At 70.9% G+C, this 108,826-nt stretch carries 115 protein-coding genes, 1 tRNA gene and 4 pseudogenes (2 of these 120 cut by a window edge); 59 read left to right on the top strand and 61 right to left on the bottom strand.

Annotated features, from left to right (window positions below):
- The 6 genes from OG230_RS19305 to mshD form a co-directional block, all read right to left on the bottom strand.
- A protein-coding gene (locus OG230_RS19305; RefSeq protein ID WP_328904966.1) for a CHAD domain-containing protein crosses the window boundary here: on the bottom strand, positions 1–285 show its 5' portion. It extends 723 nt beyond the left edge of the window; the window shows 285 of its 1,008 coding nt (coding positions 1–285); it begins with the start codon at positions 283–285; its stop codon lies off the left edge, out of view.
- Positions 272–2,524 (bottom strand): RNA degradosome polyphosphate kinase, encoded by a 2,253-nt coding sequence (locus OG230_RS19310; protein WP_328904967.1) that lies wholly within the window; start codon positions 2,522–2,524, stop codon positions 272–274. The genes OG230_RS19305 and OG230_RS19310 overlap by 14 nt, the downstream gene beginning before the upstream one ends.
- Positions 2,525–2,803: 279 nt before the next feature.
- Positions 2,804–3,778, bottom strand: a complete 975-nt coding sequence (locus OG230_RS19315) for a hypothetical protein (protein WP_328904968.1) — start codon at positions 3,776–3,778, stop codon at positions 2,804–2,806.
- Positions 3,775–4,680: an ABC transporter ATP-binding protein gene (locus tag OG230_RS19320; RefSeq protein WP_328904969.1), complete on the bottom strand. Its 906-nt coding sequence runs from the start codon at positions 4,678–4,680 to the stop codon at positions 3,775–3,777. The genes OG230_RS19315 and OG230_RS19320 overlap by 4 nt, the downstream gene beginning before the upstream one ends.
- Positions 4,677–5,087, bottom strand: coding sequence for a GntR family transcriptional regulator (locus OG230_RS19325; RefSeq protein WP_328904970.1), 411 nt, complete (start codon positions 5,085–5,087; stop codon positions 4,677–4,679). The genes OG230_RS19320 and OG230_RS19325 overlap by 4 nt, the downstream gene beginning before the upstream one ends.
- Positions 5,088–5,179: 92 nt before the next feature.
- Complete coding sequence (gene mshD / locus OG230_RS19330) at positions 5,180–6,103, bottom strand: mycothiol synthase (protein WP_328904971.1); 924 nt, start codon at positions 6,101–6,103, stop codon at positions 5,180–5,182.
- Positions 6,104–6,399: 296 nt separating this feature from the next.
- Here mshD and OG230_RS19335 point away from each other — a divergent pair, with 296 nt between their 5' ends.
- Both OG230_RS19335 and OG230_RS19340 read left to right on the top strand, forming a co-directional pair.
- Positions 6,400–8,205 carry a bifunctional metallophosphatase/5'-nucleotidase gene (locus tag OG230_RS19335; RefSeq protein ID WP_328904972.1) on the top strand — a complete coding sequence of 602 codons (1,806 nt, stop codon included), beginning with the start codon at positions 6,400–6,402 and terminating at the stop codon, positions 8,203–8,205.
- 177 nt (positions 8,206–8,382) lie between these two features.
- Complete coding sequence (locus OG230_RS19340) at positions 8,383–9,276, top strand: phosphatidylinositol-specific phospholipase C (RefSeq protein ID WP_328904973.1); 894 nt, start codon at positions 8,383–8,385, stop codon at positions 9,274–9,276.
- Between the two features lie 51 nt (positions 9,277–9,327).
- On the opposite strand, the gene OG230_RS19345 is transcribed toward OG230_RS19340, so the two are convergent.
- The 6 genes from OG230_RS19345 to OG230_RS19370 form a co-directional block, all read right to left on the bottom strand.
- Positions 9,328–10,752 (bottom strand): sensor histidine kinase, encoded by a 1,425-nt coding sequence (locus OG230_RS19345; protein WP_328904974.1) that lies wholly within the window; start codon positions 10,750–10,752, stop codon positions 9,328–9,330.
- Entirely contained in the window at positions 10,749–11,480 is a 732-nt protein-coding gene (locus OG230_RS19350; protein ID WP_328904975.1) for a response regulator transcription factor, read from the bottom strand. The genes OG230_RS19345 and OG230_RS19350 overlap by 4 nt, the downstream gene beginning before the upstream one ends.
- A 42-nt stretch (positions 11,481–11,522) precedes the next feature.
- Positions 11,523–11,702 carry a hypothetical protein gene (locus tag OG230_RS19355; RefSeq protein ID WP_328904976.1) on the bottom strand — a complete coding sequence of 60 codons (180 nt, stop codon included), beginning with the start codon at positions 11,700–11,702 and terminating at the stop codon, positions 11,523–11,525.
- Between the two features lie 38 nt (positions 11,703–11,740).
- Complete coding sequence (locus OG230_RS19360) at positions 11,741–12,859, bottom strand: S1C family serine protease (RefSeq protein ID WP_328904977.1); 1,119 nt, start codon at positions 12,857–12,859, stop codon at positions 11,741–11,743.
- A 98-nt stretch (positions 12,860–12,957) separates the two neighbouring features.
- Positions 12,958–14,001, bottom strand: coding sequence for a LacI family DNA-binding transcriptional regulator (locus OG230_RS19365; RefSeq protein WP_328904978.1), 1,044 nt, complete (start codon positions 13,999–14,001; stop codon positions 12,958–12,960).
- 24 nt (positions 14,002–14,025) lie between these two features.
- Positions 14,026–14,832, bottom strand: coding sequence for a response regulator transcription factor (locus OG230_RS19370; RefSeq protein WP_328904979.1), 807 nt, complete (start codon positions 14,830–14,832; stop codon positions 14,026–14,028).
- Positions 14,833–15,132: 300 nt separating this feature from the next.
- Between OG230_RS19370 and OG230_RS19375 the strand changes: the two genes are divergently transcribed.
- The 8 genes from OG230_RS19375 (at position 15,133) to OG230_RS19405 (ending at position 20,673) form a co-directional block, all read left to right on the top strand.
- Positions 15,133–16,059 carry an alpha/beta hydrolase gene (locus OG230_RS19375; RefSeq protein ID WP_328904980.1) on the top strand — a complete coding sequence of 309 codons (927 nt, stop codon included), beginning with the start codon at positions 15,133–15,135 and terminating at the stop codon, positions 16,057–16,059.
- Positions 16,060–16,099: 40 nt separating this feature from the next.
- Positions 16,100–16,354: a MoaD/ThiS family protein gene (locus OG230_RS19380; RefSeq protein WP_328904981.1), complete on the top strand. Its 255-nt coding sequence runs from the start codon at positions 16,100–16,102 to the stop codon at positions 16,352–16,354.
- A gap of 10 nt (positions 16,355–16,364) precedes the next feature.
- Entirely contained in the window at positions 16,365–17,720 is a 1,356-nt protein-coding gene (locus OG230_RS19385; RefSeq protein ID WP_328904982.1) for a hypothetical protein, read from the top strand.
- A 220-nt stretch (positions 17,721–17,940) separates the two neighbouring features.
- The gene (locus OG230_RS19390) at positions 17,941–18,630 is read left to right on the top strand and encodes an LmeA family phospholipid-binding protein (protein ID WP_328904983.1); all 690 of its coding nucleotides are present in this window, start codon (positions 17,941–17,943) and stop codon (positions 18,628–18,630) included.
- A gap of 260 nt (positions 18,631–18,890) precedes the next feature.
- Positions 18,891–18,971 (top strand): putative leader peptide, encoded by an 81-nt coding sequence (locus OG230_RS36410; protein ID WP_350310325.1) that lies wholly within the window; start codon positions 18,891–18,893, stop codon positions 18,969–18,971.
- Positions 18,972–19,117: 146 nt separating this feature from the next.
- Positions 19,118–19,963 carry a sulfurtransferase gene (locus OG230_RS19395; protein ID WP_328904984.1) on the top strand — a complete coding sequence of 282 codons (846 nt, stop codon included), beginning with the start codon at positions 19,118–19,120 and terminating at the stop codon, positions 19,961–19,963.
- 49 nt (positions 19,964–20,012) lie between these two features.
- Positions 20,013–20,300, top strand: coding sequence for a DUF1416 domain-containing protein (locus OG230_RS19400; RefSeq protein WP_018490348.1), 288 nt, complete (start codon positions 20,013–20,015; stop codon positions 20,298–20,300).
- A gap of 112 nt (positions 20,301–20,412) precedes the next feature.
- Positions 20,413–20,673, top strand: coding sequence for a DUF3099 domain-containing protein (locus OG230_RS19405; RefSeq protein WP_328904985.1), 261 nt, complete (start codon positions 20,413–20,415; stop codon positions 20,671–20,673).
- A gap of 31 nt (positions 20,674–20,704) precedes the next feature.
- Here the strand turns inward: OG230_RS19405 and OG230_RS19410 are convergent, their stop codons facing one another.
- Positions 20,705–21,067, bottom strand: a complete 363-nt coding sequence (locus OG230_RS19410; RefSeq protein ID WP_328904986.1) for a DsrE family protein — start codon at positions 21,065–21,067, stop codon at positions 20,705–20,707.
- Positions 21,068–21,173: 106 nt separating this feature from the next.
- Here OG230_RS19410 and OG230_RS19415 point away from each other — a divergent pair, with 106 nt between their 5' ends.
- The 6 genes from OG230_RS19415 to ygfZ all read left to right on the top strand — a co-directional run bounded on the left by OG230_RS19415 (position 21,174) and on the right by ygfZ (position 26,139).
- Positions 21,174–22,043, top strand: coding sequence for a hypothetical protein (locus tag OG230_RS19415; protein WP_328904987.1), 870 nt, complete (start codon positions 21,174–21,176; stop codon positions 22,041–22,043).
- 125 nt (positions 22,044–22,168) lie between these two features.
- A complete protein-coding gene (locus tag OG230_RS19420) occupies positions 22,169–22,960 on the top strand; it encodes a hypothetical protein (protein ID WP_328911450.1) in 792 nt (263 codons plus the stop codon).
- The gene (locus OG230_RS19425; RefSeq protein ID WP_328904988.1) at positions 22,957–23,811 is read left to right on the top strand and encodes a hypothetical protein; all 855 of its coding nucleotides are present in this window, start codon (positions 22,957–22,959) and stop codon (positions 23,809–23,811) included. The genes OG230_RS19420 and OG230_RS19425 overlap by 4 nt, the downstream gene beginning before the upstream one ends.
- 236 nt (positions 23,812–24,047) lie before the next feature.
- Positions 24,048–24,620, top strand: a complete 573-nt coding sequence (locus OG230_RS19430) for an FABP family protein (protein ID WP_328904989.1) — start codon at positions 24,048–24,050, stop codon at positions 24,618–24,620.
- A 50-nt stretch (positions 24,621–24,670) separates the two neighbouring features.
- The gene (locus tag OG230_RS19435) at positions 24,671–25,123 is read left to right on the top strand and encodes a Fur family transcriptional regulator (protein WP_328904990.1); all 453 of its coding nucleotides are present in this window, start codon (positions 24,671–24,673) and stop codon (positions 25,121–25,123) included.
- Positions 25,124–25,173: 50 nt separating this feature from the next.
- Positions 25,174–26,139: a CAF17-like 4Fe-4S cluster assembly/insertion protein YgfZ gene (ygfZ, locus tag OG230_RS19440; RefSeq protein ID WP_328904991.1), complete on the top strand. Its 966-nt coding sequence runs from the start codon at positions 25,174–25,176 to the stop codon at positions 26,137–26,139.
- Between the two features lie 31 nt (positions 26,140–26,170).
- On the opposite strand, the gene dtd is transcribed toward ygfZ, so the two are convergent.
- Positions 26,171–26,620 (bottom strand): D-aminoacyl-tRNA deacylase, encoded by a 450-nt coding sequence (gene dtd / locus OG230_RS19445; protein ID WP_328904992.1) that lies wholly within the window; start codon positions 26,618–26,620, stop codon positions 26,171–26,173.
- A gap of 114 nt (positions 26,621–26,734) precedes the next feature.
- On the opposite strand from dtd, the gene OG230_RS19450 reads away from it, so the two are divergent.
- The 3 genes from OG230_RS19450 to OG230_RS19460 all read left to right on the top strand — a co-directional run bounded on the left by OG230_RS19450 (position 26,735) and on the right by OG230_RS19460 (position 29,791).
- Positions 26,735–27,433, top strand: coding sequence for an RsiG family protein (locus OG230_RS19450; protein ID WP_328904993.1), 699 nt, complete (start codon positions 26,735–26,737; stop codon positions 27,431–27,433).
- Positions 27,434–27,480: 47 nt separating this feature from the next.
- A complete protein-coding gene (locus OG230_RS19455; RefSeq protein WP_328904994.1) occupies positions 27,481–28,458 on the top strand; it encodes an asparaginase in 978 nt (325 codons plus the stop codon).
- Between the two features lie 82 nt (positions 28,459–28,540).
- Positions 28,541–29,791, top strand: coding sequence for a GNAT family N-acetyltransferase (locus tag OG230_RS19460; protein ID WP_328904995.1), 1,251 nt, complete (start codon positions 28,541–28,543; stop codon positions 29,789–29,791).
- A gap of 60 nt (positions 29,792–29,851) precedes the next feature.
- On the opposite strand, the gene OG230_RS19465 is transcribed toward OG230_RS19460, so the two are convergent.
- Entirely contained in the window at positions 29,852–30,016 is a 165-nt protein-coding gene (locus OG230_RS19465; protein WP_328904996.1) for a hypothetical protein, read from the bottom strand.
- Between the two features lie 219 nt (positions 30,017–30,235).
- Between OG230_RS19465 and OG230_RS19470 the strand changes: the two genes are divergently transcribed.
- The 3 genes from OG230_RS19470 to OG230_RS19480 all read left to right on the top strand — a co-directional run bounded on the left by OG230_RS19470 (position 30,236) and on the right by OG230_RS19480 (position 33,285).
- Positions 30,236–31,108 carry a winged helix-turn-helix domain-containing protein gene (locus tag OG230_RS19470; RefSeq protein WP_328904997.1) on the top strand — a complete coding sequence of 291 codons (873 nt, stop codon included), beginning with the start codon at positions 30,236–30,238 and terminating at the stop codon, positions 31,106–31,108.
- 143 nt (positions 31,109–31,251) lie between these two features.
- A complete protein-coding gene (locus tag OG230_RS19475; protein WP_328904998.1) occupies positions 31,252–31,992 on the top strand; it encodes an HAD family hydrolase in 741 nt (246 codons plus the stop codon).
- Positions 31,993–32,178: 186 nt separating this feature from the next.
- On the top strand, positions 32,179–33,285 hold the full coding sequence (locus OG230_RS19480; RefSeq protein WP_328904999.1) for a phosphotransferase: 1,107 nt from the start codon (positions 32,179–32,181) through the stop codon (positions 33,283–33,285).
- On the opposite strand, the gene OG230_RS19485 is transcribed toward OG230_RS19480, so the two are convergent.
- Positions 33,266–34,039 carry an ABC transporter permease gene (locus tag OG230_RS19485; RefSeq protein ID WP_328905000.1) on the bottom strand — a complete coding sequence of 258 codons (774 nt, stop codon included), beginning with the start codon at positions 34,037–34,039 and terminating at the stop codon, positions 33,266–33,268. The genes OG230_RS19480 and OG230_RS19485 overlap by 20 nt on opposite strands.
- A pseudogene (locus tag OG230_RS19490) lies at positions 34,032–34,987 on the bottom strand (ATP-binding cassette domain-containing protein). Before OG230_RS19490 ends, OG230_RS19485 begins: the two are co-directional and overlap by 8 nt.
- A gap of 88 nt (positions 34,988–35,075) precedes the next feature.
- On the opposite strand from OG230_RS19490, the gene OG230_RS19495 reads away from it, so the two are divergent.
- Positions 35,076–35,867: a TetR/AcrR family transcriptional regulator gene (locus tag OG230_RS19495; RefSeq protein ID WP_328905001.1), complete on the top strand. Its 792-nt coding sequence runs from the start codon at positions 35,076–35,078 to the stop codon at positions 35,865–35,867.
- Between the two features lie 77 nt (positions 35,868–35,944).
- Here OG230_RS19495 and OG230_RS19500 read toward each other — a convergent pair whose 3' ends face one another.
- A complete protein-coding gene (locus OG230_RS19500) occupies positions 35,945–36,934 on the bottom strand; it encodes a zinc-binding dehydrogenase (protein ID WP_328905002.1) in 990 nt (329 codons plus the stop codon).
- Positions 36,935–37,038: 104 nt separating this feature from the next.
- Here OG230_RS19500 and OG230_RS19505 point away from each other — a divergent pair, with 104 nt between their 5' ends.
- Entirely contained in the window at positions 37,039–37,680 is a 642-nt protein-coding gene (locus tag OG230_RS19505) for a TetR/AcrR family transcriptional regulator (RefSeq protein WP_328905003.1), read from the top strand.
- A gap of 252 nt (positions 37,681–37,932) precedes the next feature.
- Here the strand turns inward: OG230_RS19505 and OG230_RS19510 are convergent, their stop codons facing one another.
- From OG230_RS19510 to OG230_RS19550, 9 genes and pseudogenes are all read right to left on the bottom strand, one after another.
- Positions 37,933–38,694 carry a phosphotransferase enzyme family protein gene (locus OG230_RS19510; RefSeq protein WP_328911451.1) on the bottom strand — a complete coding sequence of 254 codons (762 nt, stop codon included), beginning with the start codon at positions 38,692–38,694 and terminating at the stop codon, positions 37,933–37,935.
- 23 nt (positions 38,695–38,717) lie between these two features.
- A complete protein-coding gene (locus OG230_RS19515; RefSeq protein WP_443051597.1) occupies positions 38,718–39,395 on the bottom strand; it encodes an HAD family hydrolase in 678 nt (225 codons plus the stop codon).
- Positions 39,378–39,998, bottom strand: a pseudogene (locus tag OG230_RS19520) (HAD-IA family hydrolase); the annotation flags it as partial. The pseudogene OG230_RS19520 and the gene OG230_RS19515, both read right to left, overlap by 18 nt.
- Positions 39,999–40,126: 128 nt before the next feature.
- Complete coding sequence (locus OG230_RS19525) at positions 40,127–40,645, bottom strand: TIGR03618 family F420-dependent PPOX class oxidoreductase (RefSeq protein WP_328905004.1); 519 nt, start codon at positions 40,643–40,645, stop codon at positions 40,127–40,129.
- A gap of 81 nt (positions 40,646–40,726) precedes the next feature.
- Positions 40,727–42,190, bottom strand: coding sequence for an MFS transporter (locus OG230_RS19530; RefSeq protein ID WP_328905005.1), 1,464 nt, complete (start codon positions 42,188–42,190; stop codon positions 40,727–40,729).
- A gap of 158 nt (positions 42,191–42,348) precedes the next feature.
- A complete protein-coding gene (locus OG230_RS19535) occupies positions 42,349–42,837 on the bottom strand; it encodes a MarR family winged helix-turn-helix transcriptional regulator (protein WP_328905006.1) in 489 nt (162 codons plus the stop codon).
- Positions 42,838–42,917: 80 nt separating this feature from the next.
- Positions 42,918–43,250 carry a deoxyxylulose-5-phosphate synthase gene (locus tag OG230_RS19540; RefSeq protein ID WP_328905007.1) on the bottom strand — a complete coding sequence of 111 codons (333 nt, stop codon included), beginning with the start codon at positions 43,248–43,250 and terminating at the stop codon, positions 42,918–42,920.
- A 51-nt stretch (positions 43,251–43,301) separates the two neighbouring features.
- Positions 43,302–43,898 (bottom strand): dihydrofolate reductase family protein, encoded by a 597-nt coding sequence (locus OG230_RS19545; protein WP_328905008.1) that lies wholly within the window; start codon positions 43,896–43,898, stop codon positions 43,302–43,304.
- Between the two features lie 244 nt (positions 43,899–44,142).
- Positions 44,143–44,850 carry an N-acyl homoserine lactonase family protein gene (locus OG230_RS19550; protein WP_328905009.1) on the bottom strand — a complete coding sequence of 236 codons (708 nt, stop codon included), beginning with the start codon at positions 44,848–44,850 and terminating at the stop codon, positions 44,143–44,145.
- Positions 44,851–44,992: 142 nt separating this feature from the next.
- On the opposite strand from OG230_RS19550, the gene OG230_RS19555 reads away from it, so the two are divergent.
- Both OG230_RS19555 and OG230_RS19560 read left to right on the top strand, forming a co-directional pair.
- Positions 44,993–45,484, top strand: coding sequence for a nucleotidyltransferase domain-containing protein (locus tag OG230_RS19555; RefSeq protein WP_328911453.1), 492 nt, complete (start codon positions 44,993–44,995; stop codon positions 45,482–45,484).
- A gap of 134 nt (positions 45,485–45,618) precedes the next feature.
- Positions 45,619–45,811 (top strand): annotated as a pseudogene (locus OG230_RS19560) (SAM-dependent methyltransferase); the annotation flags it as partial.
- A gap of 68 nt (positions 45,812–45,879) precedes the next feature.
- Here the strand turns inward: OG230_RS19560 and OG230_RS19565 are convergent.
- A complete protein-coding gene (locus OG230_RS19565; protein ID WP_328911454.1) occupies positions 45,880–46,788 on the bottom strand; it encodes an aminoglycoside phosphotransferase family protein in 909 nt (302 codons plus the stop codon).
- A 265-nt stretch (positions 46,789–47,053) separates the two neighbouring features.
- Between OG230_RS19565 and OG230_RS19570 the strand changes: the two genes are divergently transcribed.
- Both OG230_RS19570 and OG230_RS19575 read left to right on the top strand, forming a co-directional pair.
- Entirely contained in the window at positions 47,054–47,863 is an 810-nt protein-coding gene (locus tag OG230_RS19570) for an alpha/beta fold hydrolase (protein ID WP_328905010.1), read from the top strand.
- A 107-nt stretch (positions 47,864–47,970) separates the two neighbouring features.
- Positions 47,971–48,777 (top strand): helix-turn-helix domain-containing protein, encoded by an 807-nt coding sequence (locus OG230_RS19575; protein WP_328905011.1) that lies wholly within the window; start codon positions 47,971–47,973, stop codon positions 48,775–48,777.
- Positions 48,778–48,958: 181 nt separating this feature from the next.
- On the opposite strand, the pseudogene OG230_RS19580 reads toward OG230_RS19575, so the two are convergent.
- The 4 genes and pseudogenes from OG230_RS19580 to OG230_RS19595 form a co-directional block, all read right to left on the bottom strand.
- Positions 48,959–49,581, bottom strand: a pseudogene (locus OG230_RS19580) (histidine phosphatase family protein).
- Between the two features lie 88 nt (positions 49,582–49,669).
- On the bottom strand, positions 49,670–49,822 hold the full coding sequence (locus OG230_RS19585) for a hypothetical protein (RefSeq protein ID WP_328905012.1): 153 nt from the start codon (positions 49,820–49,822) through the stop codon (positions 49,670–49,672).
- On the bottom strand, positions 49,819–50,064 hold the full coding sequence (locus OG230_RS19590; protein ID WP_443051338.1) for a hypothetical protein: 246 nt from the start codon (positions 50,062–50,064) through the stop codon (positions 49,819–49,821). Before OG230_RS19590 ends, OG230_RS19585 begins: the two co-directional genes overlap by 4 nt.
- A 260-nt stretch (positions 50,065–50,324) precedes the next feature.
- A complete protein-coding gene (locus tag OG230_RS19595) occupies positions 50,325–51,017 on the bottom strand; it encodes a TetR/AcrR family transcriptional regulator (protein ID WP_328905013.1) in 693 nt (230 codons plus the stop codon).
- Positions 51,018–51,075: 58 nt separating this feature from the next.
- Here OG230_RS19595 and OG230_RS19600 point away from each other — a divergent pair, with 58 nt between their 5' ends.
- The 4 genes from OG230_RS19600 to OG230_RS19615 all read left to right on the top strand — a co-directional run bounded on the left by OG230_RS19600 (position 51,076) and on the right by OG230_RS19615 (position 54,200).
- The gene (locus OG230_RS19600) at positions 51,076–52,200 is read left to right on the top strand and encodes an FAD-dependent oxidoreductase (protein ID WP_328905014.1); all 1,125 of its coding nucleotides are present in this window, start codon (positions 51,076–51,078) and stop codon (positions 52,198–52,200) included.
- Between the two features lie 358 nt (positions 52,201–52,558).
- Positions 52,559–53,077, top strand: a complete 519-nt coding sequence (locus OG230_RS19605; RefSeq protein WP_328905015.1) for a helix-turn-helix domain-containing protein — start codon at positions 52,559–52,561, stop codon at positions 53,075–53,077.
- Between the two features lie 28 nt (positions 53,078–53,105).
- Positions 53,106–53,708: a hypothetical protein gene (locus OG230_RS19610; protein ID WP_328905016.1), complete on the top strand. Its 603-nt coding sequence runs from the start codon at positions 53,106–53,108 to the stop codon at positions 53,706–53,708.
- A 177-nt stretch (positions 53,709–53,885) separates the two neighbouring features.
- Positions 53,886–54,200 carry a DUF2516 family protein gene (locus tag OG230_RS19615; RefSeq protein ID WP_443051339.1) on the top strand — a complete coding sequence of 105 codons (315 nt, stop codon included), beginning with the start codon at positions 53,886–53,888 and terminating at the stop codon, positions 54,198–54,200.
- Here OG230_RS19615 and OG230_RS19620 read toward each other — a convergent pair.
- The 3 genes from OG230_RS19620 to OG230_RS19630 all read right to left on the bottom strand — a co-directional run bounded on the left by OG230_RS19620 (position 54,182) and on the right by OG230_RS19630 (position 58,192).
- Positions 54,182–55,531: a PP2C family protein-serine/threonine phosphatase gene (locus OG230_RS19620; RefSeq protein ID WP_328905017.1), complete on the bottom strand. Its 1,350-nt coding sequence runs from the start codon at positions 55,529–55,531 to the stop codon at positions 54,182–54,184. The genes OG230_RS19615 and OG230_RS19620 overlap by 19 nt on opposite strands.
- Before the next feature lie 507 nt (positions 55,532–56,038).
- Positions 56,039–57,100: a C40 family peptidase gene (locus tag OG230_RS19625; RefSeq protein WP_328905018.1), complete on the bottom strand. Its 1,062-nt coding sequence runs from the start codon at positions 57,098–57,100 to the stop codon at positions 56,039–56,041.
- 267 nt (positions 57,101–57,367) lie between these two features.
- Positions 57,368–58,192, bottom strand: coding sequence for a class I SAM-dependent methyltransferase (locus OG230_RS19630; RefSeq protein ID WP_328905019.1), 825 nt, complete (start codon positions 58,190–58,192; stop codon positions 57,368–57,370).
- 248 nt (positions 58,193–58,440) lie between these two features.
- On the opposite strand from OG230_RS19630, the gene mshA reads away from it, so the two are divergent.
- From mshA to OG230_RS19650, 4 genes are all read left to right on the top strand, one after another.
- Positions 58,441–59,793, top strand: coding sequence for a D-inositol-3-phosphate glycosyltransferase (mshA, locus tag OG230_RS19635; protein WP_328905020.1), 1,353 nt, complete (start codon positions 58,441–58,443; stop codon positions 59,791–59,793).
- A complete protein-coding gene (locus OG230_RS19640) occupies positions 59,786–60,295 on the top strand; it encodes a YbjN domain-containing protein (RefSeq protein WP_328905021.1) in 510 nt (169 codons plus the stop codon). Before mshA ends, OG230_RS19640 begins: the two co-directional genes overlap by 8 nt.
- A 177-nt stretch (positions 60,296–60,472) precedes the next feature.
- Positions 60,473–62,167: a glycosyl hydrolase family 28-related protein gene (locus OG230_RS19645; RefSeq protein WP_328905022.1), complete on the top strand. Its 1,695-nt coding sequence runs from the start codon at positions 60,473–60,475 to the stop codon at positions 62,165–62,167.
- 199 nt (positions 62,168–62,366) lie between these two features.
- Entirely contained in the window at positions 62,367–63,161 is a 795-nt protein-coding gene (locus OG230_RS19650; RefSeq protein WP_328905023.1) for a hypothetical protein, read from the top strand.
- Between the two features lie 63 nt (positions 63,162–63,224).
- Here the strand turns inward: OG230_RS19650 and OG230_RS19655 are convergent, their stop codons facing one another.
- From OG230_RS19655 to OG230_RS19665, 3 genes are all read right to left on the bottom strand, one after another.
- Positions 63,225–63,416 carry a hypothetical protein gene (locus tag OG230_RS19655; protein ID WP_328911456.1) on the bottom strand — a complete coding sequence of 64 codons (192 nt, stop codon included), beginning with the start codon at positions 63,414–63,416 and terminating at the stop codon, positions 63,225–63,227.
- Between the two features lie 86 nt (positions 63,417–63,502).
- Positions 63,503–63,751 carry a hypothetical protein gene (locus OG230_RS19660; protein WP_328905024.1) on the bottom strand — a complete coding sequence of 83 codons (249 nt, stop codon included), beginning with the start codon at positions 63,749–63,751 and terminating at the stop codon, positions 63,503–63,505.
- 84 nt (positions 63,752–63,835) lie between these two features.
- Positions 63,836–64,747, bottom strand: a complete 912-nt coding sequence (locus OG230_RS19665; RefSeq protein ID WP_328905025.1) for a TetR/AcrR family transcriptional regulator C-terminal domain-containing protein — start codon at positions 64,745–64,747, stop codon at positions 63,836–63,838.
- A 116-nt stretch (positions 64,748–64,863) separates the two neighbouring features.
- Between OG230_RS19665 and OG230_RS19670 the strand changes: the two genes are divergently transcribed.
- Positions 64,864–66,456 (top strand): MFS transporter, encoded by a 1,593-nt coding sequence (locus OG230_RS19670; protein ID WP_328905026.1) that lies wholly within the window; start codon positions 64,864–64,866, stop codon positions 66,454–66,456.
- A 142-nt stretch (positions 66,457–66,598) separates the two neighbouring features.
- Here OG230_RS19670 and OG230_RS19675 read toward each other — a convergent pair whose 3' ends face one another.
- Positions 66,599–67,063, bottom strand: coding sequence for a hypothetical protein (locus OG230_RS19675; protein ID WP_328905027.1), 465 nt, complete (start codon positions 67,061–67,063; stop codon positions 66,599–66,601).
- A gap of 142 nt (positions 67,064–67,205) precedes the next feature.
- Between OG230_RS19675 and OG230_RS19680 the strand changes: the two genes are divergently transcribed.
- Entirely contained in the window at positions 67,206–67,481 is a 276-nt protein-coding gene (locus tag OG230_RS19680; protein WP_328905028.1) for a ribosomal protein L7/L12, read from the top strand.
- 140 nt (positions 67,482–67,621) lie between these two features.
- On the opposite strand, the gene OG230_RS36415 is transcribed toward OG230_RS19680, so the two are convergent.
- Both OG230_RS36415 and OG230_RS19685 read right to left on the bottom strand, forming a co-directional pair.
- A complete protein-coding gene (locus tag OG230_RS36415; protein WP_443051340.1) occupies positions 67,622–68,104 on the bottom strand; it encodes a DUF6193 family natural product biosynthesis protein in 483 nt (160 codons plus the stop codon).
- A 562-nt stretch (positions 68,105–68,666) separates the two neighbouring features.
- On the bottom strand, positions 68,667–69,428 hold the full coding sequence (locus tag OG230_RS19685; RefSeq protein ID WP_328905029.1) for a phosphoglyceromutase: 762 nt from the start codon (positions 69,426–69,428) through the stop codon (positions 68,667–68,669).
- 271 nt (positions 69,429–69,699) lie between these two features.
- Between OG230_RS19685 and OG230_RS19690 the strand changes: the two genes are divergently transcribed.
- On the top strand, positions 69,700–71,028 hold the full coding sequence (locus tag OG230_RS19690) for an MDR family MFS transporter (protein ID WP_328905030.1): 1,329 nt from the start codon (positions 69,700–69,702) through the stop codon (positions 71,026–71,028).
- A gap of 76 nt (positions 71,029–71,104) precedes the next feature.
- Here OG230_RS19690 and OG230_RS19695 read toward each other — a convergent pair whose 3' ends face one another.
- Complete coding sequence (locus OG230_RS19695; RefSeq protein ID WP_328905031.1) at positions 71,105–71,254, bottom strand: hypothetical protein; 150 nt, start codon at positions 71,252–71,254, stop codon at positions 71,105–71,107.
- Between the two features lie 147 nt (positions 71,255–71,401).
- Positions 71,402–72,085 carry a phosphate signaling complex protein PhoU gene (gene phoU, locus OG230_RS19700; protein WP_328905032.1) on the bottom strand — a complete coding sequence of 228 codons (684 nt, stop codon included), beginning with the start codon at positions 72,083–72,085 and terminating at the stop codon, positions 71,402–71,404.
- A 199-nt stretch (positions 72,086–72,284) separates the two neighbouring features.
- Here phoU and OG230_RS19705 point away from each other — a divergent pair, with 199 nt between their 5' ends.
- Entirely contained in the window at positions 72,285–73,547 is a 1,263-nt protein-coding gene (locus tag OG230_RS19705; RefSeq protein ID WP_328905033.1) for a sensor histidine kinase, read from the top strand.
- On the top strand, positions 73,544–74,224 hold the full coding sequence (locus OG230_RS19710) for a response regulator transcription factor (protein ID WP_014047499.1): 681 nt from the start codon (positions 73,544–73,546) through the stop codon (positions 74,222–74,224). Before OG230_RS19705 ends, OG230_RS19710 begins: the two co-directional genes overlap by 4 nt.
- Positions 74,225–74,302: 78 nt before the next feature.
- Here OG230_RS19710 and OG230_RS19715 read toward each other — a convergent pair whose 3' ends face one another.
- Complete coding sequence (locus OG230_RS19715; protein ID WP_328905034.1) at positions 74,303–74,977, bottom strand: DUF461 domain-containing protein; 675 nt, start codon at positions 74,975–74,977, stop codon at positions 74,303–74,305.
- A gap of 592 nt (positions 74,978–75,569) precedes the next feature.
- On the opposite strand from OG230_RS19715, the gene OG230_RS19720 reads away from it, so the two are divergent.
- The 5 genes from OG230_RS19720 (at position 75,570) to rlmB (ending at position 80,660) form a co-directional block, all read left to right on the top strand.
- Positions 75,570–76,052 (top strand): CarD family transcriptional regulator, encoded by a 483-nt coding sequence (locus tag OG230_RS19720; RefSeq protein ID WP_006380568.1) that lies wholly within the window; start codon positions 75,570–75,572, stop codon positions 76,050–76,052.
- A gap of 286 nt (positions 76,053–76,338) precedes the next feature.
- Positions 76,339–77,103 (top strand): 2-C-methyl-D-erythritol 4-phosphate cytidylyltransferase, encoded by a 765-nt coding sequence (gene ispD / locus OG230_RS19725; protein ID WP_328905035.1) that lies wholly within the window; start codon positions 76,339–76,341, stop codon positions 77,101–77,103.
- A complete protein-coding gene (ispF, locus tag OG230_RS19730; protein WP_328905036.1) occupies positions 77,093–77,608 on the top strand; it encodes a 2-C-methyl-D-erythritol 2,4-cyclodiphosphate synthase in 516 nt (171 codons plus the stop codon). Before ispD ends, ispF begins: the two co-directional genes overlap by 11 nt.
- Positions 77,609–78,196: 588 nt before the next feature.
- The gene (gene cysS / locus OG230_RS19735) at positions 78,197–79,597 is read left to right on the top strand and encodes a cysteine--tRNA ligase (protein WP_328905037.1); all 1,401 of its coding nucleotides are present in this window, start codon (positions 78,197–78,199) and stop codon (positions 79,595–79,597) included.
- A 106-nt stretch (positions 79,598–79,703) separates the two neighbouring features.
- Positions 79,704–80,660, top strand: coding sequence for a 23S rRNA (guanosine(2251)-2'-O)-methyltransferase RlmB (rlmB, locus tag OG230_RS19740; RefSeq protein WP_328905038.1), 957 nt, complete (start codon positions 79,704–79,706; stop codon positions 80,658–80,660).
- A 28-nt stretch (positions 80,661–80,688) separates the two neighbouring features.
- Here the strand turns inward: rlmB and OG230_RS19745 are convergent, their stop codons facing one another.
- On the bottom strand, positions 80,689–81,321 hold the full coding sequence (locus OG230_RS19745) for an NUDIX hydrolase (RefSeq protein WP_328905039.1): 633 nt from the start codon (positions 81,319–81,321) through the stop codon (positions 80,689–80,691).
- 35 nt (positions 81,322–81,356) lie between these two features.
- The gene (locus OG230_RS19750; RefSeq protein ID WP_328905040.1) at positions 81,357–82,838 is read right to left on the bottom strand and encodes a hypothetical protein; all 1,482 of its coding nucleotides are present in this window, start codon (positions 82,836–82,838) and stop codon (positions 81,357–81,359) included.
- Positions 82,839–83,000: 162 nt separating this feature from the next.
- On the opposite strand from OG230_RS19750, the gene OG230_RS19755 reads away from it, so the two are divergent.
- A complete protein-coding gene (locus OG230_RS19755; protein WP_328905041.1) occupies positions 83,001–84,584 on the top strand; it encodes a DoxX family protein in 1,584 nt (527 codons plus the stop codon).
- A 101-nt stretch (positions 84,585–84,685) separates the two neighbouring features.
- Here the strand turns inward: OG230_RS19755 and OG230_RS19760 are convergent, their stop codons facing one another.
- The 3 genes from OG230_RS19760 to OG230_RS19770 form a co-directional block, all read right to left on the bottom strand.
- Complete coding sequence (locus OG230_RS19760; protein WP_328905042.1) at positions 84,686–85,405, bottom strand: nucleotidyltransferase family protein; 720 nt, start codon at positions 85,403–85,405, stop codon at positions 84,686–84,688.
- A gap of 35 nt (positions 85,406–85,440) precedes the next feature.
- On the bottom strand, positions 85,441–85,854 hold the full coding sequence (locus OG230_RS19765; protein ID WP_328905043.1) for a hypothetical protein: 414 nt from the start codon (positions 85,852–85,854) through the stop codon (positions 85,441–85,443).
- A gap of 229 nt (positions 85,855–86,083) precedes the next feature.
- Entirely contained in the window at positions 86,084–87,220 is a 1,137-nt protein-coding gene (locus OG230_RS19770) for an ABC transporter ATP-binding protein (RefSeq protein ID WP_328905044.1), read from the bottom strand.
- 179 nt (positions 87,221–87,399) lie between these two features.
- On the opposite strand from OG230_RS19770, the gene OG230_RS19775 reads away from it, so the two are divergent.
- Positions 87,400–87,473, top strand: a tRNA-Thr gene (locus tag OG230_RS19775).
- Positions 87,474–87,543: 70 nt separating this feature from the next.
- Positions 87,544–88,134: a DUF1990 family protein gene (locus tag OG230_RS19780; protein WP_328905045.1), complete on the top strand. Its 591-nt coding sequence runs from the start codon at positions 87,544–87,546 to the stop codon at positions 88,132–88,134.
- Between the two features lie 13 nt (positions 88,135–88,147).
- Here the strand turns inward: OG230_RS19780 and OG230_RS19785 are convergent, their stop codons facing one another.
- Entirely contained in the window at positions 88,148–89,548 is a 1,401-nt protein-coding gene (locus OG230_RS19785; protein WP_328905046.1) for an NAD(P)/FAD-dependent oxidoreductase, read from the bottom strand.
- 46 nt (positions 89,549–89,594) lie between these two features.
- Entirely contained in the window at positions 89,595–90,260 is a 666-nt protein-coding gene (locus OG230_RS19790; RefSeq protein ID WP_328905047.1) for a rhomboid-like protein, read from the bottom strand.
- Positions 90,261–90,278: 18 nt separating this feature from the next.
- On the opposite strand from OG230_RS19790, the gene OG230_RS19795 reads away from it, so the two are divergent.
- Together OG230_RS19795 and OG230_RS19800 are read left to right on the top strand one after the other, a co-directional pair.
- Positions 90,279–91,187, top strand: coding sequence for an aminoglycoside phosphotransferase family protein (locus tag OG230_RS19795; RefSeq protein WP_328905048.1), 909 nt, complete (start codon positions 90,279–90,281; stop codon positions 91,185–91,187).
- 40 nt (positions 91,188–91,227) lie between these two features.
- On the top strand, positions 91,228–91,704 hold the full coding sequence (locus OG230_RS19800) for a GNAT family N-acetyltransferase (RefSeq protein ID WP_328905049.1): 477 nt from the start codon (positions 91,228–91,230) through the stop codon (positions 91,702–91,704).
- Between the two features lie 69 nt (positions 91,705–91,773).
- Here OG230_RS19800 and OG230_RS19805 read toward each other — a convergent pair whose 3' ends face one another.
- Together OG230_RS19805 and OG230_RS19810 are read right to left on the bottom strand one after the other, a co-directional pair.
- The gene (locus OG230_RS19805) at positions 91,774–92,775 is read right to left on the bottom strand and encodes a zinc-binding dehydrogenase (RefSeq protein ID WP_328905050.1); all 1,002 of its coding nucleotides are present in this window, start codon (positions 92,773–92,775) and stop codon (positions 91,774–91,776) included.
- A gap of 97 nt (positions 92,776–92,872) precedes the next feature.
- Positions 92,873–94,066: an NAD(P)-binding protein gene (locus tag OG230_RS19810; protein WP_328905051.1), complete on the bottom strand. Its 1,194-nt coding sequence runs from the start codon at positions 94,064–94,066 to the stop codon at positions 92,873–92,875.
- A gap of 119 nt (positions 94,067–94,185) precedes the next feature.
- Between OG230_RS19810 and OG230_RS19815 the strand changes: the two genes are divergently transcribed.
- The gene (locus OG230_RS19815; protein ID WP_328905052.1) at positions 94,186–94,893 is read left to right on the top strand and encodes a pentapeptide repeat-containing protein; all 708 of its coding nucleotides are present in this window, start codon (positions 94,186–94,188) and stop codon (positions 94,891–94,893) included.
- 21 nt (positions 94,894–94,914) lie between these two features.
- Here the strand turns inward: OG230_RS19815 and OG230_RS19820 are convergent, their stop codons facing one another.
- From OG230_RS19820 to OG230_RS19830, 3 genes are read right to left on the bottom strand one after another with little or no spacing between them, the layout of a single operon-like run.
- A complete protein-coding gene (locus OG230_RS19820; protein ID WP_328905053.1) occupies positions 94,915–95,415 on the bottom strand; it encodes a hypothetical protein in 501 nt (166 codons plus the stop codon).
- Between the two features lie 55 nt (positions 95,416–95,470).
- Positions 95,471–96,109 (bottom strand): response regulator transcription factor, encoded by a 639-nt coding sequence (locus tag OG230_RS19825; protein WP_328905054.1) that lies wholly within the window; start codon positions 96,107–96,109, stop codon positions 95,471–95,473.
- Positions 96,106–97,383: a sensor histidine kinase gene (locus OG230_RS19830; RefSeq protein ID WP_328905055.1), complete on the bottom strand. Its 1,278-nt coding sequence runs from the start codon at positions 97,381–97,383 to the stop codon at positions 96,106–96,108. Before OG230_RS19830 ends, OG230_RS19825 begins: the two co-directional genes overlap by 4 nt.
- A 239-nt stretch (positions 97,384–97,622) precedes the next feature.
- Here OG230_RS19830 and OG230_RS19835 point away from each other — a divergent pair, with 239 nt between their 5' ends.
- Genes OG230_RS19835 through OG230_RS19850 form a run of 4 tightly spaced genes read left to right on the top strand, consistent with a single transcriptional unit; the run spans position 97,623 to position 101,487 of the window.
- Complete coding sequence (locus tag OG230_RS19835) at positions 97,623–98,180, top strand: GlcG/HbpS family heme-binding protein (protein WP_328905056.1); 558 nt, start codon at positions 97,623–97,625, stop codon at positions 98,178–98,180.
- Positions 98,181–98,234: 54 nt separating this feature from the next.
- Complete coding sequence (locus OG230_RS19840) at positions 98,235–98,840, top strand: ankyrin repeat domain-containing protein (protein ID WP_328905057.1); 606 nt, start codon at positions 98,235–98,237, stop codon at positions 98,838–98,840.
- Positions 98,837–100,000, top strand: a complete 1,164-nt coding sequence (locus OG230_RS19845) for a YncE family protein (protein WP_328905058.1) — start codon at positions 98,837–98,839, stop codon at positions 99,998–100,000. Before OG230_RS19840 ends, OG230_RS19845 begins: the two co-directional genes overlap by 4 nt.
- Before the next feature lie 47 nt (positions 100,001–100,047).
- Positions 100,048–101,487 (top strand): M1 family metallopeptidase, encoded by a 1,440-nt coding sequence (locus OG230_RS19850; RefSeq protein ID WP_443051341.1) that lies wholly within the window; start codon positions 100,048–100,050, stop codon positions 101,485–101,487.
- 58 nt (positions 101,488–101,545) lie between these two features.
- Here OG230_RS19850 and OG230_RS19855 read toward each other — a convergent pair whose 3' ends face one another.
- A complete protein-coding gene (locus OG230_RS19855; RefSeq protein WP_328905059.1) occupies positions 101,546–102,070 on the bottom strand; it encodes a GNAT family N-acetyltransferase in 525 nt (174 codons plus the stop codon).
- A 149-nt stretch (positions 102,071–102,219) separates the two neighbouring features.
- Positions 102,220–102,795 carry a TerD family protein gene (locus tag OG230_RS19860; protein ID WP_328905060.1) on the bottom strand — a complete coding sequence of 192 codons (576 nt, stop codon included), beginning with the start codon at positions 102,793–102,795 and terminating at the stop codon, positions 102,220–102,222.
- Positions 102,796–102,979: 184 nt separating this feature from the next.
- Here OG230_RS19860 and arfB point away from each other — a divergent pair, with 184 nt between their 5' ends.
- Positions 102,980–103,414 (top strand): alternative ribosome rescue aminoacyl-tRNA hydrolase ArfB, encoded by a 435-nt coding sequence (gene arfB, locus OG230_RS19865; protein WP_328905061.1) that lies wholly within the window; start codon positions 102,980–102,982, stop codon positions 103,412–103,414.
- Positions 103,415–103,458: 44 nt separating this feature from the next.
- Here the strand turns inward: arfB and OG230_RS19870 are convergent, their stop codons facing one another.
- Positions 103,459–103,965 (bottom strand): flavin reductase family protein, encoded by a 507-nt coding sequence (locus tag OG230_RS19870; RefSeq protein ID WP_328905062.1) that lies wholly within the window; start codon positions 103,963–103,965, stop codon positions 103,459–103,461.
- A 361-nt stretch (positions 103,966–104,326) separates the two neighbouring features.
- Between OG230_RS19870 and cdgB the strand changes: the two genes are divergently transcribed.
- Together cdgB and OG230_RS19880 are read left to right on the top strand one after the other, a co-directional pair.
- Positions 104,327–105,988, top strand: a complete 1,662-nt coding sequence (gene cdgB, locus OG230_RS19875; RefSeq protein ID WP_328905063.1) for a diguanylate cyclase CdgB — start codon at positions 104,327–104,329, stop codon at positions 105,986–105,988.
- 144 nt (positions 105,989–106,132) lie between these two features.
- Entirely contained in the window at positions 106,133–107,098 is a 966-nt protein-coding gene (locus OG230_RS19880; protein WP_328905064.1) for a carbohydrate-binding protein, read from the top strand.
- A 105-nt stretch (positions 107,099–107,203) separates the two neighbouring features.
- On the opposite strand, the gene OG230_RS19885 is transcribed toward OG230_RS19880, so the two are convergent.
- Together OG230_RS19885 and nagA are read right to left on the bottom strand one after the other, a co-directional pair.
- On the bottom strand, positions 107,204–108,124 hold the full coding sequence (locus OG230_RS19885) for a 1-phosphofructokinase family hexose kinase (protein WP_328905065.1): 921 nt from the start codon (positions 108,122–108,124) through the stop codon (positions 107,204–107,206).
- 159 nt (positions 108,125–108,283) lie between these two features.
- Positions 108,284–108,826 carry the final stretch of an N-acetylglucosamine-6-phosphate deacetylase gene (nagA, locus tag OG230_RS19890; protein WP_328905066.1) on the bottom strand. Its footprint extends 612 nt past the window's final position, so the window shows 543 of its 1,155 coding nt (coding positions 613–1,155); the start codon falls outside the window, past its right edge; it ends in the stop codon at positions 108,284–108,286.

Raw genomic sequence — 108,826 nt, forward strand, 5'->3', positions numbered from 1 at the left:
GGAGAGCCAGGCCAGTTCCGTACGGAGCTGGTCGGCCCAGCTCGCGTCGAGCACCCCCCGGAACGTGTGCAGCGAACCGCCGATCCGGCGGGCCGAGCGGCGCAGCGCGCCGGCCGCCTCGTCCGCGCCGCGGGTGCCGCCGTCGGTCGGCGCGCTGTGCTCGCGGTGGAGCCGCAGGCTGCGCAGGAAGTCTCCGGCCTGCGTCTGGAGATACGGGCCGAGGACCCCTCCGGCGGAGAGTTCCGCGGTCTCCCGCGTCGTCGTCTGATGATCAGGGCGTCGCACGCCGGCGCCTCCGGGCGTCAATGAGCATCTCTTGTACGTGTCGCAGCGGCTGTCCGTCCCCGTCGGTGGCGTGTCGAGTCCAGTTCCCGTCGGGACCGAGGTGCCAGGAGGAGGTGGTGTCGGCCATGCCTGTTTCCAGGAGCCGGCTGAGGGCCGCGCGGTGGGCGGGGTCGGTGACCCGGACCAGTGCTTCGATCCGGCGGTCGAGGTTGCGGTGCATCATGTCGGCGCTGCCGAACCACACCTCGGGCTCGCCGCCGTTGCCGAAGGAGAAGACCCGCGAGTGTTCCAGGAAGCGGCCCAGTATCGAGCGGACCCGGATGTTCTCGGAGAGGCCGGTGACGCCGGGGCGTATCGCGCAGATGCCGCGTACCCAGATGTCGACGGGTACGCCCGCCTGCGCGGCCCGATAGCAGGCGTCGATGATCGCTTCGTCGACCATCGAGTTGACCTTGAAGCGGACGTACGCGGGGCGGCCGGCGCGGTGGTGGGAGATCTCCTTGTTTATGCGCGCGACCAGCCCGTCGCGCAGGGACTTCGGAGCGACCAGCAGCCGTCGGTACGTCTCGCGGCGCGAGTAGCCGGAGAGCCGGTTGAAGAGGTCCGAGAGGTCGGCGCCGACCTGCGGGTCCGCGGTGAGCAGGCCGAGGTCCTCGTAGAGCCGGGCGGTCTTGGGGTGGTAGTTGCCCGTGCCGACGTGCGAGTAGCGCCGCAGGGTGTCGCCCTCCTGGCGGACGACGAGCGACAGCTTGCAGTGGGTCTTCAGGCCGACGAGGCCGTAGACGACGTGGCAGCCGGCCTCCTCCAGCTTGCGGGCCCACTTGATGTTGGCCTGCTCGTCGAAGCGGGCCTTGATCTCGACGAGGACGAGGACCTGCTTGCCGGACTCGGCGGCGTCGATCAGGGCGTCCACTATCGGGGAGTCGCCGGAGGTGCGGTACAGCGTCTGCTTGATCGCGAGGACGTCCGGGTCGCCCGCCGCCTGCTCCAGGAACGCCTGGACGGAGGTGGAGAACGAGTCGTACGGGTGGTGCAGCAGGACGTCCCGTTCGCGCAGCGCGGCGAAGATGTCGGGCGCGGAGGCGGACTCGACCTCGGCCAGGTCCCGGTGGGTGCCCGCGATGAACTTGGGGTACTTCAGCTCCGGCCGGTCCAGCGACGCAATGCCGAAGAGGCCGGTGAGGTCGAGCGGTCCCGGCAGCGGGTAGAGCTCGGTCTCGGAGATCTTCAGCTCGCGTACCAGCAGGTCCAGCACGTACGGGTCGATGGACTCCTCGACCTCCAGCCGAACCGGCGGGCCGAAGCGGCGCCGCATGAGCTCCTTCTCCAGGGCCTGGAGAAGGTTCTCGGCGTCGTCCTCCTCGACCTCCAGGTCCTCGTTCCTGGTGACCCGGAACATGTGGTGGGCGAGGACTTCCATGCCGGGGAAGAGCTCTTCCAGGTGGGCCGCGATGACGTCCTCGATGGGGACGTACCGCTGCGGCGACGCCTCCAGGAACCGGGTCAGCAGCGGCGGCACCTTCACCCGGGCGAAGTGGCGGTGGCCGCTTACGGGGTTGCGCACGACGACGGCGAGGTTGAGCGAGAGCCCCGAGATGTACGGGAAGGGGTGCGCCGGGTCGACGGCCAGCGGCGTGAGCACCGGGAAGACCCGCTGCCGGAAGAAGGTGAACAGGCGCGCCTGTTCCTTCTCGGTCAGCTCGGGCCAGCGGATCAGCTGGATGCCCTCGTCGGAGAGGGCGGGGGCGATGTCCTGCTGGTAGCAGGCGGCGTGCCGGGCCATGAGTTCGCGGGAGCGGGTCCAGATGAGGTCGAGGACCTCGCGCGGCTGGAGCCCGGACGCGGAGCGGGTGGCGACCCCGGTGGCGATACGGCGCTTCAGCCCGGCGACGCGGACCATGAAGAACTCGTCCAGGTTCGACGCGAAGATTGCGAGGAAATTAGCCCGTTCGAGGAGAGGGGTCGCCGGGTCCTCGGCCAGTTCGAGGACGCGTTCGTTGAACGCGAGCCAGCTGCGCTCCCGGTCCAGGAAGCGTCCCTGGGGCAGTTCGTCGCCGTCGCGGTCGGGTTCGTACGCATCCGCGTCGGCGTCGAGGTCGGGGTCCAGATCTGCGGCTGTGGAGAATCCGACGCCGTGGGAGGCCGAATCGGCGACGGCGCGGGGCCGGTGCGCGGCGAGCGAGCCGACCGACGGCTGGGTGGGCTGGACCGGGACCTCGGAGCTGGGCTGCTGGCTCATGGACCTATTGTTCCGCGTGGACGGCTCCTGAGGCGCGTCGGAGCCGGGAAAGATCGCGGAAGGTCCGGTGGACCCACGAGGTCTGCCGTTGCGGGGGGTGGGCACAGCTGGCTGCATCCCGTGAGGGTCGCAAGCGCGTCTGAATGGCTGGTAACGGCGACATGACATGCAGGCTGCGGTGTGCGGGCCCGGTGGGGCGCGGAGCGTGCACCGTACCCCCCGCCCCGGCCGGGCTCCCCCCTCGGAGTCCGGACAGGGCGGGTGGGTGGATGGTCCGGATCAGCTGTGCAGGCGGCGCAGCGCCCGGAAGGCAAGGGCTACGGCCAGCGCGGCGAGGGCCAGCACGATGCCGGTCTCGACCAACTGGAGAGGCCAGAAGTGCGAGGCGGGGTGGTAGTCGACGTACCGGTGCGTGGCGTCGTAGTCGGCCAGGCACCCCTTGTAATCGGTCTGCACCCTCACGCAGATGTCGCTGGGCAGCCGCTCGCCCGCGGAGTTCACATAGCCCTGATCGACGATTGCCGCGTCGATGGGGAAGCGGTATCGACCGTCCAGGAGGTGCGTATCCGTCCGGACGGGCCAGAGGCTGTTGCGTACGGTGTTCAGGATCTGTACCACCAGACCCACGGCGAGCACGGTCACCGACATGGCGACGACGGTGCGCCGAACCAGCAGCCCGGCCAGTGCGCCGAGGGCGAGCCCGAAGAGGGCGTACCCGACAGGGACGGCACCGATCGCGCCGTAGACGACCCGGTCGGACCAGCGGTTCTCGTAGACCGGGCTGTCGTTGGTCGACCAGAACCAGGCGAAGGCGGCGGACAGCACAGTGGTGGCGATCAGCGTCAGCACGGCGGGCACGGCGAGTTTGGCGGCCAGCCAGCGGGCGGGCGACACGGACTGGGACCAGGCCAGCTTGTTCGTGCCGCTCTCCAGTTCACGGGCGATCATCGGGCCCGCCATGAACGCTCCGACGGCGGCGGGCAGGACGAGCATCAGCAGTCCGCCCCAGCCCTGGACGTCCTGCACCTGCGCCTGGCTGTTCAGGAAGCCGCGGACCGTACCGCCGCACCGGAACACGGTGTTGTCGGTCGAACAGCCCGACACGGCGAATCCGTCGGCGACCCGGTCCGCCCACAGCGACACACCCACCAGGACGGCGATCGTCAGCGGTACGAGCGCGGTGAGGGCCTTGAACGCCCGCCGGTGCTGGCGTACGACGACGCGGGCGGGCCCGCTCGGTACGAGGGTTCTCATGCGGACGCCACCGCCTCACGGCTCTCGTGGCGCGCGCTCGGCGTGAGCAGTGCCGGGGCGTCCGGCGAGCGGAGGTGGGCCAGGAGTAGTTCCTCCAGGGATGGCTCCGTCACGTCCCAGGCGGTGCCGTCCACCGGGCCCTCCTTCCTTACGAGTGCGGTGAGCTGACGGCCCGTCGTGCGGGACTCGACAACGGTGTGCGGGGCGAGATCGCGGGCCTGTCCGGTCAGGAGGGCGTGGGCGGCGACGATGTCGTCGGTCTCCCCGCCGAGGCGGACCCGTCCGCCGTCGACCAGGAGGACGTAGTCGCAGGCGCCCTCCAGCTCGGTGAGGATGTGCGAGGACATCACGATGGTGGTGGAGTGCTCGGCGGCCTCCGCCATCAGGACGCCCATCAGCTGGTGGCGGGCGAGCGGGTCGAGGTCGGCCATCGGCTCGTCCAGCAGCATCAGCGTGGGCCGCTTGCCCAGCGCCAGCGCGAGGGCGAGCCGGGTGCGCTGGCCGCCGGAGAGGGAGCGCACCTTCGCGTCCTGCGGGAGGGACGCGGCGATCCGGTCGGCCGTGGCGCGGTCCCAGCTCGCCGGGTTGAGCTCCCGGCCCGCCCAGAGCGTGTCGGCCACGGTGAGCTGCGGGTACAGGGGCTTGTCCTGGGACACGTACGCGATGCGCTCGCGGGTGCTGCCCGGGGTGCCGGAACCGAGGACCCGGACCGATCCCTCGGTCGGCCGGAGGAGGCCGGCCGCCAGGGCGAGCAGGGTGGACTTCCCCGCGCCGTTGGGGCCGACGAGGGCACAGACCCGTCCGGCGGGCAGCCGGAACGAACAGTCGCGCAGCGCCCACCCGCCCGCCCCGCGGCCGTACTTCATACCGAGGCCGATCGCCTCGATCGCGGCGCCTGTCATTGGTCGTCGTCCCCCTTGAATGTGCTGTCCAGTACGGCGGTGAAGAGCGCGCTCACGTCGTCCTTGTCCAGTCCTGCGGTGCGGGCCCGGCGGGCCCAGTCGGCGAGCTCGGAGCGCAGCGGCGCGTCCGCGGCGGCTGCGGCGCTGCCGAGCGTGCGCCGTACGAAGGTGCCGAGCCCGCGGCGTGCCTCGACGAGGCCCTCGCGTTCGAGTTCGCGGTACGCCTTGAGCACGGTGTTGGGATTGATGGCCGTGGCCTCCACCACCTCGCGTGCGGTGGGAAGGCGGTCGCCCGGTTCCAGCACGCCGAGGCGCAGGGCCTGTTTGGTCTGCTGGACGATCTGGAGGTACGTGGCGATGCCGCTGCGCCGGTCGATGCGGAACTCGACCGCTGCGGACTCTGCCATGTTCACCACCCTTTCACTAATTGAGTAGTGAAAGGGTGGCGTAAGGAAGGGGCGGCGTCAAGAGGCGCCGCCCCCGGGGGTGTTGCCGCTGTTCAGGACTCCGTGCGGTACATCAGGTCCACCTCGTGCGTCACGAATCCCATCCCCTCGTACACCTTCAGGGCCGCCACGTTGTCCGCGTCGACGTACAGCATCGCGGTCGGCAGCGCCTGGGCGGCGAGGTGGCGCAGGCCGATCGCGGTCAGTGCCTTGCCGAGGCCGCCGCCCTGTGCGTCGGGGAGGATGCCGACCACGTACACCTCGCCGATCTGCTCCTCGGCGTGGACCTTCGTCCAGTGGAAGCCGACGAGCTCGCCGTCGCGTTCGGCGAGGAAGAAACCCTTCGGGTCGAACCAGGGCTCGGCCTTGCGGTCGTCCAGGTCCCGCTGGGTCAGGGAGCCCTGCTCGGGGTGGTGGGCGAAGGCGGCGCGGTTGACCGCGAGCCAGGCGGCGTCGTCCTCGCCGGGGACGAACGTACGGATGGTGACACCCGGCGGCAGGGTCGGTTCCGCGATGACCGAGCCGGCCAAGGGGCGCCGGAGCTGGCGCAGTTCGCGGAAGAGGGAGAGGCCGAGGACCTGGGCCAGGTGCCGGGCCGCGGACTTGCCGCCGTGCGCCCAGACCCGAAGCCGCTTCCCGGTCGAGGCGAGGAGTGCCGCGCCGAGCGCGCGCCCGTGTCCGTGGCCGCGGTGGGCGGGATGGACGACGAGTTCGGCGGCCGGTGCCTCGACGGGGTCGGTGTCTTCCAGCTGCGCGTACCCGGCGAGGACGCCGTCGGCGGTGAGCAGGAAGTGCCGTACGCCTTCGCGGTGCCCGCCCCTGAGCTGCAGACGCCCCTGCTCGGAGACCGCCTGCCTGCCGTCGGTCCGGGTGGCCTCTGCGAGCAGGTCGAGGACGGCTTCGGCCTGCTCGGGGGTGAGCGCGTCGAGGGTGTGAATCTCGCGTCCGGGGGAGGGGAGGGGTACGTCTGTCGTCATGTGTACGAGCGTACGGCGGGCGGGGTGGGGGAGGTGGGGGTGCGGCGCGGGTCGGTGTGCGTCCGGTCGCCGCCCCGGGCGTCCCGGCTGGTGGCGCGCCTGTGCGCTGTGACGTTTCTGCCCGGCTATGTGCGCCAAAGGGGGGATGCGCGGTGTTCGGTCCCGTACCGACCGGGAAGCAACCCGGTCGTAACCCGAAAACCCTGTCGCGCTACGCGCGTTGACTCTAGGCTGCGTCCGAAAGTCTTCACCCTCTCCACAACTCCCAAACCTCCCGCTGAACTCAAAGGGGACCGATGTCAGCGACTCCGCAGAAGAACCGCGCGTCCCGGCGGGTGCTCGCCGCCGCGGCCGGTCTTGCCACCGTCGGCGCGCTCGTCGCCGCGATGCCGGCAGGTGCCGATGACCGGGGCGCCGGCCACCACGGGTCCGGGCGCACCGTCGACGTGCAGCTGCTGTCCTTCAACGACCTGCACGGCAACCTGGAGCCGCCGGCCGGTTCGGCCGGCTCGGTCACCGAGAAGCAGGCCGACGGCACGACGAAGTCCGTCCCGGCCGGTGGCGTGGAGTACCTGGCGACCTCGCTGCGCACCGCGCGCGAGGGCCACCCGTACTCCGTCACCGCGGCCGGCGGCGACATGGTGGGCGCGAGCCCGCTGCTGTCCGGTCTCTTCCACGACGAGCCCACCATCGAGGCGCTCAACGGGCTCGACCTCGATGTGACGGCGGTCGGCAACCACGAGTTCGACGAGGGCGCCACCGAGCTGGGCCGCCTCCAGAACGGCGGCTGCCACCCGGTCGAGGGCTGCTACGAGCAGGGCAAGACGTTCGAGGGCGCCGACTTCCCGTACCTCGCGGCCAATGTGACGAACGAGAAGACCGGCAAGCCGATCCTCAAGCCGTACACGGTCTGGAAGAAGAACGGCGTCAAGATCGGCTTCATCGGAGTGACCCTGGAGGGCACCCCGAACATCGTCACGGCCAACGGCGTCAAGGGCCTGAAGTTCCACGACGAGATCGAGACGGTCAACAAGTACGCCAAGGAACTGGACCGCCAGGGCGTCAAGTCCATCGTCGCGCTGATCCACGAGGGCGGCGCCCCGGCGTCCACCGCGTACAACTACGACTGCGACAGCCCCGGCGCCGGTGACGGCATCTCCGGGCCGATCGTCGACATCGCCAAGGGCATCACCCCGAAGGTCGACGCCCTGGTCACGGGCCACACCCACCAGGCGTACGTGTGCACCGTCCCGGACCCGGCGGGCAAGCCGCGCATGGTCACCTCGGCCTCGTCGTTCGGCAAGATCTACACGGACACGACCCTCACGTACGACCGCCGGACCAAGGACATCGTCCGTACGTCGGTGAAGTCCGCGAACCACGTCGTCACCCGTGACCAGGCCAAGGCCACCGACATGACGGCCCTGATCGCCCGCTGGAACACCCTCGCGGCGCCGATCTCCAACCGGCCGCAGGGCTTCATCTCCGCCGACATCAACGGCCGCGGCTCCACCGCCCCCGAGAAGCCGCTCGGCAACCTGATCGCCGACGCGCAGCTGGAGGGCCTGGCCCCGGCGGACAAGGGCGGGGCGCAGGTCGCCTTCATGAACCCGGGCGGCATCCGCTCGGACCTCGTCTACACCGCCTCCGGCAGTGAGGGCGACGGTGTCGTGACGTACGGCGAGGCGTTCACCGTCCAGCCGTTCACCAACATGATGAACGTCGTCGACCTGACCGGCGCGCAGCTGGTCACCGCACTCCAGCAGCAGGTCAGCGGCTCCAACGAGGCGTCCCCGAAGATCCTCCAGGTATCCAAGGGCCTCACCTACACCCTGGACATGACCAAGACGGGCGCGGCCCGCCTGGTCGCCGACACCGTCCGGCTGAACGGTGCGGCCATCGACCCGGCCGCCTCCTACCGCGTCGCGATGAACGAGTTCCTCGCGGGCGGCGGCGACGGCTTCGCGGCCCTCGGCCAGGGCACGAACAAGCTGGTCGGCCCGTCCGACCTGGACCTGTTCAACGCCTACCTGGCGGCGCACTCCACGGCCGCCGCGCCGCTGGCCCCGCCGGCCACGGACCGGATCACGGTCATCCGGTAATCAGCGATACGTGCAGGTGAGCGGGGCGGAGGGCCGGCGGGCCCTCCGCCCCGCTCCTGTTCTCCTCGCTCGCGTTTCCTTCCGCGCCCGGGTTCGTGGCGCCGGACCCTGTTCCGGTCTTGAGGTGTACCCGTCATAATCTCGGTCTGCCCCCCACGACAGACGGAGACGCCCTGCATGAGCCCGTACACCGCTAGCCGCCGGAACTTCCTCGCCGGCGCCCTCGCCGCCACCGCCACCGTCGTCATCGGTGGCACGCCGGCCGCCGCGTCCTCCCTCCGAGTCCTCGGTACGCAGGACTGGATGGGTGCCATCCCCGACACCACCGCGCTCCAGCGGCTCACCTTCCCGGGCTCGCACGACTCCGGGGCGCGGTTCGGCGGACCGTGGGCGGAGTGCCAGAACACCACGATCGCGCAGCAGTTGGACAGCGGCATCCGCTTCCTCGACGTGCGCTGCCGGATCACCGGCGACTCGTTCGCGATCCATCACGAAGCCGCCTTCCAGAACCTGATGTTCGGTGACGTCCTGATCGCCTGCCGGGACTTCCTGGCCGCACGGCCCTCCGAGACGGTGCTGATGCGGGTGAAGCAGGAGTACTCGCAGGAGAGCAACGCCGCGTTCCGGAGCGTCTTCGACCGGTACCTCGACGTCAAGGGCTGGCGGTCGCTGTTCCGGCTGGACTCCACGCTGCCCACGTTGGGTGGTGCGCGCGGCAAGGTGGTGCTCCTCGCGGACAACGGAGGGCTGCCCGGGGTCCGGTACGCCGATCCGGCGGTCTTCGACATCCAGGACGACTACATGGCAGAGCCGTTCGCGAAGTACCGGAAGATCGAGGACCAGTTCCGCAAGGCGGCCCAGCAGCCCGGCAAGCTCTTCATGAACTACGTGAGCACCTCCGCCCTGATGCCGCCCCGCTGGAACGCGGACCGGCTCAACCCGCAGGTGCACTCCTTCCTCGACGGGTCGGAGGCGGCGGGCTGGACCGGTCTCGGGATCGTCCCGTTGGACTATCCGGCGACCCGCTCGGGGCTGGTCGAATCCCTGATACGGCACAATCCCGTGGGCTGACCCGCCTGGTGAGCCCACCGGCGGGGCAGGCGGGATTCGGACCGGCGGTGCTCACAACTCCGGCGGCGGCTGCGGTGCCCCCGGCAGCCGGATCGACGCCTCCGTGCCCGCGCCCCCGGCCGCCGGACGCAGGGTGATCTCGCCGCCCGCCTGCTGGACCGTGCGCGCCACGATGGACAGGCCGAGGCCGGAGCCGGGGAGCTGGCGGGCGGACGGGGAGCGCCAGAAGCGTTCGAAGACGTGCGGGAGCTCCTCGGCGGGGATACCGGGGCCGTGGTCCCGGACCGTCAGCTCGCCCCGGTGGAGGACGACCTCGACCGTGCCGCGCGGCGGGCTGAACTTCACCGCGTTGTCGAGGACGTTGACGACCGCCCGCTCCAGCGCGGCCGGTTCCGCCCGTACGTACCAGGGGGCCAGGTCCTCCGTGATCGTCAGATCGGGGCCGCGCAGCCGGGCCCGCTGCAGAGCGGTACGGGTGACGTCGTGCAGGGCCACCACCTGGAGGGGTCCGGGCTGGGCGGCGTCGGGGCGGGACAGCTCCTGGAGATCGCCGATGAGGGCGGCCAGCTCGGTCATCTGCGCCTTGACCGAGGCCATCAGCGCCCTGCGGTCGTCCGGGGGAATGGCCCGGCCGGTCTCGTCGCTGCGGACCAGCAGCTCGATGTTGGTCCGCAGGGAGGTCAGCGGGGTGCGCAGCTCGTGGCCGGCGTCGGCGATGAGCTGGGCCTGCCGGTCGCGTGAGGTGGCAAGCGAGGCGGTCATCGAGTTGAAGGACCGCGACAGGCGCGCGATCTCGTCCTCGCCCTCGACGGGGATGCGGACGGTGAGGTCCTCGGTGCGGGCGACGTGTTCGACCGCCTCGGTGAGTTCGTCGACGGGACGCAGTCCGGAACGGGCGACCCAGAGACCGGCGGCGCCTGCGCCGACGACGCCGATGCCGGAGACGAGCAGGAGGACCCAGGCCAGGGTGGACAGCGGGTCGTCGATCTCGCTCAGCGGGCGGGCGATGGAGACGGCGATCTGAGCGGTCTGCACGCCGGGACCCGCAGGTCGCAGTTCGTAGGTGTACACGCGCATCTGCGTGCCGTTCGCCGCGGTCGACGAGTGCAGGGTGTAGCGCTGCTCGCCCTTGGCCACCGCGATGTCGGAATCGCTCACCGGAAGCTCCGACGTCTTGACCGGGCCGATGCACACGATGCCCTGGGAGTCGACGAGCTGCACGGTGTAGGCACCCGCGAACGGCCGGGGCGGCATCAGAGTGGCGCCCTTGCAGTACGCGTACAGGCTGGTCAGGTACGTCTCGTCGACCTTGGAGCTGCGCAGCGAGTCGTCCAGCTGCTGTTCCAGCTGCACCTTCGTCACGAACCAGCAGGCCGCCGCCACGGCAGCCACGGCCACCGCCACGGCCGTGGCGACCAGGAGGGCGAGGCGGGAGCGGAGCGGAAGACCGCGGAACCGGCGGACCAGCCCATTCACCCCTCCCCACCCCCCGCCCGCAGCGCGTACCCCACGCCCCGGACCGTGTGGACGAGGCGGGGTTCGCCGCCCGCTTCCGTCTTGCGCCGCAGGTACATCACGTACACGTCCAGGGAGTTGGAGCTCGGTTCGAAGTCGAAGCCCCAGACCGCCTTGAGGATCTGCTCGCGGGTCAGCACCTGACGGGGGTGGGCCAGGAACATCTCCAGGAGCGTGAACTCGGTACGGGTCAGCTCGACGCGACGGGTGCCGCGGGTGACCTCGCGGGTGGTGAGGTCCATCCGCAGGTCGGCGAAGGACAGCACGTCGTTGCCGGGCAGGTCGGCGCCCGCCGTCGCGGCGTACGAGCTGCGGCGCAGCAGGGCACGGATGCGGGCGAAGAGCTCGTCCAGCTCGAAGGGCTTGACCAGGTAGTCGTCGGCGCCCGCGTCGAGGCCGGTGACCCGGTCGCCGACCGTGTCGCGGGCGGTGAGCATCAGGATGGGGGTGGTGGTGCCGGTGGACCGGATGCGGCGGGCGGCGGTCAGGCCGTCCATGCGCGGCATCTGGATGTCCAGGACGATCAGGTCGGGGGCGTACGACTCCGCCTTGGTGAGGGCGTCGTAACCGTCGACGGCGACCTCGGTGCCGTATCCCTCGAACGCGAGACTGCGCTGCAGGGCCTCGCGCACAGCCGGCTCGTCGTCGACGATCAGGATGCGCTGCGGATCGTCTTCGGCGGGGCTCATCGCTGGTCGTCCTCTTCTCGTTCCGGCCTCATCGGGGTGCTGTCAGCCTCGCACGGCCATGGCGCGGCGGCGTGCTGCGCGGCGCTTGCGGCCGGTGGGGTCCGAGACGGCGCTGATCTCGTGGGCGCGCCCGGGGGTCTTCCGGGCGGCCATTTCGGTGGCGAGCGCGAGCGGCAGGGCCAGGCCGGCCGGGCCTGTGGCGGTGTCGGAGCTGTCGTTCATGTCGGCCTCCTCGGCCTGTTGACGCGGGGTTGCTGTGGTCAGGAGCCGTTGCCCGCCCGCAGGGTGTCCAGGTCGGCCTTGACGGTGTCGACGGGGATGGCGAAGCCGAGACCCACGCTGCCCGCGGCGGAGCTGCCCGTGGAGCTCGCCGAACTCGGCGAGTACATCGCGGAGTTGATGCCGATGATCTCGCCGTTCATGTTGATCAGCGCACCGCCGGAGTTGCCGGGGTTCAGCGAGGCGTCGGTCTGGATCGCCTTGTACGTGGTCTTCGACGTACCGGTGTCTCCGTTGAACTGCTGCCCACCGAACTCGAACGGCCAGTCCCCGCCACCCTGCTGCTGTTGCTGCTGGCCCTGGCCCGAGCCCTCGGAGTCCTTCGCGACCGTGACGTCACGGTCCAGGGCCGAGACGATGCCGCTGGTGACGGTGCCGGTCAGGCCCTCGGGCGAGCCGATCGCCACGACCTGGTCGCCGACCTTCACGTCGGAGGAGTCGCCGAGCGAGGCCGTCTTCAGCCCGCTCGCACCCTGGAGCTTGATGAGCGCGAGGTCCTTGTCGGCGTCGGTGCCCACGACGTCGGCGGTGTACTTCTTGCCGGTGCTGAGCGTGACCTCGATCTCGGAGGCGCCGGAGATGACGTGGTTGTTGGTGACGATCTCGCCGTCGGACGTGATGACGACACCGGAGCCGGTGGACTGGCCCGCCGTCGACGTCGCGCCGATCTCGACGATCGCGGGCGACACGGCCGCCGCCACACCGGAGACGGTGCCGGCGCTGCTCTGCGAGACGGTCGTGCCCTGCACCGTGCCACCACCGGAGGCGGAGCCGTTCGAGCCGCCGTCGGCGAGCTGTCCGATGAGGGTCGCGGTGCCGCCGCCGATGGCTGCCGCCGCGATCGCCACGGCCGCCAGCAGCGCGACCGGACGCTTCACGCGGCGCTCGGGCTTCGGCGGCTCGGGTGCGGACTGCGGCGGCGGGAAGCCACCGGGACCACCGGCGTCGGCGCCACCGCCGCCGGGCCACACGGTGGTGCCGGGGCCCGCGGCGATCGGCTGCGCGGGCTCGTAGGGGGGCGGCGGCGGGTAGGACGCGTCGCCGTGGCCGTACGAGGGGTACGTCGGGTACTCGCCGCTCGGGCGGTGGCTCTCAGTCATGTACACGAGCGTGTCCGTCGAACATGAGAGGAGGCTGAGGGTGCTCTGAGAAGCCCGGCAGAACCCTGTATGCCCCATATAAGGATGGGGCCCGTGGGTTACGGAGCCGGGACCGTCTGCTCCCCGCAGCCGCACGACTGCCGGACCACCAGCGCCGAGGGGAACTGCTTCAGCCGCTCGCGGCGCGAGCCCGCCACCCGCAGCGAGTCGTCGAGGACCAGGTCCACGGCCGCCCGCGCCATGGCCGGACGGTCGGAGGAGACCGTCGTCAGCGGCGGGTCGGTGAGGCCGGCTTCCTTCACGTCGTCGAAGCCCGCCACCGCGAGCTCACCGGGCACGTCGATACGGAGTTCGCGGGCCGCCCGCAGCACACCGATGGCCTGGTCGTCCGTGGAGCAGAAGATCGCCGGGGGCCGGTCGGGGCCGGCGAGCAGCGTGAGGGCGGCCTGATAGGCGTCGTAACGGTTGTACGGGGCCTGGAAGAGCCGGCCCTCCGTGGAGCGGCCGGACTCGTGCATCGCCCGGCGCCAGCCCTCGACGTGGTCCGCGACCGGGTCGCCGACCGCCGGGGTCGACTCCATGCCGCCGAGGCACGCCACGTACGCGTAGCCGTGTTCCAGCAGGTGGCGGGTGGCGAGCTGGGCGCCGCCGACGTCGTCCGTGACGACCGCGACGTCGTCGATCGCCTCGGGCCGCTCGTGCAGCAGCACCACACGGGCGTCCCACGCCTCGATCTCGGCGGCGGCACGCTCGCTGGGGCCCTGGCTGACCAGGATCAGCCCGGAGACCCGCATGCCGAGGAACGCGCGGAGGTAGTGGACCTCGCGCTCGTCCCGGTAGTCGGAGTTGCCGACGAGGACCATTTTCCCTCGTTCGGCGGCGGCCTGTTCGACTGCGTGCGCCATCTCCGCGAAGAACGGCTGGCGGGCGTCCGGCACGATCATGCCTATGAGATCGGTCCGCCTCGACGCCATCGCCTGGGCCACCCGGTCGGGCCGGTAGCCCAGCTCTTTGATCGCGGCGAGTACCCGCTCGCGCGTGGCCGGGGCGACCGGCCTGGGTCCGTTGTTGATGACGTAGCTGACGACCGCGGTCGACGTCCCCGCCAGTCTCGCCACATCGTCCCGCGTCACCTTGGCCACGCGCGGCAGTCTACGCGGATGGACCTACCTGTTGGCAGGTCGGACCGGGGCTTCTTCCGTGACCTCGGACTCCTCCGACTGCTCCGAATGGGGTACGGGTTCGGCGGTCGTCTTCGCGGCGGCCTTGGCCTTGGCCTCCTCGGCCGCGGCGCGCTCCACCTTCTCCGGTGCGACGAAGCGGTAGCCCACGTTGCGGACCGTGCCGATCAGCGACTCGTGCTCGGGGCCGAGCTTGGCGCGCAGCCGCCGGACGTGGACGTCGACCGTCCGCGTACCGCCGAAGTAGTCGTATCCCCAGACCTCCTGCAGCAGCTGGGCGCGGGTGAAAACGCGGCCCGGATGCTGGGCGAGGTACTTGAGCAGTTCGAATTCCTTGAAGGTCAGGTCCAGGACCCTTCCCTTCAGCTTCGCGCTGTACGTCGCCTCGTCCACCGAAAGATCACCGTTACGGATCTCCATCGGGGAATCGTCGGACACGATCTGCTGACGGCCGGTGGCCAGCCGCAGCCGCGCCTCGACCTCGGCCGGGCCCGCGGTGTCCAGCAGCACGTCGTCGATGCCCCAGTCGGCGGTGACGGCCGCGAGGCCGCCCTCCGTGACGACGAGGATCAGCGGACAGCCGGGTCCGGTGGACCGCAGCAGCTGACAGAGCGAGCGCACCTGCGGAAGGTCGCGGCGGCCGTCGATCAGGATGACGTCGGCACCTGGGGTGTCGACGAGTGCGGGTCCTTCGGCGGGGGCGACCCGCACGCTGTGCAGCAGTAGACCGAGGGCGGGAAGCACCTCCGTCGACGGTTGAAGGGCATTGGTCAGAAGCAGCAGTGAACTCATCGCCGCCCACCTGCCTGGGTCGTCGGTCGATCGTGCACGGTTCGCTCGCCCATTACGTCGGTCCTCCTCGTTCCCTGCGAGAGGGGCACTCCCGGGTCGGACCCGGGGGAGTAGTGCGGCAATGCTTCGTACGGCCGTACGACGGGTGGCCCGAGCCGTTCGTCATACGGGTTTAACTGGTAAGGCCCCGCGCCCTGGGGCCGCTGAGCTTGTTGAAACGTCTCCGTAACAACGCTTGGAAAGCACAAAAGGACCCGGGGGCTGCATTGCCCGGATCCTCTTCGAAGCAGAATAGCCCACATGCGTTCTGTCTCCGAGGGTCCGTTTCCGAGTTCTTCTGTTCCCTTGATCACGCGGACTCCCGTACGCACCGCGTTGCGCGCCGATGACGGGACCCGTATCGAGGCGGTGTACGAGCCGTGTACGGCAGGTGCCGGGGCCGCTGCGGGCGGGGCGGACGCCGGGACGGCGATCGTCGTCGCGCACGGCTTCACCGGCTCCGCGGACCGGCCCGCCGTGCGGCGTGCGGCAGAGGTGTTCGCGCAGCGTGCGGCCGTGATCACGTTCTCGTTCCGGGGGCACGGGAAGTCCGGCGGAGTGTCGACCGTGGGCGACCGGGAGGTGCAGGATCTGGCGGCTGCGGTCGCCTGGGCGCGATCGCTGGGACATGAGCGGGTCGTTACGGTCGGGTTTTCCATGGGCGGTTCCGTGGTGCTGAGACATGCCGCGCTGTATACGGCCGGGCCCGCGGGGAGGAATCCGGAATGGGGAGGACCGACTTCGGATATCGGTACCGGAGGCATTGCGGCGCACAAGGGGCGCATTGAAGCGCGCGCTACGGCGCACACGGATGCGGTGGTCGCGGTAAGCGCCCCCGCACGCTGGTACTACCGGGGGACGGCGCCGATGCGCCGCCTCCACTGGGTCGTCACCCGCCCGGCGGGCCGGCTCGTCGGCCGTTACGGCCTCGGCACCCGCATCGACCGCCGGGAGTGGGACCCGGTGCCGCTCTCCCCGGTCGCCGCCGTCCCGCTGATCGCCCCGGTCCCGCTGCTGATCGTCCACGGCGACCAGGACCCGTACTTCCCGCTGGACCACCCGCGGATGCTGGCCGAGGCCGCGGGGGGCGGTGCCGAACTGTGGCTGGAGCGCGGCATGGGGCACGCGGAGAACGCGGCCGACGAGAGCTTGCTCACCCGCATCGCCGACTGGACGGCCGCGCGGTGACCGATGATGGACAGCTGACGCACGAGGAAAGGGTGGAGCCATGGCAGCGGGAACGATCCGCTACTGGGCCGCGGCCAAGGCCGCCGCTGGGACCGCGGAGGAACCGTACGCAGCGGCGACGCTCGCCGAGGCGCTCGAAGCGGTGCGCGAGCGGCACCCGGGCGAGCTGACCCGCGTACTGCAAAGGTGTTCGTTCCTCATCGACGGAGACCCCGTGGGGACCCGTGGGCATGAGACCGTACGGCTTGCCGAGGGCGGCACGGTCGAGGTGCTCCCGCCGTTCGCAGGAGGGTGAACCGCAGACCATGAGCAGCAGCGATCAGCAGTATCCGTACGGTCAGCAGTACGCGTACGGGGAGGGGCACCCCGGTGGGGAGCCACCGCAGCCGCCCGCGGGTGAGTACGCAGGTCAGCAGTACGCCGATCCGTACGCGGGCCGGCAAGGTCAGTCCTACGCCGACCCGTACGCGGGCCAGTACGCCGACCCGTACGCCGACCCGGCCCACGCGCAGCCCCAGCAGCCGTACGGCGACCCGGCCCACGCGCAGCCCCAGCAGTCGTACGGCGACCCCGCCCCGTACGACCCGCAGGCCGCCTGGCCGGCCCAGCAGCCGCAGCAGCCCGTGTCGCCCGCGGACCACGGCCTGGCCGACCAGGGTGCGACGCAGACCTGGCAGGGGCAGACCTGGGACACCCAGTACCAGCCGACCGTGCAGCCCCAGGCCCATGCCCAGGTCCAGCAGCCCCAGTCCCAGCCGGTGCCGCAGGCCGGAGCGTCGGGTTCCTACCCGTTGCCTCCCGAGGTGCCGGCAGCCCCGGTCACCCCGGCCGCGGTGCGGGACGGCGCCGCAAGGGCACCGGAAGCCGCCACCTACAGCTCGCCCACCACGGTGGGCAACAGCCGGATCACCGACGCCCAGCGCGCCCGCGCCGAGGGACGCTCGCCGATCATCGCGCCGGGCATGCAGCCGGCCGGGATCACCGCGGGCCTCGGCCTGCTGCTCGCCCTCGGTGCGGCGATCGGGCCGTACGCCCTGCTCGTGCCGCTCGTGCTGCTCCAGGCCGTGACGGCCGCCGGATGGTTCCGGCTCAATGGCATGTGGCCGGCCCGCCAGGGCATCGCGCTCGCCTTCATGGGCGGCTTCGCGGCCGATGTGGCGCTGCTCGCCGCGGGCCGCGAGAACGCCGCCGCGGCACTCCTCGGCACGCTCGGCGTCTGGGTGCTGCTCACCGTGGTCCTCCAGCTGCGCAGCCACGCGGGTGCCGACGAGCGGATGTACGGGCTGATGGCCACCGTCGTGTCGGCGGCGCTCGCCGTCCTCGCGGCCGGTCATCTGGCGGCGATCCCGGACGCGGTGACCGTGGGCGGGGTGGCGGTCGCCGCCGCCGTGCTCGCCAGGGCGCTTCCGTTGCCGGGCGCGGCATCGGTCGTCGTGGCCCTGCTCGCCGCCACCGGCGCGGGCGTCGCGGCCGGCGGGTTCACCGACTTCGGGTCCAAGGCCGCGTTCCTCGGGCTGGCCGCCGGTGGCTGCGCGCTGATCGGGCTGCGGGTGGCGAGCTACGACTACCCGTCGAGGTTCGTGCACATGACGGCCGGGGTGGCGCTGCCGCTGACCGCCGCTGCTCCCGCGGTCTATCTGATCGGCCGCGCGATCGCCTGACGCGCTCTCCTCCACCGTCCCCGCGCCCCTCGTCGGGCAGCCGTCCCGGAGCACCCTTCCCCGCGCCGTCAGGCGTCCCGCGTCGCTTTCCGGCCGTTCGCCGGAGCCCGGGGAACCGGGCGGGTGCTTCCGTTCGTCGATCACCCCGGGCGTGCTGCGCAGTCGCAGTAGGCTCACGCGCACCGGGGGTCCGAGCGGTCAGGTGGGGGAGGAACAGGCAATGCGTGCACTGCGGATACTGCTGATCATCGCGGTGGTTCTGGGCGGGATATTCGTCGCCGTCGACCGCGCCGCGGTGTACTTCGCCGAGTCCGAGGCGGAGGGCCGGGTCCGGCTCACCGGTGCGGAGGCGGGCTCGACGGAGGTTTCGATCAAGGGCTTCCCGTTCCTGACCCAGGTGGCCGGATCGGAGCTCGGTCAGGTCGACGTGAAGCTGACCGGCATCCAGGCGAACGCCGCAGGCCGCACGCTCCGGATCAGTGAGATCAGGGCCCAGCTGCACCAGGTGACCCTGGGCGCTGGCTACACCAGCGCGACGGCCGCCCGTGCCACGGGTACGGCCGTCGTCTCGTACGACGACCTCACCGAGGCGGCCGACAAGGACGTCACCGTCGCCTACGGCGGCAACGGCAAGGTGAAGGTGACCGGCGAGATCAGCGTCCTCGGCCGCACCCTCTCGCGCAGCGTGATCTCCACCGTCACGCTGGTCGACGGCGACACCGTCCGGGTGCACGCGGACAAGGTTCCGGGCGAGGGCATCCCCGGCCTGGAGGGCCTGGTCCGTCAGAAGACGGACTTCGAGCGCAAGATCGGCGGTCTGCCGAACGGTCTGAAGCTCCAGAAGATCGAGGTGACCGAGAGCGGTCTGGAGATCTCGGTGACCGGCTCGGACGTCGCACTCGCCGGCTAGGGCCTCTCGCACCCGGACCGCACCCACCCGTACCGCCGCGCGCGGCGTCGCGCATATCGCCGCAGATCAGGCCGTATGCCAGCCGGATCCATATAGTGAGACGGCTGCGTCCGGCCCTCGGGTGGCCTCTGCGTGCGAACCCTCCGGCGATGGTCCCGGGTCGTGCCGTACCTGCTTCATGTCTCGTATCGCGGACGATCGTGTCTCACCATCCGACACGACGGTGACATCTCCACCCGTACGTCCCTACGATCGGACCCATGAAGCGACAGGCGGATCTCACGAAGCGGCGGGCAGTAGACCTGTGCCGCGTCGCCGCCATGCTCTGTCGCACTTTCTGAGCGGGATCGCGTCCCGTTTCCCCCCGGCCCTTCGACCGTTGTCAGGGCCCGCCCCGTGCCTTCGTACACGCACTGCCCCCGTGCATCTGCGCGTACACCCCGCACTTCGCACCACCCCGCCGCAGACTGCCCCGGAGGAGAAACACATGAGCCGCGCAGACGTCCTGGTAGACGCCGACTGGGTCGAGGCCCACATCGACGACCCGAAGGTCGCCATCGTCGAGGTCGACGAGGACACCTCGGCGTACGAGAAGAACCACATCAAGAACGCGATCCGGATCGACTGGACCAAGGACCTCCAGGACCCGGTACGCCGTGACTTCATCGACCAGGCCGGCTTCGAGAAGCTCCTGTCCGAGAAGGGCATCGGGAACGACACCCTCGTCGTCCTCTACGGCGGCAACAACAACTGGTTCGCGTCGTACGCCTACTGGTACTTCAAGCTCTACGGTCACCAGGACGTCAAGCTCCTCGACGGTGGCCGCAAGAAGTGGGAGCTCGACTCCCGCGACCTCGTCGACGGCGACCAGATCCCGGCCCGCCCGGCCACCGCGTACAAGGCCCAGCCGCAGGACGAGTCGATCCGCGCCTACCGCGACGACGTCGTGAAGGCCATCGGCAGCCAGAACCTGGTCGACGTGCGGTCGCCCGACGAGTTCAGCGGCAAGCTGCTCGCCCCGGCGCACCTCCCGCAGGAGCAGTCGCAGCGTCCCGGCCACGTGCCGAGCGCCCGCAACATCCCGTGGTCGAAGAACGCCAACGACGACGGCACCTTCAAGTCGGACGAGCAGCTCAAGGCCCTCTACGAGGCCGAGCAGGTCGACCTGGCGAAGGACACCATCGCGTACTGCCGTATCGGTGAGCGCTCCGCGCTCACCTGGTTCGTCCTGCACGAGCTGCTCGGCCAGGAGAACGTCAAGAACTACGACGGCTCGTGGACCGAGTACGGCTCCCTCGTGGGCGTGCCGATCGAGCTCGGCGCCAACAAGTAGGTCTCCGGACCACCGACCAGCACGACACTCGACGAGAAGGACAGAACACATGTGTGGAGCAAAGGCCGGCGGCCCCGACGCTTCGACGATCAAGCCCGGTGAGACCACCATCCAGGGCAGCGTGACCCGTGACGGCGAGCCCGTCACCGGCTACGTCCGTCTGCTGGACTCGACCGGCGAGTTCACCGCCGAGGTCCCGACCTCGGCGACCGGACAGTTCCGCTTCTACGCGGCCGAGGGCACCTGGACGCTCCGCGCCCTCGTCCCGGGCGGCAGCGCGGACCGCACGGTCGTCGCACAGACCGGGGGCCTCTCCGAGGTCGCCATCGCTGTGTGATCCGTAGCGCACGACCGGCCGGAGGGCCGTACCCCAGGGGGTTGGACGCCACCTGAGCAGGGGTGCGGCCCTTCGTGCCGTTCGCGGGGCCGATCGGAACTACGCTGGAGGTATGTACGCCCGGCGCCGCCGCGCCTACTTCCTGATGATGGGCGGATGCATCGTCCTCTTCGTCTCCGCCTGGGCTGTCGTGCGCCTCTGGTCGGTCCCGGTCGCCGTCGGGATGTGCGTCGTCGCGATGGTCATCCCGCCGATCGCGGCGATGGTCGCCAACCGGCGTGGCCCGGAGGACCGTTGGTGGGACGACCCCTCCGGTGACAAGAAGTCCGACGAGTGGTGGGACGAGCTCGACGGCAAGAAGCGACGCCCGTAGGGGCGCGCCCCTGAGGCGGCGTGGTCGGGGCTCAGTACACGAGGGCCTGGACGCCGTCCGCCATGATCTCCTGCACGAAGACCTGCGCGCCCGCGATCCGTACGCCTTCCAGGACGTCCTTCTCGGAGATGCCGCGCCGTGCCGCGCACTGCGTGCACAGGGTGATCAGGCCCCCCGCCCGGATCGCCTCGACCAGGTCGGGCAGCGGGGCGGAGTGCGGCAGCTCGAACTCGGCGGCGCGCTCCGGGAGTGCGAACCAGGCGGATTCGCCGGTCAGCCAGAGCGAGACCTCGACACCGCTGGCGACGGCCACGGCCGCCACGGTGAACGCCTGCGAGCAGCGCTCGGGCGCATCCGCCCCGGCGGTCACCTTGATCACGAGCTTCTTCGACATATGCCGAACTGTAATGGGCGCCCGTGCAACCTCCCCCGGTACCTGTGGGTCAGTTGTGTGCGCAGATAACGGAATCTGCGCCTCAGGTCTCGTGGGGGGACCCCTTTTGGAACTGAACGACACCCTTTCCGATGCGCAGGCCGGGCAGGCCGCGCAGGCGGTCGCGCCCGCGCCGCCCGAAGCGCCGGCCGGACCGCCGGTGATTCCCACAGCCGCCCCGGCCGCTCCGGAGCAGGCCACACCGCCGCGCCCGCGCCCGCGTGGCCGCACGACGCTGCTCATCGCCGCCGCCGCGCTGCTCGGCATCGCGGGCGGTACGGCCGCCGGGTACGGCATCCAGGCCGAGCGCGCCCCGACGCCGCTGGCCGCCCTCTCGCAGCCCGGACTCGTCCACCCGGCGAAGCCGCTGCCGGCGGACCAGGTGCCCGAGCCGCTGCCCGCCTCGCAGGACCGCCGGGCCGCGACGGACGGTGATCTGCGGAAGGTGCTGATCGCCAAGCCCAAGGGCTGGAGCACGCTCGACGACCCGGCGGTCGACGACGGCTGGGTCAGCCTGGACGGCTACGCCATGGCGTTCGAGGACGAGGCGTACATGTACGAGGAGCTCCTCTCGACGGACCTGCGCCGGATCGCGGGTGCGAGCTGGGAGCGCGGTCAGCGCGAGGTCCACATCCGGCTCGTCCAGTTCCGCAGCGGTGCGGAGCTGGGGGCGGTCGATCATGCCGAGGGACAGCTGTCCTACATGGACGGCAGCGAGCACGGCGCGGGCAACGCGGGAGACGCCGTCAAGGGGAGCGGCAACGGCCGCTACTACCTCTACCCGGTCAGGAACGAGCCGGGCTATCTCCCGCTCTACCGGGCCCGCGCCGTCGCCCAGCGGGGCGACGTGATGATGGAGATCGACGTCTACGACACCAGGCCGGTCGCCAAGAAGGACATCCGCACGCTGGCCGAGCGACAGCTGGAGCGCCTGTGAACGACGACGCCATCACGCCCGGTGAGAGCCCTGCGGAGAGCAGCTCGCCCACGCCCGCAGAGCCCGCGGCCGTGACGCCCGAGCAGGCTGCGGCGCCCGAGCAGGCTGCGGCACCCGAGCAGGCTGTGACACCCGGCCCGGACGTGGCACCCGCCGCGGACGCCACTCCCGCACGGCCCGGCAGGGCCCGCCGGGTGGTCCTCGGGGTCCTGCCCTTCGTCCTGGTGCTCGGCGCCGTCGGCGGGGCAGCCGCGTACACGAAGTCCACCGTGGACGGGGCCGACCGGACCGTCGGCACCACTGTCTGGCAGAAGCCGGACCGCGAGCCGGCCAAGGACCCGGCCGGTGACCCGCCCCGGGGCCGTGCCGCGACCGAGCTGAGCAAGCTGCTGCTGCCCGTCCCGTCGGGCTACCGGCTCGGTCCCGACATGGGCGTCGACGGCAACGACAGCGAGACGAGCGGCAGGAAGGCCGCGGCGGCGATGAAGGAGTCGGGCCGGGGGCTCGCGGGCAAGCAGCGCCGCGAGCTGGAGAAGCGGATCGACCGGTACGACATCCAGGGCCTCGTCCGGCGTTCGTACACCGCCGACACCGACGACCTCGTCGTGGAGACGCAGATCGTGAAGATGAAGGACCGCAAGGCCGTACGCGACATGTACACCTTCCGGACCGGGCTGATGGATGCCGTCGGCGTCTTCCGTGACGGTCCGAAGATCAAGGGCCACAAGCACGCCACGTGCTACCGGATGCCCAAGAGCAGCAAGTCCGACCTCGACGGCATGGCGTGCGTCGCCTACGACGGCGGGGTGTTCCTGAGCCTCGACGCGATGGGCACCGAGCCGTTCGACACGAGCGCCGTGGCGGAGCTGCTCAAGGACCAGCTGGACCACATCGCGTCCCCGGGGGAGTACATATGACCGAGCCGACCGAGCCGACCGAGCCGACCGAGCCGACCGAGCCGACCGAGCCGACGGCGGCCCCGGCCGCCGCGCCCCTGCCCCCCGCCCGCAAGCCGCGGCGCGTGCTGCGGGCCGTCGCCCGCTGGACCGCCGCCGTGCTGGTGTGCGGCGGCCTCGGCACCGGAACGGCGTACGGCATCGCGTCCATGGAGCGCACCGACGTCCCCGGTCTCGCGACCGAGGGCGACGGCCGCTGGGCGTACCCCGAACTGGCGCTTCCCGCCCTGCCGTCCGGGGCGCCGAGGCCCCTCTCGTACGGCAATGTCGCCGGGGTGCACCACGCCGACCTGCGGAAGCTGCTGCTGCCCGCCCCGGCCGGAGCAACCCCGGACAAGAAGCTGACGGGCGACTGGGTGACACCCGCGCAGTACGTCTCCGAGTACGATGCCGACCAGCGTGCCGAGATCACCCGGACGCTCCGCGACTCCGCCCTGCGGCACATCGCGGCGCGCGGCTGGACGATGCCGGACGGCACCGAGTCCCGGATCTATCTGCTCCGGTTCAACTCGGTCGCGTACGCGGAAGGGTTCCGCGACGACCTCCACATCGGCGCGACCGCGGGCGAGTCGCTCGCCACCGCGCCCGAGGTGGACTTCGACGAGAGCTGGTCGAGCTCGGGCCGGGTGCACGACACCGTGTCGTACGTGTTCAGCGAGAAGAAGGCGTTCGGCAAGGAGCACGTCCGCCAGGCGTACACCGTCGCCGGTGACACCGTCGCCCTGATCGTGCACTCCAGGGACGGCAAGGCGGCCACCGAGCGGATTCCGTTCCACCAGTCGGTGATCCTGCAGAACCAGCTCCTCGGCTGAGGACCTGAACGCGAAGGCCGGGCCCCAACCCATTAGGCTGGGGCCCGGCCCCGCACTGCGGCCATATCGTTCGTTCCGAGGAGCTCCCGTGCTTGAGGCATTCTTCTCCGCCCTGCTGATCCTGGTGTGTGTCGGCGTGCTCGCCTTCGCGGGTCTGACCGTGAAGAAGCTCTACCAGGGCCAGCGCTGACCCTCGCCGAACTCCGCCTCTCCCTCACAGATGGTCTGAGCCGCTCATGATCGAGATTCCGTCCGACCTCCATCCGGACCTGGTCCCGCTGGTCTTCCTCCTCGGCAACTGGACGGGTGCGGGCGTGTCCGACTTCCCCGGCGCCGAGAAGTGCAACTTCGGCCAGGAAGTCTCCTTCACCCACGACGGCCGGGACTTCCTGGAGTACGTCTCGCACTCCTGGGTGCTCGACGAGGACGGCAACAAGGTCCGGCCGCTGGAGAGCGAGTCCGGTTACTGGCGCGTCGACAAGGACCGCAAGGTCGAGGTCGTCATGGTCCGTGACCAGGGCATCGTCGAGATCTGGTACGGCGAGATCGCCGACAAGAAGCCGCAGATCGACCTGGTCACCGACGCGGTGGCCCGTACCGCGGCCTCCGGCCCGTACAGCGGTGGCAAGCGGCTCTACGGCTATGTGAAGAGCGACCTCATGTGGGTCGGCGAGAAGGCCACCCCCGACGTCGAGCTGCGTCCCTACATGTCGGCGCACCTGAAGAAGGTCGTCACGCCCGAGGAGGTCGCCGAGATGGCGAAGAGCCTCGGTGACATGCCGGACGACGGCATCGCCTTCTTCAGGTAGGCCGCGCGGAACCTGGGGCCCGGTGCTCACCGCCACCTACACTGGGGGCTGTGGTGAGCACCGACTGGAAGACAGATCTTCGGCAGCGTGGCTACCGGCTGACGCCGCAGCGTCAGCTTGTCCTGGAAGCGGTCGACGCGCTGGAGCACGCGACGCCCGACGACATCCTCTCCGAGGTGCGCAGGACCGCCTCCGGCGTGAACATCTCCACCGTCTACCGGACCCTGGAGCTCCTCGAGGAGCTCGGTCTGGTCAGCCACGCGCATCTGGGCCACGGCGCTCCCACGTACCACCTGGCGGACCGCCACCACCACATCCACCTGGTCTGCCGGGACTGTACGAACGTCATCGAGGCCGATGTCGGCGTGGTCGACGAGTTCACCGCCAAGTTGCGGACGACCTTCGGTTTCGAGACGGACATGAAGCACTTCGCGATCTTCGGCCGCTGCGCGGACTGCGCGGCGAAGGCCGCCGCCGGGCGGCCGGACCCGTCCGGGGACTGAGGGGCAGAGGCCCGCGGCGGGCGTTTGCCTCCGGGCCGTAGGCTGGGCGCATGAAGAGCCCCTTGCTGTCCCTGCCCGGCGCCGTCCCCGCCGAAGGCCGCGACGAAGGTGTCGCCGGGCACTACGGCGACCTGTTCCGCGAACAACGCGCCCTCGCCGACGGCACCGGTTTCGTCGACCTGTCCCACCGGGGCGTCGTCACGGTCACCGGCGACGACCGGCTGGCCTGGCTGCACCTGCTGCTCACCCAGCACGTCAGCGATCTCGCACCGGGCCAGGCGACCGAGGCCCTGATCCTCTCGGCGAACGGGCACATCGAACACGCCCTCTACCTCGTCGACGACGGCGACACCGTGTGGATGCACGTCGAACCGGATACGCAGGACGAGCTCATCGCGTATCTGGAGTCGATGAAGTTCTTCTACCGGGTCGACGTCGCCGACCGCACCGAGAGCTTCGCCGTCGTCCATCTGCCGGCCGGTTCCATCGCCGAGGTCCCCGAAGGCGTGGCCGTACGGGAGACGCCGCACGGCCGGGACCTCTTCCTGCCCCGCGCGGATCTGGAGGCGTACGCCGCCGACCACGGCCCGGTGGCCGGCATCCTCGCGTACGAGGCGCTCCGCATCGAGACCCACCGGCCGCGCGTCGGCTTCGAGACCGACCACCGCACCATCCCGCACGAGCTCGGCTGGATCGGCACCGCCGTTCACCTCCAGAAGGGGTGCTACCGCGGCCAGGAGACGGTCGCGCGCGTCCACAACCTGGGGAAGCCGCCGCGCCGGCTGGTCTTCCTGCATCTGGACGGCAGCGAGGTCGTCCTGCCCGGACACGGAACGCCGGTACGCCTGGCCGCCGACGGTCCCGAGGGCCGTCAGCTGGGCTTCGTGACCACGTCGGCCCGCCATCACGAGCTGGGGCCCATCGCGCTGGCCCTGGTGAAGCGGAATGTCGCCGTGGACGCGGAACTGATGGCGGGAGACACGGCGGCGGCGCAGGAGACGGTCGTCGAGCCGTAGTTCTTCTACGCGCCGGTGTCCACTGCCGCTGCTACACCTCGATCAGCACGGTGAACGGGCCGTGGTTCGTGAGCGAGACGCGCATGTCCGCTCCGAACCGGCCCGTCTCCACGTGGGCGCCGAGTGCCCGCAGCTGGGCCACCACCTCGTCGACGAGGGGCTCTGCGACCTCTCCGGGTGCCGCGGCGTTCCAGGTGGGCCGGCGGCCCTTCCTGGCGTCCCCGTAGAGGGTGAACTGCGAGATGACCAAAAGCGGCGCATTCACATCGGAGCAGGACTTCTCGCCCTCCAGGATGCGCACACTCCAGAGCTTTCGGGCGAGTTGTGCCGCCTTCTCCGGAGTGTCCCCATGGGTGACCCCCACCAGCACACACAGCCCCTCGCCGACGATCTCGCCGACGACTCCGGTCCCCGGCGGGTCGCCCGCGGCGTCCGCCACGGTCACGGACGCGCCGTCCACTCTCTGTACCACTGCACGCATACAGACCAACCTATCTTGGGCTGAACGGGTACAGAGCACCTGCGTGGGAAGCGTGTGGGGTGGCACCATGCACGTGCCGGTGTGCCGACGCACCGGCCGAGGGGACGGAACAGCATGAGTACATATGGAGCCGGGCAGTCACCCGGCATCGTACCGACGACCCGTACCGGCATCATGCGGCCACCCGTGCAGCGGAGCGGTCTCCCACAAGGGCCCGGACAGCAGGGAGCCGTCCCTGCGACCGGCCCGGCGTCCGTGCCCCTGCCCGTGTCCGCGAGGGGGGCGGCGTCCGTACCCGAACAGACCACGGGGGAGGGACTGTCCGCGGTGCGGGCCCAGCCCGAGTTCCGCGGTCTGCGCCTGCCGGAGCTGCGCACACTCCGCAAGGACGCGCAGCGGGACGAGGCGGACCTCAGTTACGTACGCAGGCTGGTCCAGGGCCGCATCGACATCCTGAGGGCCGAGCTGGCCCGCCGCCGGGACCCGGAGAGCCCGGTGGTCGACCGGCTTTCGGAGATCCTCGCCGACACCCCGTCCCTGCACCGCTCCTCCGCCCGGCACGTCACCCTCACCACGCCGCGCAGCGACGAGTACCGGCAGCTGGCCGCGGAGACGCTCGCCGAGGTGGAGCTGTCCGACCTCGACGCCCGGACGGACGACGAGCTGCACACCGCGATGGGGCGGCTCGTCCGCTACGAGCAGCAGGTCTCCCGGCGCCGTCACCGGCTCCAGCGCACCGCCGACGATTGCAGCGCGGAGATCGCGCGCAGGTACCGTGACGGGGAAGCACAAGTAGACGACCTGCTCGCCTGAGGCAATCCTTCCGGGGGCGGGTCACCGCCCGTCCCCGGAAGGCCACCATGACCTCCAGCGCCGCCTCCTCGCCCGTCATAGCCCCCGCCCGGCCCGTTCTGGCCGAGGTCGTACGGTCCGGCTTCGTCGAGGGCCTCCACCGGGGGTCGCTGGTCGTGCTGGCGGCCGACGGCAGTGTGGAGCACACGATGGGGGACCCGGCCGCGCCGGTCTTCCCGCGCTCCTCCAACAAGCCGATGCAGGCCGCCGCGATCCTGCGGGCCGGACTGGACCTCGGCGGGGAGCGGCTGGCGCTGGCCGCGGCAAGCCATTCGGGGGAGGGCTTCCACCTCGATCTCGTACGCAAGATGCTCGCCGAGCACGGGCTGACGCCCGACGATCTCCAGACGCCGCCCGATCTGCCGCTGGACCCGGTCGAGGCCGAGTCGTACCTCGCCTCGGGGCAGGTCCGTGAGCGGCTCACGATGAACTGTTCCGGCAAGCACACGGCGATGCTCGCGGTCTGCGTACGGAACGGCTGGGACACGGCGAGCTATCTGGACCCGGAGCACCCGCTCCAGCAGCTGGTGCACCAGGTCGTCGAGGAGGCGGCGGGCGAGCCGGTCGCCTCGGTCGGCACGGACGGCTGCGGGGCCCCGCTGATGGCCATCAGCCTGGTGGGCCTGGCGCGGGCGTTCCGGTCCTTCGTCCTGGCGGAGCCGGGCTCGGCGGAGCGGCGGGTCGCGGACGCGATGCGCGCCCACCCCGAGTTCGTCGCGGGGACGCGGCGGCCCGACACCTGGCTGATGCGCGAGGTGCCGGGGACGCTCTCCAAGATGGGTGCCGAGGCGGTGCAGGCGGTGGCGCTCGCCGACGGCCGGGCCCTGGCCTTCAAGATCGACGACGGTGCGACGCGGGCCCTGGGACCGGTGCTCGCCCGCTCGCTGGAACTGATGGGCATCGACGCCCCGGTGGTCTCCCGCATCGGCCGGTCGCCGCTGCTGGGAGGCAGCGCCGAAGTGGGCGGGATCCGCGCGGCGTTCTGACGCTCGGGTGAGGCCCGGGCGGCGGTTCGGGCGGCCCGTAATGCAGGCGACATTCCGGCGGACCTGTGGCTAGCGTGGGCGTATGAATGGTGATTTCCGTACGGTCTCCGAGTCCGAATTCCCCGAGTGGCTGCGGGCGGTGGGAACCGGCTTTCTGCGCTCGGAGCTGCCGGCGGAGGACGAGATCAAGGGGCGTACGGCCCATATGGATCTGAGCCGGCTGCAGGGCTTCTTCGACGACGGGCGGTGTGTGGCGACCTTCCGGTCGTTCGCCCAGCAGCTGACCGTCGTCGGCGGGGCCACCGTGCAGACCGACGCGATCAGCGCGGTGACGGTGACGCCGACGCACCGCCGCCGCGGGCTGCTCGGCCGGATGATGGCGGCGGACCTGGCGGCGGCGAAGGAGCGGGGCGATGTGGTCGCCTCGCTGATCGCCGCGGAGTACCCGATCTACGGGCGGTTCGGCTTCGGCCCGGCGACGTGGACCACGGAGTGGGAGATCGACGTCACGCGCGCCGGTCTGGACCCGCGCCGGCCGGTCCTCCCGGAGGCGGACGGCGGCCGGATCGACCTGGTGGACGGCTCGGAGGTACGCAAGCTCGGCCCCGCGCTCCATGACCGGCTGGCGGCCCGTACGCCGGGCGTGATCAACCGTGACGAGCGCTGGTGGCAGCTGAACACGGGGGTCGGCGTGCCGGCGGCCGACGAGTGGAAGGAGCCGTTCTACGCGGTCTACCGCTCGGCGGACGGCGAGGTCGACGGGCTGGTCGTGTACCGGGCCGACGAGCACTGGGGCGACACGAAGCAGCCGCTGAACAAGGCGAAGGTGAAGAACCTGATCGCGGTGAGCCCGGCGGCGGAGCGGGCGCTGTGGCACTTCGTCTGCTCGATCGACTGGATCACCACGGTCCGCTCGGGCTACCGCGCCCCCGACGACCTGCTCCCCCTGCTCCTCCCGGACCCCCGTGCCGCCCGCGTCGTGACGCATGCGGACTGGCTGTGGCTGAGGATCCTGGACGTCACGCGCGCGCTGGAGGCCCGCACCTACAGGGCCGCGGCCACCCTGGTCCTGGACGTCCACGACGCCTCCGGCCTCACGGCGGGCCGCTTCCGCCTGGACGCCTCCCCGGAGGGCGCCTCCTGCGCACCGACGACGGAGAGCGCCGACCTGACGCTGGACGTACGGGAGTTGGGGACGTTGTACCTGGGCGACGAATCGGTTCTCCGGCTGGTGGACCTCGGCCGGATCGAGGAGAACCGGGCCGGTGCCGCGGCGGTGGCGGACACCGTGTTCCGGGCGGGGCGGCGGGCCTGGTGCCCGGACATGTTCTGAGGGGCAGGCCCGGACATGTGCGGAGGGGCGGGGAGCCGCCCCTCTGAGGGGGGAACCGCCCTAGCGGCCGGAGCCGGCGAGCAGGCCGAGGACGAGGAGGCAGACGACGACGCACTTCGTGCTGCCGACCTTCACGCCGACGGCCACACCGGCGACGCCCAGGCCGCCGACGGCTCCGAGCTTCCATTCCGCGAGTTGTTCCACTGCGAGGGTGATCAAGGGCATGGCGGTCCCTCCTCAGGAGGTGGGGAGCGGGAAGGCTCCGGGGAATCAGCCGATGCGCCGACAGCACCCGTACGACGGTGGACGGGCGAGCGGGTGGACGTACCCGGGTCGCTCTCGAAGAGTGGCGACCAACTGACTGAGTTGTTCCCAGTTGGTGCCATCTTCAAAACAACTCTGCAACAACTCCCGCTGGATGGTGCGAAGTTGTAGCGTTCTGTTGTGACTCCAGAGCGCACGGCAATGAACGGCGACCGGAAGTCCTCACCCATGGAGGTGGCGGACGTTCTGCGCACGCGTATCCGTACCGGTCAACTGCAGGCCGGCGACCATCTCCCGACGCAGTCCGCGCTGGCAGCGGAGTTCGAGGTCGAGCGAGGAGTGATCCGGCAGGCGCTCCAGTACCTCCAGGGGGACGGCCTGCTCACCGCCGTCACCAGGGGCGCCCCGCCGAAGGTCGCCCAGCCGGCGGACAGCGAGGCCCCCTTGCAGACGGCGGCCGGGCTCGGACCTCGGATTCAGGCCGCGTTCACCGGCGACGCGGTGCGGATAGACGCGCTGTGTCTCACGGCCGAGTCGCTCACGCTCGCGCTGGCGGAGCCCCTCCAGCAGATCAGGGCGGGAGGCCCGGCGCCGGGCAGCGTGCGGGTACGCATCATGCTCCCGGCCCGCACCCTCGATCTGGCGTTTCCCCGGCGCGCGAAGCCGGTGAAGAACGACCAGCTGGTCCACGACCGCTGGCTGGAACTGCGCAACTCGCAGCTCAAGGTGCTGAAACACAACCTCGAATCGCTGCGCAGCACGCGTGCCATGGATGTCGAGGTCACCCTCAAGGCGCTGCCCTTCACCCCGCCCGTGAAGCTCTACCTGCTGAACGGCTCCGAGGCGCTGTTCGCGTACTACACGGTGACCAAGCGGGAGGAACTGATCGGGGGCCGCCCTGTCGAGCTCTTCGACGCGCTCGGCAGCGACTCGACGCTCTTCCCCTTCGAGACCTCCGCGGGGGTGCGCGACCAGTTGTTCGTGGCGCAGTCCGCGGCGTGGTTCGACGGACTGTGGAACACGATCGCCACCGACCTGGACCTGCGGACCTGAATCCCTCGCGCGGAGTGCCCGGGTTTGCGGCCTCATGGATCGCGTGGGTGCGTCAACTGACCTGTTACGCAAGCGTATTGAGGGCAGTATGAAAGACCGAAGGCGCAGTCTGTCAGCCTGCTGCCCCCGACGGACGGAGCAACGTGACCGACTTGCGCGGCCTCCTCGCGTCTGCCGAGTGCGTCCTGTTCGACTTCGACGGCCCGCTCTGTCCGCTCTTCTCCCGGCATCCGGCGGACGGGGTGGCGGAGCGGCTCATGGCGATGATGCGGGAACTCGGGACCGACCCGGCGGACGTGATCGGCCGGGGTGCCGTCCGGAGCGGGGGCCGGGACATCCGCCGGGATCCGCTGGCCGTTCTGCGTGCGGCGGCGGCCGGCGGAGTGCCGGTGGGCGTGGTGCGGAAGCTGGAACGGTTCCTCTCCCTGGAGGAGTGCGAGGCGGCCGGGAAGGCGGAACCGACCCCCTTCGCCCTGCCGCTGATCCGGAGTCTCGCGGACTCCGACGTCCGGATGGCCGTCACGACCAACAACTCCCCGGCGGCGGTGCTCCGGTTCCTCGATGTGTGGCGGGTGTCCGGCCTTCCCGAGACGCACATCCACGGCAGGACCCTCGACCCCGGCCGTCTCAAGCCGGACCCGGACTGTCTGCACCGGGCGCTCGACTCGACGGGGACGGCGGCGGCCGAGGCGCTGATGATCGGCGACTCGACGGACGACGTGTACGCGGCCCGCGCTGCGGGGGTGCCGTTCCTGGGCTACGCGAGGGACCGCGAGAAGGACGCACAGTTGCGGGCCGCCGGTGCGCAGGTGGTGCTCGGCTCACTGAAGACCCTGCTCCTCGCGGTGCCCGCCGCGGTGCGCGGACGGGAGCGGGGCCATTGACCCAGGGACGTGCGGAGGGGAGCGGGACCACGGCCCGGCGGACGTGTGTACGGGCCGTACGGCCCACAGGGGGACGGGGGTTCGAGGGGGCGGGTCGCGCGACGCGGGCGTAACGCGGCGGTGGTAATTTCCCGTCACCGGCCGAGCCGTCGCCGAGCCCATTCACCGCCGAGGTCCCCACCATTCATGGCAGTCGACACGACACCCGAGGTTCGCCGCCGCGCGGCGGCGACCGCGGGACTGGGCGAGACCAGTCCCGCCATCGAGGGTCCCCTCAAGGGGCACCACCACGAGACGTACGTCATTCCGCTGCCGGGCGGTGGCCGGCGCTGCAAGGTGCGCGAGCCGAGGTCGGGACTGCTCTGGTTCGACCGGAGGTGTTTCGCCTCCGAGGACCGGTTGCTCCAGGAGCTGTACGGGCGCATCAGCCGGATTCCCGAGATCGTCACCGTCGGCGAAGGCGTCCTGCTCCAGGGCTTCATCGAGGGGCGGACCCTCGGCCGGGGGGTGATGCCGAGCAAGGCGCTCTCGCCGCGTCATCGCGGTCAACTCATCCAGCTTTTCTCCGAGTTGGTGTCCATCGAGGTCGAGGGAATCGGGGCGCGGCGGGTCTGTGAGGACGTGGACCGCCCCGTTGACGGTGACTGCACGGGCTTTCTGGGGCGGCTGATCACCTTCACCGAGCAGCAGGTGTACGAGAGGCACGGTGCCCCGTACCGCTCCCTCTTCGCCGAACTCGGGGTGGACAAGCGTGCGTTGGGCGCATTGCGGCGGCGGGCCGACGGTCTGGCCGGCCGGTCGTTCGCGCTGGTCCACGGCGATCTGCACCGGCTCAACTTCATCGTGGACCGGGCCGGGGACCTGTGGACCATCGACTGGGAACTCGCCATGATCGGCGATCCGCTCTACGACCTGGCGACCCATCTCCACCTGATGCGCTACTCGCCCAGGGAGGCCGAGCGGATCGCGCGTCTGTGGGCCGGGACGGTCGAGAGTGTCCGGCCCGAGTGCGCGAAGGGGTGGCGCGAGGACCTGGAGGTCCTGCGCGACTACAAGCGCGTCCAGTCCGTCTACACCGACGTGATCCGTGGCGCGGTCGCGCTGGAGCAGCCCGGCGGCAGACTGAACTGGGGGAGGCTGCCCCTGGTCGCGCACCGTGTCCGGGAGGCGCTCGACGAGTCCCGTGAGGTGCGCGGTGCGGCGGCCGTGCCCACGCTCCGCGAGGTGATGGCCGCCTACACCCGCTGGTTCCGCGACCGGCCTTCCGGCCGGGTCACCGCGTCCGCACCCTGAACAGGACTCCCGACAGTCCCACCGCCACCGTCAGGATGCCCGCCGCCCAGGTCAGCGCGATCCAGGGGCTGTTGCCCGCGGGCTGGTCCAGGAGCAGGGCGCGGAGGGATTCGATGGCCGGGGTGATCGGCTGGTGGTCGGCGAAGGGGTGGAGCCAGCCGGGCATCGATTCGATCGGGACGAAGGCGCTGCTCGGGTAAGGCAGGAACGACATGAAGAAGGTGAACCCGCCCGCCGCTTCCGGGGTGCGGGCGAGCAGCCCGATCGCCGCCGAGATCCAGGACAGCGCCAGGATGTAGGCCAGGAGTACGGCGGCCACGGCGAGCCAGCCCGCCGGGGTGGCGGTCGGGCGGAAGCCGATCAGGAGGGCGACACCGAAGACCAGCGTCGTGGAGCAGAGGTTGCGTACGGTGCTCGCCGCCACGTGGCCCGCCAGGACCGCCGTGCCGCCGACGTCGAGGGAGCGGAAGCGGTCGATGATGCCGCCCTTCATGTCCTCGCTGACGGCCACCGCGGTGATCGAGGCGCCGAAGCCGGCGCAGAGGAGCAGGACGCCGGGGACGACGTACATGACGTACGAGTCGTATGCCGCGCCCGTCTCGATCGCGCCGCCGAAGAAGTAGACGAAGATCAGCATCAGCATGATCGGCAGCATCATCGAGGTGATGACCGCGTCGGTGTTGCGGCGGCTGACGCGCAGACCGCGGCCGGCCATGACGCCGGCGTGAGTGAGGATTCCCGGTGCGTCAGACATGTGCGGGTACCTCCGCGGTGAGGGCGAGGAAGACGTCGTCGAGGGTCGCGCTGTGCAGGGTGAAGCGCGCCACGTCGGTCCGTGCGGGGTCGATCTCGTCGAGCAGGGAGCGGACGTGGGCCGCCGTGCCGTCGGTGGGGAGGCCAGGGTCAGCGTCTCGGGGGAGTGGTGGACGGCGCGGGCGGCCAGGCGCAGGTAGGCCGCGCTGTCGGTGAGGACGAGGTCCAGCCGGTGGCCGGAGACGCGGGACTTGAGGGCGTCGGGCGTGCCCTCGGCGGCGATCCGGCCCTTGTCGAGCACGGCGACGCGGTCGGCGAGCCGGTCCGCCTCCTCCAGGTACTGGGTGGTGAGCAGCACCGTGGCGCCCCGCTCGGCGAGATCGCGGACCACCTGCCAGAGCTCCTGCCGGCTGCGCGGGTCGAGTCCGGTCGTCGGTTCGTCGAGGAAGAAGACGCCGGGCTCGGGCGAGCCGACGAGGCCGGCCGCCAGGTCGAGGCGGCGGCGCATGCCTCCGGAGTACGTGCGGGCGAGGCGGCGGGCCGCGTGGTCAAGGCCGAAGCGGGCGAGGAGTTCGTCCGCGCGGCGCCGGGAATCGGCGCGGGAGAGACCGCTCAGGCGGGCCGTCATCCGCAGGTTCTCCTCGCCGGTCTGGGTCTCGTCGACGGCGGCGAACTGGCCGGTCAGGCTGATCGACCGGCGCACCTGGGCCCGCTCCGTGGCGATGTCGTACCCGGCGACGCGGGCGGTGCCGGAGTCCGGCGCGGTGAGCGTGGCGAGGATGCGTACGGCCGTGGTCTTGCCCGCGCCGTTGGGCCCGAGGAGGGCGGAGACCGTGGAGCGGCCGACGTGGAGATCGATGCCGTCGAGGACCCGGACCGCGGGTTTTCCGTAGGACTTGGTGAGGCCGTGTGCCTCGATCGTGCCGGGCGGTGCCGTCGCCTCGCTCATGACCGGTCTCCTTATGCGTATGGCATACGCGTTACTGCGTAAGCATTACGCATAACTAGGATGGTGGTCAAGGAAAGGTGGGGTCCTGGTGGTTGAGAAGAACGGCGCGCAGGGCGGTACGGGCCTGCCGGCCAGCATCGAGGCCGCCTGGGGGCTGCGGGAGCGCCCGGTCAAGGGGCCCAAGCCGGGGCTGACCCTGGACCGCATCGTGGCCGCCGCCCTGACGATCGCGGCGACGGAGGGACTGTCCGCCGTCTCGATGGGCCGGGTCGCCAAGGACCTGGGCGCTTCGACCATGGCGCTCTACCGGTACGTCTCCGCCAAGGACGAGCTCTATGTCCTGATGCAGGAGGCGGCCATGGGCCCGCCCGCCCCGCTGCCCGCCCTGGAGTCGGGAGCGGGCTGGCGCGAGGCGCTCGGTGAGTGGGCGGCGTCGCAGCGCGAGGTGTTCCACCGCAACCTCTGGATGCTCCGCATCCCGATCGCGGGCCCGCCCGCGAGCCCCAACTCGGTCGCCTGGTGGGACCAGGGACTCCAGGCGCTGGACGGCTCCGGTCTCCGCGAGGGCGACAAGATCTCCGTCATCCTCCTCGTCTCCGGCTTCGTACGGAACGAAGCGCTCCTGATGAGCGACCTGGCGGCGGCCGTCGAGGCGCGGGGCGTCCCCGCGCAGGACGTGATGGCCGCCTGGGAACACACCCTGAGTCGGCTCGTCGACCCCGCACGGCATCCGGCGCTCTCGCGGCTGATGGATTCCGGTGTGCTGAGCGAACCCGACCAGCCGGACTACGAGTTCACCTTCGGTCTGGCGCGGCTCCTGGACGGCATCGACGTGCTCGTCCAGCGGCGCCGGGCGGAGGACGGGGACGGGAACGGCTGAGGGGGGGCGCCGAGTGGGGCGGCCCCGGTCGGTCGCCTTGTCCGGCCACCCCTTACCCGCCCTCCGCCCGGCCCCGGTCAGTCGCTCCGGGTGGTGGTGAGCAGGACCTTGCCGAGCAGGCTCCGCGCCTCGATCGCCGCGTGCGCCCGCGCTGCCCGCTCCAGCGGGAACACCTCCCCGATCACCGGCCGCAGCCGCCCGGCGGCGGCCTCCGTGAGAGCCAGGCCGGCGAGCCGTACGTGCTCCGCGTCCGAGAGCTGTACGTCCCCGATGCCGAGCAGGGTGATCGAGCGCCGCGCCGCCTCCGCGGGGTCCACGGGCGCGAACCCGCCGGTCGGCGCTCCGTGCGCGGAGAACCGCCCGCCGTCCGCCACCAGCGACAGGGCCGCCAGGCCCATCTGGCCGCCCACCCCGTCCAGCACCACGTCGGCCGGGCCGCCCGCGTCGGCCAGGGCCGTACGGGTCCGCTCCACCCAGTCCGCCGCGGCCCCGTCGATCACCGTGTCGGCGCCCAACTCCCGTACCAGAGCGGTCTTCCGCTCGCCGCGCGCCACCGCCACCACATGGGCGCCCGCCGCGTGGGCCAGCTGGACCAGCAGGGTCCCCATGCCGCCCGAGGCGCCGAGGACCAGGACCCGTTCGCCCGGCTTCGGGGCCGTCGACCCCAGCAGGGCCAGGGCCGTCACGCCGTCGTGGACGAGCGCCGCCGCCTCACGCAGTCCGAGCCCGTCGGGTACGGGAACGAGCACGTGGGCCGGGGCCGTGGCCCGCTCCGCGTAGCCGCCCGAGAAGCCCACCGAGGCGATCACCCGGCGCCCGGTCCACGACGTGTCGACGCCCTCACCGGTCGCGGCCACCGTGCCGGCCACGCCGCCACCGGGTACGTACGGCACCTGAACCGGGAACACCTCCCTGAAACCGCCCGAGCGGATCTGGGTCTCCACGAAGATCGTGTCCACGTACGCCACATCGATCAGGACCTCGCCCGGTGCCGCTACCGGGTCCGGCAGCTCCCTCGTGACCAGAACCTCCGGGCCGCCCAATTCCTCCGCCAGTGCCACACGCATACGGATCACGCCTCTCCCGTGCCGGCGGCCGGTCGTTCCGGCGCCCTGGTGGCCACTCTGGGACGTCAAGTGCACTTGAGGTCAAGGGCGTAGGCTAAGCAGTCATGAGCGGAGAGAAGTCCAGGTCCGGAGCGGCGGCGCAAGCGCCGGTCGGTCTGCGTGAGCGCAAGAAGCAACTCACCTATCAGGCGGTCTCCGACGCGGCGATCGCGATGTTCCTGGAACGGGGCTTCGACAAGGTCTCGGTGGCGGAGGTGGCCGCCGCCGCCGACATCTCCAAGCCGACGCTGTTCCGGTACTTCCCGGCCAAGGAAGACCTCGTCCTGCACCGGTTCGCCGATCACGAGGACGAGGCCGCCCGGGTCGTCGCCGACCGTGCGGACGGCGACTCACCGCTGGACGCGTTGCACCGCCACTTCCTCGCCGGGCTGGCGGAGCGCGACCCGGTGACCGGCCTCTGCGACAACGCCCACGTCCTCGCCTTCCACCGCCTGCTCTACGGCACGCCCTCGCTGGTCGCCCGGATGTACGCGTACCAGGGCCGCTCGGAGGCGGCGCTTGCCGGGGCCCTGGGCGAGGGGGTCGCGGCGCGGCTCGCCGCGGGGCAGATCGTGGCGGTCCTGCGCATCCTGGCCGAGGAGAACTGGCGGCGGATCGACGCGGGGGAGAGCGCGGACCAGGTGTACGCGGGCGCGGTGGAATCCGCCGAACTGGCCTTCGTACAGCTGAGGGCGGGGCTGGAGTAGGGACACTCGCCGCGGCGGGTGCCCTTAGGGCCTGTCGTTCGGATCATGCCGGGCTCTCGCGTGCCCTGGCGCGCGCTCCCCCGAGCTCTCGGCTTCGCTCGAGCAGGGAGGGGCCCCCTCCGGCGTTGTCGTCGGTCGCCGACGCTCCGCGTCGACTCCCTCCTCCGCCTTGCAGCCGCCCGCACCAGACCCCGCTCCCTGATCCGGCCTGATCCAAACGAAAGACCCTAGTCCGTGTCCGCAGGGCCGGGCTCAGGCGGTCGTCAGGGCTGCGGTGAGTTCCTTCCGGTGCGTGGCCAGCCAGGTCTGGTGGCGGTCCCACCGTTCCCAGCCACCGCGCGCCTCCAGGGCCTGCACGTAGACCGCGTCGCCTCCGGCCACCCGGCGCTCGACGAAGGCACGGCACGACGCGGCGGCCTGTTCGATCACGCCGGGAAGGGCGGCGCGGTCCTGCGGTCCCAGCCCGTAGGCGTCGGCGAACACGGCGAGCCGGTGCAGCGGGTCGAGGCCCTCGCGCCCGGACATCGGCACCCAGTACCGGGCCGCCATCGCGACATCCCACACCGCGCGGCCGGGGGCGACCAGGTCGAAGTCGATGAGGGCCGCCGCGCGGCCGTCACGGAAGACCACGTTCTCCAGGCACACGTCGTTGTGGCAGAGCACGGCCCCGTCGGCCCGTGCGCCTTCCGGGTCGGCCAGTTCCGTGGACCACGGCACCGTGCGGTCGACGGGCACGGACGCGGAGGCGCCGTGCAGCCGCCGCAGCAGGACGCCCACCGAACGCAGCGTGTCCTCCGTCCACGCCCACTGCGGGTGGGGCGGAACCGGTACGTCGCCGGGGACGTACGTGAGCTGCTCGCGGCTGCCGTCGGCGTTCGTCCCCAGGGGGACCGGGACGCCGTCGAAGCCGTGCGCGGCCAGCGCGCGGAGGTGGGCGTGGATCGCGGTGGCGTGCGGCTGGGCCGGGCGTTCCACGACGGACCCGCGGCGGACGACCGCCCCGGCGTTGGCCATCCCGCCGGCCAGCGGGACGCCGTTCACGCCGGTGCCCCCTGCTCCTCGCCCCGACCCGCGTTCTCCAGTACCGCGCTCAACGGCTCGTACAGATCGGCGGGTTCACGGAAGAGCACGCCGGTCATGCCCAGCGCGACGGCCGCGTCGACGTTCTCCTGCCGGTCGTCCACGAACAGGCACCGGTTCATCGGCACTCCCGCGCGGGCAGCCGCCCTCTCGTAGATCGCCGGGTCCGGCTTCGCGACCATCTCGCGGGCGCTGCTGACCACATGGTCGGCCAGGTCGGACAGGCCCAACGAGGCGAGGTCCTCCTCCAGTTGGACGGAGGCGTTGGTGACCAGGACGAGCGGGACCCGGTCCCGTACCCGGCGCAGCAGCGCCACCACCTCCTCGTCCGCCCAGAACGGGGCCCTGGCCAGCGCGAACCCCAGCTCGTACGCCTGCGGCTCGGTCACCCGGCCGAAGAGGTGGGGGACGAGGGTCCCGACCCACTCGTCCGGGGTGATCTTGCCGAGGAGCAGTGGCAGGTCGACCTCCGGGGCGTAGGCGACGTCCATGGTGGTGCCCTCGGGCAGGCCCGCGGCCCGCTCCAGGGCGGCCAGCCGCGTCGTGTCGTAGAAGCGGATCACGTTGTCGAGGTCGCAGAGCACCGCGTCGTAGGGGCGGTCGGCCGGTTGGCCCGCCCCGTTCGCGAAGTCCACGATGTCGCGTGCTGCCTCGCGCAGGCCGGTGAAGTGCCGGTGCGCGCCGCCCGTGGCGAGGGGCGCGTTCACCGACCAGACGGTCATCCCGGCCCGCAGCCCGGACCGGACGCCGGACGGGGCGTCCTCGACGACGAGACAGTCCTCGGGCCTGGCCCCCAGCCGCTCGGCCGCCAGCAGATACGGCACGGGGGACGGCTTGCCCTCCTCGACCGAGGCCGCGTCCACGACCACGTCCGGCATCGGCAGCCCCGTACGGGAGAACCTGCCGCGCACCCGGTGCTCGTAGTTGGACGTCACCAGGGCCCACGACCCGGCCGGAAGGGCGGCCAGCAGTTCCGCGGCGCCCTCGAAGGCGGTGTAGTGGCCGGTCAGGACGTCCTCGTCCTCCAACTCGTGCAGCAGGGCCAGGCACGCGGCGGGGTCCCGGTCGGGGGCGACCTCGGCGAACGTCTCCAGGGGGCGGGTGCGCAGGGCCGTCCGGTAGACCTCATCGGGGTCGAGCCCGTGTCGCAGCGCCCAGGTGCCCCAGACCCGGCGCTGGTTGTCGAGCGCGTCGATGAGGGTGCCGTCGACGTCGAAGAGCACGTACTTCGCGGGCATCGCAGATCTCCGTCCTGCTTCGTGGCTGAACCGTCGAGTATGCACGGGCCCGTTCCGCCGGCTCGGGCGCGGGGATGTCCGGGGCGGTTCCCGCTCGTCCGGCGCGGGATGTCCGGGGCCTTTCCCGCTCACTCCGGCGCGGGGATGTCCAGGGCCGTTCCGTACAGGCGGGACACGTGGATACGGATCACCACGCGGTGTTCCGCGACCAGCTGTTCCAGGAACGCCGCTTCGTCCGCCGGATCCTCGAAGCCCGGTGTCAGGGAGAGCAGTTCGCGTCCCACCGCGTCGCCGGGCTCGGTGGTCGCCTCCGAGACCTCGGCCTCGCCCTCGGCCACGGCGAAGGACCAGACATCGGGGCCCTGGACGTGGAGGGCGGCACGGGGAGTGGCGCGTACCAGACGGGACTTGAGCCGTTCGGCGGTGGTGGAGACCCGTACGGTCCGGGTGTCCTCGTCCCAGCGGTAGAGGACGGTCGACAGGTGGGGATGGCCCGTGCTCCGGACGTTCGCGAGGACGCCGAACTGCTGCTCCCGCAGCAGCCGGGAGAGCTCGGGCCAGGTGAGGACGCGGGGCGCGGGTCCGCCGGGCGACTTCTCCTCGGTCGCTTCGTCCGTCGTGCTGTCGGTGGTGTTCGCTGCGCGCATGGCGAGGGTTCCTCTCGTTCGTACGGTGGGGTTGGTCGGGGGGTGCGGGCTTGGGCCGTCAGGCGCCCCGGGCCTCGGCTTTCAGGCGTCGGTCGTGGGGCGTCGCAGTACGAAGAAGGCGACGGCGAAGGCGGTGACGAGCAGTCCCGTACCGACGCCGAAGGCCAGGTGGTAGCCGCCGGTCAGGGCCTCGGCCCGGCTGTGGCCGTCCGCCCGGAGGTGGTCCGTGCGGGTCGCGGCCAGAGTGGACAGCACGGCGACGCCGAGCGCCATGCCGATCTGTTGCGTGGTGTTGAAGAACCCCGAGGCGAGTCCGGCGTCGTCGTCCCCCGCGCCGGACATGCCGAGCGTCGTCAGTGCCGGGAGCGCGAGCCCGAACCCTGCGGCGAGGAGCATCACGGGCAGCAGGTCGGTGACGTAGTCCGCCTCCGCCGGAAGGCGGGTGAGGAGCCCGAGCGTGCCGATGAGGAGGGCGATCCCGGCCAGCAGGACACGGCGTTCACCGAAGCGGGCGTTCAGCCGGGCGGAGACGCCGAGGGACACGGCGCCGATGATCGCGGCGGCCGGAAGCATGGCCAGGCCGGTCTCGGCGGCGCTGTATCCGAGCACGTTCTGGAGGTAGAGGGCCACGAGGATCTGGAAGGCGAACAGCGCGGCCACCATCAGGACCTGGACCAGGTTGGCCCCCGAGACGCTGCGGGACCGGAGGATCCGCAAGGGCATGAGCGGGGTGCCGGCGGTGGCCTGGCGGGCGACGAAGGCGGCCAGCAGGGCGAGCGCGAGTGCGCCGAGGCCGAGCGTGGGGGCCGAAGTCCAGCCGTACTCCTCGACCTTGACGACCGTGTAGATGCCGAGGATCAGGCCGGAGGTGACGAGGAGCGCGCCGATGAGGTCGGCCCCCGCCCCGAGTCCGAGACCGCGGTCGGCGGGCAGGACGCGCAGGGCGATCACGAGGGCGGCGAGCCCGATCGGCAGGTTGATGAAGAAGATCCAGTGCCAGTCGAGGGCGTCGGTGAGGACGCCGCCGAGCACCTGGCCGATGGAGGCGCCCGCGGCGCCGGTGAAGGAGAACACGGCGATGGCTCTCGCGCGTTCCCGGGGGTCGGTGAACAGGGTGATGAGGATGCCCAGTCCGACCGCCGAGGCCATCGCGCTGCCGACGCCCTGGAGGAAGCGGGCGGCGATCAGTACGGCGGGCGAGGTGGCGGCGCCGGCGAGCAGGGAGGCCGTGGTGAACACGGCGGTGCCGGCCACGAACATGCGCTTGCGGCCGATCAGGTCGCCGAGGCGTCCGGCGAGCAGGAGCAGGCTGCCGAACGCGATCAGGTAGGCGTTGACCACCCAGCTGAGGCCGGCGGGGGTGAACCCCAGATCGCTCTGGATGGCGGGCATCGCCACGGTCACGATCGAGCCGTCGAGCACGATCATCAGCATCCCGGTGGCGATCACTCCGAGGGCGAGCCTGCGGGTGCGCGTCGTGGGTGCGGGGGAGGGGCTGGTGGGTGCGGAGTCCAGCGGCGGTGCGGAGGGTGCGGTGGCAGGCATCGGTTGTCTCCTGTCGGTTGGTTCGACATGAGAAACCGTAGCAGATGGTTTTGTTGCAGACTATCTTTCTCGGTCCGTCTTTCCGTCTGTTTCCGCTCCGCTCTCGCTCCCCTCCTCGCTCTCTTCCTCGCCCCGGTCCTCGCCCCCGCCCTCGCTCCCTACTTCTTGCTCTGGCGGGCGCGCCTGGCCGGCCCGGGGCTCTCCGTCGGGGTGGCGAGGTGGTCGGTGGCCAGCTGGTTGAGGGCCCGCAGGAGGGTCTTGCGGTCACCCTCGGGGAGCGCGACGAGCGCGTCCTTGTGTACCTGGTCGACGATGGCCTGGCTCCGGGCGGCCTGTCGGGCACCCTCCTCGGTGACCGCGATGATTCGTGCCCGCCGGTCCCGGGTGGACGGGCGGCGCTCGGCGAGGCCCGCGGCCTCCAGGGCGTCCACGGTCACGACCATCGTCGTCTTGTCCATGTCGCCGATCTCGGCGAGCTGGATCTGGGTGCGCTCCTCCTCCAGTGCGTGGACCAGGACGCAGTGCATGCGCGCGGTCAGTCCGATCTCGGCCAGGGCTGCGGACATGCGGGTGCGCAGGACGTAGCTGGTGTGGTCCAGGAGGAAGGAGAGATCCGGTTCCGTACGGGTGGGAGTCATGGCAGTCATGCTCACCAGCGTAACAATTAGGTCCGTGGCGGATGGTCCGGTAAAGGATTGTCTGCTCGGGGGTGCATTCTCCCCCTCGTTCAGGGCAGCGTGCGCCGCACGAGGGCTTCGGCGAAGGGTTCCCCGGTGCGCTCGGCGTGCGTCATGCGCTCCCGGACCTCGCTGAGCGTGCGGGGCCGGTAGCCCGGCCCGCCGAAGCAGCAGTCCTTGTGGAAGCGAACGCCCGCGTGCAGCAGGACCGAGAGGGTCCGCCAGGCCGCGGTGTCCCGCCGCCGCGGCGGGGCGAAGGCCGAACCGACGTGGATCAGCGGCTCGGTACAGCGCGGACAGACGCGGTCCCGGGACCGGTCGTACGGCTGCTTGTACGAGGCCCTGCACGGCAGGCAGACGTACGCGGACTTCACGTGGGACATGGGGACGAGGCTAGGCGGCGCGAGCCGGGCGCACGAGCGGTTTTCGTCGCGCTACTTGCGCGCGTCGACCGGCCGGTAGGTGCAGACGTTCACGCCCGTGCCGCTGGTGACCGTGGAGACCAGCTCCAGCGTGTTCAGCGCCCCGCCGTCGGGGAAGATCGACTTACCGCCGCCGAGCAGCACCGGCATGATCATGAGTCGCAGTTCGTCGACGAGGCCCTCGCTCAGGAGGGTGCGTACGAGCGTGGGGCTCCCCATCACCACGAGGTCACCGCCCTCGGCGTCCCGCAGCTCACGGATGCGGGCGACGGCCTCGTCGCCGGGGATGCGCGTGGTGTTGTTCCAGGTCAGCTCGTCGTCGCCGAGGGTCCGGGACACGACGTACTTGGGCAGCGAGTTCATCCGGTCGGCGAACGGATCGCCGGCCCGCTCGGGCCACGCGCCCGCCATCGTCTTCCACGTACGACGGCCGAACAGAAGCCCCCCGGCCTTCGCCGTCGCCTCGTCGAAGGCACCACCCACGACCTCGTCGAAGAACGGGTGCGTCCACCCGCCGTGCGCGAAACCCCCGTCCTCGTCCTCGCCCTTGCCGCCGGGGGCCTGCACGACGCCGTCCAGGCTGATGAACTCGGTGATCACGATGCGCATGGGATGGGCTCCTCGGTTGCGTGTGCGGGGTACGCCACATAAGACCGCCGCTCCGCGCGGAAGTCATCGCGGCCACTCGATCATGCGGTGTGATCCAGCCCACATGCGTCATCGACGGCGATCCACGCCTTGCGGATGCTCCGTACCGGTGGCCGCAACGGTGAATCCGCAAACCGCGCGCTCTGTCCGGCTGCCGCGCTCGCGACGTACGGAAGGGCCATGGCGTTCGTCATGAGGGTCCCCATCACATCTGGCGCGGAGGTTCCCAGACCGAGCAGTCGTGGGCGAAGAGCACACGTCGTGGGTCGAAGTCGACGAGGCGCTCCAGCCAGTGCGGATAGGGAGGGAGCGGCTGCTCCACGCCGTGAAGTGCCGCGTGACGGGCCAGTTGGTCGGAGGCGAAGTGGGAGGCGAAGTCGTGTGCCTGGCCGGCGAGGACCACTGTGCCGTCGCTGTGTCGGAGGACCAGCGACTGATGCCCTTGGGTGTGACCAGGCGTGGGAATGATCCGGACTCCCGGCCAGACCTCGGCTTCACCGGCGAGTTCCTCGTAGGTCGCGCCGGGGAAGTCGATCAGTTCGTCGAAGGTGTAGTTGCCCTGGCGGGCGGTGGCCAGTTCGACGTCCTGGACCAGGATGGGCGTGCCGGCCATGAGGGGATTGCCGCCGCAGTGGTCGAAGTGAAGGTGGCAGTTCACGACCAGGGAGATGTCGCGGAGGGCGACTCCGGACGCCGACAGGGCCTCCTGCAGTGCTCGGCGTCGGGGCCGGTAGTGCGCTTCCGTCCCGGGGTCCGCGTCACCGATGCCGGTATCGAAGAGGATCAGCCCCTTGTCGTGCTGCACCAGGTAGGCAAGGACAGGTTCGACTCGTGGTTGTGGGCCGCCTGTCTCCGATGCCGGACGGACGAAGTACCCCAGATCCAGCCGACGTACTGCCGTGTTCTTCCCCATGCGGCCAGCCTGGCAGGTCGCGGCGCGACATCCAGCCGGTCTGCCGAGAGCAGAGCTGCTGGGAGCTCGTTCGGAACGCAACGCAGATATGGGCGTAATTCGTTCGCCGTTCCGGGTGCTCGCTTCTAGCCTGCTTCGCGTGATGACTGCTGAATGCGTGGTGTCCGTCCTTGCTCTGCTGCGACAAGCAGAGGTGGATGTCTGGATCGGCGGAGGGTGGGGAATCGATGCTCTGATCGGTGAACAGACCCGAGACCATCGCGACTTGGACCTGATGCATCGGCAGGACCAGGAGACCGCTGTGGTGTCCGCTCTCGCTGAGGCCGGTTTCGTGGAGAGCTTGAGCTGGAGGCCCGTCCGCTTTGTCGTCACTGCTCCGGACGGCCGGGAGATCGACCTTCATCCCCTCGTCTTCGCCGACGATGGCTCTGCGGTGCAGGCGTCACCCGAACCGGAGCGTCCCTTCGTCTATCCCTCCTCGTGCTTCGTGACCGGGACGGTCAAGGGGACGACTGTCCCGTGTCTGTCCGCCGAGCAGCAGGTCTCCTTCCATCAGGGATACGAGCCGACGGACCGCGATCGGCACGACATGGCTCAGCTCCGTCGCGTCTTCGGGATCGCCACCCACTTCTGATCCGGTTCTCACGGCGGGGATGCCAACACCGCTGACCTCTAGCGGAATTGAGTAGTCGTCCAAGCTCGGCGGCTCCTACGTTCGGCCGCGTGACGGACGAATGTTTTGGGCATCCACGGCTCGCCGTGATCTATCCAGCCCGACGCGCCTGGGGGGGAGTTGAACCGCGAAGCCTCCTACCGCGTGACGGAGATCCCGGATGTCGGCGCCGTCGAAAGCTGGGTCCAGGTGGTCGAGGTGAGCGAGCCGCTGGTGACGTTCCGCTGGACCTACGTGTTCGCTGCCGACGGGCAGGTACTGACGTCGGACTCCACCTTGCGCTTCCGTGCGGCAAGGAGTTCGTCTTCGTCGCGCGACGTCCGTAGGCCATGGGAGCGGGGCCGGATGATGCCGGTTCACTGCTCGCCGGCAGCCTCCAGGATCGCTCGGAGACGCGACAGGCATTCGCTGACGAAGAGGGGGTAGGTGCCCCAGTAGTACGACACCCCGCTGACTCCGACAGCGATGGCCCATGCCCGGGCACGCAGCCACGTCACGTCGTCGAGGCTCATGGTGTCCCAGTACGCCTGTCGGGCCCCGGGGGGAAGATCCCACAGAGGCGAGTGCTCGGCGTCGGGAAAGCCGACTGAGAGGGCTCCGAAGTCGATGACGGCGTGCAGCTTCCCCTGTTGGACCAGAAGGTTGGTGGGTTTGAGGTCACCGTGGAGCCATACGTGGCGGCCGGACGGCTCGGGCAGGGCGAGCGCGCTTTGCCACAGGTGTTGCAGATGCGCGATGTCGATGTCGAGGCCCTGGAGCGTTCGGCAGTTGTCGAAGCACCCGCTGATCCACCGGTCACAAGCGTGCAGGCCGCCTCCGCGGTACCAGCTGAGCCCGCCGTGGCGCGTGGCTCCCATGAGGGGGATGGAATGCAGGCGCTGCACGATCGTCGCCAGGTCGCCTCCGAAGGCGGCCCAGTCTGTGACCGATGCGGGGCCGGCTTCATCGCCGTCGATCCAGCGGTACACCGACCAGGCGAGCGGGAATGCGGAGCTCGGGGTGCCGGCGTGCACCGGCTCCGGGATGCGACAGGGAAGGTGTGGCGCCAGCCGCGGCAGCCATGTCTGCTCTTTCGATACGGCCTTCGCGTTGTCCGGGGTGCGCGGTAGCCGCATGAGCAGGTGGTCGCCGAGCCGGTACATCGTGTTGTCCGTGCCCGCACCGGCCGGCGAGACGGGTAGGGCGGCCCATTCCGGTCGCTGCTCCCGCAGCAATGACCGGACGACCGTCTCATTCACACGGACCTCGTTCTCATGAAGTGTCATGGCGAGAGCCTTCTGCCCGGACTTCGCCGCCGCCAGTGGTTTTCCCGAGGCGGACGCCGTTGTCCTGCCGCGGTGCAGCTGGCACATGGGGACTCGTTGACCTTCATGAAGGGCAGGTAGTTCGAGACTGCCGATGGCTGCCGATCTCAAACGGCCTGGCTTTCGCGGAACTCCCGCTCGCCGTGGAGACGGAAGTCCTGGCGATCGGCCCCGTGACGACATTTGTACAAGACCGAGGGCCGGCAGCCCAGGCAACCTCCCGTGTATGGGTATCCACGACGGTAAGCATGTGCACGGGATGCACGTGGTCCACGACGGCCCGCGGGAGGCGCCGCCGCTCGTGCTCATCCACGGATCGGGGGCTTCGGGCGTCTCCTGGGGCCCGGTAGTGCCGGCACTGGCCAGCCGCCACCACGTCATCCGGATCGACCTCCCGGGCCACGGTCAGTCCCCGCCCGCGCCGTCGTACGACGTGCCTGAACAGGCAGCCAGCCTGGCCGCGGTGCTCGATGAGCTCGGCCTTCGTCCGGTCACCGTGGCCGGGCACTCCAGCGGTGGATACATCGCCACCGCCCTCGCCGAACAGCGCCCGGACCTGGTGGGTTCACTCGCTCTGATCAGTAGTGGCCCGAGTCCCGACGCGCTTCTTCCGCAGCCCGTCCTCCTTCGGGTCCTGATCGGCCCGCCGATCGGCCCGCTCCTGTGGAGAATCCGTTCCGACGCGATGCTCCGCCGGGGGGTGACCGCGGTGTGCCACCGCCCGGTGGACGTCCCGGACGAGCTGGTCGCCGACGTACGGGGCATTGGCTACCGCACTCTCAGGGCGGTGCTGCGCCAGAACGGCGCGTACATCGCCGAGAGGAGCGTACCCGCGCGCCTGACCGCACTAGACGTCCCTGTTCTGGTGATCTTCGGCGCTGCCGACCGCCGCTGGGATCCGTCTTCGGCGCACCATTACGACATGGTGCCGAACGCGCGAATCGAGCAGCTGCCCGACGTCGGGCACTTCCCCATGCTCGAAGCGCCGGAGGCGACCGGCGAGTTGCTGCTGCGCTTCGCAGCGACGGGCCGCTGACCCCCATTGCCTAGCCTGGTGCTGTGAGGTCCACCGAATCACCACCTGACTGGGCGTCCGTGGAGGTCGCCGTACCCCGGCAGCCGGGCCGGCTGCCGGGGGTCAGCATGGCTGGGTTCCGCCAACGTGTTCCGGCGCGCGTGGATATCGCCATGGTCGCCCACCCCTCGGTCACTCTGTTCGTGGACCTGAGCGACGGAGGCAGCCTTGTCCACGAAGCCCAAGGTCGGCGTGAATGCGGCAGCACGGTCGTTGGACTGGTACCGGGTGAGCTTCGGCTCGGAAGCCGGGCGGCCGGGGGGATCGAGTGCCTCCAGATCCGGTTGTCGCCGGTCCTGGCGGTTGCGGCGTTCGGCGCATCGACCGATCTCAGCGGGACGGCGGTCTCCCTGGAGGATGTCTGGGGCCGCGACGCCGGGCGAGCCGAGGAAAGGCTGCGGGCCGCAGCGTCGTGGGACGAGCGGTTCACGATCGCAGTGGATGCCCTTGGCCGACGGATGAGCGCCCGCCCGTCACTTGATCCAGAGGTGACGGCTGCCTGGTGGCTGATGCTCACCAGTCGGGGAAGGGTGCGCGTCGACAGCCTGGCGAACGAGGTGGGATGGAGCCGTAAGCGCCTGTGGTCCCGCTTCCGGTCCCAGATCGGCCTCACCCCCAAGCACGCCGCCCGACTGGTGCGCTTCGACCACGCCGCCCATCTCCTCGCGGCGGGTAACGCCGCCGCCCAGGTGGCGGCCGCAAGCGGCTACGTCGACCAGGCCCACCTCCACCGCGAGGTCAAAGCGTTCACCGGGGTGACACCCACCGCCGTAGCCGCTGCGCCGTGGCTCGCTATCGATGACGTCGCGTGGCCGACCCCGTTCGCGGACCTGACACCGTCGACGTCTCCGATCCGTCAGGTTCCGGCGAAGTGAGCTGAGGTCCCACGAGAGACCAGGCATCGTCTCTCAGCACGTGCCCGGAGAGGAAGCGGACAGCACAAACGAGAACGCGTGGGAATCCGACAGGTTCAACGCGACAGGACGGACCAGCTGCCAGGCACGCCGGGGCTTCGCCATGTCGTCTCACTCAAGTCCGGGCAAACGGCCTTCGTGGTCAGATGTGTAGTTCGGGCGGGAAGCCGGTCCAGCGCAGTTCTGCGGGCAGGTGCCGCATGTCGTTGTAGAACAACACGGAGGACGGCCTGCCGGGTGCGTATCGGATGACCGTCAGAGCTGCGTTGCCGTGGTTGAGGCCCATCCAGCGCCACTCGGGTGCGTCGAGGGCGGCTCGGATCAGCCATCCGATGAGGAAGTTGTGGGTGACGACCAGTTCGTGGCGGGGGCGATCTCCGTCGACCGGACCTGTGAATTCTGCGAGTGCTTCCCGGGCCAGCGCTGGACCGCGGTTGCGCTCCTCGTCGGGGACCTGATCGAGAAGCCGAGCATGGCGTCGGCCGAATCCGGCGGCAGCTCTTCCTTCGTGGGCAGGTAGGGGACGTAGTCGCCGGCCAGTTCCGACTGGTGCAGTGGGACGGCGTCAAGTTGTCCACTGATCAGCTGGGCCGTCTGCTGCGCCCGAGGCAGCGGCCCGTGGTGGATCGCCGAAAGTGGGGTGCTCTGGAGCCGTTCACCGAGCAGAACGGCTTGGCGTCGGCCACTTTCCGTCAGGGTCGTCTCATCGTCTGACGCTTCACCGTGCCGAGCAAGGTAGAGGTATCGAGTGGCTGCGTCTGTCATGTCCCAGGTCTCCGTTGCCATCCGTGATCTTGTATGACGGGATGGACGCTGAGCTCGTTGTGCATAGTTCCGCCGCGGCTGCGCTGGCTCAGTCGGAGATGAGGGTGGGGACGCCTTCGGGGTTGCCGAGCCGATACTCGATCTCTGCGGCAGACGACTTGACGGTCTTCGTGAGCCAGGACGCGGCTGGTCCGCGGATCGGGCCTTCGGTGGGGAAGCGCTGGTGAAACTCGTCGTTCATCGCCGCTTTCTCCAGCGGGTCGAGTCGAGCAGCATCAGGCGATCACGCACCAGCGAGGACTCGAACCCCACGTGGCCACTGGTCGTCGACGACCAGTACAACCCAGGGAAATGCCGCTGCCCGCGATATGACGGGAAGCTGCGGACCGGCCGCCCGGCCTCGAACGGCACCGAGACCGCATCCGCCAACGGCAGTCGATGTTCACCGTGGTCGTCCCGCCAGCCGACCTCGAAGCCGTTCACTTGTGACGGCTTCGACCCTCCCGTACACCGAGCCCCATGTATGCCACTTTGCAGACCTGCAGGGACTGGGCAGCTTGAATGGGACCAAACCCCTCGTCCGAGTGATTGCGCAGTCCGCCGCGATCCGCAGTCGCTGGGCCGTGACTCTTAACTGCTGAGGCGGTGCGAGGCCCTTCGGCAACATTCATGGTGGCGGCGCAGCCCCACACGGCCCGTGGACACCGACCCCGACCCCGCTCCCATTCGGCAAGAGCTGAGCGTCACGTCGACGGCAGGGTGAGTTTGGTGGCCACGGCATCGAGGACCCAGTCCAGGCCGGTTGCGAAGGATGTCTCGGCGTCCACGTCCGTGGCGTCGTACACGGCCTTGGCCAGCGCCGGGAAGCGGCCGGTGGCCAGCATGCTCGTCATGTGGGGGCCGTGGGCGCGCTGCCAGTCGTGCTTGGACAGGCCCGTGGTGTGCTCGGCCCGCAGGTGCGCGGTCTCGCGCCTGATCGCGCCGATGAAGTAGGCGCTGACCGTCTCCACGGCGCGCATGGCGGTGTCGACGTCGGCGAGGCGGTCGAAGGCGGACAGCGTGGCTTCGGCCACGGCGAGGCCGTTCGGACCCATGGCCGGGCGACCGCCGAGCAAGTCGGCCAGCCATGCGTGGCGGAGAGTGGCCTGCCTGGTGCGCTGGGCGAGGACGCGCAGCGCCTCCCGCCAGTCACCGGGCTGTTCCTCGGGGAGGATCTCGGCCTGGACCTCGTCCACCATGAGGTCGAACAGCTCCTCCTTGCTGGAGATGTATCTGTACAGCCGCATCGGGCCCGCGTCCAGGCGGGCGGCCACCTTGCGTACCGACACCGCCTCCAGCCCGCCCTCGTCGGCCAGTGCGATGGCGGCGGCGACGATCCGCTCCCGGTCGAGCGGCACGGGTTGAGTCGGCGGCTCCGGCCGGTCCCAGACAGTCATGGTCACACCGTACGCAACCGTTGCGATGCAACGTAACGAGGAAATACAGTGTATCGACATGAGACACCGCATCGCAGTGGTCGGGAGCGGTCCTGCCGGCCTTACCTTCGCCCGCGTCCTGCACCGCCATGGTCACCTCGTCACCGTCCTCGAACGCGATCCCGCCCCCGACGCCCGCCCCCCGGGCGGCGCCCTTGACCTGCATGAGGGGCTGGGTCAGCTCGCGCTGTACAAGGCGGGGCTGTTGGCAGAGTTCCTGGCGCTGTCTCGTCCCGAGGGGCAGGCCATGCGCATTCTGGACGCGGCCGGGACCGTTCTGCGCGACTGGCGACCCCGGCCGGATGACCGGGCCAATCCTGAGATCGACCGCGGGCAACTCCGTGACCTGCTGCTCGGCCCTCTCGACGTCCAGTGGGGTCGGGGCGTGACGCGGGTGGTGCCGGGGGCCCGGGATGGCGTACGGGTCCATTTCGCGGACGGGCGGCAGGAGACGTTCGACCTCGTGGTCGGCGCGGACGGTGCCTGGTCCCGGATCCGCCCGGCGGTCTCGTCGGTGACGCCGCACTACACCGGTGTCACCTATGTCGAGACCTCCCTCGACGACATCGACACCCGCCACCCCGACCTCGCCCGGCTGATCGGCGACGGTTCCGTAGCTGTGTACGGCGTGAACCGCGCGCTCGTCGCCCAGCGCAACAGTGGCGGTCACGTCAAGGTGTACGCCCAGTTCCGCGCGCCGCTGGACTGGCACACGAACCTGGACCTGGCCGACGTCGAGGCCGTGCGATCGAGCCTGCTGGCTCTGTTCGACGGCTGGGCCGCTCCCGTCCTCGACCTTCTCCGCCACGGCACAGCTTTCGTCCACCGCCCCCTCTACGTCCTGCCCGTGTCCCACACCTGGACCCACGTCCCCGGGGTGACGCTCCTGGGCGACGCCGCCCATCTGATGCCTCCGTTGGGAGCGGGCGCGAACCTCGCGATGCTGGACGGCGCCGAACTCGCCGAGTCCATCGCCAGCGCAACCAGCCCTGGGGATCTGGATGAGGCCGTCCGCGCCTTCGAGAAACAGATGTGGGCACGGGCCGGCAGGTGGGCGAAGATCACGACGGCCGGTCTGGAACGCCTCGTGAGCCCGGACCCCGCCGAAGCCCTCGCCCTCTTCGACCAAGTCCAGCCATCCTGACTGCCAAGCGCGAGAGCACCAGCACCAACGGCTCGCCACGGCTTCACGGGACAGAGCGGCAGCGCCGCAGTCCCTTCCGGCAAAACCACCGTTAGGCGAACGCGCGGACGCCTGCACCGAACGCAACCCTCAACCCGCTACCGCCACTGGTCCGATCCTCCTTGCGGGCCGGTGAAGCAACTCGCTGCGCAGGTCGTCCGGGACCCGTTCACTTCACTCTGCAGACTCGGCGGGAAACCGCAGATGGACAGGGAACGGACAGACAGCTGCGAGTCACCACGGCGTCGCCGCCGCCCCGAGGGACACTTTTGCAAGCGAGCGCTTGCAAAAGTTAGCAAGGGTGTTGCAGTATCGGGTTATGGCATCACTCAACGTCGGCAGTCTCGGTGAGTACCTGCGGGAGCAGCGGCGCACGGCGCAGCTCTCCCTGCGGCAGCTCGCCGATGCGGCCGGGGTGTCCAATCCGTATCTCAGCCAGATCGAGCGCGGGCTGCGCAAGCCGAGCGCGGAGGTTCTGCAGCAGGTCGCCAAGGCCCTGCGGATCTCTGCCGAGACGCTGTACGTGCGGGCCGGGATTCTGGACGAGCGCGAGCGGGACGAGCTGGAGACGCGGGCGGTCATCCTGGCCGATCCGTCGATCAACGAGCGGCAGAAGAACGTGCTGCTCCAGATCTACGACTCCTTCCGCAAGGAAAACGGCTTCGAAGCCGAGCCCGAGCCCGAAGCCGGAGCTGCCGTCGGCGACACAGACGCCGATGTGCACGTCGGTGACGCGGATCGGGGCGTCGTGGGCGAGACAGTGGACTTCGCAACCGACGCGGATGCCCGCGGCCCCCGCACGGCCGGCGGCAGTGACGCACACACACCCTCAAGCTGACTTCTGATGATCCGGGAGGACCACAGTCATGGCCATCACCGATGACCTGCGTAAGACCCTCACCGACCCCACCCCCCTCTACTTCGCCGCCGGTACGGCCGACCTCGCCGTTCAGCAGGCGCGCAAGGTCCCGGCGCTCATCGAGCAGCTGCGGGCCGATGCGCCCGAGCGCATCGAGGCCGTACGCAACAGTGACCCCAAGGCTGTGCAGGAGAAGGTGACCGCACAGGCCAAGGAGGCGCAGGCCACCGTTCAGGCGAAGGTCAACGAGGTGATCGGGGTCCTCGACACCGATCTCAAGAAGCTCGGTGAGACCGCCCAGGACCTGGCGATGCGCAGCGTGGGCGTGGCCGCCGAGTACGCGGTCAGGGCCCGGGAGACGTACGAGAAGGTCGCCGAGCGCGGCGAGCAGACCGTCAGGACGTGGCGCGGCGAGACCGCCGAGGAGATCGTCGAGATCGCCGCCGTCGTCGAGGCCGAGCCCAAGGCGAAGCCGAAGCCGAAGGCGGAGACCGCGGCTCCCGCGGCGAAGCCCGTACCGAAGCAGGCGGACGTCAAGGCCGCGCCCGCCAAGAAGGCGCCCGCGCGCAAGCCGGTGGCGAAGAAGACCACGCCGCCCGCCGACAAGTGACCGGGTGGGCAGCGATCCGCCGGTGAACGGCCGGCGGGGAATGGCCGAGAACGGAAGAACGGGGTCACGGACCGGGCACCTGCGCGGTGTCCGGTCCGTTCTCCCGGTAGCGTGGCCACGTTATGGCCGGTCTGACAGGCGGTGGGCACTGTGCTGATGCAGGGTTTCGCGGGACTGATGTCCCTCTTGAGCTTGGCGCTGATCCTCTTGAGCGGATTCGCTCTGGTGGACGCGGCCATCCGGCGTGAGGACGCCTATCGCGCGGCCGACAAGCAGACCAAGCCCTTCTGGCTGATCATTCTCGCGATCGCGTTCGTCGTGATCTGGCTCTTCCCGATCATGTCGTTCCTGCCGATCATCGGGCTCATCGCGACGATCGTGTACATCGTCGACGTACGGCCCGCCGTGCGGCAGATCTCGGGCGGCGGTGGCGGACGCCGAGGCGGATCCAGCAGCGACGGGCCGTACGGTCCTTACAACGGCGGGCGCTGAGCGCTCGCGGGTACGGCAGAGCCGGAGCGGGGACGGGGGAGACCTCGTCCCCGTCGGCGTATGACGTCCTCGTCGCGGTCCAGCAGCAGGACCGCGACGTCGTCCGTGAGTTCGCCGCCGTTCAGCTCCTGCACCTGAGCGACTGCGGCCGCCAGCAGTTCCTCGCCGCCGAGCCCCTGCTCCAGCTGGCGGTTGATCATGGCGACCATGCCGTCCTGGCCGAGGCGCTGGGTGCCGGTCGGTCCGACACGCCCCTCGATGAGACCGTCCGTGTACATCATCAGGCTCCAGGAGCCGCCCAGTTCGACCTGTCGGCGCGGCCAGCGGGCGCGCGGCAGCAGGCCGAGTGCGGGGCCGCCGTCCTCGTACGGAAGCAGATGCGCCGCACGCCCCTGGCGGGCGATCAGCGGTGCGGGGTGGCCCGCGAGGCAGAGGCCGGCGCGACGGCCGTCGGAGGAGATGTCTACGGTGCAGACCGTCGCGAAGATCTCCTCGCTCTCCCGTTCGTGCTCCAGCACCTGCTGGAGCGTGGAGAGCAGCTCGTCGCCGCAGAGTCCGGCGAGCGTCAACGCCCGCCAGGCTATGCGCAGTTCCACGCCGAGCGCCGCCTCGTCCGGGCCATGGCCACAGACGTCGCCGATCATCGCGTGCACCGTGCCGTCCGGTGTGCGGACCGTGTCGTAGAAGTCGCCGCCGAGCAGGGCGCGGCTGCGACCGGGCCGGTAGCGGGAGGCGAAGCTCAGGTCGGAGCCCTGGAGGAGGGGAGTCGGCAGCAGGCCGCGCTCCAGCCGGGCGTTCTCCTGGGCGCGCAGCCGGGACTCGGTCAGCTGGTGCTGGGCGATGTCGGCGCGCTTGCGCTCCACGGCGTACCGGATGGCGCGGCTCAGCAGCCGGCCGTCGAGCTCGCCGCGGAAGAGGTAGTCCTGGGCGCCGACCCGTACGGCTTCCGCCGCCAGCTCGGCGTCGTCCTCCGCCGTGAGCGCGAGGACGGCGTGGCGGGGCGCGATCCGCAGGACGTGCTTGAGCGTGGCGAGGCCGTCCGCCTCCGCGTCGGAGGGGTCCCCGTCGGTGCGTGCCTCGGCCCGTGTCTCGGAGCCGGCGGGCAGCGCCAGGTCCAGCAGGATGCAGTCGACGTCGTCGGTGAGAAGGCGGCCCGCCTCGGTGAGGTTGCGGGCCGTGCGGATGCGGACCCTGGTACCTGCCGCGGACGGTAGCTCGGGGACGCTGAAGGTGCCCGTGGGGTCGGCCTCGATCACCAGAAGCGTGAGGTCGGCGCCATAGGTGGCCTCCGCAGCGGGCACGGCGCGCTGCTGCGGTACGGGTACGGGCATCGGTTCGGGTTTCCTTCCCTCCCCCCGAGGGCGCGGCGGGACGACGATCGACGATCCGCCAGACGGGGACGATAGCGGTCCCTGGCGGGGGAACGGAATGGTGCACGGCACTCGGCCTCCGTCATATGCGGAGTCATAAGCCGCGTCCTGTCACGGATCCGGCGAGATGAGCGCACCTGGGCCGGGGTGCGGGCCATGACAAACATCACCCGCTCCCCGCAGGGCGGCGTGGCACGGCTCACGCCGGGAGCGGGGAGTGGGGTGGCCTGGCTCACGCCGGGCGGGCTGCAGGCGGAAGACCGGCCTGTGCTCGGTTGTCCGGGTCTGCGTCCGGGGTGCGCCAGGGTGAGTATCGGGCGGGCGTCGGGCGGAAATCGGCGCGGGTCGGCGCGGGCACTCGGTGCGGGTGCTCGGCCCGCTTCCGACCTTCTTACCGACCGTCTTGCCCACCTTCTTACCGGCCCGCTTGCCGGCCTTCCGACCCGCCCCGGCCCGCGGCGCGTCCCCCTACTTGTCCGGGCGGACCACTCCGAGAATCGCCATCGAGCCCGCACCCGTCAGCGTCACGTTCCGCCCGGGGCGCGGTGCGTGGACGATCGCGCCGTCGCCCACGTACATCCCGACGTGGCTGGCGTCGGCGTGGTAGATGATCAGGTCACCGGGGCGCATGTCCTCGATCTTGATGCGCGGGAGCAGGCGCCACTGCTCCTGCGACGTGCGCGGGATCGGGCGCTTCGCCGACGACCACGCCTGGGAGGTCAGCCCCGAGCAGTCGTACGAATCGGGGCCCTCGGCTCCCCATACGTACGGCTTGCCTATCTGGGCGGTCGCGTAGGCCACGGCCTGCTTGCCGCTCGCGCTCGCCTCGCGGTTGATGTCCCGGAGCGCTCCCGAGCTGAGCCAGGCGGTCTGCGCCTTGTACTCCGCCTGCTGCTCCAGCTTGAGCAGCCGCGCCCGCTCCTCCTTCGCCAGCCGCGATTCGAGCTTCTTCGCCGCCGCGATCTGGGAGTTGATCTTCTTCTTGGCCTTGGCCTGCTGGAGACGGTTGGCTTCGAGCTTCTCCCAGTTGATGCTCGCGTCCTTGGTGTACGTCTCCAAGTCCTCCTGGGTGCGGGTCAGTTCCGCCAGGATGCCCTTGGATGCCTGCTGGCCCTGCCTGACATGGTGCACCCCGTCGAGGAAGAGCTGCGGATCGTCGCTGAGGACCAGCTGCGCGCCCGGCGGGAGTCCGCCGTTGCGGTACTGCTCGCGGGCCTGGGCGCCCGCCGTGTTCTTCAGTTCGGCGATCTTCGCCTGGCCGTCGACGATCGCCTTGGCGAGCTTGATGATCTCGCCGGACTGTTTGGCCGTCTGCTCCTCGGCCAGGTTGTACGCGTCGGTGGCCGCGCCCGCCTTGCGGTAGAGGGTGTCGATCTCCTCCCGCACCTCTTCGAGACTCTTCCCCTGTGACGCCGGGGCGGTGGGAGTGGGCTCGGGCACTGGTGCGGCCATCGCCTGGACCGGCGCGGCCAGTACTGCCAGCGCGCAGACCAGTGTGATCGCGGCAGCGGCACAGTGGCGTCGGTTCACGGACTCCCCCTCCGGGCACAAAGTGACACAAGTCAGACCGTACGAATACGGACGTCTGACTTACCGTCAGTAACTTTTCAGCAACGTCGCGATCGTGCCATGTCGTCCCGAAAAGCAACAGAGGCTGACACCACCCGACGCGTCACACGGCCCGCTCCCCCCTGGAAGGCAGGCGGATGACACCCCGTCGTGAGGACGAACGGTGGGCCGTCCGCGTTCCCAGGGTTGCCGTCCGGGCGTGTCGAACGTGTGCGCACGGGCGCTCGTTCAGGACGTGTTGGGCCGCAGTGCGTCCCACCGCACCGTGAGTTCACCCTGCCGCCACCGCCGGGCCCCGTCCGTCAGCGGCCAGTCCGAGGAGAGTGCCCTCGCCGTCGCGATCCAGCGCTGCCGGGCGCCCAGCGAGGCGTACGGGGAGGCCGCCGCCCACGCCCGGTCGAAGTCGCGCAGGAAGGCGTGGACGGGTTCGCCCGGGACATTGCGGTGGATCAGTGCCTTGGGGAGGCGTTCCGCGAGATCGGACGGCCGCTCCAGCGAGCCGAGCCGGGTCGCGAAGGTGACCGTGCGCGGGCCCTCCGGGCCCAGCGCCACCCACACGTGCCGGCGCCCGATCTCGTCGCAGGTGCCCTCGACGAGCAGTCCGTCGGGGGCCAGCCGCGCGCACAGCCGCTGCCACACCGCGGCGACCTCGCCCTCGTCGTACTGCCGCAGCACGTTCGCCGCCCGGATCAGGGCGGGCCGCCCGGCCCCGCTTCCGGCGGCCGGGCCCGCCCCGGAAGCGGCGCCCAGCGGGATCTCGAAGCCGCCGTGCACGAACGTGAGCCCCTCGCGTTCGTACGGCTTCGCAGCCGCCACCCGCTCCGGATCGATCTCGATGCCGACCACCGCCGTGCGCGGCTCGGCGGTGCGCAGGCGTTCCAGCAGCTCGACGGCGGTCCAGGGGGCCGCCCCGTAGCCGAGATCGACGGCGACGGGGGAGTCCGAGCGGCGCAGGGCGGGGCCGTGGGTCGCGGCGATCCAGCGGTCCATTCGGCGCAGCCGGTTCGGGTTCGTGGTCCCGCGGGTGGCGGTGCCGATGGGGCGCTGGCGCATGACAGCGAGCGTATGCGAAGCCGGAAGGGGGGAAGACGTTCGGTCGGGGCGGGCCGGGGACGGTCGGGCGCCTGTCCGTGGCCGGTCCTCCCACGGCCCGCAGGCTGCGGACGGTCGTCGGCCGGACGGCGGCGGATGGTCATGGTTCGGTAAAGCGGAATGAACCGATGCGCTTCGCTGTTCTGGGTCTTCGTAGGGACCTGTGCGCCCCCAGGAAGTCATGCCTTGAGTGAGGAGGACCGGACGACGTGAGCCAGTACGTCTCTCGGCTCGGCGGCAGCCGTGTGGCGCCGCGCATCCGGTTTCCCGGCGGCTTCCCCGGCACGCACCGAAAGCCGCGGCGGATCGCGATGCTGTCCGTGCACACCTCCCCGCTGCACCAGCCCGGTACGGGCGACGCGGGCGGGATGAACGTCTACATCGTGGAGCTGGCCAAGCGCCTCGCCGCGATCAACATCGAGGTCGAGATCTTCACCCGGGCCACGACCGGCACCCTGCCCCCGGCGGTGGAGCTGGCGCCCGGCGTCCTGGTGCGGCACGTCGACGCGGGGCCGTACGAGGGTCTGGCCAAGGAGGAGCTGCCCGCGCAGCTCTGTGCCTTCACGCACGGGGTGATGCAGGCATGGGCCGGCCAGCGTCCCGGCTACTACGACCTCGTCCACTCCCACTACTGGCTCTCCGGCCAGGTCGGCTGGCTGGCCGCGCAGCGCTGGGGCGTTCCCCTCGTCCACGCCATGCACACCATGGCGAAGGTCAAGAACGCGGCGCTCGCCGACGGCGACACCCCCGAGCCCGCAGCCCGGGTCATCGGCGAGACCCAGATCGTGCGCGCGTCCGACCGGCTCATCGCGAACACCGCGGAGGAGGCCGACGAGCTCGTCCGCTTCTACGAGGCCGACCCCGGGAACGTCGCCGTCGTCCACCCGGGCGTCAATCTGGACCGTTTCCGCCCGGCGGACGGCCGTGCCGCGGCCCGCGCCCGCCTCGGACTGCCCCAGGACGCGTTCATTCCGCTCTTCGCCGGCCGTATCCAGCCGCTGAAGGCCCCCGACATCCTGCTCCGGGCCGTCGCGGTGCTCCTGGACCGCGATCCCTCGCTCCGTAACCGCATGGTCGTACCCGTCGTCGGCGGACCGAGCGGCAGCGGGCTCGCCAAGCCGGAGGGCCTGCAGAAGCTGGCCGCGCGGCTGGGCATCGCCGACGTCGTACGGTTCCACCCGCCGGTCGGCCAGGACCAGCTCGCCGACTGGTTCCGGGCCGCGTCCGTGCTGGTCATGCCCTCGTACAGCGAGTCCTTCGGGCTGGTCGCCATAGAGGCGCAGGCGGCCGGCACCCCGGTCGTCGCGGCGGCCGTCGGCGGTCTCCCGGTGGCGGTACGGGACGGGGCCAGCGGCTTCCTGATCCCCGGGCACGACCCCGAGGCGTACGCGGGAGCGCTCGCCCGCTTCGCGGACACGCCGGAGCTGGTCGACCGGATGGGTGCGGCGGCAGCCGCGCACGCCCAGTCGTTCGGCTGGGACACGGCCGCGTCGGCGACGTCCGATGTGTACACGGCAGCGATGTACGAGCATCGCCGTCACGTACGCTCGCACCATGGCTGACGTACCCGACGAAGCAGCAGTGGCGCAGGTCATCGAGGCGACGCTGAACGACGCGGAGCTCGAATGGGAGAGCCCGGAGCCCGGCAACTACGTCGTGAAGCTCCCCGGCACGCGCAAGCTCTTCACCACCTGCTCGCTGCTCGTCGGCAAGCACTCCCTCTCCGTCAACGCCTTCGTCATCCGGCATCCGGACGAGAACGACGCCGCCGTGCACCGCTGGCTGCTGGAGCGCAACCTCCGTCTTTTCGGCGTGAGTTACGCGGTCGACCACCTCGGCGACATCTATCTCGCGGGCAAGCTCCCGCTGTCCGTCGTCACCCCGGACGAGCTCGACCGGCTGCTCGGCACCGTGCTCGAAGCGGCCGACGGATCGTTCAACACCCTTCTCGAACTGGGCTTCGCGAGCGCGATCCGCAAGGAGTACGCGTGGCGGGTGTCGCGCGGCGAGTCCACGCGGAATCTGGACGCGTTCACGCATCTGACCCAGCGGCCCGCCAACTGATCTCTGGCGGACTGACTCCTCCCGGGACCTCTCGACCTCTCCCCGCAGATTCGGCCGACACATCGGCCAGACAATTCGACGGCGCACGACTCTTTCACTGTGCCGCCGCGCCGTGGCAAGCTCACCGCCGACGCAGACATGAATGTCGTTCACATCCATGAAGGGCGGCTCGGGCTCATGGCGACCATGGGAAACATCAGCAGGCGTGGACTGCTCGGTAGCGCTGCGGCCGTAGCCGCAGCCGCGACGGCCGGCGCCTGGGGCGCGGGGACGGCCCGGGCCGCGAGTGACGGGCCGCGGACCGCCGCCCTCTGGCGGGAGTTCACCGCCGCCCCCTTCACCCACCCCCAGATCCCGTTCATCGGCAAGGCCGGCTACCGGGGCGGCGCCCCCCTTCCGCGCCGCGCCGTCCGCCCCTTCCTCGCCGACGTCCTGCGCTACGGGGCGAAGCCGGACGGCTCCGCCGACGCCGCCCCCGCGATCAACCGTGCCATCGCCGCTGCCGGAGAGCGCGGCGGCGGCACGGTGCTCATTCCCGAAGGCACGTACCGCATCGACGGCATCATTCACATCGGCCACAGCAATGTGGTGGTGCGCGGTGCGGGCAGCGGCGCCACGAAGCTGTACGCGACCAGGAGTCTCACCGAGATCATCGGCGCCTACGGCAGCCGCTACGGCGGCGACAAGTCCAGCTGGTCCTGGGCCGGTGGCCTCATCTGGCTCTGCCCGGAGGCCCGTTGGGCCTCGCTCACCGACGCCATCAGGGCGAAGGCATGGCCCTTTGAGGGCTGGACCGGCAACAGGCGTGACGAGTGGCAGACCCTGGCCACCCTTGCCCCCGCCCGACGCGGCGACCGGACGGTGACCGTCGGGTCGGCGAAGGCAGCGGCGGAACTGAAGCCCGGCCGACTCGTCCTGCTCCGCCTCGCCGACGACGCCGGTCACACCCTGCTGGAGCACATGGCGGGCGACGGTGCGGGCGCGCAGGCGTACGTGTGGGACGACAAGACCAAGCTGACCTCGTACGTTCCCTACGAGTGGCCGGTCCGCGTCACCGCCGTACACGGGCGCCGCATCACCCTGGAGCGACCGCTCCCGCTCGACCTCCGCACGGAGTGGGACCCCCGCCTCACCACCCTCGTCACCCCGCTCACCGGCTCGGGAGTCGAGGGCCTGACCCTCGAAGCGGTCGAGACCGCGCAGTCGCCGCACCTGCTCGACAAGGGGTACAACGGCGTCGCGTTCCAGTGCGCGTACGACTGCTGGGTGGACGACCTCACGGTCCGTCACGTCGACAACGGCTTCGGCCTGATCGGCGCCTCCGCCTGCACCCTGCGCCGTACGAAGGTCGAGGGGCGCGGCTCCCACCACCCGTACTACTGCCGCGAGGGCGCCCACGACAACCTGATCGAGGACTTCACGATCGAGCAGCGCACGGTCCCGGCGCCCGCGGGCACGCAGCTGCACGGCATCAACGTCGAGGGGCTGTCCAGCTACAACGTCTGGGCGGGCGGCCGGATGGAGATGGGGACATTCGACTCGCACCGGGGGATGCCCTTCGCCAATGTCCGTACGGACATCACGGTGAACAACAACGGCCGGCACGGCGGCGACGCGAGCGCGGGCCCGCTCTTCGGGGCTCGCTTCACCCACTGGAACATCCGCGTCACCAACGGACGGGCGGGGCTGATGCGGATCGACGGCCTCGCTCCGTACAGCGCGACGGTCGGCGTCAGCGAGGTGACGGAGTTCGACCAGACGGACGTCCCCGACTTCACCGGCGATCTGCACAGCCGGCTGGAGGCGTACGGGACTCCGGAGCTCGTCCGGCCGCGGAACCTGCACGAGGCACAGCGCGCGTGGGCGCGCTGACGTTCGTGACGGCGCGTCTGCACAGCGCTCTCACAGGATGATCACAGCGGCGCAACGATCACATTCCGTGATCGTTCATGGTTTACCTGACATGAACATCGGCTCGTAGAGTGCGAAGCACTGCGACCCCCTGCCGGGCGCGGCACCCAACTGCCGCGCCCGGCGGCGCCGGTTGCTCCTTGAGACAGAGAGATGAACCATGCGAGCCACTGCTGTACGCCGTACTGTCATCGCCGCCTCGGCGGTCTCCCTTGCCCTCCTGGTCACCGCGTGCGGCGGCTCGGACGCGGGTGACTCGAAGGGCGGAGGCGACGCGAAGGGCGGCGGCAAGGACGGTGCGGCCGGGTCGGCGAACGTCAAGGCGCTGACCGCGGCCGAGCTGGAGAAGGCGGCCCTGGCCCAGGGCGACGTCGAGGCCCACAAGATCACGAAGGCCGGCCCCGAGGACTCCGTCGACGCCGCCGACATCTCCACGGACAAGGAGGTCTGCGCCCCCCTGGCCCGTGCGCTCTACGGTGCGGACGAGGGCAAGCCGACCGCCGGCACCAAGCGTCAGGTGGTCAGCGAGCCCGACATCAAGGGCGGCGACCTGGCCGAGGGCGACACCGAGGACGCGCTCGCCGCGGCCTTCGACGTGACGTCCACGTTGCTGACGCTCTCCTCCTACGACAGCGAGACCGCGGAGGGCAACATCGCCGCCCTGCGCAAGGCGGCGACCGAGTGCGCCGGCGGTTTCGGCGTGACCACGGCCGGAGAGACGCAGAAGGTCACCAAGATCACCGAGGAGAAGGTGACGGGCGGCGAAGAGGCCCTCGCCTGGACGCTGATGGCCGAGCAGGACGGCCAGGCCGCCCCGCTGAAGCTCGTGGCGCTGCGTCAGGGCGGCACGGTCGCCACGTTCACGTCGTTCAACCTCGCGATGGCCGGCGGCAAGAGCAGCACGTTCGACCTGCCGACGGCCGTGATCGCGGCGCAGGCGGCGAAGCTCGCCTGACCCGGCCCGACTTCACCGGCGATTCACTGAGCGCGCCCTGCCGAAAGGCGGGGCGCGCTCGCGTCAGGGCAGCGGTACGAGCCGCACCACGGTGACGGTCAGGACCGACCCGGACACGTAATAGAGGACGATGGCGCCGAGCACCGTCGCCTCCCGGCGGTCCCGCTCGCTCTTGACCGCGCACGAGCCGTGTCCGTACGGATCGCGGCCCAGGGTGCGGGCCATCGCGTCGCGGAACGGATCGCCGTCGCGCATCTTGGCGAGGGTGTCGTCGGCCGGGGGCGCGTACGAGATGCGGAACGCGGCGGCGCCCGGCCGGCCGCGGTCCTTGCGGTGGCGGCTCAAGAGATCTGCCGCCTCTCGGCCTCGTCCTGCGCCAGCCGGACCAGGATGCCCTCGGCCTCCGGATCGGGTACGGCCTCCAGCATCCAGTGCCGCATGACCGCGTGGATCTCGTTCACCCCGGCCTCGTTGATCGCACGGTCGAACTCCGTGCGTCTCTCCGCCGGCAGGGCGGTCCGGATGGCCGGGATGCTGTTCGGTACGTCGACTTCGGTGCCGCCGACGAAGGTCTTCAGAGGCTCGCCCATGATCGTTCTCCCCGATCTCCTTGCTCTCCACGCCTGTTCGCCTGCGTCCACGGGCGTGTCAGGGGCAGTCCACGACGCGCCCGATCATAGGGTCGCGGACCGGTCGGCGAGCACCTGGACGCCGTCCAGGATGCGTTCGAGACCGAACTCGAAGAGTGCGTCCAGTTCGAGGTCGAACTGATCGGGGCCGAAGAGCGTCGACAGGACCGGAAAAGCGCCGGATGTCTGAATGGCCTCCATCTGCGGCTCGTTGGACGCCATCCACTCCTCCGGAGTTATGCCGGTGTCCTGACGCGCCTGCGATTCCAGCTCCATCGCCATCGCGATTCCCTGGGCGAAACCGAGCAGGGTGAGGTGCGTGTGGAGCTTCTCGGCGGGGGTGAGGCCCAGCCCGCCGAGAGAGGCGAGGACGCGTTCGGTGTACCGCATGGCGTGGGGCGAGGCCATCGGCCTGGTGAGCGCGGCCATCGCCCGCGAGAGCCAGGGGTGACGCTCGTACAGACTCCACAGCCACCGCGCCTCCAGGGCGAACCGCTCGCGCCACGTGGCGGGCGGCGGACCGGTGGGCGACTGCGTGAACACCGATTCCGACATCTCCCGCACGAGCTCGGCCTTGTTCGGCACGTGCCGGTACAGGGCCATGGTGGACGTGCCGAACTCCGTGGCGAGGCGGCGCATCGAGAGGGCCCCGAGCCCCTCCGCGTCGACGAGCTCGATCGCCGTACGGGTGATGCGCTCACGGGTGAGGCCCTGGCCGGGCGCGGTCCTGCCCTCCCGCCGCGTGTCCGCCACCACGGTGCCGACGCCGGGCACGACCCGCACCAGACCCTCCTGACCCAGCGTCGCCAACGCCTTGGACGCGGTGGCCATCGCGACGCCCCACTCCTGCGTGATGCGCCGGGTCGACGGGACGGGGTCACCGGGCGAAAGCTCCCCCGAAGCGATGCGGCGGCGGATGTCCCCGGCGATACGGAGGTAGGGCGGATCGATGGCCATGACGGCACTGTACTAGTGCACCGAACCCCTGTCTGCCCTGCTGGGAAAGGGGTATGAGCGCGGGTGCACTAGGCATCTGTTTGCGGTGTACGCGCGGACCGGCTTCCGTAGCCTTCATGGAGACGAACCCCGGCCCCCTCGCGGGCCGAAAGGAATGGACCGCCCTGGGCGTCCTGATGCTGCCCCTGCTCCTCGTGTCGATGGACGTCTCGGTCCTCTACTTCGCGATCCCGTACGTGAGCGAGGATCTGACGCCGAGCGCCACCCAGCAGCTGTGGATTCTCGACATGTACGGCTTCGTACTTGCCGGGCTCCTCATCACGATGGGCGCACTCGGCGACCGGATCGGGCGCCGTACCGTACTGCTCGCCGGAGCCGTGGTGTTCGGCGCCGCGTCTGCGGCCGCCGCGTACGCCCAGTCCGCCGAGGCACTCATCGCCGTACGCGCACTGCTCGGCCTCGGCGGCGCCGCGCTGATGCCGTCGACCCTCGCGCTGATCCGCAACCTCTTCCACGACGCACGGCAGCGCGCCAAGGCGGTGACGATCTGGACGGGCGTCATGACCACGGGCGTGTCCTTCGGACCGGTCGTCAGCGGCCTGCTGCTGGAGCACTTCTGGTGGGGTTCGGTCTTCCTGATCAACGTGCCCGCGATGCTGCTCCTGCTGCTCCTGGTCCCGTTCCTCGTACCGGAGTTCCGGTCCAGGGACCGCGAGTCCTTCGACCTGCTGAGCGCGGTGCTGTCGCTGGCCGCCCTGCTCCCGGTGATCTACGGCATCAAGGAACTCGCCCGGCACGGCTACGAGCCCCTGCCCGCCCTCGGGATCAGCGTCGGACTCGTGCTCGGCTACGTCTTCGTCCGCCGCCAGAGGCGGCTGGCCCACCCGATGGTCGACCTCACGCTGCTGCGACAGCGCGCCTTCGGCGGCGCGGTCAGCGCGAACCTGCTCGCGATGTTCGCCACGGTCGGCATGGCGGTCTTCTTCACGCAGTACCTGCAGTCCGTCCTCGGCAAGGGCCCGCTCGAAGCCGCCCTGTGGAGCCTGGTGCCGGCCGCGGGCGTCGCGGTGATGGCACCGACCGGTGCGGCACTGGCGCAGAAGTTCGACCGGGCGTACGTGATGTGCGGCGGCTTCCTCGTCTCCGCCTGCGGCTTCCTCTGGCTGACCCAGGTCACCACGGACTCGGCCCTCTGGTTCACCCTCACCGGCGGCGCCGTCTACGCGGGCGGCCTGGTCGCGGCCATGACCCTGGCCAACGAACTCGCCCTGGGCGCGGCCCCGCCGGAGCGCGCCGGCTCGGCAGCGGCGGTGCTCGAATCGGGCCAGGAGCTGGGCGGCGCCCTGGGAATGGCGATCCTCGGCTCGATCGGCGCGGCGGTGTACAGCAGCGACATGGAGACCTCCCTCCCGCCGAACCTCCCGGACGCGGACGCGGTCCGCGAAACCCTGGGCGGCGCCACGGCGGTCGCCTCCCACCTCCCGGAAGCAACGGCGGACGCGGTCCTGACGGCGGCCCGCGAGGCGTTCACCCACGGAATGAGCTACGCGGCGGTGGGCGCTGCGGTGACGATGGCGGTGGCCGGAGCCCTCTCCCTGGCCCTGCTGCGCGGGACGACACCGGAGCAGAAGTCCGCCGAGGACACCGGATCCGCCACCTCCCCGCACGCCGGAACGAAGCCGACGGCGGACGTCGCCGGCCGTCACTGACCGACTTGCGGACGGAGCGTTGCGCGCAACGCTCCGTTCTGCGAGGCAAGCCCCCTACCGGCCTGGGAGACGCCGGTGGGGGCTTGTTGGCGTGGACCACCCATAGGTGCCGATCGCAGGCCCGGCCCACCGTGCCCTTGGCTCAGGCGGGATAGTTCGTCAGGGAGACAGCGACGTCCACGCAGGCCGCGCCGGCTTTGAAGTCCGTTCCCCTAAAGGTCTCGCGGGAACTCGGCGCTGCCGCAGGGTAGAGCCTGCGCATGAAGCCGTGCGCCCGGTCCTCGGCCCGCCTGCCACTGTGCTGGTCACTCAGGGGCTCGGAGACATGGACCCTGATCAGCGTGTGGTACCAGCGGTTCATCTCCCCGATGTGCTGGGTCAGTCGAACCCACGGATTGGAGCTGTAGCCGATCTTGATGTGCGGGTGGCTGCCTGCGACCTCCAGGACATAGAGGCGATGCTCATGGAATCCGCCTTCGCTGAGGAACTCCCGGACCTCCTCTCGGGCTCGCTTCTGAACGCGCAGTGCCAGAAGGGGTAACGGCCCATCCCCGGTGTTGCGCATGAGCCGGCGGGCGAGTGTGCGCGGGTTCTTGATCAGAACCACCCTGCGGGGCGCTACAGGAGGAGGCCCGGGTAAAGGAATCGGGAGGGAGAGAGGAGAGCTGGTCGACATGCCCCGACTATGTCCTAACTGGTGTCTCTGGAAGTCCAGTTCGGGCCGGAGGCAAGGGACGAGGGGGACTGCCATGGAAGACGCGTACTTCCTGCTGGTGTGCGACGACGTGCCCCACGACGTCGTGCTCACCGACCCCGGCATCCGCGTGCTTGATGTCGCGCAGGTCGTGCGCAGGCTGACCGGGCTGAGTCTCTGGCGGAGCAAGGTCCTGGCTACGCAGGTACCCGCTCTGATCCTCGACGGCGTATATCAGGCAGACGCTGAGGCGGCTGTCACGGCCCTGCGGGCTGCGGGTGCACTGGCACAGGTGAGGGAACAGCCGGAGCCGGACTTCCTCAGGTCCTGAGACGAAGCGATCGACCGGCTGACGGCCCAGCGCAGCGACAAGCCCCCCAATCACGCGGAAAACCCGGAGGCGGGGGGGCTTGTTCAGCTCTGCCTACTTCTTCTGGCCCTGGGTCTGGCGGGCCCGCTTTCCGGCCCTGGTCAGCGGGGTGCATGCCTCAACTGACCTGCGGTCGGGCTGTCATGGTTGGTCGTTGCTCGGACGGCCCCCGGACGGCCCGAGCTTCGATCTGGCCCTTGTGGCTGACCGTACTCCTGGAGCGCCTGGACTGCCCTCGCCACGGCCTCTTCAGCGCTGGTCGTTTCAAGCAGTGTCTCGGTCGGGGCCTGTTTGTGAACCACCAGGTATCGGCCTCCAGGGCGAAGGGCGATCATCACAGGAAGGGCGTCGTCCTCTCCCTGCCGGTGCTGTGGGCAAGTGCGGAAACACAGGCTGGCGTGGCTGGTGAAGGGATAGAAGCGGCCGAGCGCGCTGTTCCGCGCCGCGTCGACGAGGGCTTCCATGATGGGCGGCACCCAGGTCGTCGAGGAGGCTCGGGACCGGTTGTCCCAATCCGCTGCGGAACGTGCCCAACGGTCCCACGCCGCCTCGGCCAAGTCGTGGGATTGACGCTCTGGTTCCATGGTCTGAGCCCCTCCGAAGTCCGTGCGGCACGGTACCGCGCGGGCGGTGAAGTCTCAGTGAGCGGGCAAACCCTTGGGCGATCTCGAGAACCGTCGTGGCAGCGATGTCACCGTGGGGTCACCTCCCACACCCACCGCAGATGAACGGCGCCCGACCAGGTGAATCGGTCGGGGGTCGCTCTCTTGGGCGCTGTCCGTCAATCACCGGGGTTCCCGTCGGTTCCCGCTCGATCGGGCACCGGAGGGGCACGGCAACCTTCTGATCCGTAGTTCAAGCCGGATCGGTCAGCGACGGCGATACCGCAGTGCCCCATGGGCCATCGCATCATCTGGCGTGGGTCCATCGTGTTCAGGATCGATGGTGGCGGAACGCTGCCCCTCGTGGCACCGACTGAAGGTGTACGCCCACCTCATGCCCAGCAGTCGTGACCGTGCGAGGAAGGCCCTCGGCAAGGCTCTGCGGCCGGACGAACCTCCGCACTGAGGGCCCAGGGTGGGCCCAGAACGAACAACAGCCCCTGACCCGCCCTGTAAGTGCAGGTCAGGGGCATGCTCGCTATTCCTACTTCTTCTTGCCCTGGTTCTTCACTGCCTCGATCGCCGCCTGCGCCGCGTCCGGGTCCAGGTACGTGCCGCCCGGGTTCAGCGGGTGGAAGTCGGCGTCCAGTTCGTAGACGAGCGGGATGCCGGTCGGGATGTTGAGGCCCGAGATGGCGTCGTCGGAGATGCCGTCCAGGTGCTTGACCAGGCCGCGGAGGCTGTTGCCGTGGGCGGCGACCAGGACGGTCTTGCCGTCGAGGAGGTCGGGGACGATGCCGTCGTACCAGTACGGCAGCATGCGCTCGACGACGTCCTTGAGGCACTCGGTGCGCGGGCGCAGCTCGCTCGGGATCGTCGCGTAGCGCGCGTCGTCGGACTGCGAGAACTCCGTGCCGTCCTCGAGGGCCGGCGGCGGGGTGTCGTACGAGCGGCGCCAGAGCATGAACTGCTCCTCGCCGAACTCGGCGAGCGTCTGGGCCTTGTCCTTGCCCTGGAGGGCGCCGTAGTGGCGCTCGTTCAGACGCCAGGAGCGGTGGACCGGGATCCAGTGGCGGTCCGCCGCTTCCAGCCCGAGCTGGGCGGTGCGGATCGCGCGCTTCTGGAGGGAGGTGTGCACGACGTCGGGGAGCAGGCCGGCGTCCTTGAGCAGCTCACCGCCGCGGACCGCCTCCTTCTCGCCCTTGTCGGTGAGGTCTACGTCCACCCATCCGGTGAACAGGTTCTTCGCGTTCCATTCGCTCTCGCCGTGGCGGAGGAGGATCAGCTTGTACGGTGCGTCGGCCATGAGCCCGAGCGTAATCGAACCCGTGCGCCCGGCGCGCGCCCGGCCACTGGGCGGACAGGGGCCGGACAGGGGCCGAGGCGGGGGCGGGGCGGGGGTCGGATCGCGGGTGGATCCGATGCGGATCGGGGGCGGGCCGGGGTGGTCGGCGGGCTTGGATTGACGGGGGGCGTCAATCCAGTGGCGGACGTAAAACCCGGCTTCGTAATATTCGGATTGCTATCGGACCACTTACGGTCCCCATCCGTTCCGTACGTCCCCGGGGGGAATCCGCATGTCTGTCGACGGTCTCAGAACGGCCGCACGCGAGACGGTCTCCGGTCTCCCCAGGGAGTTCTGGTGGCTGTGGACGAGCACGCTCGTCAACCGCCTCGGGGCGTTCGTCGCGACCTTCATGGCGCTCTATCTGACCCTGGACCGCGGCTACTCGGCCTCGTACGCCGGGCTCGTCGCCGCCCTCCACGGGCTGGGTGGTGTCGTCTCCTCGCTCGGCGCCGGAGTGATGACGGACCGGCTGGGGCGGCGGCCCACCATGCTGATCGCGCAGGTGTCGACCGCGCTGTCCGTGGCGCTGCTCGGGTTCATGGTCCACCCGGTGGCCATCGCCGGGGTCGCGTTCCTCGTCGGCATGGCGAGCAACGCCTCGCGGCCCGCGGTGCAGGCGATGATGGCCGACATCGTGCCGGCGAAGGACCGGGTGCGGGCGTTCTCCCTGAACTACTGGGCCATCAACCTCGGTTTCGCGGTCTCGTCCGCCGGGGCCGGGTTCATCGCCGAGTACAGCTATCTCGCCGGCTTCATGGGCGAGGCCGCGATGACGCTCGTCTGCGCCGTCCTCGTCTTCATGAAGGTTCCGGAGTCGCGGCCGGTGAAGGCGCCCGCCGCCCCCGGCTCGAAGGAGAGCGCGGCGGACGACGTCCGGCTCTCCACCGTGCTGCGCGACGGACGGTTCATGAGCGTCGTCGGGCTGTCGTTCGTGATCGCCCTCATCTTCCAGCAGGGGTACGTCGGCCTGCCGGTCGCCATGGGTGCGGACGGCTTCTCCGCGTCGGACTTCGGTACCGCGATCGCCGTCAACGGTGTGCTGATCGTGGCGCTCCAGATCCCGGTCACCCGCTTCATCCAGTACCGCGACCCGCGCAAGCTGCTCGTCATCTCCTCGCTGCTCGCGGGGTACGGGTTCGGGCTGACCGCGTTCGCCGGATCGATCGCTGTGTACGCGGTGACGGTCTGCGTGTGGACCCTGGCCGAGATCATCAACGCGCCGACCCAGACGGGTCTGGTCGTCCAGCTCTCACCCGCCCAGGGGCGGGGGCGTTACCAGGGCATGTACACGATGTCCTGGTCGGCGGCGGCCCTCGTCGCCCCGCTGATGTCCGGGTTCGTGATCGACCGTTACGGCGCCGAGTGGCTCTGGGGCGCCTGCGCCGTACTGGGCACGGTCGCGGCGGCGGGGTACTGGCTGCTGACGCGCAATCTGCCGCAGGGGGACGAGGCGGCGGAGGCGACGATCGTGGAGAGCGGGGCTCCCCAGTCGGCCGCCGCGGGGGTGCAGGTGACGGTGAAGGCCGAGGGTGCGGAGGCCGGGAAGGCCGTCTGCTGAAAAGGAGCCGGTGAGAGCAGCACGGTGGTGCCCCGCGACGGCAAGCTCTGTCGCGGGGCACCACCGCACATGTCCGTCAGCCGGTGCAGCCGCCGCACTGGCACGGGCCGCCCGACTGGCAGCCGCACCCGCAGCCCGACCCGCAACCGCAGGCGCCGAGCACGGACAGGTGCACCACTTCGGTCGGTGTCTCCGGCTGGGGTTCGTTGACGGGGGAATCGGCCATGCTTCCTCCTCAGGGCGTACACGCTCACGAGGGCGTACGGACATGGTGTGCCGCCCCCACCCATTGGATGCCCACTCCGGTAGGCGCATCAACGGCGCACACGTGCAGTACACGTGTGCGACCCGCGCACCCGGCAGGGTGCGGGGACTACGCGCCCTCCACCGGGCTCGGGGAAGCCGCCTGGATGTCGTCGGCGTGCTCGCCCGTCACGAGGTAGACGACGCGCTTGGCCACCGACACCGCGTGGTCGGCGAAGCGCTCGTAGTAACGGCCGAGCAGGGTCACGTCGACGGCGGTCTCGATGCCGTGCTTCCAGCGGTCGTCCATGAGGTGCTGGAACAGCGTGCGGTGCAGCAGGTCCATCTCGTCGTCGTCCTGCTCCAGCTGGAGCGCCAGGTCGACGTCCTTCGTGATGATGACCTCGGCGGCCTTCGCCATCAGGCGCTGCGCCAGCTGCCCCATCTCCAGGATGGTGGCGTGCAGGTCGTGCGGCACCGCCGACTGCGGGAAGCGCAGCCGGGCCAGCTTGGCGACGTGCTGGGCGAGGTCGCCGGAGCGCTCCAGGTCGGCGCTCATCCGCAGGGACGTGACGACGATCCGCAGATCGGTCGCCACGGGCTGCTGGCGCGCGAGGAGTGCGATGGCACGTGCCTCCAGGTCGTGCTGGAGGTCGTCGACCTTCTGGTCCGCGGCGATGACACTCTCCGCGAGCTTCAGGTCGGCGTCGAGCATGGACGTCGTGGCCCGACCGATCGCCGAGCCGACGAGCCTGGCCATCTCGACCAGGCCCTCGCCGATCGAGTCGAGTTCCTCGTGGTAAGCGTCGCGCATGGAAGTCCCTCTCCGGTACTGACTGAGGCCGGGGTCGCTTGAGCCGACCCCCACGCTCCCACGGTGAGGGGGGAACGCGTCGGGATCCGACCGCCGAAGTGAACCGATACTTGCCCCTCGGTGAACTCTGGGCGACGAGTGTTCGAGATGGCACTCGTATGGCTGGGAGAGAGTCGGCGACCCCGCATAACCTGGATGCATGGACGTGAACGCGGCGGTCGCCGCAGCTGCCGCGATCGCCGGGTTGTTGACCGGTGTGATCGCCATGCTGGCGTTCCGCTGGAGCGAGCGCGAACAGAACAGACCCACGCGTACGTCACTGCGGCCCGACAGCAACGCAGCACTGCCCCCCGGAGTGGACACCGTCCTCTCCGTACTCAGCTCCTCCGCCGTCGTGCTCGACGAGAGCGACAGCGTCGTCAAGGCCAGTTCCGCCGCGTATGCGCTGGGCCTGGTCCGGGGCGGCCGACTGTCGGTCGACGCCATGCTCCACATGGCCAGGGACACCCGCAGGGACGGAGAGATACGCCAGGTCGAGCTGGACCTCCCACGGCGCGGTACGGGCCGGGGCGAGGCGCTCGCCGTCTCGGCCCGGGTCGCCCCGCTGGGCTCCCGCCTGGTGCTGCTGCTGGTCGAGGACCTCACGGAAGCCCGCCGGATAGAGGCGGTACGACGTGACTTCGTCGCCAACGTCAGCCATGAGCTCAAAACCCCGACCGGTGCGCTCTCCCTGCTCTCCGAGGCCGTCATGGACGCTTCGGACGATCCGGAGGCCGTGGAGCGGTTCGCCGGACGGATGCAGATCGAGGCGACCCGGCTCACCAATCTCGTACAGGAACTGATCGACCTCTCCCGGGTGCAGAACGACGACCCGCTGGAGGACGCCGAACCGGTCCGGGTGGACGAACTGGTCGCCGAGGCCATCGACCGCTGCCGGCAGCAGGCCGGATCGAAGCAGATCACCATGGCCTCGGGCGGCACCGCGGACCTCTTCATCTGGGGGAACCGCGGGCAGCTCGCCGCGGCTCTCGGCAATCTCGTCGAGAACGCCGTCAACTACAGCCCCGCCCGCACACGCGTCGGTATCGCCGCCCGCCGCATCGTGGCACCCGGCGGGGATCTGATCGAGATCGCCGTGACCGACCAGGGCATCGGCATCTCCGAGAAGGACCGCGAGCGGGTCTTCGAGCGGTTCTACCGCGTCGACCCGGCCCGGTCGCGGGCCACCGGTGGCACCGGTCTCGGCCTCGCCATCGTCAAACACGTGGCCGCCTCGCACGGCGGGGAGGTCACGGTCTGGAGCTCCGAGGGTCAGGGCTCCACCTTCACCCTGCGACTGCCCGAATCGGGTGTCGTACGGGAACGCACCACCGGCGGACCGCTTATCGTCAACGGCGACGACGAGGCACCGTTCGAGACCGACTCCTTTGAACCATTCCCTGCCCCGGAGGCTCTTCCGTGACCCGAGTGCTTGTCGTCGAGGATGAGGAATCCTTCAGCGACGCCCTGTCCTACATGCTCCGCAAGGAAGGCTTCGAGGTCGCCATCGCGGCGACCGGCCCCGATGGACTCGACGAGTTCGAGCGCAACGGCGCCGACCTCGTCCTGCTGGACCTGATGCTGCCGGGCCTGCCCGGCACCGAGGTCTGCCGCCAGCTCCGCGTACGGTCCAACGTCCCGGTGATCATGGTCACCGCCAAGGACAGCGAGATCGACAAGGTCGTCGGGCTGGAAATAGGAGCCGACGACTACGTGACCAAGCCCTTCTCCTCGCGGGAGCTGGTCGCCCGCATCCGCGCGGTCCTGCGCCGCCGCGGAGAGCCGGAGGAGGTCACTCCGGCCGCCCTGGAGGCGGGTCCGGTACGGATGGACGTGGACCGTCACGTCGTCACCGTCTCCGGCGGCAAGGTCGACCTCCCGCTCAAGGAGTTCGACCTGCTGGAGATGCTGCTGCGCAACGCGGGCCGCGTCCTGACCCGCATGCAGCTCATCGACCGGGTCTGGGGCGCGGACTACGTCGGTGACACCAAGACCCTGGACGTCCACGTGAAGCGTCTGCGCGCCAAGATCGAGCCGGACCCGGGGGCCCCGCGCTACCTGGTGACGGTCCGCGGGCTGGGCTACAAGTTCGAGCCGTAAACCGGCGGGTGAACGAGCCGATACGAAAGGGGCGCCTCCCGGCGGGGAGGCGCCCCTTCCGCATGGACGGGCGAGGGGTCAGTGACCCGCGCTCTGGGAGGCGGTCGCCCCGGCCTCCGGGGAGGCCGAGCCGGTCGCCGGCTCCGTCGGCGAGCCGGTCGCGCCGGGCGTCCCGGTGGCGCTCGGGGAGGCGGTCCCGGAGGGCGCCTGCGAGGCCGTCGGCTTCGGGAGCACGGGCAGCGCGCTCGGGCCGAAGCCCTTGAAGAAGGTCGTGGCCGGGACGACGGAGGCACCCAGCTCGATGTCGCCGGTCTCGCTGAACTTGAAGACGACCGTCTGGACGTCGCCGTTGCGGGCGGCCTCGTGGCCGTCCTCGATCACGGCTGCGGCGTTGCCCTTGCCGCCGAGCAGGACGGAGCCGCCGGCCGGGACGACGACCGGGCCCTTGCCCTTTGCGGCGTGCAGCGTCACCGGGGTGTTGCTGCCGGGCAGCGTGATGGCCTCCAGGACCTCACCCTTGGTGCCGTTGTTGAACAGCGTGGCGGTGACGACTGCCGGACCCTTGGCGCCGTGCTCGGGCTGAGTGATGACGTTCGCGTTCTGGATCTTGATGTTGTCGACGGCAGTGGCTGCGTTGTCCGGCCTGACCTGGAGCGTCTGTGCGTCGTTGCCCGCGCTGCACGCGGACATCGAGGCGATCGAGAACACGATGGCAGTGGCGGCGAGGGCGCCGTGTCGAAGGCTGCGGCTCACGGCGGCGGCAACTCCTTGAACGTTCGGACTGCGGACGGTCGGACTCTGCGGACAGGAGGGGCGACCGGCGTAAAGCCGCCCTAAGTGTGTGTCAGCGCGCTCAGGTTACCGAGCCACCGTCCCCGCTCCGCACCCGACCCGCCCCCTACGGCGCCCGGGCATGACCGGCGGACCGCGTGCGCGCCGATTCACCCTCCGTTCGCATAACCCCGGTGATCAATTCCGGGACGTGGCGCATTCCGTGCACATAATCCACGCGGTTGCCGACCGTTGATCAATTTCATTGACCATCGACCGCTTACGTCCGTACGGGTGATCGATCTCCGAACGGAGTACGGAAAGTTCATCATCTGGAATCCGGCAAAACGGGACGTTCGACACCTTCGGAGCGGGATCCCGCGGGTGTAACGCCCGCGTTTCACCTCGGCCGCACAGCCGCTCCGACCTGCGAATACCGCCTTCCGGAAGCCTTCCGCAGCACGTTCGTGTTGCTGTTGTCAAGCCCCGAGATATGCCCTGACCTGCGAAAACGCCATTCAGGAGAAGCTGTTCTCGTGTTACTCTGGATAGCCACGGAAGGGGTACCTGTCACATGACGTTCAAGGTTGGCGACACCGTGGTCTATCCCCATCACGGGGCCGCGCTGATCGAGGCTATTGAGACTCGCCAGATCAAAGGCGTGGACAAGACCTACTTGGTGCTCAAGGTCGCCCAGGGTGACTTGACGGTTCGTGTACCGGCGGACAACGCGGAGTTCGTCGGAGTGCGCGACGTGGTCGGGCAAGAGGGCCTGGACCGGGTCTTCGAGGTGCTGCGCGCACCGTACGCCGAAGAGCCGACGAACTGGTCCCGGCGTTACAAGGCAAATCTCGAGAAGCTCGCCTCCGGCGATGTCATCAAGGTCGCGGAAGTGGTTCGCGACCTGTGGCGTCGTGAGCGCGAGCGCGGTCTCTCCGCAGGCGAAAAGCGCATGCTCGCCAAGGCCCGCCAGATTCTGGTGAGCGAGCTGGCTCTTGCGGAGAACACGAACGAGGACAAGGCCGAGGCTCTGCTCGACGAGGTCCTCGCGTCCTGAACCGGATCGCACCGGTCGTATGAATGTGCCGCGGTGCCCGATGACCAGCCGTATTCACGGTGTGTCGCCGGGCGCTGCGGCATGTTCGGCTCCAAATGCGATGTCTTAATTCAGCCGTTCTCCACAGCACTATTCAGCCATGCGCGCGCAATGAGCGGCCGGTGAGGCTTGTTCGACCAGGTGTCACGGAAGGGTCCCGGTCAAGTCAAGCGTCCCGCCCGGCTCGCTGTGGCCATACCCATGTCGGCCGTGGAAACAAACCTGCCGAAGCTTCGGAGTGCAACCGATGTCACCGATGTCACCGACGCCTGACGAATCGCGCCCTCCCCGCACCGCTGCGGTGATCCCCGCGGCCGGCCGGGGCGTACGTCTCGGGCCGGGTGCGCCCAAGGCGCTCCGGGCCCTCAGCGGGACCCCGATCCTGATCCACGCGGTCCGGGCCATGGCCGCCTCCCGTGCCGTCAGCCTGGTCGTCGTGGTCGCACCGCCGGACGGCGCGCCCGAGGTGAAGAACCTCCTCGACGAACACGCCCTGCCCGAGCGCACCGACTATCTGGTCGTGCCCGGGGGCGAGACCCGACAGGAGTCGGTGAAGCTCGGCCTCGACGCGCTGCCCGACGACATCGCCGTCGTGCTCGTCCACGACGCGGCCCGCCCGCTCGTGCCGGTGGACACCGTGGACGCGGTGGTCGAGGCCGTACGGGACGGGGCGCCCGCCGTCGTACCCGCGCTGCCGCTCGCCGACACCGTCAAGGAGGTCGAGCCGGGGAAGCCGGGGGACCCCGAGCCGGTGCTCGCCACACCCGTACGCGCCAGGCTGCGCGCCGTGCAGACCCCGCAGGGTTTCGACCGCGACACGCTGGTCCGCGCGCACGCGACCGTGGTCGTCGGCGGCGAGGGAGCCACCGACGACGCGGGCATGGTGGAACAGCTCGGGGCGCCGGTCGTCGTCGTACCCGGGCACGAAGAGGCGTTCAAGGTGACCCGGCCGCTCGACCTGCTGCTGGCCGAGGCGGTTCTCGCACGCCGGAGGGCGAACGATGGTTTCTGACCGGCAGACGGCTCCCGTGATTCCGCTCGTCGGGATCGGGACCGACATCCACGCGTTCGAAGAGGGCCGCGAGCTGTGGTGCGCGGGGCTGTTGTGGGAGGGCGAGGGTCCGGGGCTGGCCGGCCACTCCGACGCGGACGTGGTCGCGCACGCCGCCTGCAACGCACTGTTCTCGGCCGCCGGTCTCGGCGACCTGGGCCAGCACTTCGGTACGGGGCGCCCCGAGTGGTCGGGCGCCTCCGGCGTCACGCTGCTCACCGAGGCGGCGCGGATCGTGCGGTCCTCGGGGTACGAGATCGGCAACGTGGCCGTGCAGGTCGTCGGCGTACGGCCGAAGATCGGCAAGCGCCGCGACGAGGCGCAGAAGGTTCTGACGGCCGCGGTCGGCGCGCCGGTGTCGCTGTCCGCCGCCACGTCCGACGGTCTGGGCTTCACGGGCCGGGGCGAGGGAATCGCGGGCATCGCGACGGCGCTGGTGTACCGAGTGGCCGGGTCGTCCGCCTGAGCGGTGGTGGCTTGGTCGGGGCGGGTGCCCGGGTCGTCCGCCTGAGCGGTGGTGGGTTGGGTGGGGCCCCTCCGGAGTGTCTCCTCGGGACGGGCGTGGCACCCGGGTCCGGAGCGAACGAACCCGGGTCGTACGCCCGCCCCTGCGGGGACCCTCCTGCACGGCCCCACCCGCGTCTCGCGGTCATCTGCATCCCGGTGGCACGGCCCGCAGCGACCCGCCGGCACCGATCCTGTCTCCGCTCGCCCGGTGGCACGGCCCGCAGCTGCGTTCCGGCACCGATCCCGTCTCGGCTCGCCCGGTGGCATGGCCCGCAGCGACGCTCCGGCCGGTCCGGGGCCGTGCAGGAGGGTCCCCGCAGGGTGACGAACGGATACCCGGGTACGGAGACGTCTCCGCCGAACGTTCGTTGCCCGAGGAGACACTCCGGAGGGGCCCCGGACCACCCCGAACCGGCCACCACGGACCGCGGCACCACCACCCGGCCCGTCCGGCGCTTGAGGACAAAACGGCGCCCACGGACCGGGGCGCCGAACGGAACCTCCGGCAAGGACCCGGGCACTGGTGCGGGCCCACTACCCTTGAGGGGTGACTATTCGCCTGCATGACACCAGCGCCCGGAAGATCCGTGATTTCGTTCCGCTCACAGCGGGCTGTGTCTCGATCTACCTCTGTGGCGCGACTGTCCAGGCCGCCCCGCACATCGGGCACATCCGGTCGGGCCTGAACTTCGACATCATGCGCCGCTGGTTCGAGTACCGCGGCTACGACGTCACGTTCGTCCGGAACGTCACCGACATCGACGACAAGATCATCAACAAGTCGGCCGAGCAGGGCCGCCCCTGGTGGTCGATCGGGTACGAGAACGAGCGCGCGTTCAACAACGGCTACGACGCGCTCGGCTGCCTCCCGCCCACGTACGAACCGCGCGCCACCGGCCACATCACCGAGATGGTCGAGATGATGCGCGGTCTCATCGAGCGCGGTCACGCCTACGAGGCCGACGGCAACGTCTACTTCGACGTGCGCTCGTTCCCCGGATACCTGGAGCTCTCCAACCAGGAGCTCGACGACCTGCGCCAGCCGTCCGGCGAGGGCGAGACCGGCAAGCGGGACCAGCGCGACTTCGCCATGTGGAAGTCGGCGAAGCCCGGCGAGCCGAGCTGGGAGACCCCGTGGGGCCGCGGCCGGCCCGGCTGGCACCTGGAGTGCTCCGCCATGGCGCACAAGTACCTCGGTACCGCCTTCGACATCCACGGCGGCGGCATCGACCTGATCTTCCCGCACCACGAGAACGAGATCGCCCAGGCCAAGGCGTACGGCGACGAGTTCGCGAAGTACTGGGTGCACAACGGCTGGGTCACCATGTCCGGCGAGAAGATGTCGAAGTCGCTCGGCAACTCCGTGCTGGTCAGCGAGATGGTCAAGGCGTGGCGCCCCATCGTGCTGCGGTACTACCTCGGCACCCCGCACTACCGCTCGATGATCGAGTACAGCGAGGAGGCCCTGCGCGAGGCGGAGTCCGCGTTCGCGCGGATCGAGGGCTTCGTGCAGCGGGTCACCGAGAAGGCGGGGGAGACGGTCGAGCCCGCCGCCGAGGTGCCGCCCGCGTTCGCCGAGGCGATGGACGACGACCTGGGCGTCCCGCAGGCGCTGGCGATCGTCCACACCACGGTCCGCCAGGGCAACTCCGCCCTCGCGGCCGACGACAAGGAAGCCGCCGTCGCCCGCCTCGCCGAGGTGCGCGCCATGCTCGGCGTCCTCGGCCTCGACCCGCTCGACCCGCACTGGGCGGGCGAGAGCGACCGCGGCGAGGACCTGCACGGCGTCGTCGACACCCTCGTACGTCTCGTTCTCGACCAGCGCCAGTCGGCACGCGCCCGCAAGGACTGGGCCGCGGCCGACGCGATCCGCGATCAGCTCAACCAGTCCGGACTCGTCATCGAGGACAGCCCCAACGGTCCCCGATGGACGCTCGGGCCGCGCTAGCAAGCCTCTCCGCACCGGTCTGACCGGCGCAAATGTGCCGCCCGGCGTTCCGGGCGGCACACTTTCACTTGAAGACATATTTCTGAAGCAACGAAACAGGTAGGTCATGGCCGGGAACAGCCAGCGCAGGAACCGCCGCACGTCCAACAAGAAGGGCATGCAGGTCGGCAGCGGTGGTCAGCGACGCCGTGGTCTCGAAGGCAAGGGACCGACGCCGCCCGCCGAAGCCCGTAAGAAGCACAAGAAGAACCGCATCGCGACCGCCAAGGCCAAGCAGGCCGCGGTCCGCCGTCCGGCTCCCCGCCGCGGCGGTGTCAAGGGCTCGTCCGAGATGGTCGTCGGCCGCAACCCGGTCTTCGAGGCGCTGCGCGACGGTGTCCCCGCGACCACGCTCTACGTCCAGCAGTACATCGACAACGACGAGCGGGTGCGCGAGGCGCTCCAGCTCGCGGGTGCGCGCGGCAACATCAACCTGATGGAGGCCCCGCGTCCCGAGCTCGACCGGATGACGAACGGCCTGAACCACCAGGGCCTCGTCCTCCAGGTCCCGCCGTACGAGTACGCGCACCCGGAGGACCTCACCAACGCCGCGTACGACAACGGCGAGGACCCGCTGATCGTCGCCCTCGACGGGGTGACCGACCCGCGCAACCTCGGTGCGATCGTCCGTTCCGTGTCCGCGTTCGGCGGTCACGGCGTGGTCGTGCCCGAGCGCCGCGCGGCCGGGATGACGGCCGGTGCCTGGAAGTCCTCCGCCGGTACGGCGGCCCGTACGCCGGTCTCCCGTGTCACCAACCTGACGCGGGCCCTGGAGGGCTACCAGAAGGCCGGGATCACGGTCGTGGGCCTGGCGGCCGACGGCGAGCACACGGTCGAGGACCTGGAGGCCCTGGCGGGTCCGGTCGTCATCGTGATCGGTAGCGAGGGCAAGGGTCTGGGCCGGCTCGTCGGCGAGACCTGTGACTACCGGGTGCGGATCTCGATGCCGGGTGGTGCCGAGTCGCTGAACGCCGGTGTCGCCGCGGGCATCGTGCTGTACGAGGTGGCGCGCCGCCGGGCGTAAGTCGTCGGGGCCGGCCGGGCGGGGCCCTTCAGGGCGCCCCGCCCGCCACCCCCGCCAGCCGTGCCCGCATCAGCGCGGCGATCGTGTACGCGTCGGTGATCCGGCCGTCGCCCACCATCGCCTCCGCCTCCGCGAACGGCACGGTGAGGCACCGGCGGATGCCCTCCGCCCTGTCCAGCGGGCCCGTCCCGCGGATCCGCGCGGCGAACAGTGCCACGCGATCACCCGTCGCACCGGTGTCGGGATGGACCTCGCCGAGCGGGATCACCTCGACCGGCACGGCGCCGATCTCCTCCCCGAGCTCCTTCGCCGCGTTCTCCTCGGCGGAGAGCCCGGCCGTGCCGGCGCCGCGCGGCACCTCCCAGTGCCACGAACGCGTCGCGTGCCGGAAGTGCTCGATGAGCACCACGTCCCCGTCGAGCAGCGGCAGGATCACGCAGCCCTGCTCCGGGGTCGGGCTCAGGGAGCGGATGTACGTCCCCTCCGAGCCGTCCGGGAAGCGCACGGGGTCGCGTACGAGCAGGACGTACGGGTCCTGGTAGAGCACGCCGCCGGCCGCCGAGACCGCCACGGGGTCGGTCAGGATCTCGATGCCGCCGGGTTCGTTGCGGAAGAGGTCGGGGCGCTCCGCGCGCAGCTGCTCGTACTCGTCGGTGCTCATGTGTCGGTCGTGCTCCCCTTGGGACCCGCCACCGCTCACGCGTACGGCGACTGCTGATCGGCCTGGCGCCTGGGCGGCTGCGTGCCCGTCTCCTCGACCCGGCCTCCGTACGCCTTGAGGATCTTCGCCCAGTCCCTTTTGACACTGCCCAGTTGCAGCGAGGGCAATGTCAGGGAGTGCCCGAGTCCGCTGCGGGCTCCGGTGCCGCTCCGGTCGAAGAACTCCAGCCGCATGCTGAGCGCTCCGGCGAAGGCCGTCGCCATCTGGAGCGATCCGGCCAGCAGCGAGACCTCTTCGCCCGCGGTCACCTGGAGCGCGATGCCGGTGGATTCGAGGACCAGTGCCACCTTCATCTCCCGCTGGAAGCCCTGCCCGCGGCCGCTCACCTTGCGTGCCGCCCGCAGCATGCCGCGGTGCAGCCGGGCGACGTCCGCGGTGCCCGCGCGGAACTCCTCGGGGGTGGGCGTCCGGCCGTCGCGGAAGCTGCCGAGGACGAAGGAGTCCAGGGAGTTCACGTAGGCGTGCCACTCCTCCGTGGTGCGCAGCCGTGTCACGTCCGCGAGGGAGAGCGATCCGTAGGAGTTGGGGCCGTCCACCGCGCGGTGCAGGGCGTCGGCGAACAGGTCCCGCAGCAGCAGGCCGATCGCCTCCGGGTTGGTCTCCTGCGGGCGGACGTCGTCCCGCAGTTCCTGGAGCGTCGACCGGGGCGGGGAGCCGGGCGGGGTGAGTGCCGTGATGCGGCTGGCCTTCGGGACACCCAGGTTGTACAGGAGGTCGATCAACTGCTTGGCGGGCACGATGTGCTTGCCCTCCCGCAGGAGCCCCTCCCGTACCTCCGTGCCGGGCCGGGTCAGGAACTCGCGGTACACGGCCTCGCGGGTGATGGTCGCGTACAGGTCCTGGCGCACCGCCCAGACGGCGATGTCGGTGAGGATTCCCTCCTTCATGGCGCGGACCTGCGCGACGGGGATGCCCAGCTGTTTGCTCAACGGGGCCTCGCGGAGCCGCTGGAGCATGGGCAGATGGCTGGAGAAGAACTGGCTGACGTGCGCCGTCGCCTCCCGGTTGGCCTCGTCGTCCCAGTCGAAGCGGACCAGTGCCGGTTCCGCCTCGTCGGCGAGCAGCCGCGCCCAGGCGCGGTGGACCCGCTCGTCGTACGTCCAGGAGAACCGTGCGGCCGGATCGCGTTCCGCGTACAGGAAGGGGACGAGCGCCTGTTCGTTCAGCAGCCGTATGAACGCCTGGCGTTCGGACGGTTCGGCATCGGGCAGGTAGTTGGCGGAGACGGCTTCGTTGTTGAGGAAGTAGGCCCGATTGACCACCAGCGTGCCGCTGTTCACCAGGGCGCGGCGCAGTTCGGCCGCGGAGGCCGCCACGTCGTCGGGCGAGCGGCCGGGCGGGGCGCTGACCCTTTGCCGGGCGAGGGTGAGATCTCCGGGCAGCCACTGGTTGTCCAGGGCCTGCGCCATCACCGGGTACCGCGTGAGGTCCTTGAAGGTGAGCAACTGTCCGGTCATGCGTCCCTGCCCGTTGTGGATAACTAGCCAGCCCGCCTGGGCTAGTTGACGTACGGGCATTGAACAAAGGTTCCCAGGGAACGGAGATTGGCCGGATCTTGACGGGTCTCGGACACTTCGGGCGCGTCAAGGCAGTGTCCTAAACACACATCACTCGGTTAGATGAGTGTGGACACCAGAACGCCTCGGTTCGACGAACAACCCGCCCTGAGCATGACCAAGGTGGACTGCGACCCCGCGCAGGTCATCGTCAACCACGCCAGTTTCCGGGTGCAGCTCGCCCCGGGCCAGCGTGCACGGCTGCTCGGTGGCGCCGCCGCGGACGCGGCCCGGATCCCCGCCATGAGCGGTGCCGCGGGCCGTCGCAGAAGGGCGCCCGTCGTCTGGAGCGGCAGGTCCGAGCCGGGCGATCCCGGAGCGGGCGGACTGCTTCAGGCCGTACGGAACTCCACCGCGGGCCGGCTCGAGGGCGGGCTCGGCGCCGAGCTCTCCGAGGGGCACGCGGCGGGCGGTACGCAGGTCATCCCGCGTATCGAGGAGACGCAGCCCAACCCCGTACTCGTCGCTCCCCACCAGCCCGTACGCGGTGGCGGTGGGCCCCTGTTGCCTCCGATGCGGCAGGCGGTCGGCGCGTACGACCCGGTCGAGACCGGACCGGACGACGGGTTCGACGAGGAGTACGACAGCGGGACCGCCCAGGAGCGGCGGCACGGCAACGACCCCGTCCGGCACGCCTATTACCCGGGCCGCCGGATGAACCTCGGGGTCGTCCTGCTCCCGATGCGTGTCTTCCTCGGCTTCATCACCATCTACGCGGGCATGGGCAAGCTCTGCGACCCCGTCTACTTCGACGGCGGCGACCGGGGCTCCATGGTCAAGTGGCTGACCTCGCTGCACCCCTGGGCCCTCGCCGAACCGCTCCGCGACTTCGCCCTCTCCCACCCCGTGGGCGCCGGACTCACGGTCGCCTTCCTCCAGGTCGTCGTCGGAGTCCTGACCGTGTTCGGCCTCTGGCAGCGTGTCGCCGCCTCGGTCGGGGCGCTGCTCTCCGCGGCTCTCCTGGTCACGGTCAGCTGGCGCACCGTCGCCGTGTACGACGCGCCCGACATCATCTATCTGGCCGCCTGGAGCCCGCTGATCATCGCGGGCGCGCCGGTCTACTCCGTCGACGGACGTCTCGCCGGAGAGGCGTGGCGCAAGCTCGGCCCGCGTTCCTCGATCTGGGACCTGCGCGGGCGGGTCCTGCGCCGCGGCACCGTCGTCGCCACGGTCGTCGTGGGCCTGACCCTGCTGGTCGGTTCCCTGCTGGGCGGCGCGGTCCGCTCCACCGAGGTCGTGACCGTCCCGGGTCCGCACGACTACCCGACGAACCAGCTCCCCGGTTCCCCGCTCCCGCAGGAGTCCGCCGGCAAGCGCCAGGCGTCGCGGACCCCGGAGGAGCGCCGGCCGGCGCCGTCGAGTTCCAGTGCCTCCACGACGCCTTCCGCCGCGCAGTCCACGCCGGGTGCGGGCACGGTCCGCGAGTCCGGACAGGCCGCCGGTACGGGGCAGCCCAGCCAGACGCAGGGCACCACCCAGCAGCAGGCGCCCCCGCAGGCGACCACCCCGCAGGAGGCGCCTCCGACGACCAGCGCGGGACCGACGTCCTCCGGCTCCACCGGCACCGGGGACTCCACCGGCGGAACGGACGGCGGCGGCAGCACCGGCGGCGGCGGACGGAATCCGATCGGTGGTCTGCTCGGCTGACAGGGCCGACGCGGGCACGGACGGACAGACAGGAGGGGCGGTCACCGGACATCCGGTGACCGCCCCTCCTGCATGTTCCGCGTACGTACCCGCCGGGGCGGCTACCGGCCCGTGTGGGCGCCGAGTTCCTTCGCCGCCTCGGTGAGGTCCTTGGCGGTGTCGATCGCCCGCCAGTAGGCCCCGTGCGGCAGCGGATAGCCGGCGAGGCGACGCTCCCGGGCCAGTCCGGGGAAGGTCGTCCGCTCGTGGTCGCCCCGCTCGGGCAGCAGCGTGGTGAACGTGGGGGAGAAGACGTACACGCCCGCGTTGATCAGATACGGCGAGGGCGGCGACTCGATGAAGTCGGTGATGTGGCCGAAGGCGTCCGTCTCGACCGCGCCCCAGGGAATCCGTGGGCGGGCGAGGGCCAGGGTGGCGGTGGCGTCGCGTTCGGCGTGGAATGCGGCCATCTCGCGCAGGGAGAAGCGCGTCCAGATGTCGCCGTTGGAGGCGTACCAGGGCTGACCCGGGTCGGGCAGCCGGGCGGCGGCGTACTTGAGGCCACCGCCGCGTCCCAGCGGCTCGGTCTCCACCACGGTCGTCACGTTCAGCGGGAGATCGGCCGAGGCGAGCCAGTCCTGGAGGACCTCGGCGAGGTGGCCGCACGAGACCACGGCGTCCGTGACGCCCTCGGCGGCCAGCCAGGAAAGCTGATGGCCGATGATCGGGGTCCCGGTTCCCGGGATCTCGACCATCGGCTTGGGGCGGTCATCGGTGTACGGGCGCAGTCGCGTGCCCTGGCCACCTGCCAGGATCACGGCCTGTGTCGGATACGTATGCATGCCAGGCACGATATGCCGTGCCGGCGCGATCACGGTCAGCTGAACCGGGCGACGCCCGAGGCGAACGACGTGTCGCAGACCGGGCGGGAGAAGCGGTGGGCGCGCGTCGGGCCGTACTGCTCGACCGCCGCCTTCCCGAGTGCCCTGGCGATGGACATGCAGTGACCGGCGAGCGAGGGGCGGGCCTCGACGGCACGCTGCAGGTCCGTCAACGCGGCGCCCGGGTCCTTCTCCTGAAGCTCCAGGAGCAGCTTCTCGCGCAGAATGTCCTGCGGGGTACGGGGCTTGGCGGGCTTGGACACGGTCTCCGACGCCGCGGTCAGCAGCTGGGACTCGGGGTTGGCAGCCGCCCACGGCACGCGGGTCACCGCGAGGGTCCCGGAGAGGACCATGACGACAGGCAGGACGAGAGCGAGAGTTCGGCCGATGCGGCGCGCGGTGTGGGTCACGCAGGCGAGCGTAGCGGTCAGTGATGATTTGGCGACATTTCGTCACCCTCGCGAGGGATGGTTCGAGGAGTCTTTTCGAATCCCTGGTTGACGTATCCGGGCGAAATGCCAGATATGCCGGGGTATTTGTCGACTGCCAGGATCGGAACCCCAAACATCGGGCACCACGCAAACGGCCCCCGCACCCGTTCGATACGGGGTGCGGGGGCCGGACGTTGCGCGGGTGACGTCAGTCGGTGAGGCGCTCACCGGTCGAGGTCGCGAAGACGTGCAGCTCGTCCGGGCGGGGCACGACGTGCAGCTCGGTGCCCTTCTCCGGGACGGCGCGGCCACCGACACGGACGACCAGTTCCTTGTCCGCACCGCCGACGCGGGAGGAGCCGTAGACGAAGCCGTCGGCGCCGAGCTCCTCGACGACGTTGACCGAGACGGCGAGGCCGGCCGGGGCGTCGGACGAGTCCTTGGTGAGGGCCTTCGCGGCGGCGCCGCCGTGCTCGACGATGTCGAAGTGCTCGGGGCGGATGCCGACCGTGACGGTCGTGTCGCCGCGGTCCGCGGCGGCGGTGAGCGCCTCGCGGGAGACCGGGACGACGCTGTTGCCGAACTTCACGCCACCGTCGGTGATCGGGACCTCGACCAGGTTCATGGCGGGGGAGCCGATGAAGCCGGCCACGAAGAGGTTCGCCGGGCGGTCGTACATGTTGCGCGGCGAGTCGACCTGCTGGAGCAGACCGTCCTTGAGGACCGCGACGCGGTCGCCCATGGTGAGGGCCTCGACCTGGTCGTGGGTGACGTAGACCGTGGTGATGCCCAGGCGGCGCTGGAGGGACGCGATCTGCGTACGCGTCGAGACACGGAGCTTGGCGTCGAGGTTCGACAGCGGCTCGTCCATGAGGAAGACCTGCGGCTCACGCACGATGGCGCGGCCCATCGCCACACGCTGGCGCTGACCACCGGAGAGCGCCTTCGGCTTGCGGTCGAGGTACTCGGTGAGGTCGAGCATCTTGGCGGCCTCTTCGACCTTCGCCCGGATCTCGGTCTTGTTCACGCCGGCGATCTTCAGGGCGAAGCCCATGTTGTCCGCGACGGACATGTGCGGGTAGAGCGCGTAGTTCTGGAACACCATGGCGATGTCCCGGTCCTTCGGGGGCAGGTGCGTCACGTCGCGGTCACCGATGCGGATCGCGCCGCCGTTGACGTCCTCAAGACCCGCGAGCATGCGCAGGGAGGTCGACTTGCCACAACCGGAGGGACCGACGAGGACGAGGAACTCGCCGTCCGCTATGTCGATCTCGAGCTGGTCGACCGCCGGCTTCGTGGAGCCGGGGTAGACACGGGACGCCTTGTCGAACGTGACACTGGCCATGCTGAATCTTCTCCTCAACCGGCAGGAACGTGCCGGACGATCCGAGTAAGGGAGTGGTCTGGTCCACCGGAGTGAACCTTCCGCGACGCTACCTGGCCATTTCGAATATGTCAGTAGTCCAGAACACTCCAATATCCCGTCCTGTCCGGGGCGGGACGTTGGTTACACTGCTCCGGAATGCCTCCTTAGCTCAGCTGGCCAGAGCAACGCACTTGTAATGCGTAGGTCGTCGGTTCGAATCCGACAGGGGGCTCTGGAAGGGCCCAGGCCGGACACTGTCCGCCCTGGGCCCTTTGCGATTCCGCCCTCGGACAAGGAGCCCCATGCCCCCGGACAGCCCGGCAGGCCGCCGCCAGGACCGGGGTGGTCCCGCGACCGGTTCGCTCACCTACGCCCCGGCGGGTGCGACGTGTCCCGGTGAGGCGGTGTGGACGGCGGAGGTCGCCGGCCACCGCCGGTACGAGGGGTCCGTCGTCGTCGGGTGCGGTGACGAGGACTGGCGTGCGGCGTCCGAGGCCGTTCTGCGCTGGGGGATCAAGCGGCGCAGCGGCTTCCGTGTCACCCCGGTGGGGGGCGCCGGTGAGCGGGTCGCCGAGGGGGGCGAGTACCGGATCACGGCGGCGTGGGGCCCGCTGGCCGTTCACGAGCCGGTCCTGGTCGTCGCCGTCGTCGACACCCCCGACCGGTGCGGCTTCGCCTACGGGACGCTGCCCGGCCACCCGGTCTCCGGCGAGGAGGCATTCGTCGTGAGCCGGAGTCCGGACGGCCGGGTCACGCTGACCCTGCGCTCCCTGACGAGCCGGGCCCCGCGCGGTGGGTGGCGGCACGTGTTTCCCGTGCTGCTGGTCGCCCAGCGTGTGTACCGCCGCCGCTACCGGCGGGCCCTCCGGGCCGCCGGAGCGGGGCGGCGCTGAGGTCCGAGAGGGGTCAGTGCCGGCCGGCGATGCGGTCCGCCACCTTCGCGATCGGGTCGGTGCCGGGGCGCGGGGACGTCGTCTCGCGGCGGTCCGCCGCGCGGTAGGCGGCGTACATGCCGTGGACGCCCAGCCAGCGGAAGGGTTCCGGCTCCCAGCGGCGGACCTTGTGGTTGACCCAGGGGAGGGAGGTCAGGTCGGTGGGACCCGCCTGGCCGGAGTCCTGCTGGATCAGGTCGCGCAGGGTGCGGGCCGCGAGGTTGGTCGTGGCGACGCCCGAGCCGACGTAGCCGCCCGCCCAGCCCAGGCCGGTGGAGCGGTCCAGGGTGACGGTGGCGCACCAGTCGCGGGGGACGCCGAGGACGCCGGACCAGGCGTGGTCGATGCGGGCACCCGCGGTGGTGGGGAAGAAGCGGACGAGGAGATCGCGCAGCGCCTCGATCGTGGCGGGCTGGGTGCGGCCGTCGTTGTCGACGGCGGAGCCGAAGCGGTACGGGACGCCCCGGCCGCCCAGGGCGATGCGGTCGTCGGCGGTGCGCTGGGCGTACATGTAGGCGTGGGCCATGTCGCCGAGGGTCTCGCGGCCTTCCCAGCCGATGGTGTCCCAGACCGACTTGGGGAGCGGCTCGGTGGCGATCATGGAGGAGTTCATCGGGAGCCAGGTGCGCCGCTGGCCCTTGAGGCCGGCGGTGAAGCCCTCGGTGCAGCGCAGGACGTAGGGGGCGCGGACCGTGCCGTACGGGGTGATGGCGTGCTTGGGCTTGATCTCCGTGACCGGGGTCGACTCGTGGATCGTCACGCCGAGGGCCTCCACGGCGTCGGCGAGGCCCTTGACCAGCTTCACCGGGTGCAGGCGGGCGCCGTGCGGGGACCAGCTGGAGCCGACCGCTCCGGTGACCCTGATCCGTTCGGCGGTCTCGCGGGCGCCGCGCAGGACGCGGCCGGTCTCGCCGAAGGCGATCTCCACGGAGTGGAAGTCCTTGAGGCGTGCGAGCTGGGCGGGTGTGTACGCGACTTCGAGGACGCCGCCCCGGTGGATGTCGGCGTCGATGTTCTCCTCGGCGGCGACCCGGACGACTTCGTCGACGGTGTCGTTCATCGCCTGCTGGAGGCGGACCGCCGCGTCGTGGCCGTGGAGCTTCGCGTAGCGGTCGCGGCCCGCGATGCCGTTGTAGAGCCAGCCGCCGTTGCGCCCGGAGGCGCCGTAACCGCAGAACTTCGCTTCCAGGATGGTGATGTTGAGGAAGGGGACTGCCTTCTTGAGGTAGTACGCCGTCCACAGCCCGGTGTATCCGCCGCCGACGATGCAGACGTCGGCGGTCGCGTCGCCCGGCAGAGGTTCGCGGGGGGCGGGGGTGCCCTCCCGCGCGTACCAGAACGATATGCCGCCGTTGACGGTACTGACGGTGCTCATGTTTCCCCTGCTTGTCCGGTGTACAGCCGAGCTTCTGTGGCGGACGTTACTGCGCGGCGGCCCGTTCCGTCTTGCCCCGGGGGAGACCTCGCGTCAGGGGGTAGCAGCCGAAGCCGATCAGTACGGCCGTGAAGTGGGTCAGGTCGCCGAAGGTCCGGCCGCTGATCAGCGGGATGCCGTGGACGACGAGCACGGCGAAGGCGTACAGGGCCCGCCAGGGGTGGGGGATGCGGTACGTGAGGACGGCGGCGACCCCCGCGAGCGCGTAGCCGGCCCCCATGTCGAGGGTGTCCTCCGCGTACTGCGGTGCGTGGCCGTGATGGACGGCCCAGGTGAGGACGGCCGCGCCGACGAACGGGGCGAGGAACTGGGCCGTTGCGGCGACGGCGAGCCAGCGCAGGGTGCCGAGCCAGTGCTCGACGGTGGCGTGGAAGACGGTGAACAGGACGGCGTACAGGAGCCAGTCGCCGTCGTCGATCCGCAGGGCCCCGGAGACGAGGACACGGAACGGCTCCTGCGTGAGCGCGTGGACACTCGCCGAGCGCTGGACCAGGAACTCCTGCTCGAACTCCGGGGACAGCCGCCGGACGACGACGGTGACGAGGAGGAGGGTCAGCCAGATGTACGTGCCCGGAGCGCCGGTGATCCAGCGGCGGATCGCGGTGAGGGCACGCGCGGCCGGACTTTTTCGGGGCATAGACGATTGACGCACGGGTCTACGATCGAGGGTGTGATCGACATTCCGGATGAGCTGATCGTCACTCAGTCCACGTACCGGGGAGCGGCCGGGCGGGAGTTCATCGCCGCGCTGCCGGGGCTGGCCGGCCGGTTCCTGGACGAGTGGGGGCTGCGGCTGGACGGGGCCGCGATGTACGGGATGTGCGCGCTGGTGCTGCCGGTGGTGCGGGAGGCGGACGGGCGTCCCGCGGCGCTGAAGCTCCAGGCGCTGGACGAGGAGACGGCCGGGGAGCCGGTGGCGCTGCGGGTGTGGGGCGCCGCGGGGGCCGGGGTGGTGGGGCTGCTGGACCATGACGCGGAGACCGGCACCATGCTGCTCGAACGGCTGGACGAGCGGCGCCCGTTGTCGGCCATGGACGACGAGCGCGAGGCGGTGCGGGTGCTCGCGGAGCTGCTGGCCGGGCTGACGGCCGTGCCCGCTCCGGCGGGGCTGCGTGGTCTGGGCGACGTGGCAGGCTGGCTGCTGGGCGCGGCGCCCGGAGAGATCGAGACGCTGCCCGACGAGAGGGAGCGGCGGCTGCTGGGGGACTGCGCGGCGGCGCTGCGGGAGGTCGCGCGCGAGCCGGGGGACCGGCTGCTGCACTGGGACCTGCACTACGACAACATCCTCGCCGGGCGCGCCGAGGAGGGACGGGCGGGGGAGTGGATCGCCCTGGACCCGAAGCCGCTGGCCGGGGACCCGGGGTTCGAGCTGTTTCCGGCGCTGGACAACCTCTTCGACGCGCACGAGGTGCGGTGGCGGTTCGACCTGATGACGGAGGTACTGGGGCTCGACCGTGAGCGGGCGCGGGCCTGGACGCTCGGGCGGGTCCTGCAGCAGTCGGTGTGGGCGATCGAGGACGAGCGGCTGCCGTCCCCCGACCATCTGGAGATCGCCCGGCAGCTGCTGGGGCGCGGGTAAGGGGCGGCGGCGTTCGGGGGCGCTTGTTTACGCTGCCCCCATGATTCGTATCGCTACTCCCGATGATGTCCCCGCCATCCACGCCATGGTCCGTGAGCTGGCCGAGTACGAGAAGGCCCTCGACGAGGCCAACGCCACCGAGGAGCAGCTGCGCGAGGCGCTCTTCGGCGAGCGGCCCGCCGCGTACGCGCACATCGCCGTCTCCGACGAGGACGGTGAAGTCGTCGGCTTCGCGCTGTGGTTCCTCAACTTCTCGACCTGGCGCGGGGTGCACGGCATCTACCTGGAGGACCTGTACGTGCGCCCGGAGCGGCGCGGCGGCGGCCACGGGAAGGCGCTGCTCACGGAGTTGGCGCGCATCTGCACGGAGCGGGGCTACGGCCGCCTGGAGTGGGCGGTCCTGAACTGGAACGCGCCGTCCATCGCCTTCTACGAGTCCCTGGGCGCCCGGCCGCAGGACGAGTGGACGGTGTACCGGCTGACGGACGACGCGCTGGCGGAGCTCGGCGGGAAGTGACGCTCGCGGGCCGTCCGGTCCTAGGGCGTGCCAGACACCGCCGGCCAGACGAGACTTTGCGGACACGACCTAGGGGACGAGGACGACCTTGCCCATCGTGCCGCGGCTCTCCAGGGCACGGTGGGCGGCGGCGGCCTCCGCGAGCGGGTAGCGCTGGACCGCGGGGCGGAGCCGGCCCGATGCGGCCTCCGCGAGGGCACGGTCCTCCAGGGCGCGCAGGCCACCGGCCCGCTGCATCATGACGGGGCCGAGCACGCCCTCTGAGGTGATGCCCCGCTCGGCGAGCTCCTCGGGGGTGAAGGTGAGCGCCCGGCCGTCGTGGAGTCCTTCGCCCGACCAGCCGAAGACGACGTGCTGTCCGCCCTTGGCGAGGAGGCCGACGGCGGCGCGTGCGGTGACTCCGCCCACGGAGTCGTAGACGACCGTGGCGCCGCGGCCCAGCTCGTCGAGGTGCTCGCGGACCTGGCGGGGCCAGTCGGGAAGGGTGTAGTCGACCGCGAGGTCGGCGCCGTTCGCCCGGACGGCGGCGACCTTGGCGGGGCCGCCCGCCAGGCCGACGACGGTGGCCCCGGCGTTCTTGGCGTACTGCACGAGCAGGGTGCCGATGCCTCCGGCGGCGGCCGGGACGATCGCCACGGAATCGGGGCCGAGTTCGGTGAACTGCAGGATGCCCATCGCGGTGCGTCCGGTGCCGATCATCGCGACCGCTTCGCCCTCGTCGAGCCCGGCCGGGATCTCGTGGAGCTTGTCGGCGTCGACGACGGTCAGTTCGGCGTAGCCGCCGGGCGCCATGCCGATGTGGGCGACGACGCGCTTGCCCAGCCAGGCGGGGTCGGTTCCCTCGCCGAGCGACTCGACGGTTCCGGCGACTTCGCGGCCGGGGATCGTCGGCAGCTCGGCGGGGGCCGGGTACGGGCCGGTCATGCCCTCGCGCAGCGCGGTGTCGAGGAGGTGCACACCCGCCGCGGCGACCGCGATCCGGACCTGGCCCGGGGCGGGGACGGGGTCCTCCGTCCGCTCGTACGTGAGGTTCTCGGCCGGGCCGAAGGCGTGGAGGCGGATGGCGTGCATGAGGGCTCCCCGGGGGCGGTGTCGGCGCTGCCGACGGTCGGATTCCGTCTGCTTCTCTGTTGCTCCGCCCAGCCTCCGACCTCAAGCGCTCTTGAGGTCAAGCCCTCCTGTGGTCGAGTCCCCTTCCCGAGCGCCGTTCCACTCCCTTCAGCGCGAGCACGGCGGCCTCGATCCCGCTGTTGAACGACACCTCGCTGAGCAGCCCGGGGGCGGCGACCTGGTCGCCCGCCAGGAAGATCCCGTCGCCCCGGTCGATGGCGGGCCGGTCCCGCCAGGTCGAGCCGGGCAGATCGACGGCGCCCGTCCGGCCGGTGGCGAGCGCCTCGCGGCGCCAGGTGGTCCGCTCGCGCCAGCCGGGGAAGCCCAGGTCGAGGAGCTGCTCGGCGCGGGCGACGCCGTCCGCCCGGGGAGTGCCGGGTGCGATCGGGACCTGGCCCTGGATCAGCTGTTCGCCGGCCGGGGCGAGGGTGCGGTCCTGGGCGGTGAAGCGTTCGATCCAGCCGGGGGCGTCGAGGTCGGAGACGACGAACGCGTCGCCCCGCCGGGTCCGTACCGCCAGGTCGATCAGGGCGGTACGCCCGCTCTCCCAGGCCAGCGTGGGGTCGTCCAGCAGGGTGCGGGCGGCGTCGAGGGAGGTCGCGACGATCACCGGGCCCTGCTGCGCCAGGGCGGCGAGGGAGCCGGCGCCGATGCGCTCGGTGGTCTCGATCCGTACGCCCAGGTTCCAGGCGTGGGCCGCCATCCGGTCGATGACCTGCGCCCACCCGCCGACCGGGTAGCGCGCCTCGGGCGGCAGCGCGGTGGCCCGGCGCAGCCGCTCCTGGACGAACGCGGCGGAGAGCGAACCGGGGTCGTGGTGGAAGAGCGCCACCGCCATGTAGTGCGCGGCGGCGCGGGCGCCCTCCTCGCCGACCTGCTCCGTGGCCCAGCCGAGGAAGTCGCGGCCGACGGGGGCCTGCCGGGGACTGCGGCGGCTCAGTTTCAGCATGGCCGCGGGCGGGGTCCTGCGGCGGACGCCGTCGCGGCGGAAGTGGAAGCGGGCCCCTTCGAGGAGCGGTACGGAGGCGATCGGGCCGAGGAGTCCGCGCTGTTCGAGCCAGGTCCAGTGGGGGCCGCGGCAGTACAGCGCGTGCGGTCCTTCGTTGGTGAGGTACGGGCCTTCGGCCGTCCTGGCCCGCCCGCCGAGGGTGTGGTGGGCCTCGTGGAGGGTGACGAGGGCGCCGGATTCCGCGGCGGTGACGGCCGCGGTGAGACCGGCGAACCCTCCGCCGACGACGTGGATGCGCTGCATGGCCGGAGCTCCTTGACCGTGGGGCGACAGGGGACGCTGCTGCCCATCTGACGGTGCGGGGGCGTGGTTCGTGACATCCGCGCCGGGGCGTTGTCAGTGGTGTACGTCACGATGGGGGCATGGCAGGAAGCACCGGCAGAGGCAGCAGGGACAGCAGGGGCACGGGCAGGAAGGACACCGTCGCGGCGGCGCGGCGGGCGGAGGTCAGGCTGCCGCCGCTCGTCGCGTACGACGGGGAGGAGCTGGAGCCCGACGGGGACTACGACGGCGTGCACTTCGAGGGGGTGGACCTGGCCGACCAGTCGGGTCCGGGCGCCCGCTTCATGGACTGTTCGCTGGACGGCTGCGCCCTGGACCGTACGGAGCTGACCAGAGCCCGGTTCATCGACTCGGTCCTGACGGGCGTACGGGGCGTGGGCACCGATCTCGCGGGGGCGTCGCTGCGCGACGTGGAGGTCGTGGACGCGCGGCTGGGCGGGGTGCAGCTGCACGGCGCGGTGCTGGAGCGGGTCCTGGTGCGCGGCGGGAAGATCGACTATCTGAATCTGCGGAAGGCGCGGCTCAAGGACGTGGTGTTCGAGGGCTGTGTGCTGTCCGAGCCGGACTTCGGGGGTGCGCACCTGGTGCGGGTGGAGTTCCGGGACTGCGTGCTGAAGCGGGCCGACTTCAGTGCCGTGCGGATGGAGTCGGTGGATCTGCGGACGGTCGCCGAGCTGGACATCGCGCGGGGCGTGGAGCAGCTGGCGGGTGCGGTGATCAGCCCGTCGCAGCTGATGGAGCTGGCCCCGGCGTTCGCGGCCCAGATCGGGGTGCGGGTGGAGGCGTGAGGCCGCGTGCGACGCCGGGGGTCAGCGCATGCGGGGGAAGCGGGCCTGGAGGTCCCAGACGATGGGGTTGTCGGCGAGGCCCTCGTGCATGTCGGCCAGGTCGGCGATCAGGTCGTGCAGGAAGTCGCGGGCCTCGCGGCGCAGGAGGGAGTGGCTGAAGGTGAGCGGGGGCTCGTCGCCGGGCATCCAGTCGGCCTCGACGTCCACCCAGCCGAAGCGGCGCTCGAACATCATCCGGTCCGAGGACTCGGTGAAGTCCAGCTCGGCGTACTGCTCGCGGTGCGAGCGGTTGCCCCGGGGGTCCTGGTCGATCTGCTCGACGATGTCGCACAGCGCCCACGCGAAGTCGAGCACCGGAACCCATCCCCAGGCTGTGGACACCTCGCGGTCCGCCTTGGTGTCCGCGAGGTAGACGTCCCCGGAGAACAGGTCGTGCCGCAGGGCACGGACGTCCGCGCGCCGGTAGTCGGTCTGCGGAGGGTCGGGGAAGCGCCGGGAGAGGGAGTAGCCGATGTCGAGCACAGGTCGATGGTGTCATGCCCGGCATGATGGCCTCGGCCACGATCCCGGACCCCTCTCAGGGCAGCAGGCGCTGTTCCTTCGCCACGGCGACCGCGCCCGCCCGGGTGTCGACGCCGAGCTTGTCGTAGATGCGGCCCAGGTGGGTCTTGACCGTGGCCTCGCTGATGAACAGCGCACGGGCGATGTCACGGTTGCCGAGCCCCTGCGAGAGCTGGCCCAGGATGTCGAGTTCCCGCTCGGTGAGGGTCGGCAGCGGTTTGCGCATCCGGGCCATGACCCGGCTGGCGACCGGCGGGGAGAGGGTCGTGCGGCCCTGCGCGGCCGAGCGGATCGCGGCGAACAGCTCCTCGGGGCGCTCCGCCTTGAGCAGATAGCCGGTGGCGCCCGCCTCGATCGCGCGGGTGATGTCGGCGTCCGTGTCGTACGTGGTGAGGACCAGGACGTGGACGCCGCCGGTGCCCGCGATGCGGCGGGTGGCCTCGACGCCGTCGATGCCCTCGCCCAGCTGCAGGTCCATCAGCACGACGTCCGGGGCGAGTTTGGCGGCCAGCGCGACGGCTTCCTCGCCGCTGCCCGCCTCGCCGACGACCTCGATGTCCGGTTCGCTGCCGAGCAGGGCGAGCAGCCCCGCGCGTACGACGGCGTGGTCGTCGCAGAGCAGGATGCGTACGGATCCGGGGACGTTCGAGGTCATTCGGGTTCCTCCCGTGACGGGGCCGGAGGGGCTGACAGGTCTGACGGGGCCGAGGACGACGGGGGCGGGGCGGGCGCCGGGTAGAGGGGGATCGCCGCCGTCAGGACGGTGCCCTCGCCCGGTGCGGACTCGATCGTCAGGGTCCCGCCGAGCTGCTGGACGCGCGCCCGTACCGCGGGCAGCCCATGGCCGCGTACGCCTCCGGGCGGCCGGACCACCGGCGCGGAGGGGGTGAAACCGCGGCCGTTGTCGGCGATGTCGAGGACGACCCGGTCGCCGAGATGGGTCAGGGTGACCGCCGCGGCCGTGGCCTCGGCGTGCTCGCGCACGTTCGACAGCGCCCCTTGTGCGATCCGTAGCAGTGCGGACTGGACCCGGTCCGGCAGCTCCGTGTGCGGGGTGCCCTCCACGTGGCAGCGGACGGTGATCCGGCCCTGGACCGTCTCGCGGGCGGCGAGGGCGTGCAGCGCGGCCTCCAGTCCGCCGCCCTCCGCCAGATCGGCCGGGGCCAGATCGTGGACGAAGCGGCGTGCCTCGGCGAGATTGCGCTCCGCGATGCCCGTCGCCGTCAGGACGTGACGGCGGGCGGCGGGCTGGTCGGCGTCCCAGGTGCGGGCGGCGGCCTGGAGCAGCATCTGCTGGCTCGACAGGCCCTGCGCCAGGGTGTCGTGGATCTCCATGGACAGCCGCTGGCGTTCGGCGAGGGTGCCTTCGCGCCGCTCGGTGGCGGCCAGTTCGCGCCGGGTGCGCAACAGGTCGTCGATCAGTTCGCGCTGCCGGGCCGCCTGGCGCTGCATCTGGACGAAGACGGCGGTCGCGACGGCGGCCACGGCGGGCGGGGCCAGCAGCAGGTTCGGATCGAAGCCCTGCGCCAGGCTCAGCTGCGCGGCGACGACGAACACGGTCAGCAGCGCGACCAGGGCGTACGCGGCGCGTGGCGGCAGAATCCGCAGCCCGGTGTAGAAGAGCGGCACCGCGCACCACGCGAAGCTCGGCGCGAGCACGACCAGGACCATCCAGACGACCACCAGGACGCCCAGCCAGACCAGCCGGCGGGGGGTGGGGCGGGAGCCGAGGACCGGACCGAGGAGGTAGAGCACGGCGAGGCCGACCGACAGCGCGATGATCCACGGGGTGCGGGCCTCGCCGGGGTGGCGGAGCAGGAAGCGCGCGAGAGAGGCGCTGAGCAGCAGGAAGAACGCCGCGTGCATGAGGAGTGCGAGCCACCGCGCGTCGGGGTCCGCGCTCAGGTCCGGTTCGTTTCGGTGCTGCACCGCGTACTCCGTGCTCCCTGCCGACGACCTGTCACCGACCTGCCGGTCCGACGCCGACCTGCGCAGACACCTCCATGGTGACCCCTTGGGACCACCCCCGCATCAACCGATCGGCCGATGGGGCCGTCAACCGTCCCGGGCGCCGCGACGAGCCGGTACGCCGACGGTACGGGGCCGATTCCGGCCGGAGGATCGACAGCAGAGCGAAACAGCCGTACGACGCACTCCGAGGAGCCACCATGAAGAAGATGTCGATGCGTACCCGAGTCCTGACCGGCGCCGTCGCCGCCGCCGCGCTGAGCGCCGGAACCTTCGGTGCGATGTCCGCGAACGCCTCCGCCCCGGCCGCCGCCCCCGCAGCGGCCATCGCGGCCGACGCCACGAACGAGAACCTCCAGCAGACCACGCACCTCACCGTGGCCGCCGCCACCGAGGCCGCGCAGGCGACCCTGGACGCGGCGAAGAAGGAGAACCAGCGGGTCTCCGTGGCCGTCGTCGACCGCAACGGCAACACCATCGTGACGCTGCGCGGCGACGGTGCCGGCCCGCAGTCGTACGAGTCGGCCGAGAAGAAGGCGTTCACCGCCGTCTCCTGGAACGCCCCCACGTCCGAGCTGGTCAAGCGCCTGGAGTCGGCCCCGACGCTGAAGGACATCCCCGGCACGCTGTTCCTCGGCGGCGGCGCCCCGGTGCAGGTCAAGGGTGCCCCCGTCGCGGGCATCGGAGTGGCCGGCGCCCCCAGCGGCGACCTCGACGAGAAGTTCGCCCAGGCCGGCGTCGCCGCACTCGCCAACTGACGGTCCCGGCACCGAACCACCCGGCTCACCCCGGCTCACCCACGGAGACAGCGTATGAAGGCCCTCGATCACGATCTGCTCGAAGCAGCACGCACCGGCGACACCGACGGGGTGCTGGCCGCGATCGAGGGCGGCGCCCGCGTCGACACCCGCGACGAGGAGTTGCGTACGCCGCTGCTCCTCGCCGTGCTCGGCGACCATCTCGAAGCGGCCCGGGCGCTCGTCGCGGCGGGTGCCGACCCCGACGCGCAGGACCGCCGCGAGGAGAGCCCCTGGCTCGCCACGGGCGTCACCGGCAGCGTGGCCATGCTGCACGTCCTGCTGCCGGCCGGTCCCGACGTGACGCTCCGCAACAGGTTCGGCGGCATCTCGGTGATCCCGGCGAGCGAGCGCGGCCACGTCGCGTACGTACGGGAGGTGCTGCGCTGCACGGACTCGGACGTCGACCACGTCAACCGGCTGGGCTGGACCGCCCTGCTGGAGGCCGTGATCCTCGGCGAGGGCGGCCGGGCGCACCTGGACATCGTCGCGCTGCTGCTGGCCGCCGGTGCGACGCCCGATCTGCCGGACGGCGACGGGGTCACCGCCCTGGCGCACGCGGAGCGGCGCGGTTTCACGGAGATCGCGGCGCTGCTCCGGGCCGCCGGGGACGAGCGATGAGCGCCCGCCGGGCCGTCCCGGCACTCGTGGCGGCGGTGCTGCTCGCCGGGTGCGCGGCGGGGACGACGAACGGGGCGACGGGCACTCCGGACGCGCCCGGCGCATCAGCCGGCCGGACCGCGCCCACGAGCGCCCCCGCGACCCCGGACGGCGCCGCGACGGGGAAGGCGCCGGACGGCACCCTCCTCGTCACCGACTTCGGCAGCGACACGGTGACCTTCCTGGACCCGGACCCCGGCTCCGGTGCGCGCGGCCCGGCCGAGGAATCGGTCGAGGTCGGCACCGCCCCGTACGGTCTCGCCGTCGGCAGGGACGGCCGGGCCTGGGTGGCGACCGCCGAAGGCGTCGCGGTCGTGGACACGGCCACCCGGACCCGGCTCGCCCTCGTCCCGTACGAGACGGAGACCGGGCCGGTCACGACCGGTGAGTACCGCGGCGGGGGCATGGGCATCGCCCTCGCCCCCGACGGCCGGCACGTCTACGTCGGAGTCAACGTGCCCGGCGGCAACGGGACGCTGGAGGTCATCGACACCGCGACCCGTGAGGTGACCGACACCGTCCCGGTCGGCCGCCGCCCCTTCGACGTGGACGTCTCGCCGGACGGCCGGGAGGTGTACGCGACCGGTCACGACTCCTTCGACGTCACGGCGGTCCGCGCGGACACGCTGAAGAGCCGGCGCATGGAGGTCGCCCCGTACGGCACCGAGGGCGGTCTCGCGTCCTGGCTGAAGCCGCACTACGCCGTCGTACGCCCCGCCGACGGAAAGCTGCTCCTGCCCTTCGAGGGCGAACGGCTCGCCGTCCTCGACCCGCGCACCGGCACGGTCACGACCGAGGACATGACGGCCGACACCCATCAGCACGGCGCGGCCCTCACCCCCGACGGCACCCTCCTGGTCGTCGGTACCGGCCCGATCGCCTCCGACGACCGGGCCCCCTCCCTCACCGTCCGGAAGCCGGACGGCACGGAGCGCACCGTGGCTCTGGACGGGCCGCACGAGGACGTGGCGGTGTCGAAGGACGGCCGCACGGCGTACGTCACCGGCGGCTTCACCCGGGACGGGTACTGGAACGGGATCACCGTCGTCGATCTCACGGGCGACCGGGCACCGGTCCGGATGAGCGGGGGCGAGCGCCCTCTCGGTATCGCGGTCCTCTGACACCGCGGGCGCGCCCAATCCGACATTCCGCACATAGGATCACCGGTGTGGACCAGCGAACCCGGATACGGCGCACGACGTCCGCCGCCGCCCTGCTGTTCGCCCTGACGACCGCCGCCACCGCCTGCGCGGCCGTCGCGGGCGGGGTGGAGGGCAAGCCCGGTGCCGCCGGGCTGCGCGACCCGTACTTCCCGAGGCTCGGCAACGGCGGCTACGACGTCACGCACTACGACCTGGACCTGGACGTGGACGTCCGCACCGGCGGGGACGAGCTGCGCGGCACCGCGACGATCACCGCCCGGGCCACCCAGGACCTCAGCTCCTTCAACCTCGACCTCGCCGGGCTCGACGTCACGGGCGCGAGCGTCGAGGGGCGCCCGGCCGCGGTCAACCGGGCGGGCAGCGAGCTGACCCTGCGCCCGGACGCCGACGTCGAGGACCGGCTGCGCGAAGGCCGGACGTTCCGCACGGTCGTCCACTACTCCGGCGCCCCGCGGACGATCACCGACCGGGACGAGTCGGAGGAGGGGTGGCTGAAGACCGCCGACGGCTCGCTGGCGCTCGGCGAGCCGACCGGTTCCATGACCTGGTTCCCCGGCAACAACCACCCGAGCGACAAGGCGTCGTACGACATCACCGTCACCGTCCCGGAGGGGCTGACGGCCGTCTCCAACGGCGAACAGGTCTCCCGCCGGACGGCCGGGGACCGCACCACGTACCACTGGCGTGCCACCGAGCCCATGGCGAGCTATCTCGCGACGGTCGCCATCGGCCGCTACACGACGAAGAGTTCACGGACCCCCGAGGGCGTCGAGGTGTTCACCGCCGTGGACCCGAAGGTGGCACGGGCGAGCGGCCCCGTCGTCGCCCGCATCCCCGAGGTCATGACGTGGGCGGCCGGGAGGTTCGGCCCGTACCCCTTCGCCTCGACCGGCGCGATCGTCGACCGGCGGGAGGACTCCGAGTACGCGCTGGAGACCCAGAACCGGCCGGTCTTCCCCGGCACGCCCTCCACCGGGCTCCTCGTGCACGAGCTGGCCCACCAGTGGTTCGGGAACTCCGTCACGCCCGAGACCTGGCAGGACATGTGGCTCAACGAGGGCTTCGCCACGTACGCGGAGTGGCTCTGGTCCGAGGACCACGAGGACACCCCGACCCGGGAGAGTTTCGACGTGGCCTTCGCGAACGACCTCAACTGGGCCTTCCCGCCCGCGGATCCGCCGAGCGCCGCGGAGCTGTCCGCTCCGCCGGTGTACGGGCGCGGGGCGATGGTGATCGAGAAGCTCCGCCAGGCGGTGGACGACGACAAGGTGTTCTTCGCCCTGCTCGCGGGCTGGGCGAAGGAGCACCGGCACGGCAACGCGTCGACGGAGGACTTCACCGCCTACGCGGAGAAGAGGACCGGCCAGGACCTCGGCGAGCTGTGGGACACCTGGCTGTACGGCGACGGCCGCCCGGAGGACCCGGACGCGCAGGTCACGCCCTGAGCCGCGTCACGCCCTGAGCCGCGCGCCACGCCTGAGCCGCGTCACGCCCTGAGCCGCGTCAGGCAGGGGTCAGTGACTTGCGCAGGACCAGGCACGGGCGGTTCATCCGGAGATCGGGGCGGTGGGCCAGGACCTCGTAGCCGAGTGCCGTCCAGAAGGCGAGCGCCTTCGGGTTGTTCTCCAGGACCGCGAGCCGCACCCCGTGCCGGCCCGCCGCCCGGAACCGTTCCTCCACGTGTTCCGCCAGCTCCCGGCCGTATCCGGATCGGTGCTGCCCGGCGTCGACCATGAGCAGCCCGATCCAGGGATCGGGGTCGGCCGGGTCGGGGTGGTGCGCGAGGGTGATGACGATGCCCACCAACCGGCCCTTCGACCGGGCGAGGAGCACTTCGGCGTCCGGGTGGGCCAGCTCGTCGGCGAGTTCGGTGGCGACCTGCTCCGGGCGGATGTCGTCCGGGTCCGGGAAATCTCCGCTGAGCTGCTGGAAGGCCCGGTTCGAGGCGTACAGCGCGGTGAGTTCGGTGAGCAGCGGACCGGGGATGTCGCGGACCCCCGTGCCGAGGCCCAGCGGTTCGAGGATCATGTCGCGCACCTTAGACCGACCGGCAAATGGGGGGCGGCAGGCTCACCCGGCGCGCGCGGGAGCCCCCGGCCGACAGGACGCGGCCGGGGGCTCCCGGAGGACCTGGGCGAGCCCGGCGGATCACCGCCGCGGACACCCGAGCGGTGATGTCAGAGGTTGACGCCGAAGTCCTGGGCGATGCCGCGCAGGCCCGATGCGTAGCCCTGGCCGACCGCGCGGAACTTCCACTCGGCGCCGTTGCGGTAGAGCTCGCCGAAGACCATGGCGGTCTCGGTGGCGGCGTCCTCGCTCAGGTCGTAGCGCGCGAGCTCCGTGCCACCGGCTTGGTTGATGATGCGGATGAACGCGTTGCGGACCTGGCCGAAGTTCTGGCTGCGGGTCTCGGCGTCGTAGATGGAGACCGGGAAGACGATCTTGTCGATGTCGGCCGGCAGACCCGCCAGGTTGACGTTGATCTGCTCGTCGTCGCCCTCGCCCTGGCCCGTGACGTTGTCACCGGTGTGGACGATGGTCTGGTCCGGCGTCGCCTTGTTGTTGAAGAAGACGAAGTGGCCGTCGGAGAAGACCTTGCCGGCCGTGTTGACCGCGATCGCCGAGGCGTCGAGGTCGAAGTCGGTGCCGGTGGTGGTGCGGACGTCCCAGCCGAGGCCGACCGTGACGGCGGTAAGGCCCGGTGCCTCCTTGGTGAGCGAGACGTTGCCGCCCTTGGACAGGCTTACTGCCATGGGAAGTCCCTTTCCTCGTCGTATACGGGCTTCGTGCCATCACGAAAGCTACCGTCACCCGTCATAACGCAGGCAACAGACCACGAGGTTCCTGGTCCCTTTACTTTCTTTGCCGAACTTCTGGCCCAATCCGGACAGTGCGTACGGCAAAAGGAGGTGACGAACAGGCGGTGGGCCGGGGAACATGGGTGTCATGTCCGGGCCCTATGTCATCCGCGGTGCGGTCTCCCTGCCGGAGGCCGAGCTCATGTGGCGTTTCTCGCGGTCCTCGGGGCCAGGCGGGCAGCACGTCAACACGAGCGACTCACAGGCGGAGCTCCGCTTCGACCTCGCGGCGACCGAGTCGCTTCCCGAGGTGTGGAAGGCCCGCGCCCTGGAGCGGCTGGCGAACAAGCTGGTCAACGGGGTCGTGGTGGTACGGGCGTCCGAGCACCGCTCCCAGTGGCGCAACCGCGAGACGGCCGCCGTCCGGCTCGCCGCACTGCTCGCGGAGGCCACGGCGCCGCCCCCCAAGGCGCGGGTGAAGCGCAGGATTCCGCGCGGGATCAACGAACGCCGGCTCCGGGAGAAGAAGCAGCGCGGCGACACGAAGCGCGGTCGCTCCGGCCGCGACTGGTGAAGTCCGCAGGCTGAGCGGGCTCGCGGGACGCGCCCGGCGGTGCGTCAGCCGAGCCGGCGGTAGCGGCCCTTGAAGTAGGCCAGTGGTTCCCCGTCCGCGCTCGGCAGGTCCGCCGTCAGCACCCGTCCGATCACCAGGGTGTGGTCACCGGCCACCACCCGTTGCTCCGTCCGGCACTCCAGCGTCGCGAGCGCTCCGCCGATCATGGGCGCCCGGGTCACCTCTCCCCGTATGCAGGGGATGTCCTCGAACAGCAGCCGGTCGCTGATCCGGCCCTTCATGGCGAACCGGCTGGCGATGTGGCGCTGGCTCTCCGTGAGGACCGAGACCGACCACAGCGGCTGCTCGGCCAGCAGGTCGTCCATCCGGGAGTCGTTGCGCAGACTCACCATGACCAGGGGCGGGTCCAGGGAGACCGACATGAAGGCGGTCGCCGTCATCCCGACGTCCTCGCCGCGGCCGTGCTCGTCGAGCGGCGGCTCCTGGGCGGTGATCAGCACCACGCCGGCGGCCAACCGGGCGAGGGCGGCGCGGAACTCGTCGTTGCTCACCCCCTCAGCATGGGGGATGGGTTCGGGGCGCGGGGTGGGGGGCTTCGTCTGCAACACATCGGGCACGCTAGTCCCGTGCCGTGTCCGGCCGCATCGGACCAGGGGACCAGCCGGGTCCTAGGACCCGGGGAGCACGCAAGGTACTGCAACGTTCGGATTTGCGTTCAAGAAAAGGACGGAAGGCCTCCGAGGGGCTCCGAATCCCCTTCATCACCTATTGTGACTTGGCTCACAGAGGGCACTATTTGTTGACCCTGTGTACCGAGGGCGCAGCTCACTGTGATTCAGTGGCCGTGACACTGCAACAAGTACGTCGATATGAAACCTGGAGTTGCTGTCGAGGTCTCGGGGAGTGCGAGCAATGGAGGCCGAGTCGGAACCCTACGTCCGTCTTGCGACCATGCGTCAGCTGCACCAGGCCGTCGCTGATCTCAACACGGCGCGGAGTCTGGCAGACACCCTGCAGACCGTGGCCGACGGAATCGTCTCCGGCCTCGGTTACGAACTGGGCTGCGTGAATCTGGTGCGGCCGGACGGTGACCTCGTCGTCGCCGCGTTCGCGGGCAACGCCGCGGCCGAAGCCCTGATCACCGGGCGGGTCGGCTCGCGTGAGTCCTGGGAGCGCAGGCTGGCCATGGGCGAGGCATGGGACGAGCTCCGTTTCATACCCCACACCCAGGGCTGGGTCCTCCTCGACGACGACGTCCCGCAGTGGCACACCGAAGGTCCCGAGCCCCGTTTCGAGGACGAGTGGCACCCCCTGGACCGCCTCTACGCCCCGATGTACGCGTCCGGTGGCGGACTCGATCTGCTCGGCGTGATATCCGTCGACCGGCCGCGGAACATGCGCCGGCCCGGCGCGTGGGGGCGCGAAGCGCTCCAGATGTACGCATCACAGGCGGCGATTGCGATCAGTAACGCTCGCCTCCGAGCAAATATGCAGCGGGCCCTCGTCAGGCTCGAACGCGAGCAGCAGGCGCTGCGGGCCAGCGAGGAGTCCTTCCGCCAGGCGTTCGAGTACGCGCCCAGCGGTATGGCCATCGCCGAAATGGGCGGCGACCAGCACGGCAGGCTGCTCCGTACCAACGACGCCCTGTGCCGCCTCCTGGGCCGTCCCGCCTCCGTGCTGCGCCGCTACTCCTTCGCCGACCTCGTCCACCCCGAGGACATCGGCACCCTGCTGCGTACGTCGGCCGAGGGCGGCCGGGCCGAGCTGCGGCTCGGGCGCCGCGACGGCACGTACCTCTGGGTCTCCCTGCGGAACTCCGTCGTCGCCGACACCGCCGACGGCCCCCGTTTCCTCCTCACCCATGTCGAGGACATAGAGGAGCGCAAGCGGCACGAACTGCATCTCGCGCACCGCGCCTCGCACGACGCCCTCACCGGGCTGCCCAACAGCGCGGAGCTCCGGGCCCGGCTCAGCGCGCGGCTCTGTGAGAGGCCCCACGCGGTGGCGTCCACCGCGATCGAGGCGCTGGACGCGGCGTACGGCGATGCCGAGGCGTCCCGGGCGCACGGCTACCAGGCCGACGGCTACGACGCGGACCCGGTGCCGGGCGGCGGTCCCTACGACCACCACGTGCACACGGCGGCGCCGGCGTCCGACGCCGAGCACGACGACGGTTCGAAGGGCCTCGCGGTCCTCTTCTGCGACCTCGACGGCTTCAAGTCGATCAATGACCGTTTCGGACATCACACCGGCGACGCCGTCCTGATCGAGGTGGCCCGGCGGCTCACCACCTGTGTGCGGGACGGGGACACGGTGGCGCGGCTCGGAGGTGACGAATTCGTCGTCCTCGCGGACGGTCTCGGGGCCGCGGATGCCGCAGACCTGGCCGTACGCTTGCGTAATGCCATCATTCCGCCCATTCGGGTGGATGGCAGGGCGGTCAGGGTAGGTGCGAGTTTCGGCATCGGCTGGGCCGAGTGCGGGATGACCGTGGAAGAGGTCCTGCGCTCCGCCGACCAGCGGATGTACGTCGAAAAGCGCTCCCGGTCGAAGGTTCACCGGAGAGCCGGCTGAGGTTCACGGCAAGGCCATCCCCCTACCCCACCCCGGTTTCCGGTGCCGTCCGTGTGTGAGCAACGGCAATGAGGGCTGTGCTCCGTTCGGGGTAGGCTCGGCCGGTCGGCGACGGCTGGCGACATGGTGAGGAGTGACCCAGGGATGACGGCCGGGAACAACGGCACGAGCAAGCCCGAGGACGACGATCCGTTCGGCTACCTGTACGAGGACGGACAGGCGGCAGGCGCCCAGGCGCCCGGCCAGGGAGGCTACGGCTACCCCGGTCCGGCCGCTCAGCCCGGCGTGCCCAGAACCTCGTACAACCAGGTGCGGACCGTCGGCGAGCGCCAGTACGGGCAGCAGGTTCCGCAGCAGCCGTACCGCCAGCCGCCCCAGGCGCCGTACGGCCAGCCGCACGCGCAGTACGCGGCCCCCGAGACCTACCCGGGTGGCGCGTCCGCCTCGCAGGTCTCGCAGCAGGGCGGCAGGGGCGCCGGCTCCGGCCGGGGCGGTCCCAACACCAAGGCGCTGCTGATCGCGGCGGTCGCCGTGGTCGCGGTCGTGCTCATCGGCATCGGTGCCGCTCTTCTCTCGGACGGCGACGACCCCGACAAGAAGACGAACGAGGCCGGTACGTCGGCCGGGCCCGCCGGTGAGGTCGAGGAGTCGAAGAAGCCGGAGAAGTCCAAGGAGCCCGAGGCGCCGGCCGAGCTCCCGGAGCAGGACGCGGCGACGCTGTCGCTCGGTGGTTCCGCGGCGCTGGAGAACACGGTCAAGGGCGCCAAGAGCGCGAACGGCCAGTACATCAGCCTCAACGAGGTCGGCCGGTCCGCGACGTGGACCGTCGACGTGCCGGAGGCCGGGCCCTACACGCTGTACGTGACGTACGGCGTGCCGGGCAAGGACGCCAAGACGACCCTCACGGTCAACACCGAGGCGCCCCGCTCCATCAACATGAAGAACTTCGCGCACGCCGCGGAGGGCGATCTGGAGAAGGGGTGGACGAACACGTACGCGTACGTCAACCTCACCAAGGGCTCGAACACGCTGAAGCTCTCGTGCGAGACGGGCGACCAGTGCGACGCCAATCTCGACCAGCTCTCGCTGAAGGCGGGCCACATCAAGTAGCCCTTCCGCCCTTCAGGAACCGCCCCCGTCCCGGTCCTCGCCCCGTGCGAGCCGGGACGAGGCGTTTCCGGGGGCTTCCCGGGTTCAGCCGGGGGCTTCCCGGGTTCAGACGGTGTGCTCCTCGATGCCGACGCGCGTCAGCAGGTCCGCGTACGCCGTGGCGTCGAACTCGCCGGCGACCGGGGCCAGCACGGTCGCCGTCGACAGGGCCACCGCCCGGGTCAGCCGGTCCGGCCAGCTCAGGCCCTCGGCGATGCCGGAGAGCAGTCCGGCCACCGCGGAGTCACCCGCGCCCGTCGGATTGCCGCGCACGGCCGCGGGCGGGGTGGCGCGCCAGACGCTGTCCGGGGTGGCGGCGAGCATGCCGTCGGCGCCCAGGGACGCGACCACGCTGTGGGCGCCGCGGCGGCGGGCGTCGCGGGCGGCGCGCAGGGGTTCGCGGGCTCCGGTGAGCTGGGCGAGCTCGTCGGCGTTGGGCTTGACCAGGTCGGGGCGTGCGGCGATGCCCCGGCGCAGGGGTTCGCCGCTGGTGTCCAGGAGGACGGGGACCCCGGCGGTGCGGGCGAGGCGGACGAGCTCGGCGTAGGCGCCCACGTGTATGCCGGGCGGGAGGCTGCCGCAGAGGGCGACCGCGTCGGCTCCGGTGAGGAGCTTCTCGTACGTCCGCAGGAAGCCGGCCCATTCCTCGGCGGAGATGTGCGGGCCCGGTTCGTTCAGCTGGGTGGTGTCGCCGGTGGCGGCGTCGACGACGGCGATGGTGCGGCGGGTGTTCCCGGAGACGGTCACGAGTGCGTCGCGCGGCGGGAGCGGGGCGAGCAGGTCGCGCAGGACGGCTCCGGTGGGGCCGCCGGCGAAGCCGGTGACGACGGTCTCGTGGCCCAGCGCGGCGAGCACGCGGGCCACGTTGAGGCCCTTGCCGCCGGGGCGCTCGGTGAGTTCGGTGACCCGGTGGCTGCTGTGCGGGACGAGGGCCGGGACGGCGTACGTCAGGTCGAGCGCGGTGTTGAGTGTGACGGTCAGGATCACCTGCACCGACCTCCGATCCCTTGTAGCACTTCGTAGTACGCGCTTTCTCTTTCGGCCGACTGCCTTGGCGATCATGTCAAAGAGACGGCGGTCGGCCCAGGTGTCCGGGGCAACCGCCGTCTCTTCGTTACGTGCTCGGCCCGAGGCCGGTGGGTGGGATCACGCCAGCGGGGGCTCGATGATCCACTCGCCCTTGCGCATGACGCCCTTGAGGACGAAGTCCTCGTCCAGGACCACCAGGTCCGCGTCCTTGCCCGGTTCCAGCGAGCCGACCTTGTCGTACACGCCGAGGAGTCGCGCCGGGTTGGCGGAGATGGACTGGACGACGTCGTCGACCGGAATCCGGTCGATGGTGACGGCCCGGCGGAACGCGGTGTCCAGGGTGAGCGTGGAGCCGGCGATCGAGCCGCCCTCCACCAGGCGGGCGACGCCGTCCTTCACCTCGACGGCGAGCGGGCCCAGCTGGTATTGGCCGTCGCCGAACCCGGCCGCGTCCATCGCGTCCGTGATCAGGGCGACGCGTGCGGCTCCCGCGTGGTGGTAGGCGAGCTCCAGGGCGGCGGGGTGCAGATGGGTGCCGTCGTTGATCAGCTCGACGGTGATCCGCTCGTCCTCCAGGAGGGCCGCGATCGGGCCGGGCGCGCGGTGGCCGAGGGCCGGCATGGCGTTGTAGAGGTGCGTGGCGACGGTGGCGCCCGCGTC

The organism is Streptomyces sp. NBC_00234 (assembly GCF_036195325.1).
Taxonomy (GTDB): Bacteria; Actinomycetota; Actinomycetes; order Streptomycetales; family Streptomycetaceae; genus Streptomyces.

Coding starts and splice junctions, on each gene's coding strand:
- rlmB (WP_328905038.1), top strand. CDS start 79,704: ATGGCCGGGAACAGCCAGCGCAGGAACCGCCGCACGTCCAACAAGAAG.
- OG230_RS19505 (WP_328905003.1), top strand. CDS start 37,039: ATGAGCGGAGAGAAGTCCAGGTCCGGAGCGGCGGCGCAAGCGCCGGTC.
- OG230_RS19485 (WP_328905000.1), bottom strand. CDS start 34,039: ATGTCTGACGCACCGGGAATCCTCACTCACGCCGGCGTCATGGCCGGC.
- OG230_RS19645 (WP_328905022.1), top strand. CDS start 60,473: ATGGCGACCATGGGAAACATCAGCAGGCGTGGACTGCTCGGTAGCGCT.
- OG230_RS19600 (WP_328905014.1), top strand. CDS start 51,076: ATGAGACACCGCATCGCAGTGGTCGGGAGCGGTCCTGCCGGCCTTACC.
- OG230_RS19480 (WP_328904999.1), top strand. CDS start 32,179: ATGGCAGTCGACACGACACCCGAGGTTCGCCGCCGCGCGGCGGCGACC.
- OG230_RS19785 (WP_328905046.1), bottom strand. CDS start 89,548: ATGAGCACCGTCAGTACCGTCAACGGCGGCATATCGTTCTGGTACGCG.
- OG230_RS19395 (WP_328904984.1), top strand. CDS start 19,118: ATGAGCCGCGCAGACGTCCTGGTAGACGCCGACTGGGTCGAGGCCCAC.
- OG230_RS19705 (WP_328905033.1), top strand. CDS start 72,285: ATGGACGTGAACGCGGCGGTCGCCGCAGCTGCCGCGATCGCCGGGTTG.
- OG230_RS19880 (WP_328905064.1), top strand. CDS start 106,133: ATGACGGCCGGGAACAACGGCACGAGCAAGCCCGAGGACGACGATCCG.
- OG230_RS19460 (WP_328904995.1), top strand. CDS start 28,541: ATGAATGGTGATTTCCGTACGGTCTCCGAGTCCGAATTCCCCGAGTGG.
- OG230_RS19510 (WP_328911451.1), bottom strand. CDS start 38,694: ATGGCCAACGCCGGGGCGGTCGTCCGCCGCGGGTCCGTCGTGGAACGC.
- OG230_RS19550 (WP_328905009.1), bottom strand. CDS start 44,850: ATGGGGAAGAACACGGCAGTACGTCGGCTGGATCTGGGGTACTTCGTC.
- OG230_RS19585 (WP_328905012.1), bottom strand. CDS start 49,822: ATGAACGACGAGTTTCACCAGCGCTTCCCCACCGAAGGCCCGATCCGC.
- cdgB (WP_328905063.1), top strand. CDS start 104,327: ATGGAGGCCGAGTCGGAACCCTACGTCCGTCTTGCGACCATGCGTCAG.
- OG230_RS19570 (WP_328905010.1), top strand. CDS start 47,054: ATGGGTATCCACGACGGTAAGCATGTGCACGGGATGCACGTGGTCCAC.
- OG230_RS19760 (WP_328905042.1), bottom strand. CDS start 85,405: ATGCATACGTATCCGACACAGGCCGTGATCCTGGCAGGTGGCCAGGGC.
- OG230_RS19575 (WP_328905011.1), top strand. CDS start 47,971: ATGGCTGGGTTCCGCCAACGTGTTCCGGCGCGCGTGGATATCGCCATG.
- OG230_RS19755 (WP_328905041.1), top strand. CDS start 83,001: ATGAGTGTGGACACCAGAACGCCTCGGTTCGACGAACAACCCGCCCTG.
- OG230_RS19665 (WP_328905025.1), bottom strand. CDS start 64,747: ATGGCCATCGATCCGCCCTACCTCCGTATCGCCGGGGACATCCGCCGC.
- OG230_RS19565 (WP_328911454.1), bottom strand. CDS start 46,788: ATGACACTTCATGAGAACGAGGTCCGTGTGAATGAGACGGTCGTCCGG.
- phoU (WP_328905032.1), bottom strand. CDS start 72,085: ATGCGCGACGCTTACCACGAGGAACTCGACTCGATCGGCGAGGGCCTG.
- OG230_RS19320 (WP_328904969.1), bottom strand. CDS start 4,680: ATGACAGGCGCCGCGATCGAGGCGATCGGCCTCGGTATGAAGTACGGC.
- OG230_RS19615 (WP_443051339.1), top strand. CDS start 53,886: ATGTCCCTCTTGAGCTTGGCGCTGATCCTCTTGAGCGGATTCGCTCTG.
- OG230_RS19390 (WP_328904983.1), top strand. CDS start 17,941: ATGCGTGCACTGCGGATACTGCTGATCATCGCGGTGGTTCTGGGCGGG.
- OG230_RS19640 (WP_328905021.1), top strand. CDS start 59,786: ATGGCTGACGTACCCGACGAAGCAGCAGTGGCGCAGGTCATCGAGGCG.
- dtd (WP_328904992.1), bottom strand. CDS start 26,620: ATGCGTGCAGTGGTACAGAGAGTGGACGGCGCGTCCGTGACCGTGGCG.
- OG230_RS19680 (WP_328905028.1), top strand. CDS start 67,206: ATGGAAGACGCGTACTTCCTGCTGGTGTGCGACGACGTGCCCCACGAC.
- OG230_RS19545 (WP_328905008.1), bottom strand. CDS start 43,898: ATGCGCATCGTGATCACCGAGTTCATCAGCCTGGACGGCGTCGTGCAG.
- OG230_RS19540 (WP_328905007.1), bottom strand. CDS start 43,250: ATGTCCCACGTGAAGTCCGCGTACGTCTGCCTGCCGTGCAGGGCCTCG.
- OG230_RS19670 (WP_328905026.1), top strand. CDS start 64,864: ATGGAGACGAACCCCGGCCCCCTCGCGGGCCGAAAGGAATGGACCGCC.
- OG230_RS19650 (WP_328905023.1), top strand. CDS start 62,367: ATGCGAGCCACTGCTGTACGCCGTACTGTCATCGCCGCCTCGGCGGTC.
- OG230_RS19325 (WP_328904970.1), bottom strand. CDS start 5,087: ATGGCAGAGTCCGCAGCGGTCGAGTTCCGCATCGACCGGCGCAGCGGC.
- OG230_RS19855 (WP_328905059.1), bottom strand. CDS start 102,070: ATGATCCTCGAACCGCTGGGCCTCGGCACGGGGGTCCGCGACATCCCC.
- OG230_RS19400 (WP_018490348.1), top strand. CDS start 20,013: ATGTGTGGAGCAAAGGCCGGCGGCCCCGACGCTTCGACGATCAAGCCC.
- OG230_RS19805 (WP_328905050.1), bottom strand. CDS start 92,775: ATGCACGCCATCCGCCTCCACGCCTTCGGCCCGGCCGAGAACCTCACG.
- OG230_RS19455 (WP_328904994.1), top strand. CDS start 27,481: ATGACCTCCAGCGCCGCCTCCTCGCCCGTCATAGCCCCCGCCCGGCCC.
- OG230_RS19605 (WP_328905015.1), top strand. CDS start 52,559: ATGGCATCACTCAACGTCGGCAGTCTCGGTGAGTACCTGCGGGAGCAG.
- ispF (WP_328905036.1), top strand. CDS start 77,093: ATGGTTTCTGACCGGCAGACGGCTCCCGTGATTCCGCTCGTCGGGATC.
- OG230_RS19750 (WP_328905040.1), bottom strand. CDS start 82,838: ATGACCGGACAGTTGCTCACCTTCAAGGACCTCACGCGGTACCCGGTG.
- OG230_RS19380 (WP_328904981.1), top strand. CDS start 16,100: ATGGCAGCGGGAACGATCCGCTACTGGGCCGCGGCCAAGGCCGCCGCT.
- OG230_RS19620 (WP_328905017.1), bottom strand. CDS start 55,531: ATGCCCGTACCCGTACCGCAGCAGCGCGCCGTGCCCGCTGCGGAGGCC.
- ispD (WP_328905035.1), top strand. CDS start 76,339: ATGTCACCGATGTCACCGACGCCTGACGAATCGCGCCCTCCCCGCACC.
- OG230_RS19525 (WP_328905004.1), bottom strand. CDS start 40,645: ATGCGCGCAGCGAACACCACCGACAGCACGACGGACGAAGCGACCGAG.
- arfB (WP_328905061.1), top strand. CDS start 102,980: ATGGGTGTCATGTCCGGGCCCTATGTCATCCGCGGTGCGGTCTCCCTG.
- OG230_RS19595 (WP_328905013.1), bottom strand. CDS start 51,017: ATGACTGTCTGGGACCGGCCGGAGCCGCCGACTCAACCCGTGCCGCTC.
- OG230_RS19425 (WP_328904988.1), top strand. CDS start 22,957: ATGACCGAGCCGACCGAGCCGACCGAGCCGACCGAGCCGACCGAGCCG.
- OG230_RS19630 (WP_328905019.1), bottom strand. CDS start 58,192: ATGCGCCAGCGCCCCATCGGCACCGCCACCCGCGGGACCACGAACCCG.
- OG230_RS19655 (WP_328911456.1), bottom strand. CDS start 63,416: ATGCGCGACGGCGATCCGTTCCGCGACGCGATGGCCCGCACCCTGGGC.
- OG230_RS19810 (WP_328905051.1), bottom strand. CDS start 94,066: ATGCAGCGCATCCACGTCGTCGGCGGAGGGTTCGCCGGTCTCACCGCG.
- OG230_RS19685 (WP_328905029.1), bottom strand. CDS start 69,428: ATGGCCGACGCACCGTACAAGCTGATCCTCCTCCGCCACGGCGAGAGC.
- OG230_RS19860 (WP_328905060.1), bottom strand. CDS start 102,795: ATGGCAGTAAGCCTGTCCAAGGGCGGCAACGTCTCGCTCACCAAGGAG.
- OG230_RS19660 (WP_328905024.1), bottom strand. CDS start 63,751: ATGGGCGAGCCTCTGAAGACCTTCGTCGGCGGCACCGAAGTCGACGTA.
- OG230_RS19335 (WP_328904972.1), top strand. CDS start 6,400: ATGTCAGCGACTCCGCAGAAGAACCGCGCGTCCCGGCGGGTGCTCGCC.
- OG230_RS19450 (WP_328904993.1), top strand. CDS start 26,735: ATGAGTACATATGGAGCCGGGCAGTCACCCGGCATCGTACCGACGACC.
- OG230_RS19340 (WP_328904973.1), top strand. CDS start 8,383: ATGAGCCCGTACACCGCTAGCCGCCGGAACTTCCTCGCCGGCGCCCTC.
- OG230_RS19430 (WP_328904989.1), top strand. CDS start 24,048: ATGATCGAGATTCCGTCCGACCTCCATCCGGACCTGGTCCCGCTGGTC.
- OG230_RS19770 (WP_328905044.1), bottom strand. CDS start 87,220: ATGGCCAGTGTCACGTTCGACAAGGCGTCCCGTGTCTACCCCGGCTCC.
- OG230_RS19780 (WP_328905045.1), top strand. CDS start 87,544: ATGCCCCCGGACAGCCCGGCAGGCCGCCGCCAGGACCGGGGTGGTCCC.
- OG230_RS19375 (WP_328904980.1), top strand. CDS start 15,133: ATGCGTTCTGTCTCCGAGGGTCCGTTTCCGAGTTCTTCTGTTCCCTTG.
- OG230_RS19745 (WP_328905039.1), bottom strand. CDS start 81,321: ATGAGCACCGACGAGTACGAGCAGCTGCGCGCGGAGCGCCCCGACCTC.
- OG230_RS19315 (WP_328904968.1), bottom strand. CDS start 3,778: ATGAGAACCCTCGTACCGAGCGGGCCCGCCCGCGTCGTCGTACGCCAG.
- OG230_RS19355 (WP_328904976.1), bottom strand. CDS start 11,702: ATGAACGACAGCTCCGACACCGCCACAGGCCCGGCCGGCCTGGCCCTG.
- OG230_RS19610 (WP_328905016.1), top strand. CDS start 53,106: ATGGCCATCACCGATGACCTGCGTAAGACCCTCACCGACCCCACCCCC.
- OG230_RS36410 (WP_350310325.1), top strand. CDS start 18,891: ATGAAGCGACAGGCGGATCTCACGAAGCGGCGGGCAGTAGACCTGTGC.
- OG230_RS19465 (WP_328904996.1), bottom strand. CDS start 30,016: ATGCCCTTGATCACCCTCGCAGTGGAACAACTCGCGGAATGGAAGCTC.
- OG230_RS19410 (WP_328904986.1), bottom strand. CDS start 21,067: ATGTCGAAGAAGCTCGTGATCAAGGTGACCGCCGGGGCGGATGCGCCC.
- OG230_RS19825 (WP_328905054.1), bottom strand. CDS start 96,109: ATGACCTCGAACGTCCCCGGATCCGTACGCATCCTGCTCTGCGACGAC.
- ygfZ (WP_328904991.1), top strand. CDS start 25,174: ATGAAGAGCCCCTTGCTGTCCCTGCCCGGCGCCGTCCCCGCCGAAGGC.
- OG230_RS19815 (WP_328905052.1), top strand. CDS start 94,186: ATGGCAGGAAGCACCGGCAGAGGCAGCAGGGACAGCAGGGGCACGGGC.
- OG230_RS19800 (WP_328905049.1), top strand. CDS start 91,228: ATGATTCGTATCGCTACTCCCGATGATGTCCCCGCCATCCACGCCATG.
- OG230_RS19350 (WP_328904975.1), bottom strand. CDS start 11,480: ATGAGCCCCGCCGAAGACGATCCGCAGCGCATCCTGATCGTCGACGAC.
- OG230_RS19310 (WP_328904967.1), bottom strand. CDS start 2,524: ATGAGCCAGCAGCCCAGCTCCGAGGTCCCGGTCCAGCCCACCCAGCCG.
- OG230_RS19555 (WP_328911453.1), top strand. CDS start 44,993: ATGACTGCTGAATGCGTGGTGTCCGTCCTTGCTCTGCTGCGACAAGCA.
- OG230_RS36415 (WP_443051340.1), bottom strand. CDS start 68,104: ATGGAACCAGAGCGTCAATCCCACGACTTGGCCGAGGCGGCGTGGGAC.
- OG230_RS19385 (WP_328904982.1), top strand. CDS start 16,365: ATGAGCAGCAGCGATCAGCAGTATCCGTACGGTCAGCAGTACGCGTAC.
- OG230_RS19840 (WP_328905057.1), top strand. CDS start 98,235: ATGAAGGCCCTCGATCACGATCTGCTCGAAGCAGCACGCACCGGCGAC.
- OG230_RS19690 (WP_328905030.1), top strand. CDS start 69,700: ATGTCTGTCGACGGTCTCAGAACGGCCGCACGCGAGACGGTCTCCGGT.
- OG230_RS19370 (WP_328904979.1), bottom strand. CDS start 14,832: ATGAGTTCACTGCTGCTTCTGACCAATGCCCTTCAACCGTCGACGGAG.
- OG230_RS19835 (WP_328905056.1), top strand. CDS start 97,623: ATGAAGAAGATGTCGATGCGTACCCGAGTCCTGACCGGCGCCGTCGCC.
- OG230_RS19405 (WP_328904985.1), top strand. CDS start 20,413: ATGTACGCCCGGCGCCGCCGCGCCTACTTCCTGATGATGGGCGGATGC.
- OG230_RS19500 (WP_328905002.1), bottom strand. CDS start 36,934: ATGCGTGTGGCACTGGCGGAGGAATTGGGCGGCCCGGAGGTTCTGGTC.
- OG230_RS19535 (WP_328905006.1), bottom strand. CDS start 42,837: ATGACTGCCATGACTCCCACCCGTACGGAACCGGATCTCTCCTTCCTC.
- OG230_RS19360 (WP_328904977.1), bottom strand. CDS start 12,859: ATGACTGAGAGCCACCGCCCGAGCGGCGAGTACCCGACGTACCCCTCG.
- OG230_RS19530 (WP_328905005.1), bottom strand. CDS start 42,190: ATGCCTGCCACCGCACCCTCCGCACCGCCGCTGGACTCCGCACCCACC.
- OG230_RS19845 (WP_328905058.1), top strand. CDS start 98,837: ATGAGCGCCCGCCGGGCCGTCCCGGCACTCGTGGCGGCGGTGCTGCTC.
- OG230_RS19695 (WP_328905031.1), bottom strand. CDS start 71,254: ATGGCCGATTCCCCCGTCAACGAACCCCAGCCGGAGACACCGACCGAA.
- OG230_RS19720 (WP_006380568.1), top strand. CDS start 75,570: ATGACGTTCAAGGTTGGCGACACCGTGGTCTATCCCCATCACGGGGCC.
- mshD (WP_328904971.1), bottom strand. CDS start 6,103: ATGACGACAGACGTACCCCTCCCCTCCCCCGGACGCGAGATTCACACC.